A 105833-nucleotide genomic window follows, 5' to 3' on the forward strand; every position below is an offset into this window, starting at 1 on the left:
TTCCGGTCCCCGAGCTGTGTCGCGAGCACGGCATGAGCGGTGCGACGTTCTACCAGTGGCGGGCCAAGTACGGCGGGATGGATGCGTCCATGATGGCTCAACCAGTACCTGTTTGAATCCATTGGGCACGTACAGGAATTTGCTACGCGATGGCTGCGGACGTATAACAACGAGCGGCCAAACACGGCCGTCGGAGGCATTACCCCAAAACAAAATTTGGCCATGGTGGCCTGACTCTACTTGTGGGTGCCGCTAAAAATGGGGGGATTACCTTAGCGGGGGAGCTCACGAGATGAAAAAAGGTCTTCACAAGGGTAAAGATACGGTTTCGCGCGTTGGTCCGGGCCGCTTGCGAATAACCGAGGCGGACATCAAGCAGCGCTGGACGCAACGCTCGGAGATTCGCCGGATCCTGGCTGGCCCGATCGTGCCGGCGCGACAGCAGGTGGCTATGCACTCTGGCATGCGTGGCCCGAATCCCCCCTCGATAGGAGACCACGGGGAGGAACCCGCTCTTTCAGAACACATGCAACAGCTGTTTTCACTACGCGACTCGCTGAGGCAGCCGTCCGAAAGTGACACCACGCGGTCTGTTCACCAAACATACACCGACCGGGAGGGACCACCAATGGAAGGTGTCGGTGGAAAGCAAACGGGTGAATGCACAGATACGAGGGCCGATACGTCGCCGGGCCACCCGGACGTGGAGTGGGATATGAACGTGAACAAGTTTTCGTCGGGCGCTCTCTATGGCGGCGGATCCAGCACATATCATGGCGGAATCTCAGAGGGGATCATGAAGAAACCGCCATTGGTAACGGTTAAGTATGATGCAGAGCGAAAGACGTGGATTGTCGACTCGATTAAGGCATTTGCGCAGATCGACGTGGCTGAGCCGGTCGAGGAGGCCTATCCGAAATTCGCAGAGGCCGATGAACGGCGAAACAACGTCGTTGACAACCAAGCGCTGGGTGTCCGCAAGCCGCCGGACCCGAGCGGAAAGGGCCACTGGGAACACGTCGCCAAGCACCTGCTCAAGTACGGAAACACGAATCCACAGGACATGCTGTGGTGGGTGGAGGGGAGCACGTTCTATCATGAGTGCATGCATTATCAGTCGTACAAGACATGGTTCGAGCAACAGTGGCCGGTGTTCGAGGCAGAGCTAAACGCGCACCTACAGAGCCTGACCGAAGCGGGGCCGTTGGGTCCAGGCGACACGGAGAAGGCGAGAAGCTATGCGCAGTTCCTTTTGATCTTGATCATCAGGCGGGCGATGTCGCGAATGGCAGGCGGGGTGTCTTCCGAGGAAGAGGTCTATGCTGAAACCAAGGAAAAGTACTGGGAGAAGGCCTCCAAGCGAATCAAGGAACACTTTTCAGGAAAGAAAGGGGCAGGCACCAAGACACCATAATAGCGGACTGGGCTCATGATGATGATCGAATGGAGCGACCCCTGCCAAGACCCTTAAGATGCTCAAGTTCTTGGCCGAGCTGATTTGTGTGATGGATCCTGTTGTCATAATTGAGCCAAGTGGAGGCCCGGCCAGGATGCACCTCCTATCGTCTATATCGACAAAGACCTATTTTGGTGACAAATCCTGGAGAGAAACACCTATAAGGTGCTGCTCGGAAACCTCTGAAGAACTCGCTGAAGCAGCGTCTGCGGATAATAGGGGCAGGTTGGCAGAATGGTCAGTCAGCGCTTGTTATTGGTGCACAAGGCCAGCGCATTTGCGGCAATAAGGTGCATCACTAAGCAGGGGGCTGGCATGGCCGCTTGGCCATTTTGCGGAGATAAGGGTGCTGCCAAGGCCTGTTTCTTGGGGTGCTTCGGTTTTGAATGCCATGTGGCATGGCCCTTGCCTTCCTTGTGTTGCGGAGGAAGCCGGTGACGGAAACGTCGTCGCATACTCGACAATCGAAACAACAATAGTCAGCTAGGGTTCCGGCCGGAGCGATACCGGCGTCTGGTCCGAGAGCTGACGACCTTCTCCAGAAGGTTACACGGCGGGATAAAAGCCCGGGAGGTTTGTTCGGCGTTCAATGCGCCGGTCTCCTCCATGCACCCGTTAGCCATCGGAGAATCCTGTGAAACGCTTAAGCCTGTTATCTTTTTTCGCTGCCTTTCTGGCGCTTACGTTGTTTGCGGCGACGCCATCCTTTGCCGGGGAGAAAAATAAATTCAGCGTCTGCTGGTCAATTTATGTTGGCTGGATGCCTTGGGACTACGGCGCCCAGTCCGGCATCGTTAAAAAATGGGCCGACAAATACGGCATCGAAATCGAAGTGGTGCAGATTAACGACTACATCGAATCCATAAACCAGTATACGGCTGGCAAATACGATGGCTGCACCATGACCAACATGGATGCCCTGACCATTCCCGCAGCCGGCGGCGTGGATTCTACGGCGTTGATCGTCGGTGATTTTTCCAATGGTAATGACGGCCTGGTGCTCAAGGGTAAAACGGGGCTGGCTGATGTCAAAGGCCAAAACGTCAATCTCGTGGAGCTGTCAGTGTCCCATTACCTGCTGGCGCGGGGGCTGGAGTCGGTCGGTCTGTCCGAGAAGGATGTGACCGTGGTAAACACCTCGGATGCCGATATGGTGTCGGCCTATACCACCGATGACGTGACGGCGGTCGTAACCTGGAATCCCTTGCTTTCCGAGATCGTCGCCATGCCTTCGAGCCAAAAGGTGTTTGATTCCTCGAATATCCCCGGTGAAATTATTGACCTGATGGTGGTGAATACCGATACCCTCAAAGCCAATCCCAAATTCGGCAAGGCGCTGGTGGGCGCCTGGTACGAAATCATGGCGGTCATGAGTGCCGACACTGAGAAGGGCAAGGCGGCGCGCACAGCCATGGGTCAGGCTTCCGGCACTGATCTGGCGGGATACGACGCCCAACTCGCGTCCACCCGGATGTTCTATCAAGCCGCCCAGGCGGTGGATTTCGTTGCCAGTACCGATCTGAAAACGACCATGGGCTATGTCGCCGATTTCTCCTTTGATCATGGCCTGCTTGGCGAAGGGGCTGCCGATGCCGGGTTTGTGGGTATCGAGACGCCCGCGGGTATTCTGGGCGACAGCGGTAACGTTAAATTACGTTTCACGCCTGAATATATGTCCATGGCGGCGGAAGGTAAGCTTTAGCCGAGGGTGATTGATTCAGGATTGTGGAAGCCCTGATTAGTCAGCACTACCGTGGGTTTGCCTGGATCGCGCGAATATGACCAAGCTCATTAACCGTCACCCCGGCCGGATACTGCGCGTCTTATTGGGCGCGCTTCCTTTTGTACTGCTTATCGGTCTGTATATGTGGGGCTCGGAGCAGCGCTTGCAGGCCAACCCCAACGACAAGCTGCTGCCAGCGCCCGCAACCATTGTCAGCACCGTGGAGCGTCTGGCTTTCGAGCCGAGCAAACGCAGTGGCGATTACCTGCTGTGGGCCGATACCGCCGCCAGTTTGAAGCGTTTGGCCGTGGGGGTTGCGGTGGGCGCGCTGATTGGCTTGCTGTTTGGCGTCGTCAATGGCGCCCTGCCGCTGGCCCATGCCAATTTTTCGCCCATTGTCACGGCGGTTTCGTTGATTCCGCCGATGGCGATTTTGCCGGTGCTGTTTATTATTTTCGGTCTTGGTGAGCTGTCCAAAGTGGTGCTGATCGTGATCGGGATTACGCCGGTGCTGATTCGCGATCTGCAGCAACGGGTGTTGGAAATTCCTCGCGAACAATTAATAAAAGCGCAAACACTGGGCGCCAACAGCTGGCAGATCATCGTTCGCGTTGTCCTGCCGCAAACCATGCCGCGCCTGCTGGATAGTGTGCGTTTGGCGCTGGGGCCGGCCTGGTTGTTTCTCATTGCCGCCGAAGCCATTGCCGCCACCGAAGGTCTGGGCTATCGCATATTTCTGGTGCGGCGCTATCTGGCGATGGACACCATTTTGCCCTATGTGGTGTGGATTGCCCTGTTGGCGTTTGTGCTGGACTGGCTGCTGCGCCGGGTCAGTCGGCGTTTGTGGCCCTGGTACCACAGCCAGACCGGGCAACGGGCGGCGGCTGCGACATGAGTCTGATCGAACTGCGTCAGGTGTGGAAGCGCTATGGCGATCAAGTGGTGTTGGAAAGGCTGAATGCCCGGGTGGAAGCGGGGGAGTTCATTACCCTCGTGGGGGCTTCCGGCTGCGGCAAAACCACCTTTCTTAACATGTTGCTGGGAACCGAAGCGCCATCGCGTGGCGAGCTGTTGCTCGATGGCCAGCCCCTGCCGGCGGAACCGGACAGTCAGCGGGGCATTGTCTTTCAGCGTTATTCGGTGTTTCCCCACCTGACCGCCCTGCAAAACGTAGTGGTGGCCCGCGAGTTTCAGTTAAGCCCTTTTCTGGCACGCCTGTGGGGTCGGCGGCGCCAGCAACTCGAAGGGGAAGCCCGCGAGCTACTGGACGCGGTGGGCCTGGCGCCGGCGGCGGAAAAATATCCCCACGAGCTGTCCGGCGGTATGCAGCAACGCCTGGCCCTGGCTCAGTCGCTGATCAACAAGCCACGCATTCTGTTGCTGGATGAGCCCTTCGGCGCGCTGGATCCCGGTATTCGGGCCGACATGCATCAACTGGTCTTATCGCTGTGGCGCCAGCATCAGCTCACCATCTTTATGGTCACCCACGATCTGAAAGAAGGGTTTTACCTGGGCACCCGGCTCTGGGTGTTCGACAAGGTGCGGCAGGATCCCCACGCGCCGCAAGCCTATGGCGCGCGAATCACCTACGACCTGCCAGCCGGGCGAAAGCCGGATGCACTACCACCCGTCGATGTGGCCGGTGAGGACAAACCAGATGGGGGCGCGGCGATGGATCAGCAGATAGGGCGTTGAGCGTCGAGCGGAGAATGAGAAACTCATGAGTCAAAGCCTTTACGAATACACCTTAGCGCCGGCCACCCACTGGTCGTTTCGCCTGCGTCGGGGTCTGCAGTTGACGCTGACCGACCTTGAAGGCGGCGCGAACGTGGGGATGCTGTTTTATAACCCGGAAAATCTGCTGGAGCGCTACAACGCGCCCGACACCCTCAAGTGCCAGCACACGTTTAAATTAACCGCAGGGCATTGTCTGTATTCGGATATGGGGCGCATCTTTTGCTCGATCGTCGAAGACAGTCTTGGCTGGCACGAAACCGTCTGCGGCAACAGCTCCGACGAGCAGGTTACCCGCCAGTGGGGGGCGCGGGATTACCAGGCCGATCGCAACGACTGGCGGCAGAATGGTCAGGATGCGTTTTTGGTGGAGCTGGCCAAATACGGACTGGGGGAGCGGGACATGGCGGCGAATCTTAACCTGTTCAGCCGCGTCGTCACCGATGCGGCCGGTCACCTGTCCCTGGACTCGGCCGCTGCAGCCGGTGCGCGGCTGACCTTGCGATTCGAAATGGACACCCTGGTGATCATGCACAGCTGTCCACACCCCTTGAACGCGGCGGGTGCCTATCCACGCAAGCCTGTCCACTGTGAAATTTCCGAGGCGCCGCCGGTACTGCCCGATGACCTCTGTTTGAATCACTGTGAGGAAAACAAAAGGGGCTTTGAAAATAATCGCCTGTATCACCTGGGGCTCGGGTAGCAACCCTGCGGGTGAATGAAACGGGCTGTGATAGGGATGAGCTGATGATTAAAGAAAGTCATTTATCGGCGGCCGATGCCGCGCTGAGTGTGAAGGTTCGGGCCGGCGACTACTGGTTTCAGCCGATTGCTGCCGGTGACACCCTGCGCATTGTGGACTGTGAGGGCAACCAGGCCGCTGACACCCTGTTTTACAGCGCGGCCGATCCGGCCGAGCGCTACAGTGCGGTGGATACCATTCGCGAACAGGGCAACATTTACCTGTCAGCCGGTTCCCGCCTGATGTCGACACGAGGCAATGTGCTGCTGGAAATCAGCGCCGACACCTGCGGTCGTCACGATACTCTGGGTGGCGCCTGTGCCAGCGAGAGCAACACGGTGCGTTATGCGCTGGACAAACGCGGCATGCATGCCTGTCGCGACAGCTGGATGCTGGCCGTGTCTGAGCATCCGGAATACGGCATCGGCAAGCGCGACATCACCCACAACATCAACTTTTTTATGAACGTGCCGGTCACCGAGGCCGGTGGGCTGACCTTCGAAGATGGGATTTCAGCGCCGGGAAAGTATGTCGAATTGGTCGCGAAAATGGACGTGCTGGTGCTGATCTCCAATTGCCCGCAGTTGAACAACCCCTGTAATGGTTATAACCCCACCCCGATCGAGGTCTTGGTGTGGCATTGACGATTCACCGGTGACGATTCGCTTGGGGCCCAATAAACAAGCGTCCGGGACGGCCCGGCACGTGTAGTTGATCCGCGGGACGACCCGCTACAGGACGACTGATGTTTCGCAAGGTGCTGATTGCCAATCGCGGCGCCATCGCGGTGAGAATCTGCCGCACGCTTAAATCCCTGGGTATTACTTCAGTGGCGGTCTACGCCCATGCGGACCGCCATTCCATGCACCGGCGGCTCGCCGACGAAGCCTGGTCGCTGGGGGCTGGAAATGCCACCGAAACGTACCTGAATCAGCAAAAGCTCTTCGAAATTGCCGAAAAAAGCGGCGCCGAGGCGATTCATCCCGGCTACGGTTTTCTCAGTGAGAACGCGGATTTTGTGCGCGCCTGTGAACGCAGGGGCCTGACTTTCATCGGCCCCGAGGCTGAACAGATCGAAGCCTTCGGCATGAAGCACACGGCTCGGCGTTTGGCCGAGGAGAATCGCGTGCCTTTGTTGCCGGGCACCGGCCTGCTGGCCGACGCGGCACAGGCGCTGCGCGAAGCAGAGCAGATTGGCTACCCGGTCATACTCAAGAGCACGGCGGGTGGTGGCGGCATCGGCATGCAGGTGTGTGCCGATGCCAAGACGCTGGCCGAGGCCTTTGATCGGGTCAAGCGCCTGGGCGCCAATAATTTTGCCCACGATGGGGTGTACCTGGAGAAGTACATCGTCCACGCCCGGCACGTCGAGGTGCAAGTATTTGGCGATGGGCGCGGCGGTGTGCGCAGCTTCGGCGAGCGGGATTGCTCGGCACAACGGCGTCATCAAAAAGTGCTTGAGGAGACCCCGGCGCCTGGTTTGCGTGAACCGGTTAGAGCTGAGCTACATCGCACGGCCGAGCGCCTGATGGCGGCGGTGGGCTATCGCGGCGCCGGCACCGTGGAGTTCATCTATGACGCCGACAGCGAAGGGTTCTGGTTCCTCGAAGTCAACACCCGGCTGCAGGTGGAGCATGGCGTCACCGAGCAGGTTTACGGCATCGATCTGGTGGCGTGGATGGTCGAGCTGGCCGCCGGCCGTATCACCCGTGTCGACGACCTGCCTCGACCCCAGCCCCGGGGCTGTTCCATTCAGGCGCGTATTTACGCGGAAGACCCCAATAAGGACTTTCAGCCCAGCGCCGGCCTGCTGACCCATGTCAGCTTTCCCGAACCGCTGAATCCGGTAGGCGATGACGGCCCCGGCGCGTTGCGGGTGGACCACTGGATCAGTGCCGGTCAGGAGGTTTCGCCCCTGTACGATCCGATGCTGGCCATGGTCATCGCCCACGCGGGCGACCGCGCCGGTGCGTTGCGGGCGCTGGACCAGGCCCTGGAAAGTACCGCAATCGAAGGGGTTGAAACCAACAAAGCGTATCTGCGCGGCATCCTGGCCAGTGAGGCTTTTCGCCAGGGGGGCATCGGCACCGCCTTTCTGAACCGCTTTTCGGTTTCGGTGGCCACCATTGACGTGTTGGTCGCGGGCACCCAAACCAGCGTCCAGGATTTTCCCGGACGACAGGGCTATTGGCATGTCGGTGTGCCGCCCTCCGGCGCTTTCGACGGCCGCGCTTTTCGCCTCGCCAACCGCTTGTTGGACAACGATGAAGACGCCGCGGGCCTGGAGCTGACCTTGCAGGGGCCCAGCTTACGTTTCAACGTGGCCTCCGCCATTGTGCTCAGCGGCGCGCCGATGCCCGCGACACTCGACGGAGAGGATTGCCCGGCCAACACTGTGGTCGCCGTGCGCGCCGGGCAGGTGCTGGAGATTGGCAAGGCGCAGGCTGGCGCGCGCGCCTACCTGGCCATTGCCGGTGGCATCGCCTGTCAACCTTATCTGGGTTCTCGATCCACCTTTACCTTAGGTCGTTTCGGCGGGCACGGCGGGCGTGCCTTGCGGGTGGGCGATGTGTTGCATCTCAATACCAGTGCCGAAACTGCCGGCGCGCCAGGCCCTATCGGCGCGCGTCTGCCGGAAGCGCTGATCTCCAGCTTCAACCAGCAGTGGCAATTGCATGTTGTCCCTGGCCCGCACGCTGCGCCCGATTTTTTCACCGAAGCGGATATCCGCACATTTTTCGAGGCCGAGTGGCGGGTGCACTTTAACTCCAGCCGCACGGGCATCCGCCTGATTGGGCCGAAACCCCAGTGGGCGAGAAGTGATGGCGGCGAAGCCGGTATGCATCCCTCGAATATCCATGACAACGCCTATGCGCCGGGATCGGTGGATTACACCGGGGATATGCCCGTTATTCTCGGGCCGGATGGCCCCTCGCTGGGTGGCTTTGTGTGTCCGGCGACGGTGATCTCCGCCGATCTGTGGAAGCTGGGCCAGCTCAAAGCCGGCGACACGCTGCGATTTGTCCCGGTCAGCATCGCCGAGGCGGTGCGCCTGTCCCAGGCGATGGAAGACGAAATCAACACCTTGACCCCGAGGCAATCAAGGCCGGAAACCTTGCCCATTGACCGGGTCGTCACCACCACGCCGGTATTGCAGCAGCTCGACCCGGTCGACAACACCCAAAGCCAGGCGCCGGCGGTGGTCTATCGGCCCACCGGCGATCGCTATGTGTTAGTGGAATATGGGCCACTGGTGCTGGATATCCGCCTGCGTTTTCGGGTCCACGCCCTGATGCTATGGCTGGAGCAGCGAGCAATTGCCGGCGTGCTGGAGCTGACGCCGGGCGTTCGTTCGCTGCAAGTCCGCTACGACCCGCTGCGTGTGTCCCTGGAAAAATTGCTCTCGATACTGCGCGATGCCGAACAGGACCTGGGCGATGTGGATGCACTGACCATTCCTTCGCGCACGGTCCACCTGCCATTGAGCTGGAATGATCCGGTGTGTCAGCAAGCGGTTGAACGCTATACCCATTCGGTGCGCGGGGATGCGCCCTGGTGCCCGGATAACATTGAATTCATTCGCCGTATCAACGGCTTGGAAAGCGTCGATGCGGTCAAACGCATGGTATTCGACGCCACCTATGTGGTGATGGGCCTGGGCGATGTTTACCTCGGTGCCCCGGTGGCGACACCACTCGACCCGCGCCACCGTTTGGTCACCACCAAATACAACCCGGCGCGCACCTGGACGGCGGAAAACTCCGTGGGTATCGGGGGTTCCTATCTCTGTGTCTACGGCATGGAGGGACCGGGGGGCTATCAGTTAATCGGGCGCACCTTGCAGATGTGGAACCGTTTTCAAAGCACCGCTGCGTTTGAGCGGCCCTGGTTGCTGCGGTTTTTTGATCGCATTCGGTTTTATGAAGTCGGTGAGGAAGAACTCGCGCAAATCCGGGAAGAGTTCCCCATCGGGGCCTATCCGCTGCGCATTGAGGAGGACTCTTTTTGTCTGGGGGATTATCAGGCTTTTCTTGAGCAAAACAGTGCGGGGATTGCCGCATTTACCGAGCAGCGGCAGCACGCCTTCAACGCAGAGCTGGCCCGCTGGATTGCCAACGGCCAATTGAACTTTGATTCCGCCCAGGCGCCGACGGAAGCCCCCGAGGAGCAAGCCGAGTTGCCGCCGGGGGCAACCGCCGTGGATAGTCCTGTGGCCGGAAATATCTGGCGACTTAAGGTGGCCCCGGGGGATCGGGTAAGCCGGGGGCAGGCGCTGGCGGTGCTTGAATCCATGAAAACGGAAATCGAATTAAGCGCACCGGCGGACGGGACCGTGCTGCGGATTCTGCGCAGCGAAGGGCAGGCCGTTGAGGCCGGCCAGTTGTTGATGATTCTGGAGTAAGCGCTGGCAAAGCTTATCGGGCGCGTTATTTGTAGCCGTGCCAGCGAGTGTGAATTAAAAACTGGAGGCGCTTAATGTCTTTCACCATTTCATCAATCGGCGCGCTGTTGCGCGCCTACCGCAGCGGCGAAGTTCGCCCCAGGGATGTTCTGGCGCCCGCACTAAAAAGACTTCAGGCAGATCAGCATCGGGCCTGGATACAGCTCATCGACGAAGCGGCCCTTGATGGATATTTGCAGTTGCTGGAACAAAAAAATGCCGATGATCTGCCGCTATACGGTGTGCCCTTCGCGATCAAGGACAATATCGATCTGGCCGGCGTGCCGACCACCGCAGCGTGCCCGGCCTTTGCCTATACACCCGAGGCATCCGCTCCGGTGGTTCAGGCGCTGATCGATGCCGGCGCGGTGCCGCTGGGCAAAACCAACCTGGATCAATTCGCCACCGGGCTGGTGGGCACCCGTTCACCCTACGGGGCATGCCGCAACAGCCTGAACCCGGATTATGTCTCGGGTGGTTCCAGCGCCGGCTCCGCCGTTGTGGTGGCCCTTGGGCAGGTGAGTTTTGCGCTGGGTACGGATACCGCCGGTTCCGGGCGGGTTCCCGCGGCTTTTAATAATCTCATCGGCCTCAAACCCAGCCGCGGTTTGCTCAGCACGCGAGGGGTGGTGCCCGCCTGTGCGAGCCTGGATTGCGTTACGGTATTTGCCAACCGTTGCGAGGATGCCAACCGGGTTTTCGACGTGGCTGCCCGCTTCGATCCCGAGGATCCCTGGTCGCGGCGCAACCCTTATGGAAATGGCCCCCGGTATTTTAGCCCCTCACCAAGCGCGTTCACTTATGGTCGGCCCCTGCCCGAGCAGCTGGAGTTCTTCGGTGACGAGGCCTCGGCTGAGGCGTTTACTCAGGCCTGCGACGCGCTGGCGGCGATCGGCGGTGAGGCGGTGGAAATGGATTTCTCGCCATTTTTTAACGCCGCGCGGCTGCTCTACGAAGGCCCCTGGGTGGCCGAGCGCTACCTGGCGGTGCAGGACATATTGGAGCAACAACCCCAATCCCTGCTGCCGGTGATTCGGCAAATTATTGAGCCCGCCGCGCACTTCAGCGCAACGCAAACCTTCGCCGCGCAATATACCTTGCAGGGCTTTCGCCAACGGGCGGCATCCCTGCTTGAGCAGGTGGACGTGCTGGTCACGCCGACCGCGGCGACCTGCTACACCATTGACCAAGTCCAGGCCGACCCCATCGCCCTGAACGCCCGGCTGGGTTATTACACCAACTTTATGAATTTACTGGATCTCGCGGCAGTGGCGGTGCCCACGGGCTTTTTGCCCAGTGGCGTGGGTTTTGGGCTCACCTTGTTTCAGCGGGCCTTGAGCGATAAATATTTGCTGTCCGTGGCGGGTGCCCTGCAACATCACCTGGCAATTCCGCCGGGGAACGGCGCCAATGGGTCTTTTCAGGCTGAGTATGAGCTGCCCACAGCGGCGGTGAGCGGCACCACGCCTTTGGTGGTTTGCGGCGCCCACCTGGAAGGTTTGCCGCTGAACTGGCAATTGCTTGAACGGGGTGCCTGTTTGCTAGAGCGAACCCGCAGCGCCGCCGCATACAAACTGTATGCCCTCGCCGGTGGACCACCCCGGCGACCGGCGATGGTGCGGGACAGCGAACACGGCACCGCTATCGAGGTGGAAATCTGGCAAATACCACTCAGCGAATTGGGGTCTTTTGTCGCGGAAATTCCCCCGCCATTGGGCATCGGTAAGGTCGAGGTGGAAGGTGGACGTTGGTTGCCGGGTTTTATTTGTGAAGGCTCGGGCATCGCCGGCGCCGAGGATATCAGCGCTTTCGGGGGTTGGCGCGCCTGGCTGGCCAGTCTCTGATCTCTCCCTGTCCTTATCAACCCCGCCATTCGCATGATCTGTTAAGCAGCGTGTGCGGTCTTTTTATGTCGGAAGTACGTTGTTAGGCATCAAACCCACCGTAAGCTTCCGCGTCACATCGACCATTCTTAAGCCGAGGTTCCGGCTGTTGGGTCGGCCGGGGTGGGGCCTGCGGTTTTGTCGCGGTATTCGCAAAGGTCGTAGATCACGCAGTGGGCGCAGTCGGGTTTTCGGGCTTTGCACACGTAGCGGCCGTGCAGAATCAGCCAGTGGTGGGCGTGTCGGCGGTATTCCTTGGGCACGGTTTTGAGGAGCTTGTCTTCCACCTGCCGGGGTGTTTTGCCCTTGGCCAGCCCGGTGCGGTTGGCGACGCGAAAAATATGCGTATCCACCGCAATGGTGGATTGGCCGAAGGCGGTGTTTAGGATCACGTTAGCGGTTTTTCGGCCGACGCCAGGCAGCGCTTCCAGGGCATCGCGGTCTTGCGGCACTTCGCCGCCGTGTTGTTCCAACAGAATCTGGCAGGTCGCCATCAAATTTTTGGCCTTGGAGTTAAACAGGCCAATGGTCTTGATGTAGGACTTTAAGCCGTCCTCTCCCAGCGCCCGTATTTTGGCCGGGGTGTTGGCGACGGGGAATAATTTCGCCGTGGCTTTGTTCACGCCGACATCCGTCGCTTGGGCGGAGAGCAGCACTGCCACCAGGAGCTCAAAGGGCGTGGCGTAGTTCAGTTCGGTGGTGGGGTTGGGGTTGATCTCCTGAAGGCGGCGGAAAATCTCCCGTCGTTTTTCTGCATTCATGAGGGGCTGGCGGGTGTGTCCGTGGTTTGGATCGCGGGCTGGGCATCGGTGCTGGGCTGGGCCAGTTGCTTGTCTATCCAGTGTTTTAGGGCGACCAGCAACCCCAGGCTGATGAAGGCGCCGGGCGGCAAAGCCGCCAACAGCACGCCCATGCCCGGCGGGGTGAGTTGCACGGTCCAGCCCGCGGCGATGGGGCCAAAGAGCAAATCGGCATCGGCCAGGAGGGTGCCTTGGGCGATGAATTCCCGCAGGGCGCCCAGCACCAGCAGCACGGCGGTAAACCCGCCACCCATGGCCAGCGCATCCACCGCCGCGCGCGAGGTGCTCCAGCGGGAGGCAAAGGCTTCGGCCCGGCCCATGATGACGCAGTTGGTTACGATCAGCGGCACAAAAATGCCCAAAATGCCCCACAGGTCATAAAAGTAGGCGTGCATGACCAATTCCACCACGCCTACCAAGGTGGCGATGATGACGATAAACACGGGGATGCGTACCGCGGAGGGGATGGCCCGGCGGATGACGGAAATGGCCACGTTAGATCCCGTCAGCACGAACAGTGTCGCCAAACCCAGGGTCAGGCCGTTAATCAGCGTGCCGGTGACCGCCAGCAAAGGACACAAGCCCAACAGCTGGACCAAGCCGGGGTTGTTCTGCCACAGGCCGTTGCGGACGATGTCCGCGTAGTCATTCATTGCGTTCTTCTCCCGCGTCGGGGGGCGCTTGTGCGAGCAAGGTATTGCGCTGGCGCTCGAAATATACCAATGCGTCGCGCACGGCGCGAATGACCGCACGCGGGGTGATGGTCGCGCCCGTGAGCTGGTCGAACTCGCCGTCGTCTTTTTTCACCCGCCAGCGTTCGAACTTGGGGTCCTGCAGGGAGCGGCCGTTGAATCCCAAAATCCAGTTGGATTTGGCGATCTCAATCCGGTCGCCCAGGCCTGGCGTTTCCCGGTGGTGGGTCACCCGCACGCCTTGAATGTGCCCGTCTCCCCGAATGGCCACCAGCAGATGAATTTTGCCGTGGTATCCGTCGTTGGCGGTCACCGGAAGGATGGCTACCGGCGGTCCGTCGTCACGAAACGCCCGATAAACGGTAAACGGGTGATCCTGCCCGATGATGGTGGCCGGCGGCATCTGCACGCGGTCCTGGTACAAATCGTTGTCGTAGGCATCAGCCGGGAGCATCTCGTTGATTCGCGCCATCACTGCGGTTTCGTCGTTTTGGGCAATGCGCTCGGCGGTGAGCCAACGTACACCCGTTACCAAACCCACGCCCACCCCGGCCACCAGTGCCAGGGTAATGGCGCCCACCAGGGCGCCCTTGAGCGGCTTATTCGGACTCGCCATGGCCGTAGACCCGCGGTGCGGTGTAGCGGTCGATGGTGGGGGCCGCCATGTTCATGAGCAGCACCGAAAAGGCCACCCCATCCGGGTAGCCGCCAAAGGTGCGGATGGCGTAAACCAAAACCCCGATACCGGCGCCATAGAACAGGCGACCGCGCGGCGTGGTACAGGCGGAAACCGGGTCCGTCGCAACAAAGAACGCGCCCAACATGGTGGCACCGCTAAACAGGTGAAACTGCGGTGTGGCGTAAAGATCCGAGTCGTAGCCATGCATGATCAACGCGACAAAGGCCATGCTGGCCAGCATGGCAAACGGAATTTGCCAGCGGATCACGCCGCGCACCAGTAGGTAGAGCCCGCCCAGCAAAAATGCCAGGTTGATCAACTCCCACCGTTCACCGCCCAGCCAACTGAACACGTGGCTGGACTCGCGAATTTCGGTGATGGTGTGGGTCAGCGCCATTTGGGTCTTGATGTGATCGAGCGGGGTGGCTTGGGTGACGGCATCCAGGCTGGTGTCGGCCGGGAGCTGACCGGTGAGGATGAACCAGAGCTGGCTCAGCGTGCCAAAGTCCGCCTCGCTGTTGGGCCAGGCCGTCATGTAGATCGGAAAGGAAACCAACAACACCGCGTATCCCGCCATGGCGGGGTTGAACGGGTTGTAACCCAAACCACCGTACAGGTGCTTGGCGAACACGATGGCAAAGCCGGCGCCGATGGCCGAAAGCCACCAGGGTGCCAACGGCGGCATGGCCAGGGCGAGCAACACGCCCGTCACCACGGCGCTGAGGTCCATCAGCGTGGGCTGAATCGGCCGGTTGCGCCACTTGAGCATCAGCGCCTCGGCACCCACCGCCACGGCGGTGGCGATGATCAGGTTGATGATCACGCCCATGCCGAAAAACAACACGCTGACCAAAACCCCGGGAATCGTTGCCACGAGTACTCGCAGCATCATCATGGTGACCGTATTGCTCGGCCCGGTATGGGGGGCACCGGCGGTTTCGAATCGCATCAGGCGTCGGGTTCCTGTCGATCGGTTGGGTTCTGTTTGGCCCGCTTGCGCTCAACGGCCGCCAGAATAGCGGCTTTTTTAGCCTCGGAACTCAACGCGCTGGTTTTGGTTTGTTTCAGGGCTTGGGTTTTGGCCTCCAGCGCGTCCAGCTCGCGCTGTTCTCTGGCCGCCAGGCGCGCGGTGTGGGCGGCGTATCGCTGGCGGGCCAGATCAGCCTGGGCGCGCTCGAGCGCTTGCTCGTGAAGCGTGTCCTTCGCCTGGCGAAAATGGTCCACCAGCGGGATGTGGCTGGGGCAGACCACATCACAGCAGCCGCACTCGATGCAGTCCTCAACGTGGTCTTGTTCCACGGCATCCCACCGCTGGGTGCGAATGTCGGCGTAGAGTTGTTGCGGCAGCAAGCGGGCCGGGCAAACGGCCGCGCAGTCACCGCATCGGATGCACGGCAGGGCCGGTTCGGTGGCGGGGGCTTCCTCCCGCGATGCAACTAAAACGCAGTTGGTGGCCTTGACGACAGGTACCCGATCGTCGGCGACGGCAAAGCCCATCATGGCGCCGCCCATAATCAGCCGAACCGCCGTGTCGGTATAGCCGCCGCAGAATTGAACGAGGTCGGCAAAGGGTGTCCCGATACGGGCGCGGACGTTGGCCGGCCGTGTGACGCCTTGTCCGGTCACCGTGACCACACGGGAGATCACCGGCTCGCCCCGCACGGCGGCACGATAGATGGCGGCAACCGTGCCCACGTTCAGGCACACCACGCCCAGATGCCAGGGCAGGGCGCCGCTGGGCACTTGCTTGCCCGTCAGCACTTCGATGATTTGATTCTCCCCGCCAATGGGGTAGACGTGGGGCAGAGAAAACAGGCGAACGCCCTCGACCGGGTGCGCTTCCAGTGCTTCGGCCAGGGCTTGTTGGGCCAGGGGTTTGTCTTCCTCCACGCCGATCAAACACGCCTCGCAGCCCAGGGTCTTGAGCAGGATTTCGATTCCGCCGATCACTTGATCGGCTTGCTCCCGCATCAACATGTCGTCGCAGCTGATGTAGGGTTCGCACTCCGCACCGTTGACGATCAGGGTCGTGATGGGCAGTTCGTCGGGTGGATCCAGTTTGCTGGCCGTGGGAAAGGCCGCACCCCCCAGGCCTACAATTCCGGCATCCAGCACCAGTTGGCGCAGGGTCTCCGGCGATAGCTCGTGATTCGGGCTCGCCGCCAGGGGCATGCCTTCATCCCGCCCGTCGGTATCGATAATCACGCAGGTGTCGTCCTCACCCAGCGGGTGGGGGATGGGCCGGGGTTCGATGGCGCGGACAATACCGGAACTGCTGGCATGCACAGCGGCGCTGAATTCATGGTCCGGTTTGGCGATCATTTGGCCTTTGAGCACACGCTCGCCCACGCGAACGCACAGCTCCGGGCGGTTGCCCACGTGCTGCTGCAGGGGAATGATCAACTGCTTGGGTACCGGGAGTTCGGCGATGGCGGTTTCGGTGGCGGCGGCTTTGTGCCCCGGCAGCCTCAGCCCGCCGTGGAAACCTCTAACCGCGCGTTGGATACGTACCGCCATGTTTGCTCAGCCTCGGACTGCCGCCGGTTGAATCGACTGGCTTAAGCCTAACGCGAACGCGTCCGTTTTTGGCGTTTGGATCAGGTCAATGCAGTCCACCGGGCAGGCCGGCAGGCACAAGCCGCAACCCGTGCAGTGATCGGCGATCACCGTGTGCATTTGTTGTGGCGCACCGATGATGGCATCTACCGGGCACGGTGGCAGGCAGCGGGCGCAGCCGATGCATTGGGTCTCGTCAATCAGCGCCACCAATCCGGGTGTGGCCGGTTCCAGATCATCCGCTAACGGTTTGTTCTCGCGCCCCAGCAACTGCGCCAACGCACTCACCGTGGCGTCACCGCCCGGCGGACACCGGTTGATGTCTACGAGGCCATTGGCGATGGCCTGGGCATAAGGACGGCAACCGACGAAACCGCATTGTCCGCATTGGGTTTGGGGCAATAGCTGGTCGATTTGCTGAGCCAGGCTGGCGTCGTCGGCGGGCAGGCGCGCGTTGGCATAACCCAGAGCGAGACCGGCGACCGCGGCGAGTAGAGTGATGATGAGCACCGAAATCCACATGGCGGCGTGACCGATCAGATGTTGACCAAGCCGGAAAAACCCATAAAGGCAATGGACATTAGGCCGGCGGTGACGAGCGCGATCCCCGGTCCCTGGAATGGCTCCGGCACATCCGCACCGGCCAGCCGCTCTCGAATGGCGGCAAACAAAACCAGCACCAGCGAAAACCCGAGGGCGGCGCCGAAACCGTAGAAGGCCGATTCCACCAGCGTGTGAGCGGCATTGACGTTAAGCAGCGCCACGCCAAGGACCGCGCAGTTGGTGGTGATTAAGGGCAGGAAGATGCCCAGCATTTGATCCAGCAGTGGGCTGATGCGGCGGATCATCAGTTCAGTGAACTGGACCGTCACCGCGATGACCAGCACGAAACTCAACGTGCGCAGGTGTTCCGCGTCCAGCGGCACCAACACATAACGATGCAGCAGGTGACTGGCCACGGCCGAGAGGGTGAGCACGAAGGTGGTCGCCGCAGCCATGCCGCCGGCGGCTTCCATCCGCTGCGAAACGCCCATAAACGGACACAGACCCAAGAACTGGGTCAACACGAAGTTGTTGACCAGCACCGTTCCGATCAGGATCAGGGCGTACTCGGTCATGTCGAATCGAGCCTTTTTCGGGCCGGCCTCATTTCACCCGCATGCCGGGCTCGGCGCCCTCGTCGGGTGACAGAATCCACAAATCTTCGCCGCCCGGACCGGCCGCCAGCACCATACCCTCCGATACGCCGAAGCGCATCTTGCGGGGTGCCAGATTGGCCACCATCACGGTCAGTCGGCCTTCCAGTGCCTCCGGCCCGTAAGCGGATTTGATACCCGCGAACACTTGCCGGGTTTCGCCGCCGAGGTCGAGCGTCAACCGCAGCAATTTGTCGGCCCCTTCCACGTGTTCGGCTTTGGCGATACGGGCGATGCGAAGATCGATTTTGGCGAAGTCGTCATAAGCGATTTCGGGCATCAAGGGGCCTCCGGAAAGTTCTTTTTTGGGCGGCGCGGTTTCGTTGGCCAGATCTTCCTGGGTGGCCGCCAGCAAGGCCTCGATCGCGGCCGGCTCCACCCGGGTCGCCAATGGCGAGTAGCGTGTGATGCGGTGATCCAGCAAAGGCGTTTGCGCATCGCGCCAGGTGAGCGGCGGGATCTGCAGGAACGTTTCGGCATTGCCCGCCAACGTGGGCACCACCGGTTTCAGGTAGAGCACCAGCAGTCGGAACAAATTCAGACCCATGGTGCAGATGGCCTGCACCTGCGGGCGTTGCTCGGGGTCTTTGGCCAATTTCCACGGTTGGGCCTCGGCGATGTACTCATTGGCCCGATCGGCCAGCGCCATGATTTCTCTAATCGCTTTGCCGTATTGCCGGGAGTCAAAGGCCTCTGCAACGGGCTCGGCGGCATCACGAAAAGTGTCGAAGAGCGCCGGTGCGGCCAGCTCGCCAGAGAGGCGGCCGTCAAAGCCTTTGGTGATAAAACCCGCACAACGGCTGGCGATGTTGACCAGCTTGCCTACCAGATCGGCATTGATCCGTTGGGTGAAGTCTTCCAGGTTCAAATCCAGATCGTCCACGCCACTGGTCAGCTTGGCGGCAAAGTAATACCGCAAATACTCCGGCTCCAGGTGATCGGCAAACGTTTTGGCCTTGATAAAGGTGCCCCGCGATTTGGACATCTTTTGGCCATCCACGGTGAGAAAGCCGTGGGAGAACACCGCCGTGGGGGTGCGAAAACCCGCGCCGTGCAACATGGCCGGCCAGAACAGCGCGTGGAAATAGACGATGTCTTTACCGATAAAGTGGTAAAGCTCCGTAGCGGCGTCCGGGCCCCAGAAATCGTCGAATTTAAGATCGTCCCGCCGGTTGCACAGGTCCTGAAAACTGGCCATGTAGCCAATGGGGGCATCGAGCCACACATAAAAATACTTGCCGGGCGCGTCGGGGATCTCAAAACCGAAATAGGGTGAATCGCGGGAGATGTCCCAGTCCGCCAGGCCGGCCTCGAACCACTCATCCAGCTTGTGGATCACGGCATCCTGCAGGTGGCCGCTGCGCGTCCACTCGTGCAGCATGTCGGTGAAGTCCGCGAGGCGGAAGAAATAATGCAGCGATTCTTTTTCCGTCGGTGCGGCACCGGAGACCACCGAGACCGGGTTTTTCAGCTCCGCCGGGGTGTAGGTGGCGCCGCAGGCCTCGCAACTGTCGCCGTATTGGTCGGGCGCGCCGCAGCGTGGGCATTCGCCTTTGACGAACCGGTCCGGCAGGAACATTTCTTTCACCGGATCGAAGGCCTGTCGGATCGTCCGCTGTTCGATATGGCCGGCATCCCTGAGCCGTTCGTAAATCAGCGTGGCAAAGTGCTGATTCTCGGGCGAGTGGGTGGTGTAGTAATTGTCGAAGCCGATACCGAACCGGTCGAAATCCTCTCGGTGCCCGGCGCCGACCCGCTCAATCAATGCCTCCGGGGTGGTCTGCTCCGCTTCCGCCTTGAGCATGATGGGCGTGCCGTGGGCATCGTCGGCGCAGACGAGCAGGCATTCATGCCCCCGCAGCCGTTGAAACCGAACCCAGATATCGGTTTGGATGTGTTCCACCAAGTGGCCCAAGTGGATCGGCCCATTGGCATAGGGCAGGGCACTGGTTACGAGTATCCGTCGTGGTGTTTGGCTCATGGGGTCGTGGTTTTGGTCTGCCGTTTGGGCTCGCAGGAGCTGCAAAAAAGGGCTAGTATGCCACAGGCATTATCGCGGGTCGCACGCGCCGCGTGCCGACGCCGCCAAGGACCTCGAATCGCCATTGCCGCCTGTCCATCTGAACCTCCGGCCCGCCCGGGGGCGGTTGAGTTATGAGCCAAATCACACCAGAGCAAATCGAAGCACTGCTAACCGGCGTTGCCGATCGTTACACCGACTCGGACATTGTCAGTGCCGGCATCGTTCGCCGAATCGCCGTGGACGGCCGACACGTCCAGGTGGAGCTTGTCGTGGGATATCCCGCCGGGGAATATCTGGAAACGCTCACTCATCAAGTCTCTGCACTCATTCAGGGGCTTGGTGGCGGCATCAGCCCCAACGTGACGGCGTCGATCGAGATCGTGCCGCACTCGGTGCAAAGCCAGTTGCTGCCGCTGCCCGAGATTAAAAACATCATCGCCGTCGCTTCGGGCAAGGGCGGGGTGGGGAAATCCACAACCTCGGTGAATTTGGCACTGGCCATCACCCGCGACGGCGGTCGTGCCGCCCTGCTGGACGCCGATATCTACGGCCCCAGTCAACCGAAAATGCTGGGCTATGTCGGGCGGCCCACCTCCCAGGACGGCAAGCGTATTGCGCCGGTGGAACGCTACGGGCTGCAGAGCATGTCGGTGGGTTATCTCATCGACGAAGAGCAGCCCATGGTCTGGCGCGGACCGATGGTGACTCAGGCGCTGACTCAGCTGCTGCGCGATACGCTGTGGAAGGATGTGGACTATCTGATTATCGATTTGCCGCCGGGCACGGGGGATATCCAGCTTACGCTGGCGCAACAAATCCCCGTCAGTGGTGCCGTGGTGGTGACCACGCCGCAGGATATCGCCTTGTTGGATGCGCGTAAGGCGCTAAAAATGTTTGAGAAAGTCGGTATCCCCGTGCTGGGTGTGGTGGAAAATATGAGCACCCACATTTGCAGTCAGTGCGGCCATGAAGAGCACATTTTCGGACAAGCGGGCGGACGCCGTATGGCGGAACAGTACGAAGTGCCGTTTCTCGGCGAGGTGCCGCTGGATATCCGCATTCGGGAGCAAGCTGACGGCGGTCAGCCCACCGTCGAGGCGGAGCCCGACAGTCCCTTGGCGATGGCCTACCGGGAGATGGCGCGCCGTGCCACGGCCCGGTTGGCGACCTTGAGTCACGGTGAAGCACCGGCTTTTCCCGAGATTGTCACTCTGGACGATTGACCCACAAGCTTTTAAGGAACGAGCCTCGCATGAGTATAAAGTCCGACCGCTGGATTCGGCGCATGGCCAAAGATCATGGAATGATCGAGCCGTTTGAGCCGGAGCAGATCAAGCGTTCTTCGACCGGTCCGGTGATTTCTTACGGTACCTCAAGCTACGGTTACGATATTCGTTGTGCCGACGAGTTTAAGATTTTTACCAACATCAATTCCGCGATTGTCGATCCCAAAGATTTCAGCGACTCCAGTTTCGTCAACTTTCGCGGCGATGTGTGCATTATCCCGCCCAATTCCTTCGCTTTGGCGCGCACGGTGGAATATTTTCGGATTCCGCGCAGCGTGCTGACCATCTGCCTGGGCAAGAGTACCTATGCCCGCTGCGGCATCATCGTCAATGTCACGCCTCTGGAGCCGGAATGGGAAGGGCATGTGACCTTGGAGTTCTCCAACACCACGCCGTTGCCGGCAAAGATTTACGCCAACGAGGGCGTGGCCCAGGTGCTGTTTTTGGAGTCCGACGAGGTGTGCGAGGTCTCCTATCGGGACCGCAAGGGCAAATACCAGGGGCAAACCGGCGTCACCTTGCCGCGGGCCTGACTAACCGCGAGCCCTCAAAAGTTCCCGTCGAGTTCCAACAGATCGAGACGGAACTGGCGATCGGAACGGTTCGTTTGCAGCCGAATCGGCAGGTACCCCGCCTTGGGCGCGAGCCAGAACACCATGGGCTGGCGCGCATTGGTTTGCACCACTCGCACGGTTTCGAAACGCCCGGCCGCGGTTTGCAAGGACTGAGCCTGTTCCACCCGAAAGTGATGGGCACGGACGCGATCGCGTTCCAGCAGGACGCAGGAAAACTCCTTTTCACCGGAGGCCGCGGCCTGGCGAATCGCAATCTGCAGGCTCAGCCGATCCATGGCATTGGCCGGCGTGGCCAGTTCCGTTTCGCGGTCGCGGAACTGGGTGATGGCGCGCTGGTGCACATGATCGAATGTGATGGACTCGATTTGCGTGCCGTTGGGTGAATCGTAGCGCATCCGATATCGGTCAGGCAGCGTAGCACCGGGCACGAGCTGAAAACGGCTGTGCTCCTGAATGTGATCCTGCCGCCACCATGTCAGCCACGGCGAGGGCGTGATGTCCGAAGCCAAAGCCCATTGATCCTCCCCCAGATGTTCCAGCACATAGTGGGCTTGGGCCAACACCACGTTGGCGTGGGAGAGGGTGTAGGTGGCGCGGTAAGGCGCCAGTTCAAAACTGCCGGCCGGCGATAAAACCAAAAGTAGTGCAATCCCAGCGAAGAGCCGGAAGTTCAAGAGTTTCCAGGTACTTAACCGGCAGCGCTGCGATGGCATGGGTGGTCCGCTGGCGCGGGATTGTCGGTCACCACCGGCGCGTCCAAGGGGCGGCCGTCGAGGTAAGGCAAACCCGCTTGCCATTGCAGGCGACCTTTGGCGATCCATTCCAGTACCCGTGGGTAAATCACATGCTCCTGGTGCTGAATCCGTTGCTGCAGTGTCTCGGCGCTATCGTCCGGTTCGATGGGTATTCGGGCCTGCAAAATCACCGGTCCGCCGTCGAGTTCTTCGGTCACGAAATGGACGCTGGTTCCGTGATGGCTGTCGCCGTGATCGATGGCCCGCTGGTGTGTGTTGAGTCCCCGGTAGGCGGGTAACAGCGAGGGATGGATGTTGAGCATGCGGCCCGCGTAGCGGCGGACAAAATCGTGACCGAGTATCCGCATGAATCCGGCCAGCACGATGACCGAAGGCTGATAGCGATCGATGGCTTCGGCCAATGCGACATCAAATGCCTCGCGGCTGGGGTAGTCGCGGTGGTTCACCACCTCGGTGCGAATACCGGCGCGCTTTGCCCGTTCCAGGCCATAGGCCTCGGGTCGATTGCTGATGACCGCGCGTACCTCGATGGGTTGCTCCGTCGCAGAATCGATAATGGCCTGTAGGTTGCTTCCGTTGCCGGAAATCAGCACGACCACCGGCAATTTTTCCGTTTCGGTCACTTCAGAACAACCCCGCCGGCGTTCTGATCGTCGGCCTCGATTCGGCCGATCACCTGACCGCCGATGTGGTGCTGGGCGAGCAGCTCGATGGCCTGTTCCACGCGATTGGGCGGGAGCACCACACACATGCCAATACCGCAATTGAATGTTCGTAGCATCTCCGCCTCATCGATCTGACCTTGATCCTGGAGCCAGTCGAAAATGGCCGGGCGTACCCAACTGTGAGCGTCGATGGCCGCTCGCATGTTATCCGGCAGCACCCGTGGCAGGTTTTCGGGTAAGCCGCCGCCGGTGATATGAGCCAGGGCGTGAACGGGCAGCTCACGCATCAATGTCAACAGCGGTTTGACGTAAATCTGCGTGGGTGTGAGCAGACAATCGCCCAGGGTGGATTGCTCCCAGGGGCTGTCCAGACCGACACCGGATTGTTCGACGATGCGGCGGATCAGGGAATAACCGTTGGAGTGGGGACCGGAGGAGTCCAAACCGAGAATGACATCGCCCGCTTGGACGGCGCTGCCATCGATCAGCTTGGTTTTTTCCACCACCCCGACACTGAATCCGGCCAAATCGAAATCCGCGCCATGGTACATGCCGGGTAGTTCGGCGGTTTCTCCGCCGACTAAAGCGCAGCCGGCCTGTTCGCAACCCAGAGCGATACCCTCGATCACCTGCGCCGCGACGTCCACTTCCAGATGGCCGCTGGCGTAGTAATCCAGAAAGAACAAGGGCTCGGCACCCTGGACGATCAGGTCGTTTACGCACATGGCCACCAGGTCGATCCCCACCGTGCGGTAGTTGCCCGTTTCGATGGCCAGTTTTAATTTGGTGCCCACACCGTCGGTGGCGGATACCAGAATCGGTTGCTGATAGCGATCCGTCGGCAGTTCGAACAGCGCACCAAAGCCGCCAAGGCCGCCGAGAACTTCCGGCCGGCGGGTGCGGGCGACCGCGGGTTTGATGCGCTCAACCAACGAGTTTCCAGCGTCGATATCGACGCCGGCTTCGCGATAGGTCAATGGCCTTTTGTCGGTCATTCAGGTACAGGCTCCGTGGTGGATCGCGGGAAATGGGCGTTGTGGGTGGCGTGAAACGTTACCGTTTTCCGGACGCGTTCGGCGACCAGGCCCAACGGCGAATGTGGTATTTTACACCAGCCGAAAAACGCGGGTGTAGCAACGCATGGGGCAAGGGCTCAATACTATGACTCGAGCACAAAGACGCCAACTGGCGGGCGCTATTTTGTGGTGTGTTTTCGCATCGCTCAGCGCCGTCCACGCGGCACCGGTGGACGGTTTATACACCGCTCGGGCGCGCGTCGGCGGCTCGGGCGCGGCCGAACGGGATACCGCTATCGCCAGTGCCTTGTCGCAGGTGATGGTGCGAGTGGCCGGCAGTGACGCTCAATCGGTGGCGCTGGATTTACCCAATCCCCAGCGCCTCGTCTCACGTTATCAGTATGTACGGCAGGGGGATGGTCTGGCTCTGGAGGTGGAATTCGCCCCAGCGGCAGTGGATTCGGTGCTCAATGACCTGGGGCTTGCGCCCTGGGGTTCGGAGCGCCCCTTGACGCTGGTCTGGCTGGCGTATCAGCGTCCAGGTGAACGAGGTGTTTTGGATCGGGAGCGCCTCGGCAGTGAGCGCTCGTCGTTGGATGCGGCCTTAACGCATTACGGCTTACCGGCTTTGTTGCCGGAGAATACGACCGGACCCTCGGCCGTGAGCGTGCTGGACGTGACCGGTGGTTTCGAGGATCGCGTGCTCAATGCCTCTCAACGGTACTCTGCCGATGGCGTGTTGATGGGCGTGCTCTTTCAGCAGGGCGACGGCCAATGGGAGGGGCGTTGGACCTTGCTGTTTGGCGCCGGACGACTGCGGTGGCAAACGGGACCGGACACGATGGAAGTTGCGGTGGACGATGCAATTCGCCGTCTAAGTCGCCACTATCGGGCCCGCTTTGCGCCCGGCGGTGCGGGTCCAAGCTCACAGGAACTGATCCTGGAGGTCAACGGCATTCGGCAATTCGACGATTACGCCCGGGTGATGACGTATCTGCAGTCTTTGAGTAGTGTCCGGTATGTCGACGTGGATCGCGTCGAAGGCCAACTGCTCGCGTTGAAGTTAGCCTTTCAGGGCAGCGCCGAGAATCTGATTCGCTCGGTGGAATTGGGTGGTTTTCTCCGCGAGAACACAACGCCCCGATCCATCGAGTCGACGTTGGGCGAGCCGGGTTCGCTTGAGGTGCCCGCAGAGCGCCCGGCCGTTGAAACGTCTTTTCGCTTCGATTATGTCCCCGCGCTTCGTTAGGCGGGGCGCCCCCCGGTTCGGTACGGTGGCGAGACGCCCATGACCGTCGGCAACACGGATGTCGGACTGCAGCTGCCGCTGGCCATCTCGCTACGTCCACGCGCGGATTTCGATTCGTTTGTCGTGGGTCGCAACGCCGAGTTGGTGAACCTGCTTCGTAGGATCTCAGTGGATCGCCCTGTTTCATCTGTGTGGATACACGGGCCCGAGGGCCGAGGTAAAACTCACCTCTTGCAGGCGATTTGCCATGCCCTAGGGCAGTCTGGCGAGACCGCCGTCTATCTGCCGATGGGAGAAATCATGGGTTTGTCGGCGGGGGTGTTTGCCGGCATCGAGCGCAATGCTGCCGTATTGTGCCTTGACGATGTGGAGGTGATGGCCGGACACCCTCGGTGGGAGCACGCCCTGTTCGATCTCTATAACCGGGCGGGCGACGCCCAGACCACCCTCGTTTTGGCGGCTCACGCGCCGCCACTGGAGCTGAATTTCGGCCTGGCCGATTTGCGATCGCGCCTGGCTGCCAGCGTGGTGTATCGCCTTCACGCCTTGAGTGATGCCGACAAGGTGGCGGCGCTGTGCCGGCATGCCCAAGGGCGAGGGCTGGACTTAGCCGAACCGGTGGCCCGCTACCTGGTGGCTCGCGAACCCCGGGATCTTGTGGCGTTGTTCGGGATACTGGATCGTCTGGATCGGGCTTCGTTGGAGGCGAAACGGCGATTGACCGTTCCCTTTGTGCGTCGCGTTTTGGATTGATCGTTCGGTTTCGGTCGGCGCTGCATCAAGCGCGAGTGAGGTCTCAGACGCGTGCCGTGATCGCCGTGAATTTGGCGTAAAGCACGCAGCCGACAAATTCGGCCAAGGCGAGTACGGTTGCAATCATGCCGGGCAGACGTTGCGCGGGATTGCTGATGGTTTCGGTCAGCGTCATCGCAAAATAAAACAAAATCAAAAGACTGGTCAGCTGATGGGTGTAGCGGGAACCGCGGATCAAACCCGGTGCGAGCAGCAGCAGCGGTAGACCGATCAACCCGGCCAGTATGAGCGTGCTGGATTCCACGGCGGGTACAGCGGTGAGTATCCACACCCATAGCCAGACCATCAGCCCCATGTGACATCCCACAGCCAGGATCTGGGCGCCACGAATTGGTGTGGGTGAGCTCAACTCGGGCTTCCCAGTTGCCGAGCCAAGCCTGCCATGCGCCGTCCCAGCGCGCGTGCCAAGGACTTTTCTTCATCGCTGATGGGCTGATCGCTGTTGACGCCCGCCAAGTGGCTGGGGCCGTAGGGCGTACCGCCGGTTTGGGTGCTGATGAGTTCCGACTCGCTATAGGGCAGGCCCATGATCAACATGCCGTGGTGAAGCAACGGCAACATCATGGACAGCAATGTGGTTTCCTGGCCGCCATGCAGACTGGACGTGGAAGTGAAAGCGGCCGCGGGTTTGCCGATCAAGGCGCCGGAAAGCCACAGGCTGCTGGTGCTGTCGAGAAAGTACTTGAGCGGCGCGGCCATGTTGCCGAAGCGCGTGGGGCTGCCGAGAATAAGCCCGTCGCAGGCTAACAAATCCTCGTGTGTGGCATACGGTGGGCCCTCTTCGGGAATTTCGGGTGCGACGGCCTCGCACTCGGCGGAGATGGCCGGCACGGTGCGAATTCGCGCACTGCAGCCGTCGACTTCGTCCACTCCACGGGCCACGAACTGTGCCATGCGGGCCGTCGCGCCGTAGCGGCTGTAGTAAAGCACTAGGATTTCAGCCATCGCTTAGCAGCTCCAGTACGTTCTCCGGTGGACGACCGATCACCGCTCGATTGCCCGCGACGACAATGGGTCTTTCGATGAGCTTGGGGTGCTCGTGCATGGCGCGGATCAGGCTTTCCCGATCCAGGCTTGTATCGTCCAAACCTGCCTCCCGGTACTCGGCTTCCTGGCGCCGCATGAGCTCCCGCGGCTCCATTTTTAAAAGGTCCAAAAGATGCGACAGGGTCTTTTCGCTGGGTGGATTCTTGAGGTATTCGACAATATTCGGTTCGATCCCCGCTTCTTGAATAAGCGCCAAGGTTTGACGCGATTTGGAGCAGCGCGGATTGTGGTAAATAGTGATGTCCACGGCGAGATTACCTCATCAATAACACAGTGGTCGGGAAGCGGCGCGACGGTCGCTGGGCAGCCATTTTAACAGGCTTTTTGACCCGTTTTACGGGCAATAGTCGCAGGTGTGAGGCTGTACGGATCGACAGGAGTGAGTATGTCTGCGATAGGTCGTTGTTTTCGAGTCTCAGGCCGGGTCCAAGGGGTGAGTTACCGCGCCTACTGCCGGTCGCAGGCGCGTTCTCTCGGTATTCGAGGTTGGGCGCGAAATATGGAAGATGGCTCGGTGTGGGTGGCAGCCTGGGGGGATTCGTCCTCAGTTGATCAATTGGCTGATTGGTTGTGGCGGGGGTCGCCCGCCTCTCGTGTCGAGCGGGTGGTTGAACAGGCCCGCCCCGAAGGGCCGCCGCCGGTTGATTTCAGCACGGGGTGATGTGCCGGCACGGGCAGGTTTACTGTCGATACCAGCGATTTTTGAGGGCCTTGTAGACGCGGTCGGGGTAACGCGTGCTACCCAGACTGCCGTTGTAGCGAGCCAATGCGCGGGTCAGATCGCCCTTTTCCTTTTCCAAGTAAAAACTCAGGATTGTGCAGCCCATTCGCAGGTTGGTCTGAACGTGAAACAGATTGTCGTCGGGGCGACCGATTTCGTCCAGCCAGAAGGGCATGATTTGCATCAGCCCTTGGGCGCCGGCGGTCGAGATAGCGAAACGGTCGAACGCACTTTCCACCTCAATGACGGCCAGGATCAATTCGGCAGGCAGGTCTACGCGGCTGGCTTCCCGGTGAATGAGGCGAAGCAGCGTCAAGCGCTCGCTTGGTGTGGGTACCCGACGTTGTAGCCGGCTGGACATGTCCATGAGCCATACTTCGGCGTCAAAGCGATCGCCGAAACTGTCGCTTTCGGTGATGGCAGAGAGCAGCGCGGCGCGCAATTCGGGGTCGGGGGTGATGGCGGTGTTGCACAGTCCGACGATGGGGGCCACCGCCAGCGCGCTGCACAATACCGCCACGCGCCAGTTCATGCCGGCGCGGATTTTAGGTGTTCGAGTAGCGTTTGTACCGCCGACTCCCGGCGGACCATTTGCGCTTCTTCGTCCCGTCGTCCCTGATATTCCACCAAGCCTTCATTGAGGCCGCGTTCGCCGACCACCAACCGATGGGGGATGCCGATGAGTTCCATTTCAGCAAACATGACGCCGGGTCGCATCCCACGGTCGTCCAACAGAACGTCGACGCCAGCCGCCTGCAATTCGGCGTACAGTTGGTCGGTGGCTTCCCGAACCGCAGCCGATTTGTGGTACTGAACGGGCAACAAGGCCACTTCGAACGGGCTGATGGGTGTGGGCCAGATGATCCCATGTTCATCGTGGTTTTGTTCGATGGCGGCGGCCACCACGCGAGAGACCCCGATACCGTAACAACCCATCATCACCGGCACCTCGGCGCCGCTCTCATCTGCCACCATGGCATTGAGGGCGTCGCTGTATTTGGTGCCGAGCTGGAAGATGTGTCCGACTTCAATTCCCCGGGCGATGCCCAATTGGCCTTGGCCGTCCGGGCTGGGGTCGCCGGCGACGACGTTTCTAAGATCCGCTGAGGCGAAGAGGGTGACGTCCCGATCCCAATTGACGCCGGTATAGTAGACGCCACCGTTTTCTCCGGGGCAGGCAAAGTCCGCCAAGTGTGCCGCGGCAAAATCGGCAATGACGGGGCAGCTCAGTTTGACGAGGCAGGGGTTCTCCGGATCGACACCCAGGTCGCGCTCGACCTTGGCGGGGTCGGCGGGACGCAGCGGCGCAGCCACCTGGGGCAGGTTTTCGGCCTTGATGCTATTGAGTTCGTGATCCCCGCGGACCACCAGGGCAACGATCCCGTCTTGTTCGGATTGTACCAAGTGTATTTTGATGGTCTCCTGCTTGCTGGCCGCGGCGATGAGATTGCCATCTTGCCGTTCCAGCGATGCAGCGGCGGCGGGGCGGTTTCCTTCGGGTGCGCGCGACTGTGCCAACTCGACGTTGGCGGCGTAGTCGCTCTGGTCGGAAAACGCGATAGCATCCTCGCCCGACTCGGCCAACACGTGAAATTCATGTGAGAAGCTTCCACCCATACTCCCGGAGTCGGCACGTACCGGTCGAAAATTGAGCCCCAGCCGGGTGAAGATGCGCGTGTAGGCATCGAACATCAATTGATACGTGTCGTCCAGTGATGCTTTGTTCAAGTGGAACGAGTAGGCATCCTTCATCAAAAACTCTCGCGCCCGCATGACGCCGAAGCGAGGCCGGATTTCGTCACGAAATTTGGTCTGGATTTGATAAAAGTTCACCGGAAGTTGGCGATGGCTGCGCACTTCGCGGCGAAATACGTCGGTGATGATTTCTTCGTGGGTGGGTCCGAGGCAGAAATCCCGATCATGGCGGTCCTTCAATCGCAGCAGCTCGGGCCCGTAGGCTTCCCAGCGGGCGGACTCGTGCCACAGTTCAGCCGGTTGCACAACGGGCATGAGCAATTCCTGAGCACCGGCCCGGTTCATTTCTTCTCGGACGACGGATTCCACTTTACGCAGGGTCCGTAAGCCCAAAGGCATCCAGGTGTAAAGGCCAGATGCCAGTTGCCGGATCATACCGGCTCTGAGCATGAGTTGGTGGCTGACGATTTCGGCGTTGGCTGGCGTTTCTTTGGTGGTGGCAAGATGGAATTGTGAAGCCCGCATCGGATTTTGATCTCTGTCCTCTGGTCGCCCGTTGTGGGACGGTAACTAACGGTGATGGAGCAGCCATTTTCACTTGATTTCCGTTGAAGGTACAAGTATTTTTGTCCGTTACGCTGGGGTGGTCAGCGGGAACTTCATGCAGTTGAGTCATAAGAGGGTCAGCCCGGATCGGGAGGGCGCTCTTTTTTGCTGCGATACTGCAGAGCTCTTCACTGAATTCTTCTAAGGAAGGTCTAGACGCCAGGAGCGATTCACGGTGGAACTATCGGGTTCTGAAATCCTCGTCGAATGTCTTAAACAAGAAGGCGTCGAGTTCGTATTCGGCTATCCAGGCGGGGCTGTGTTGCCGATCTACGACGTTCTCAATCTGCAAGGCGACGTCAAGCATATCTTGGTTCGCCACGAGCAAGCCGCCGGTCACGCCGCCGACGGGTATGCACGCGCCACTGGCCGACCGGGCGTGTGCCTGGTCACCTCTGGGCCGGGTGTGACCAATGTCGTGACGGGGATTGCCACGGCGTATATGGATTCAATCCCGATGATCATCATCACCGGGCAGGTTCCCACGGGGGCCATCGGCAGCGACGCCTTTCAAGAGGTTGATTCGGTCGGCATTACCCGCCCCTGCGTGAAGCACAATTTCTTGGTTAAAGACGTGAAGGACTTGGCGGTTACCGTCAAAAAGGCCTTCTACGTGGCGACCAGCGGCCGTCCCGGTCCGGTGGTGGTGGATATTCCGAAAGACGTGGCCATTGCCACGGCCGAGTTCGAGTATCCGGAAAAGATCGAAATGCGATCCTATCGTCCGGTGGATAAGGGCCACCCCGGCCAGATTCGTAAAGCGGCGGATCTTATTCTCTCGGCCAAGCGGCCCATGATTTACTCCGGCGGTGGTGTGGTTCTGGATCGCGCCTCGGAGATTTTTACCGAATTCTGTCGGCTCCTGAACTATCCGGTGACCAATACCCTCATGGGGCTTGGGGCGTTTCCGGGTTCCGATCGACAGTTCGTCGGCATGCTGGGGATGCATGGCACCTACGAAGCCAATATGGGCATGCATCAGTGTGATGTGCTCATTGCCATCGGCGCGCGTTTTGATGATCGCGTGACGGGCAATGTCGAGAAGTTTTGTCCCAATGCCAAAATCGTGCACGTTGATGTCGACCCTTCTTCGATTTCCAAAACAGTGAAGGTGGATATCCCGATCGTGGGGTCGGTTCGAAACGTGCTGAGCCAGATGTTGCCGATGATTCGCGAGTCCAAAGGTGCCCGCGATGAGGAAGCACTGGCGGACTGGTGGAAGCAGATCGAGGAGTGGAGGGGCACCGATTGCCTTTCCTACGATCGCAGCAGCGAGATCATCAAGCCGCAATACGTGATCGAGCAGCTCTATGAGGTGACCGGAGGCGATGCATTTATCACCTCCGACGTGGGACAGCACCAGATGTGGGCCGCCCAATTCTACAAGTTCGATCAACCGAACCGCTGGATCAACTCCGGTGGCCTGGGCACGATGGGTTTTGGGTTGCCTGCAGCCATGGGGGCGCAACTGGCGCATCCCGACAAACCGGTGGCCTGCGTGACCGGGGAAGCGAGCATTGTGATGTGTATTCAGGAGTTGTCCACGTGTCGGCAGTTCGGGTTACCAATCAAGATCGTTAACTTGAACAACCGCTATATGGGGATGGTGCGCCAGTGGCAGGAGTTTTTCTATCAAAAGCGCTATGCCATGTCCTACATGGAGGCTTTGCCTGATTTCGTGAAATTAGCTGACGCTTACGGCCACAAGGGTATGCAGATCACAAAACCCAGCGACGTTAGACCGGCGTTGGAAGAGGCCTTTGCCATGAAGGATCAGTTGGTGTTCCTGGATTTTCTGACGGATCAGACAGAAAACGTCTACCCCATGATTCCGGCCGGTGCAGGCCAGAATGAAATGATTTTGGTGTGACATCATGCGGCATATCGTTTCGATTCTTTTGGAAAACGAGTCGGGAGCGCTCTCGCGAGTGTCGGGGTTGTTTTCGGCGCGTGGTTACAACATTCATTCATTGACCGTCTCGCCGACGGAAGACCCATCGTTATCCCGCATGACGATCGTGACTTCCGGTAGCGATGAGATCATCGAGCAAATCCTCAAGCAGCTGAATAAGCTTGTGGATGTGGTCAAGTTGATCTTGCTCACCGAGGGCGATCACATCGAACGCGAGCTCATGCTGGTCAAAGTCTCGGCACGCGGTGGACTGCGCGAAGAGATCAAGCGTTTGGTCGACATTTTTAATGGCCGGATTCTGGATGTGACTGACAATACCTACACCATCGAGTTGACCGGTGCTGGCAGTAAGTTGGATGCATTCATCAAAGCCGCCGGTTCGGACAATATTCAGGAAGTGGTCCGTACGGGTGTGTCAGGTATCATGCGCGGCGACACTGCTTTGCGGGTTTCATGATGGTGGGCGACTGGTTCCGCCGGCTATCGATTAAGGCGATTTGGAGAAGGAAAAGGGCAGGATGATCAACATCTTTTATGACAAAGACGCGGACCTTTCGGTGATCAAAGGCAAGAAAGTCGCCGTATTGGGTTATGGGTCCCAAGGACACGCGCATGCCAACAATCTGAAAGAGTCGGGTGTTGATGTGGTTGTGGGGCTTCGACCGGGATCCGGTTCAGAGGTCAAAGCCAAGGAAGCGGGTTTGACGGTGGCCTCGCTCGCAGAAGCAGTCACGGATGCTGATCTCGTTATGATTCTGGCACCGGATGAGCATCAAGCAGCCCTGTATCGCGAGACCATTGAGCCCAATATCAAGCAAGGAGCCACGCTGGCGTTTGCCCATGGATTCAATATTCATTTCCGGCAAATCGAACCCCGTGCCGATCTTGATGTGGTGATGATTGCACCGAAAGGTCCTGGACACTTGGTTCGATCCACCTACACCCAAGGTGGAGGCGTGCCTTGTTTGATTGCCGTTTCGCAGGATACCAGCGGCCGAGCGCGCGACGTGGCCTTGTCTTACGCCAGCGCTATCGGCGGTGGCCGCGCAGGAATCATCGAGACCAACTTCCGCGAAGAGACGGAAACCGATTTGTTCGGCGAGCAGGCTGTTTTGTGTGGCGGCGCAACGGCGCTGGTACAGGCTGGATTCGAAACCCTGGTAGACGCTGGCTATGCGCCGGAAATGGCCTATTTCGAGTGTTTGCACGAACTGAAGCTGATCGTCGATTTGATGTACGAAGGCGGTATCGCCAACATGCGCTACAGTATTTCCAATACTGCTGAATACGGCGATATTACCCGGGGACCTCGGGTGATCAACGACGAATCCCGGCGCGCGATGAAAGAGATTCTCGCCGAGATTCAGACCGGCCGGTTTGCGCGTGAATTTATCTTGGAGAATCAAGCCGGAAATCCGGTTTTGAAAGCGGAAAGACGTTTGAGCGAAGAGCATCGAATCGAGGCGGTTGGTGCGAAACTGCGGGAAATGATGCCGTGGATCGCCAAGAGCCGTCTGGTTGATAAGAACCGTAACTAGTATTTTTTTGCCCGTCCCGCCGGACTGCGGTAGTTAGGCGAATGGACTCTTTTTAGCTAACGTGGGTGCGACGTTATGGCGTCAAGGATTTTGCCCGTCGCTTCGCCCGGCCGTGAATTGCTTGGCGCCGCCGTTATCGGTGGCGCCGTTGTTTATCTGAGCCTCGGTTGGATCGCGGCGTTCCCGGTGATATTGGTGGTTCTCGTTCTTTGCGTCTGGTTCTGGGACCCGGCGCGGGAGATTCCGTCCGCTCCGCTGGGGGTCGTCAGTCCGGTTGACGGCGAGATTCTGTTTGTCGAAAAACAGGGTGATCCGTTCCTTGAGCGTGAGTCGATTCACATCGCTTTGCGGCCTTCTCGCTTGGGGTCCTACTCTTTTCGCTGCCCGGTGGAAGGCAAGGTCCATGAGCTCCCAGGTATTGAGAATTATCCGGGCCGCTGCGCGGGCGTTCTGATACGAACCGATGAAGACAATCAGGTCGCCCTGGTAATGCGGGGTTACCGTTTCAGTCCCCGCCCTTACGTCCAACCCTTCGGGGAACGTGCCGGACAAGGACAGATCTGGGGAAATACCCGGCTGATTTCCAAGGTCGATTTATACCTTGAGGCCGACGCACGTGTGTTGGCCGAGCCGGGCCAGCGCGTTCTGTCCGGAACCGATTTGCTGGCACACCTCACGCATGATTGATCATCATCCGGCGTCTTTAGGTAAACTGTTGCCATGAATAGCGCCGAACCAGAATCTGGTATGTCGAACCCGACACCCCCAAAACGCCGCCGCGGCATTTTTCTTCTTCCCAACCTGTTTACCACCGCCACGTTGTTTGCCGGTTTTTACGCCATTGTTTCGGCGATCGGTGGAGACTATCAGGCCGGGGCCATCGCGATTTTCGTCGCAGGTGTCATGGACGGGCTGGACGGCAGAGTGGCTCGTATGACCAATACCCAAAGCGATTTCGGCAAAGAATATGACAGCATGGCCGATGTCGTCAGCTTTGGCTTGGCACCGGCTTTGGTGGTGTATCTTTGGTCGCTCAGCACGATGGGTCAGTATGGCTGGTACTGGGCACAGATTGGTTGGTTGGCGTCGTTTGTGTTTGCCGCCGGTGCGGCGCTCAGGTTGGCGCGGTTCAACACCCAGGTGGGGATTCAGGACAAGCGCTTTTTTCGGGGGCTGCCAAGTCCCGCGGCCGCGGCGGTGATCGCCGGTTTCGTGTGGATTTGCACGGATTCGTCAGTGGCTGGAGACAGCGTGACCATTCCGGCGTTGTCGTTGACCTTGGCCGCTGGCGGGCTGATGGTGAGTAACCTGCACTATTATAGCTTCAAGGACATCAAGCTGAACGAGCGGGTCCCCTTTGCCTATGTGCTGATTATCGTTGGCGGATTTATTCTGATTGCGCTCAATCCGCCGGCGATTCTGTTTCTAGGTTTTTTCTGTTACTTGCTGTCGGGTGTGTTGTTGGGCTGGCGGCGTCATCGCCGGTATCGCGCCCGGCGTAGCGAACATGCGGACGATTGACCCTAGATCCGTGGTGTTTGCGATGACGGATTTTACGCAACGTTGCGTTGCATTGATATTCGCCGGTCCAATTAGGGGCTGCGGCGGAAGGTTCTCGCGAGAGAATGGGTATGAGTGATAACAACAGGCTAATTATTTTCGATACGACGATGCGCGATGGGGAGCAAAGCCCGGGCGCATCCATGACGCGGGAAGAAAAACTTCGGATTGCCAAGGCCCTCGAACGCTTGCGGGTGGATGTGATCGAAGCCGGATTTCCTATCGCCAGCCCCGATGACTTTGCGGCCGTGCGGGCCGTCGCCGAAACCATCCGTGAAAGCGTGGTCTGCGGGCTTGCACGCGCCAAGGCGGAAGATATCGACCGTGCGGGTGAAGCGTTAAAACCCGCCAGTCGCGGCCGGATCCACACCTTTATTGCGACCTCGCCCATTCACATGAAGAAAAAGTTGGGTCTGGAGCCTGACCAAGTTGTGGAGCAAGCAGTCTGGGCGGTCAAGCGGGCTCGGCAGTTTACTGACGACGTGGAATTCTCACCGGAAGACGCGGGTCGTTCGGAACCGGAATTTTTGTGTCGCATTGTAGAAGCGGTTATCGATGCGGGCGCGACAACCATCAATATTCCCGACACGGTCGGATACGCCGTTCCGGAACACTTCGGTGCCCTGATCGGAAAACTGCTCAATCAGGTGCCGAACGCAGACAAAGCTGTGTTTTCCGTTCATTGCCACAACGATTTGGGTTTGGCAGTCGCCAACTCCCTCTCGGCCTTGTCGGCCGGGGCCCGGCAGATTGAATGCACGATCAATGGTCTGGGAGAACGGGCCGGGAACGCTGCGCTGGAAGAGATCGTGATGGCGGTGGTCACCCGCCGCGACGTTTTCGGGTTGGATGTCGGTATTGATACCAGCCAGATCGTGCCGTGTTCTCGCTTGGTGTCCACCATTACCGGATTTCCTGTGCAGCCGAACAAGGCCATCGTCGGGGCCAACGCATTCGCTCACGAGTCCGGCATCCATCAGGATGGCGTTCTCAAGAGTCGCGAGACCTACGAGATTATGTTGGCGCAGGATGTGGGCTGGGATACCAATCGTTTGGTTTTGGGCAAGCATTCCGGCCGCAACGCGTTCAGAACCCGGCTGGCTGATCTGGGGTTGGCGTTCGATTCGGAAACAGAATTGAACGAAGCCTTCCAGCGTTTCAAGGAACTCGCCGACAAAAAACACGAGATCTATGACGACGATCTGATGGCGCTGGTGACGGATGTGGAGTGGTCCAGCAGCAATGAGCGCGTGCAGTTGTTGTCCTTGCGTGTCTGCTCGGAAACCGGTGAAACGCCCCTGGCTCGAGTGGGGCTAAAGGTCGACGGCGAAGAAATCGTGGTGGAAAGCGACGGTGCCGGCCCGGTGGATGCCTCGTTCCGTGCGATAGAAAAGGCCTGCGAGAGCGGCGGGCAACTGCTGTTGTACTCGGTCAACAACATCACCAGCGGGACCGATTCACAGGGTGATGTGACGGTGCGCTTGGGCGTGGATGGTCGGATCGTCAACGGTCAAGGTGCCGATATCGACATTGTCATCGCCTCGGCAAAAGCGTATGTGAATGCCCTGAACAAACTGATGTCGCCGGGTGTGCGTGCCCATCCTCAGCACGGCGATATCTAGTCGAGTCTGCGAATGAGTATGGACCCGGACCGCCGCACCGCGTACCTAAAGCGGCTCGGCGTGACGCCACTAAGCTACAACTTGTCGCCGGCAGCGACTGGGGCGCCGGTTGGCCAGCCGAATTTATCGGATACATCGAATCTTGAGTCCCTGGAATCGGTCAGGTTCGAGCCCGATTCCGCGGAAGCGATACTCGCATTGGGTTGGGAAGAACTCGAACAACGCGTCAGCACGTGCGAAGCGTGCGAGCTGAGTCGTGGCCGTACCCAAACGGTTTTCGGCACGGGCAGCCGTAATGCGCGCCTGGTAGTCGTAGGTGAGGCGCCCGGTGCGGAGGAAGACCTTCGTGGCGAACCGTTCGTCGGGCGAGCGGGGCAGTTGCTCGACCAAATGCTCGCGGCGGTCGGACTTCGACGTCAAGATGTGTATATTTGCAATATCGTCAAATGTCGCCCGCCGGGCAACCGCAACCCGACGGCTGAAGAGGCATCGGCCTGTGCGCCGTATCTGCGACGTCAGCTACAGCTGCTCGAACCGGAGCTCATACTGGCGGTCGGCCGGGTCGCAGCCCAAAACCTGCTTCAGGTGGCAAGCAGTATCGGTGCTCTGCGAGGCCGGATGCATCCGTTACCGCAGGACTATGGGACAGATGGTAGCGTACCGGTGATCGTGACTTATCACCCCGCGTATTTGTTGCGGTCGCCGGAAGATAAGGGGAAAGCCTGGCAGGATTTAAAGTTGGTCATGCAACAACTGCGGGGTAAAAGTCTGTGAGCGCACAACTACAGTGGGATCCGGATGTCATTACGCGTCCGCTGGGTTTCGAAGACCTGGAGGACGTCATGATTATCGAGCGGCGGGCTTACGATTTTCCTTGGACTCAGGGTATTTTCTCGGACTGCCTGCGCGCCGGATACTGCGCCTGGTGTTTGGAGTTGCGTGGTCGTTTGCTGGCCTACTGTGTCATGTCCGTCGCGGCGGGTGAAGCCCACATACTGAATCTTTGTGTTGACCCTGCCTACCACGGCATCGGTATGGGTGGGCGCTTGCTGACCCACATGACGAAAGTGGCCTCCGGGCACGGGGTCGATCATGTGCTCTTGGAAGTTCGACCCTCGAACCTGGCCGCGATCGCACTGTACCATCGAATGGGGTTCAACAAGATCGGCGAGCGACCCGGCTATTATCCCGCCGGGGGCGGTCGCGAAGACGCCGATGTGATGATTCTCCAGCTATAGCGGAATTCTCTGCACTCCTCAGCCTATTCCTTTAGACTATCCAGTTATTTTGATTCTGCAGATGCACTAGCCACCAATTCTATGCCCGATATTGCTCAAGAAGCCGCGAGACGCCGCACGTTCGCGATTATTTCTCATCCTGATGCGGGGAAAACCACGCTCACCGAAAAGCTATTGCTCTTCGGCGGCGCGATCCAGTTGGCCGGGGCCGTCAAAGGGCGAAAGGCCGCTCGGCACGCCACGTCCGACTGGATGGAGCTTGAGAAACAGCGGGGAATTTCCGTTACTACCTCGGTGATGCAGTTCCCGTTCCGCGGCCGGATCGTCAACTTGCTCGATACCCCGGGGCATGAGGACTTTTCGGAAGATACCTATCGAACCCTCACTGCGGTGGATTCCGCGCTGATGGTGATTGACTGCGCCAAGGGGGTCGAGGAACGGACCATTAAGCTAATGGATGTTTGCCGACTCCGAAATACGCCGATTTTTACCTTCATCAACAAGCTGGACCGCGAGGGCAAAGACCCGCTGGAGTTGTTGGATGAAGTGGAAAGGGTGTTGAAGATCCAGTGTGCGCCGGTTACTTGGCCCATCGGTATGGGGCGCCATTTGAAGGGCATCTACCACATGCTTCAGGATCGTGTGTACGTCTATGCCCCGAAAAAGGACGGCCGGATCCATGAAGGACCGGTGTTGGAAGGTTTGGAGAGCGATGAGGTGGCCCGTTTGCTCGGCAGCGACGCCGATGCCCTGATGGAAGAGCTGGAACTGGTCCGCGAGGCCAGCCACCGTTTCGATCTCGATGCTTACCGCGCCGGTGAGCAAACACCGGTATACTTTGGCTCGGCCGTCAATACCTTCGGTGTGCGTGAGCTGCTGGAGGATTTCGTCGAACACGCGCCGCCGCCTCAACCGAGTCAGACCGAACAGCGAACGGTGGAGCCGGCAGAGCCCAATCTCTCGGGTTTCGTATTTAAGATCCAAGCCAATATGGATCCGGCCCACCGCGACCGTATCGCGTTTATGCGAGTGTGTTCCGGGCGCTTCGTCAAAGGTATGAAGCTGCGCCATGTCCGTTTACAGCGCGATATGAAAATTCCCGATGCGTTGACCTTCATGGCCTCTGATCGGGAACAGGTGGACGAGGCCTATCCGGGCGATATTATTGGCCTGCACAATCATGGCACCATCAGTATCGGCGATACCCTCACGCAAGGGGAAACACTCACTTTCACCGGTATTCCCAACTTTGCGCCCGAGCTCTTTCGGCGGGTGGTGCTAAAGGATCCCCTCAGAACGAAAGCCTTGCACAAGGGGCTGACCCAACTCTCTGAAGAGGGTGCTACCCAGTATTTTCGACCACTGTTCGGCAACGAGTTGATTCTCGGCGCGGTGGGTCCGTTGCAGTTCGATGTGGTGGCCTACCGGCTGAAGGCGGAATACGGCGTTGATTGTGTGTTCGAGCCGGTGCAGGTCGCTACCGCCCGATGGGTAGAGTGCTCGGATCCCAAGCATTTACGTGATTTCCGCAACAAGCTCGAGGAACATCTGGCATTGGATCATACCGAGTCACTGGTCTATCTGGCCCGCACTCGGGTCAATTTGCAATTGACCGAAGAACGTTGGCCGGAAGTTATATTCAGCGCAACTCGTGAACATGGTGTGGCGCCCGCGGAGTAATGCCTCAGGCCCTGGCCGTCCGGCCATCGCGAACCGTCACCGCTTCGGTGGCTATCGTCGCTTGGCCTGCGAATGCGGTGATGGTGCTTAACGCGAGGGTGCCAGCGGGTGGCTCACGGCTTTGATCTTGGTCTGCCAGTACGAACGTACCGGATGCAGCCGCCGGATGCGTCGGCGCAAGGCTGACACGCCATCGGTGTTCTCGCCACCGGTGTATCGGAGCTGAATATACAGACGCGTGATGTGCCAGATCGCCTCGGCCAAATCTGGTCGGGTTGCCGCGGCTCGTTGTGCGAAATCCATCGGTCCTTCGGAGGGTTTTCGAACCAGGCCGGAACGGGCCATGCGACGACAGAATCGATCAAACTCGCGGGCCAGCGGATCGCTAGCGACCGGTCTTGCCCGGTGTACCAAAAACAGCCCCAAACCGCTGAGCAGCACTGTGCACAGGATGGTCAGCGTGAGCACCATCCGACTCGGCGACGCGTCGCGCATCCCCAGTTTTTCCAGGGCGCGTTTTTGGCGTTCGGGCCCGTAGGCCAAAACCCACTCGTTCCAACGATGATTTGCTGCATCCCAAGCTAAGCGAACTTGGAGCAATGTGGCGTTTTGGCGCAGGGCGCGTAAGGTCAAGGGGCCTTCGTTGGCGTATACGGAATCCATGCCCTGTTCGATTCGGGCGGGGGAGACTGCAGCGGTGGGGTCGATACGAATCCACCCGCGGTTTTCGATCCAGACTTCTGACCAGGCGTGGGCATCCGATTGCCTCACGATGTAGTAGTCTCCTAACGGGTTGAGCTCACCGCCTTGATATCCCACAACCACCCGCGCGGGAATTCCCGCGGCGCGCATGAGGAACGTGAACGCGCTGGCGTAGTGTTCGCAGAATCCCCGGCGTGTGTTGAACAGGAAATCATCGACCGAGTCGGAATCAAGCGGTGGCGGATTCAAGGTATAAAAGAACGCCTTGTTACGAAACATAGCCAGGGACCGCTCGATGATTTGAATATCATCCAGTCCCTCGGAGCGCCAATCGGATACCAGACGGCGGGCGCGCGAGTTGCCCTTGAGCGGCAATGCCAAAGCCGATTGTCGTCGGTCTGGCGGCAATTCCGGCTCTAGACGATATTGGGTATAAGAGGTGACGTGGTATTGCAGCCGATCGAGTATCGGGTCTTTGGCAAGCATGTGGCGGTCACTGAATGTGACGTTGGAAAGCGATGTGGCCATGGGCACGTCCAACGCAAGCAACCACTTTTCCCCATGGGGTTCCAGCGTGACTTCGTAGGATATGGCCCCTTTTTCGGGTCGGATGTCGATCTTCGAGGTTGAGTCGTTGCTGCTGCCGGTCGTCCAGCTTTGTCCATTGAAATCCCATAGAATCGGGCCGCGCCAATAACGTTGGCTTGGCGATGGCGCCGCGCCGTTGAAACGAACGCGAAATGCCACCGCGTCGGACAAGCTGAGCTGGCTGATATTCCCCGGTGAGAGATTGTCGCTCAGGCCGGTCGTTGCGTTGCTTCCGGTATTCGGCAATCCCCAAAGCGGGCCTGAGAGCCGAGGGAAAAGAACGAACAGCACCAGCATGACCGGCAACGCTTGGATCAGCATTCTTCCTGCCTGTCGAAGACCCGCGCGGGTCGGGATCGCGCCCGCGGGCTGGTTCACCAGCACCAAGGCGGTTGATATCACCACCAGCGTTGGTATGGCGTAGAGGGTCATGGGGATGGATTGGCTGAACAAAAAGTTGGCAGCGAGCAGAAAGTAGCTCAGGAACAGTAGCAACATCGCGTCGCGGTGAGAGCGGGTCTCCAGGAGCTTTAGCGCCACCATGGTGACGAGCAATGCGACGCCGGAATCATGGCCATTGATGCGGCCGTAGCTGCCATAGACTGCGGCAAAGCCGGCGACAGCCAAGGTCAATTGCACTATCCGGGAAGGGGACCGCCAATTTTTCCGGGTTGCGAACCATCGCCAGATACCACAAGCGACCGCCAACGCGATGGTCCATAGCGCCACGTGCCAAACGTGAGGCAGAACGGCCAAGCCGAGGCAGATAAGCAACCATTCGGTGGTGCTGCGATCCAGAAGACTGGCTTGTCTCATTCGTCCATTCCGGTTCGGGGCAGGTTGTGCAGCGCCAGCATACGCAGGCAGGCCTCCCGATGGTCCGATCCCAGCGACGGCGAACGCTGTCCGCTCGATAGTTTCAAGCCGTAAGGGCGCTCGTCGCGTTCACACTCAAGTAGCAAGCGGCACAGCTGGGAAAGCCCGAGTTCTACGTCTCGCGTCTCAAGTGCGGACAAATCGAGCCAGATTTCATGACCTGCACTCGCGCTGAATTGTTTGGTCAGCAGGCCTTGCTCCCGGGCCAGTGCCGTCCACAGTATGTGGCGAAACGGGTCGCCGTGGTGGTAGTCACGCAGGCTATGGAAATCCTCAGAACTGCCGATGCGTCGCGACGGATTTCGTCCATAACCGTGAGTCGCGGAGTTGACTGTGGGCGGTGATTCGGCTGGTGCCGGGTAGACCAGGCTGTCGGTGTCGGGTTGGACGAAAGACCACGCCCGGAACAGGCCGAGGGGATGCTCGGTGCTGATACGAAAACGGGGAGCTTTTAGATACCCCCGGCACGTGCTGTCGACGCCGATGCGAACTTGCGCACGTTCGTGGGGTGGTACGTGCACGTGCTGAGTGTCACCGTTTGGCCCTTCGACGGAAATGCTGTAGCGCATGAAGTCGTTGGGGTTCTCCAAAAACAACCGGAAATAGGCGCGTTCGGAGGCAAAGACCGGCTCCGCGCCGATGCTCCAGATCCTGAGGCCTAAAAGGTTTTGATGGGTGTGATGCATGGCGACAAATGCCAATGCGCCGAGTAAGAAACAGGTGGCGAAGGCCATGCTATTGCCATAATTCATGGCGCCCAGCAACATCACCAAGAGCATGATGCCGAACAACACACCGTAACGGGTCGGCAAAATGTAAATGCGTTGCCGACGCAGGGTGATCACACCGGCTTGCCTCGGGTGCCGATGGGCGACCCAGCCGAGAATCAGGCGATCTAGTCGACTCAGCCCCGGCATGGCTAAGGAATCGGTACGGCTTCCAGGAGGTGCTCACCGACATTGTTGCGATCACCGGCGCCATCGGTTCCCTGTAGACGGTGGTTGACGACCGGACCGATTATGGCTTGCACGTCTTCGGGCAGGGTATGGTTGCGTCCGTTGATATAGGCCCACGCCTGTGCAGCCCGTACCAAGGCCAAGCCCGCACGCGGTGAGAGACCCTCGCGGAATGCTCCGCTTTCACGCGTATAGCGTGTGAGGTCCTGCACGTATGCGACCAACGCGTCGGCCAGATGCACTTGCGCGGCTTCGGCTTGAAGGGCGAGTAAGCGGGTCGGGCCCATCAAGGGTTGTAGCTCCCGTAGCAATTCGCGGCGGTCGTGACCGAGCAGCAGCGCACGTTCGGCGTCCGCATCGGGATACCCCAGCTCCAAGCGCATCAGAAATCGATCCAGCTGTGATTCGGGTAGGGGAAAGGTGCCGGCCTGATGGCTGGGGTTTTGGGTCGCCACCACGAAAAACGGTTCAGGTAAACGGTGTGTGGTCCCGTCGACGGTGACTTGGCGTTCTTCCATCGCCTCTAGCAGTGCGCTTTGGGTTTTGGGGGTTGCCCGGTTGATTTCGTCTGCCAGGACCAGTTCCACGAAAACCGGGCCGGGGTGAAAAACGAACTCGTCTGATTCGCGTTTGAAAATCGTGGTGCCGGTGACATCGCCGGGCAACAAGTCACTGGTGAATTGGATTCGCTGGAATTCCAACCCAAGGGTCAAAGCCAGCGTGTGGGCCAGGGTTGTTTTACCGACGCCGGGGACATCTTCGATTAGCAGGTGGCCGCGCGCGAGCAGGCAAGTAAGCGCCAACCGAATTTGTTTGTCTTTGCCCAGAATGACGTCACCAATCTGGGATATCACGGCCGCCAGTGCATGGTCCTTCGGCTCGTTCGCGGCGAGGGGGGGTAGCATGTCATCATGCGTCAGCATAGGTATTGTTCTTGTCTCGGGCTGTTGCGTTTCGTACAGCATCGCGCGGGCGTTGTCGCAATTCTGAACACGGATTATTCGGGCTAGTCATGAGGTTTTCGGCCGGAATGAGTAGAATATTAGCTATCGAGCTTTGCACTCCGGGTGAATCAAGGCAAGAAATTTTCTGTTCAAAGAGGCGAGTCAATGGGGGAAGAAAAACGCGCTATGCGATGGTGGCATGTAGTGGCTAGCGTGCTGGCTGCTATGTTCGGGGTCCAAAGCGAGCAAAATCGCCAACGTGATTTTTCTGAAGGAAATCCGTGGATATTTATCGTCACGGGCGCGATGATGACGCTGTTGCTGATTTTGGTCCTGTGGTTGGCCGTGAAACTTATACTGGCCAATGCCGGTCTTTAAAGGCGCGATTGAAACGGCCGAGCACTCCCATAAAGGGTGCTGGTATGCACTTGAAGTATTGCATTGAAATCGGCGAGTAGAGGTGATTGATGTCCATTCGGGAGTTGATTAAGCAGTGGGAGGCCAGTGCCAAATCGGACTTGACGGCCCACGAGTACTGCGTTCGATTGTCGATCCACGATGCGGCGCGGGTCGCCGCTCTGGCAGAAATGTACGCCCAGCGCTCAGAATCCGAGATCATTACCGATCTCATCGGCGCGGCGCTGGATGAACTGGAAAGCTCCCTTCCGTATCAGGAAGGTCAGCGTGTGGTGGCCACCGACGAACAAGGGGATCCCATCTATGAAGACGCCGGTCCGTCGCGGCGGCTTTATGAACTCACGCAGAAGTTTGCTGCGCAACTCGAGGCAGACAGCCGAGGGGCGAAATAGCGTGCGCGGGACGACCCGCCAACCGAGTCGTCGCTGCGCACTGTGGGTCAGGTCAAACGGGCGATTCGAGCCCGTTGGGTGTCCAGTTCATTGATGGCTATTTTGATGGATTCTGCCCGGGCCTGCTCTTTTGCCACCACCGCGGTCGGCGCGTTGAGGGTGAACTGCGCGTTGTTGAGCTTTTTCTCCACCCGTTCGAGGTCTTGGTTGAGTTTATGAAGCTGCTTGTCCAGCCGTTCAAGCTCCGCCTCGGCGTCGATAATCCCCGCCATCGGCACCAGGATTTTTAGCGTGCCGATCAAGGCCGTGGCGGATTCAGGCGGTTCCTCGCCCGCCGCAAGATAGCGAATGCTCTCAACACGCGCCAGTCGGGACAGATAGCTTTCATAGGCGCTCACGCGAGTCCGGTCGGTGTCCGTCGCATCTTGAAGCACCACCGGGAGCGGCCGACTGGGTGCGATGTCCATTTCACCCCGTATCCGTCGTAGTCCGAGAATGAATGATTGCAACCATTCAATTTCGCCAATGGCTTGTTCGTCTTGCCCGGCGGCGTCGGCCACCGGATACGGTCGCAGGGAAATGGTCTCACCCGTCACGCCGGTCAGCGGCGCCACACGTTGCCATATGTCCTCGGTGATAAATGGCATCACCGGGTGCATCAGTCTCAGCAAAGTTTCCAGAACTTCTAGCAAGGTGCGGCGAGTCGCCCGTTTTTCCGCGGCGCTGGCCGCTGTACTTTGCAGTACGGGCTTGGATAGCTCCAGATACCAGTCGCAGTACTCGTTCCAAGTGAATTCATACAGTGCTTGCGCCGCAAGATCGAATCGGTAGCTGTCAATGTGTTGTCTGACTTCCGCGACTCGCGCATTGAGGCGTGCCTGAATCCAGCGATCCGGCACACTGTATTCCATCTGTCCGCCGCCCAGGCCGGCGTCTTCGCCTTCCACACTCATCAACACGTAGCGAGCGGCATTCCAGAGTTTGTTGCAGAAATTCCGGTATCCCTCGACACGGCCTAGGTCGAATCGGATGTCCCGGCCATGGGTGGCTAGTGCGGCGAAGGTGAAGCGCAGCGCGTCGGTGCCAAATGCGGGGATACCGTCCGGGAACTCTTTGCACGTGGCTTTTTCAATTCGGTGAGCCATCTGTGGCTGCATCAAACCGCGAGTGCGTTTCTGCACCAAGGATTCGAGATCGATGCCATCGATGAGGTCGATGGGGTCTAACACGTTGCCCTTGGATTTGGACATCTTCTGGCCCTGAGCGTCGCGCACCAGGCCATGCATGTAGATTTCTCGAAACGGGATGTCGCCTGCGAATTTCAGCCCCATCATGATCATTCGAGCCACCCAGAAAAAGATGATGTCGAATCCGGTGACCAGAACCGATGTGGGGTAGTAGTTTTTGAGTGCCTCCGTGTTGTCGGGCCAGCCGAGCGTTGAGAACGGCCACAGTGCCGACGAGAACCAAGTGTCCAGGACATCCGGGTCTCGGCTCAGTTGGGCCTCCGGCGACAATCCATGGCGCGTCCGCACATCCTGTTCGTCTCGTCCCACATAGACGTTGCCATGCTCGTCATACCACGCGGGGATTCGGTGACCCCACCAAATTTGGCGTGAAATACACCAATCTTCGATGTTGCGCATCCACTCGAAATAGGTTTTACGCCAGTTGTCGGGAACAAAACGGATGCGGCCGTTTTCAACTGCCTCGATGGCCGGTTGGGCAAGCGCCTCCGTACGGACGAACCATTGATCGGTCAGGTAAGGCTCGATGACTGCGCCGCTGCGGTCTCCTCGTGGGACCATCAAACGGTGATCGTCAATGCGTTCCAAAAGCCCTGCCGACTCAAAGTGTTCGATCACCTTTTTTCTAGCGTCGTAGCGATCCAGTCCCCGGTAGGCGGCTGGGTAAAGCGTGCACACCGATGGCTGCCCGGCCGCCGGATTACCGTCGTCGGTTAGATCGGCCTTCAATCGTGCATCGGGGGTCAAGATGTTGATCAGACCGTGCCAGGGGATTTCCGACAACGCTTCCTGGTGCCGGGTCCACACGGCAAAGTCGTTGAAATCATGGGCCGGGGTGATCTTAACGCAGCCGCTGCCGAATTCCGGGTCGACGTACTCGTCGGCGATGACCGGGATTAATCGTTCGGCGATGGGCAGCCAAACCTGGCGTCCGATCAGGCCCTGGTAACGGGCGTCTTCCGGGTGCACCGCCACGGCGGCATCGCCCAGCATCGTTTCCGGGCGGGTGGTGGCCACCACCAAATAGTGGTCGGTGGGTTGGCCTTTGTCATCGGCCAGCGGATAGCGGAAGTGCCACAAATGGCCTTTTTCTTCTTCCGAGATCACTTCCAAATCCGAGATTGCCGTGTGCAAAACGGGATCCCAATTTACTAACCTCTGCCCACGATAGATCAGATCTTCTTCGTAGAGCCGAACGAAAACCTCCACAACGGCTTTTGACAAGCCATCGTCCATAGTGAAGCGTTCGCGCGACCAATCCGGGGAAGCGCCCAGGCGGCGCAGCTGGCGGGAGATATGCCCGCCGGATTCTTCCTTCCATTGCCATACCCGCTCAATGAAGGCCTCACGTCCCAGATCGTGCCGGTTTTGCCCTTGGGCCGCCAGCTGGCGTTCCACCACCATTTGGGTGGCGATCCCGGCGTGATCGGTGCCCGGCTGCCAGAGCGTATTGTCGCCACACATGCGGTGATAGCGGATGAGAAGATCCATCACGGTGGACTGAAAGGCATGCCCCATATGCAATGTGCCGGTGACATTCGGCGGCGGAATCATGATGCAGTAGGAAGGTCCCCCGGGGCGGGGTGAAAAATATCCCTGCTCTTCCCAGTGTCGATACCAACGTTGCTCGATGGCGTGAGGGTCGTAAGCCTTTTCCATTTGTGTCCGTCGTTAGGTGAGTGGTTTGGCCCGTGGGTGGCCGTGTTACGCGCGCTTCTGCGGCGGTAAATTCAGCGTTTCCAAGGCATATCCCCGATCGCGATAGAAGCGAAATCGCTCTCGACCCGATTGGCGGTCCTGATCGTCGTCGGCAACGAGCTCCACCAACCGTTCGAACTGACCGAAGAACAAAGGTACCTCACGGGTGAGGTTGATCATGACATCGTGGACCCGCGGTTGTGGTCGGCTGTCATGGCCGATAACAACCGGACTGGTTTGATCATCGTGTTCATGGCGCACATGTGGAACAAAACTCCCCTGGCGAAAGGTCCAGAGGAGTTGGTCCACTCGCTCGGCGGCAATGGGCGATTCGGTATGCAGATAAACGCCGTGACCTTGTTGATAGGCTTTCTCTGCGATTCGACATGCCGCAATGAATCGTTCGTCGGTGCTCTGACGCGTGAGCACGTAGAAGCTGATTCGTGTCATCGGATGCGCTCAGGCGTCCACTTGGTTCATCAGATACTCGGTTAGCAACAATACGGGTCTGCCCGTTGCGTTTTTGCGTTTGCCCCCGTGCCAGGCGGTGCCTGCGATATCCAGGTGGGCCCAGTGGTCGTCTTCGACGAAGCGGGACAGGAAGCAGGCCGCTGTGATACTACCGGCGTCACGGCCGCCGACATTGGCCATGTCCGCAAAGGGGCTGTCCAGCTGCTTTTGGTAGGCACTCCAAACGGGCAATTCCCAGGCCCGATCACCGGTGGCTTCACCGGCGTGTAGGAGTGCTTTGGTCAGTGCCGGCGTGTTGCTGAACAGGCCCGTGGCGTGGTGGCCCAAAGCGACCACACAGGCTCCGGTGAGAGTGGCGATGTCGATGATGGTCACCGGTTCATAACGCTGGGCATAGGTGAGCGCATCGCAAAGCAGCAGTCGTCCTTCAGCGTCGGTGTTGAGAATCTCGATGGTTTTACCTGACATGCTGGTGACGATATCGCCGGGCTTGCTGGCCTTGCCGTCGGGTAAGTTTTCGCTGCTCGGTATGATCCCGATGACATTGATCGGCAGTTTGAGCGTCGCGACAGTCAGCAGGGAACCTAGCACGCTGGCGGCGCCGCACATGTCATATTTCATTTCATCCATCGCTGCGGCGGGCTTGATGGAGATGCCGCCGGAATCGAAGGTCACCCCCTTACCTACCAATACATAGGGCCTGGAGCCGTCTTTGGTGCCGGTGTATTCCATCACGATCAGCTTGGCAGGTTGTTCGCTGCCTTTGGCGACCGACAGCAGTGCCCCCATGCCCAGCGCTTCCATGTCGGACTCATCCAGAACTTTGGTCTCGATGGCGGGCAAGTCTTTCGCCAGCTGGAGTCCTTGATCGGCCAGGTAGCTGGGTGTGCAGACGTTACCGGGGAGGTTACCCAAATCTCGCGCCAGGCTTACGCCTTTGGAAATGGCAACACCGACATCGATCGCTTGTTCAGCGGCCGCCAAGTCGCGGCGCGTCTCCAAGCCCATAATTAGGCTGCGCAGCCGTCCTTCCGGTTCGGCCTCTTTCGTTTTGAAACGGTCGAAACGGTAAGATGCCTCTTCGGTATGAATCACCGTTTCTTTGACTTTCCAGTTGACATCACGTCCGCGGACGTTCAGATCGGTCAGGTAGCTGATGGCGTCTCGCGTGCCTGTTCTGTTCAACGCTCTGACCGCAGCACGTGTGGCTTGCCGAAAACGCTCGTCATCGAAGTCCCGCTCTCGACCACAGCCCACTAGCAAGACCCGATCACACAAGGTGTTGGGGACATTGTGCACCAGCAAGGTTTGGCCGGCTTTTCCATCCATGTCGCCTCGACGGAGAATGCCGCCGATATATCCATCACTGACCTGGTCAATCCGCTCCAGCGCTGCACTGGGTTTTCTGCGTTCGAACACGCCCACCACGATACATGGCACGCGTTGCTTTTCCGGGTTGCCGCTTTTTGCTCCGTACTCCATCAGTCCACTCCTGATACGTGAACTCTCACGTGACGACAGCCGCATGGCCGTCGTCACAGTGACCAATTAATTTCATTGGATAATGAGGGTTCGTTTGATTATGGCGATAATTAACCGCTGCAATTTGCAAGAAATCTGCTTCGATTCGGACCGTTTGTTGCGCTATCACTAAATCTCCGGCCCAATCGACACTGGTTTGTCTTTCTCTACGTCGTTATGATCTCGAATCACAATATTCTAGTGAAAACGATTAGTTATTTGAAATTTTCCGCATAACCCTGATTTTACTCCCAGATGCTCGGATTGTTCGAACGCGGCCTAATACGCGAAGTTTTGCAGCTGACCGCCGTCGTGCTCCTGATTTTGCTCCTAATTATGGTGGGCGCACAGTTTGCGGCTTTGTTTGCGCTGGCGTCCGCCGGACAGGTTCCACTGGGTGCCATCGCACCGCTGGCCTCTCTTGATGCGGTCCAGCAGTTGGTGCTGCTCCTTCCGGTTGCCTATTACGTCGCCATCCTGACGTCCGTGGGTCGGATGTACCGGAATCACGAGGCTTACGCTTGGGCCGTCGCAGGCGTCGGGCCAGCCCGGATCTACCGGCCATTGTTCTTGATCGCCATTGTATTGTCGGGACTGACCGGCTATTTGTCATTGGAGCTGGCCCCGTCCGCCGCCGCGGAATCAAAGCAGCTTCGTGCCGAGGCGGAAAGAAATGCCCGTTTCGGGTTGGGGGTGGCCGGACGATTCCAGAGTTTCGAATCGGGTCGAATTGTCCTCTACGCCGGCCAGGTAAGACCGGGTTCGGGAGAGTTGGAGGACGTGTTCATCCATATGGATGAACAGGATCAACCCATCACCATCCGTGCCAAGCGGGGGAAGCTCGAGCCCCAGGACGAGATATCGCAAGTGCTTCGTCTATTCGATGGAACGCGCTATGAGGGCGTTGTGGGTTCCGGTGGTTATCGGGTGATCCATTTTCGCGAACAGGGTTTTCGCTATGAACTTCCGGCTGCGGAACCTTCGCGTCTCCACCGCAAAGCGATATCGACCGAAGAACTGATGTCGGAGCCGCGAAGCCGGGCCGATTGGGCGGAATGGCATTGGCGTCTCGCGGCGCCTAGTGCGGTTTGGGTGTTGGCTTTGCTCGCGGTCCCTCTCGCGCGTGTCTCGCCAAGACAACGAAGCGCGGGTTTGATCCTGGGTATTTTGATCTACGTTTTTTACTCCAATCTGATGGGTTTGGGACGATCGTGGATGGCCCAAAAACTGATTTTGCCGATTTTCGGTCTTTGGTGGGTTCATTTGTTGTTTGTCTTGCTCGCCTTGGTGTTATTGGCCCGGCAGGATGGCTGGCGCTGGGTTTTCGCCGCGGGCTGGCGTCGGGGACAGCGCAGACAATGAGCCGTCTCGACCGCTACATCATGTGGGCTGTGCTGGCAGGTTCTATCCAAGTGGCGGGTGCGTTGCTGGCCTTGTTGTCCGTTGCCAATGTGCTTTCGCAATTGGAAGTGCTGGACGACACGCAATTTTCCCTGATGGAGCTATTTGCATACGTTCTGCTGCGTTTACCGCATCTGGCCTATGAGGCGTTTCCGGTCGCTGTGTTGGTGGGCACTTTGTTGGGGGTTGGTGCCCTCTCGAGCAGCGGTGAACTGGTGGCCATGCGTGCAGCGGGTGTTTCGGTGTTGCGGATGGCCCGATCGGGCGCCATCGCGGGTTTGGTGTTGGGGCTCGGTTTGTTTGTGGTCGGTGAGTGGATCGCCCCGGCCACCGAAAACACCGCCCAGGAATTGCGTGCGCTTTCTTCCGGTGTTCATCCCGGCACTCGTCTGAAAGATACGATCTGGATTCGAACGGGCGATCGGTTTGTCGGTATCGAGCGCGTGTTGTCAGAAACGTTGGTGCAAGGCGTAAAGATTTATGAATTCGATAAATCCCGGCAGCTTACGCGGGTTATTTCGGCGAATAGAGCTCGTATCGAAGGTGATGGATGGCGATTGTGGGACGTAACCGGAACCCGGTTTACACCGGGGAAATTGGAAGATTTTACGGCTCAGTCCGAGTGGTTGCCGGTGCCGATCCAGTCGCGGATTTTGCGTGTTTTCCTGGTTAAGCCCGAGTCACTCTCGTCCATAGGGTTATATCGCTACATTTCATATTTGGAAAGCAACGATTTGGAAAGCGGCGCCTACGCGGCATTGCTTTGGCAGAAGTTGACTTCCCCGATCACCGTGATTGTGCTGGTTTTGATGGCGTTCCCATTTGTATTCTCCCGGCTTCGTGAAGGGGGCGTCGCCCAACGTATCGTCACCGGGATTTTCGTAGGTGTGGCCTATTATCTTTTTAACGGCGCCGTGGTCAGTGGGGGGCAGGCTTTCGGCCTGCATCCAGCTGTGGCGACGTTGATGCCCAGCATGGTATTGGCGGTAGTGGCCTTGTTGGCCACTGCGCGTGTGCGCTGATCCCGCTCCGGGTGTTCTCTCGGCACGAGTAAATTATCAGCGGACAAATCGTTTTCCGACCGATGGGCTTATCCCCAAGACTTGGGTCGTTTTACCAGTACCGTTCCCGACAAACGGTCGTGCCATGTCATGTTGTCGCGGTCGACCCATTGCCAAAGAAATCCCAGACCGAAACTTGCCCAGGACAGCAAGGCGGCGGCGAAGCGGATGATGGCCCGTTTCCAGGTCACCGGTTGTCCGTCGTTGCTCAGCAACTGAATACGCCAGGCGCGCATCCCCAAGGTTTGGCCTCCATGAGTCCAGAAGCCACCGAAAAACAGCCCGGCAATCGCCAGCAGATAAAATATATAGAGCCCGTCGCCAGCGGGCACGGCTTGGCCACCCCGCACAATGACGATCGGGATGGTGCCAATCATCCAAAGTGCGAGTAGTAGCAGACTGTCGTAGAAGGCGGCCGCCACGCGTCGCAGCAGTCCGGATTTCTGCAAGGTGTTTTGATCGATCTGTTGCGATGGTTCCATAGCGGTAATGGCGATGCGGTTTAAGGCGGCCGATTATAACAGCCTACGTCGGCGCGATGGGCTGGGTTATCGACCGGTAGGAATGGGTGAGCCTCGTCGACCTGCAACCATTGGATTGGCCTGTGCCATCGGTGAGCAGGACTTGAATGTCAACGGTTAAGCTGCAAATATGCCGTGCTTATATCAGTGCGTCGTGGAGCTTTTTCCGACAGGCGTAGATAACAAGTTCGTGCAGTTGCCCGGTGTCAAACGTCAACCAACCTAGAATCATCCCTCGCCAAGACCATCCCGTTTCCCGTTCGAGGATTTCCGAGCAGGCCTTGAAGGTCTTGTACCGACTCAAGAAAGAGAGTTTTGAAGCCTACCTGGTAGGCGGTGGCGTGCGCGATATGTTGCTCGGGGCACAACCCAAAGATTTCGATGTGGCCACCGATGCGTTGCCTGACGAGGTCCGGGGGATCTTTTCCAACTGTCGGTTGATCGGCCGGCGTTTTCGTTTGGCCCACATTCATTTCGGCCGCGAAATTATCGAGGTCGCAACCTTTCGAGGCAGCCATGACACCCAGGAGGGGGACGTGGACGCCCAGCTCGACGAGACCGGCCGTATCCTGCGCGATAACGTTTATGGTTCGATCGAAGAAGACGTTCTTCGGCGCGATTTCACAGTCAATGCCCTGTATTACAACATTCGCGACTTCGCCATCTACGACTATGTCGGCGGTATGGGGGATCTCGAACGCAAGGTGTTGCGCTTGATCGGTGATCCGCATACCCGTTATCGGGAAGATCCCGTTCGCATGTTGCGGGCTGTGCGGTTCGCGGCCAAGCTCGATTTCACTATCGACGAGCATACCGAGCAAGGAATTTTCGACTTAGCGGCTTCTTTACGCGATATTTCCTCCGCCCGTCTGTTCGACGAGTGTCTGAAGCTATTGATGTCGGGCCAGGCTGTGGCTACTTTCCGCTTACTCAGGCACTACGGGTTGTTTGCTCATCTCTTTCCGGGCACCGAAGCCGTCCTGCAATCGGAGGGCCCCGATGGGCCGACGATGACACTGCTCAACCGAGCTTTTCAGAACACTGACGAGCGCATCGCCCAGGGTAAACCCGTGACACCCGCTTTTTTGTTCGCCGCGTTGCTGTGGGGGCCTGTCCGGGATGCGGCAACGGCTGGGGTGGAACAAGGATTGCCCGTTGCGGTTGCCCTCCAACAGGCCGCGGCGTCCGTGGTGGATGCGCAGCTCAAACACGTCAGTTTACCCAAACGTTTTCGCGCGCCCATGTTTGAAATCTGGCATTTGCAGTCGCGATTTGAGCGCCGTCATGGCAAGCGGGTGTGGCAGTTGATGGCGAAACCCCGTTTCCGCGCGTCCTATGATTTTCTGTTGTTACGCGCAGAGGCTGGCGAAGTGGAAGGCGAACTCGCGGAGTGGTGGACGCGTTTTCAAGACGCCGATCGCGACGAACAGGATCGGATGTTGGCGGCGAGCAATGGCGGTTCCAAGCCGCGCAAGCGTCGGCGTCGCCGGCGTCCTGCCCGGTCGGTTTCGCCCGCGGCGGACGAATGATCGCACCGTCAGCGAAACGCGCGCGCGCCGCGCAGGCGTTTATCGGTCTGGGCAGCAACCTGGATGATCCTCTCAAGCAAGTCCGGCAAGCGGTGGTTGAACTGAATGCGTTACCAGATTGTTGTGTGGTGGCGCGCTCCCGCTTTTACCGCACCGAGCCGGTTGGTCCGCCCGGGCAACCGGATTATGCCAACGCGGTGGTGCAGCTCGAGACCGAACAGTCGCCGGGCGCCTTGCTCACGGCGTTGCAGCAGCTTGAATACGCGCGCGGTCGCGAGCGGGGCGGGGAGCGATGGGGACCACGCCCCTTGGATATGGATATACTGCTTTACGGTCCAGAGGTCATCGCGACAGCACGTTTGACCGTTCCCCATCCCCGCATTTCGGAACGGGCTTTCGTGCTGGTGCCGCTTGCTGAACTGGCGCCGGATTTGGTGATTCCGGGGCACGGCACGGTGCGCGGGATACGGAATCGCGTGGGGGATTGGGGCGTTCGAGTTTGGACGGATTGAATCGGTGAGAGAAGAAATACAGCACCGCTATATTGCGATTGAAGGGCCGATCGGGGTGGGTAAAACCACGTTGGCGCGCAGATTGGCGGACACGCTACAGGCCGAACTCCTGCTGGAGAATGCTGAGGAAAACCCGTTCTTGAAACGGTTTTATCAGGACGCTAAGGCCGGTGCGCTCTCGGCGCAACTGTTCTTTTTGATGCAGCGCGCACAGCAGGTCGCCGATCTTCGGCAGCAGGACATGTTCGCATCCTATCGGGTGGCGGATTTTATGCTGGAGAAAGACGCCTTGTTTGCCGAGGTGACGCTGGATCCGGACGAATTCGCGTTATACCGACGGGTATACGAGCTTCTCGCGCCCGAAGCGATGCAGCCGGATCTGGTGGTGTATCTTCAGGCGCCGGTGGAGGTGCTGCTCCGGCGGGTGATGAAACGCGGGATTGGATATGAGCGAACGATCACCCGCGACTACCTCGCGCGCCTTAACGACGCTTATACCCGGCTGTTCCATCAGTACACCGCTTCGCCCTTGTTGATCGTCAATGCCGCCGAGATCAATTTAGTTGATGGCGATGAGGAATATCGATTGTTGATGGAACAGATTGCCGGGATTCGATCGGGCCGTCACTATTTCAATCCGGGGCCGGCGTTGCTTTGAGCCGGCAACGGTTATCTTCGACAGGAATCTGCCATGTACAAAGATACGCAGACCGGGGCGACCGCCGCACCCTTGTCCATCAGTCGGCTAAAGAAAATGAAGCGCGATGGCGAGAAAATCGCGTGCCTGACCGCTTATGATGCCAGTTTCGCCGTGCAGGCAGACCAAGCCGGTGTCGATCTGGTGCTGGTGGGTGATTCCTTGGGTATGGTGATCCAGGGACATGAAACCACCGTTCCGGTCACGGTAGATGACATCGTTTATCACACCAAAATGGTGGCACGGGGCTTGTCGCGTGCGTTTTTAGTCGCGGACATGCCGTTCGCCAGCTACGGCAGTGTTGAAGCGGCTTATTCAAACGCGGCGCGGCTTATGCAGGAAGGTGGTGCCCGGATGGTTAAGCTGGAGGGTGGGCCGGTCCAGATCGGACTGGCCGAGTACCTCGCCGGACGTGGCATCCCAGTCTGCGCCCATTTGGGGTTGCAGCCTCAGTTTGTCCACAAGCTCGGGGGGTATAAGGTCCAAGGCCGGGAAGCCAGCGCGGCAGAGGCCATGCGGGACGATGCCAAGCGACTCGTGGAAGCGGGTGCCGATCTGTTGTTGCTTGAGTGCGTGCCCAGCGTGCTGGCCAAGCAAATTGCTACGGAGGTGTCGGTGCCGGTAATCGGTATCGGCGCCGGGCCCGACGCGGATGGCCAGATTTTGGTCATTTACGATATTTTGGCCATCAGTGCCGGTAAACGACCCAAATTCTCCAAAGATTTTCTCCAAAGCAGCGGATCCATTCCGGCCGCTTTGCAGGCCTACGTCCGGGCGGTGAAAGAACGCCAGTTTCCGGAGCCGATACACGAATTCGTTTAGATGTCATGACCATGCGCGTGATTGAAGATCTGAAACCATTGCGGGATATGGTTTATGGCTGGCATTGCGGTGGCTCGCGAGTCGCCTTGGTGCCGACGATGGGCAACTTGCATCCTGGACATCTGAGCTTAGTTGAGCGGGCAAAGCGCGAGGCCGATCGGGTTGTGGTCAGTATTTTCGTCAATCCCACCCAATTCGGCGAGAATGAAGACTTCGGTGCTTACCCCCGAACGCCATCGGAAGACGAACGGCAGCTGCGGGAGGCGGGTGCTGATGTGCTGTTTCGGCCTTCCGCCCAGCTCATGTATCCCGAGGGATTACCGCCTGCCTGCTGGATCGTCGTACCGGAGATTTCGGACGTGCTATGCGGTGCCAGCCGGCCGGGGCATTTTCGCGGCGTGGCGACGGTGGTGGCCAAGTTGCTCAACATGGTCTCGCCGGATGTGGCGGTCTTCGGAGAGAAAGATTTTCAGCAACTGGTAATTATTCAGCGCGTGGTTCGCGAGTTGCGGATACCGACCGATGTGGTAGGTGTTGGCATCCAGCGAGAGGCGAATGGGCTGGCCATGAGCTCTCGTAATCAGTATCTGACACCCTTGGAGCGCCAGACAGCCGGCGAGATCTACACAGTGTTGAATTGGATAAAGGAACGTGTCGAGGCAGGAGATCACGATTTCGGGGCGTTGGAACAAGCCGCGGCAGACCGTTTGGCTGAAAAAAACTTCCGTGTGGACTATGTCGCCATTCGCTGCGCGAAGAATTTACGAACGCTGCAGGCCGGCGATTCTGAGGGCGTTGCGCTGGTCGCCGCGCGTTTGGGAAAGGCCCGTTTAATTGACAACGTACGGGTTACGCTGAAATGATATTGTCCTAGCTCATCCCAAAGCAGGGTGAGTTGGGCCGGCTGCCCCGAAGTCGGTGAGGGGTTGCTCATCACGTTTTGACTACCGACCGTTGCCCGACTTGCGGTGCGGTTTGATTTCCGCGAGAATTTGCGGCCCCCTTAATATAAAGCGGGAGAAGGGACCCACAATCGGGTTGGTGGTAGAATTAGCGCCTGAGAAAGTCATGAGCCCGGGCGCGTACGAATCAACCGAGATCTGCCAAGATGCATGTAACTTTGTTAAAAGCCAAGCTGCACCGCGCGTGTGTAACCCATGCCGAGTTGGAGTATGAAGGCTCCTGCGCCATTGATGGAAGTCTGCTGGACGCGGCCGGTATTCTTGAATACGAGCAGATCCAGATTTATAACGTCACCAACGGTGAACGATTCACCACCTATGCGATTCGGGCCGAAGACGGCTCGCAAATCATTTCTGTGAACGGTGCGGCGGCGCATAAGGCCAACGTGGGGGACCGCGTGATCATTTGCGCCTACACCGGTTTGGACGCGAGTGAGGCATCCCGGCACAAACCGAAGCTGGTTTACTTGAACGAGCGTAACGACGTCACGCACACGCGTAATACCATTCCGGTCCAGCTTGCCACCGGTTGATCTGATTTTAATGACTGATTGTCAACGAACCCCCGGCACTGTGTACCAGCGCCGGGGGTTTTGTTTTTGGGCGTCGCTTCAAGGGGTTTGAGCTCTTCGAGTCGTTTGTTTCGGCGCAATCCAAGGCTCGTTAACGGCCATCAAGGAGTAATCAGTGTTGCAGTTAACCCAGCTTGCCGCCTGGCAATCCCTTGAACAGCATTGTCACACGCTACGCGAACAGCCTTTGAGGACGCTGTTCGATGATGACCCCTCGCGCTTCGACCGGTTTTCGATTCGTCTGGATAGATTGTTCGTCGACTATTCCAAAAACCGTATCACCCAGCAGACGTTTGATCTCTTAGTCGAGCTGGCCCGTCAGGCCGGAGTTCCCGAATGGATCGAGCGCATGTTTTCCGGCGATGCCATCAACGAAACGGAGCGTCGTCCCGCTTTGCACATCGCATTGCGACAAGAGGGGGCTGATGCCATTGTCGTCAATGGCGAAGATGTCGGCATCGCCGTTCGCGAGACGCGTGCAAAAATCCGTACCTTCGTCGAGTCTGTTCACAGCGGTCGCTGGCGTGGACATGCCGGTGAGCCGATTACGGATGTCGTCAATATCGGAATCGGCGGGTCGGATTTGGGGCCTGAAATGGTTTGTCTGGCCCTGCACGATTACGCAGTCGATGGAATTAAGGTCCACTTCGTTTCCAACGTCGACGGCGCGCAAATTGCTCAGGTCTTTGAAAACATCAACCCCCGCACCACGCTGTTTATCGTCAACTCCAAGAGCTTTACGACCTTGGAGACGCGCACCAACGCCGAGACCGCCCGTGCGTGGATGTTGGCGCAAGGTGTCGCCGAGGCCGATCTGGCCAAGCACTTCGTGGCGGTGTCCACTAACATCGAGGCCGCTGAAGCCTTTGGGATCGAGCCAGAGAACTGTTTTCCAATCTGGGATTGGGTGGGGGGGCGGTACTCTCTGTGGTCTGCCACCGGCCTGGCTATCGCTTTGTATGTGGGCATGGATCATTTCGAGCAACTGCTCTCCGGCGCAGCAGCGATGGATGGTCATTTTCGCTCCGCGCCGTTGGCGTCCAATATCCCGGTGATCATGGCTTTGCTGGGCATTTGGTATATCGACTTCTTCGGGGCCGAGAGTCAGGCAATACTTCCCTACGACTATCGACTACGCCGCCTGCCGGCTTATTTGCAGCAGGCCGATATGGAGAGCAACGGCAAACGGGTACGGCGTGATGGCGTAGCGGTCGACTACGTGACCGGTCCGATTGTTTGGGGTGAAGTCGGGACCAACGGTCAGCATGCATTTTTCCAACTGCTTCACCAAGGTTGTCACTTGGTTCCCGCCGATTTCATCGGCTGCGTTCGGCCACAACATGGCTACGCCGTTCATCACCGAGCGCTGCTCGGCAATCTCTTGGCCCAAACTGAAGCTTTGATGCGCGGGCAGACAACGGATGAAGCGCGCGAGCGCCTAGCGAAGCGGGGTTGCCCGCCTGAGGATATCGAGCGTTTGGCGTCTCACAATACTTTCCCCGGTAATCAGCCGACCAATACGATTTTGCTTGACGAACTCGACCCCCACACGCTGGGCATGTTGATCGCGCTTTATGAGCACAAGATTTTCGTTCAAGGGGTCATCTGGGGTATCAATTCGTTCGATCAGTGGGGCGTGGAGTTGGGCAAGGTGATGGCGAATGTGATCATTGATGAACTGGCTGGGGGCTCGACGCCATCCGATCACGATGCCTCGACCAGCGGGCTACTTTCGCATTGCAAGGAACGGCTCGATTCCTGATGGCGTCAGCTGCGATTGGGCGGATCGGTCCTTCAGCGGGTTTTCGGCGTGGCCGGTTCCGTTTTAGGTGGCCCAACGGATGCACGGCGTTTGGATTGCTGTTGCGCCAATGCCCACCTGATGTGTTCCCGGACCATGGCGGAAGGGTGTTCGCGGCGCCGTTCCAAGGCCGCAACCAGTGCCGGATCGTAGGGTGCGTTTCCCAGTGCGACGGCGATATTGCGTAGCCACCGCTCATGACCGATCCGGCGTATCGCCGTTCCGGCAGTGTTACGTAAAAACTCGGTCTCGGACCAACCGAACAGCTCAATGAGTTCGGGCTCGTCCAGGCCGTGGCGGGGGGCGAAGTCGGCTTCTTGCGTGGGTTGCGCGTAGCGGTTCCACGGGCATACCAGTTGACAGTCGTCGCAGCCGTATATCCGATTGCCCATCAGCGCTCGAAGCTCTTCCGGGATGGCATCGTGGTGCTCAATGGTGAGATATGAGATGCACCGGCGGGCGTCCACTTGGAACGGCCCGACGATGGCTTTTGTAGGGCAGATGTCGATGCATGCCTGACAAGTACCACATCGATTGGTCTCTTCGCGATCGACCGGAAGCGGAAGATCGGTAAATAACTCACCTAGGAAGAACCAGGAGCCGGCATCACGTGAGAGCAGGTTGGAGTGCTTGCCGATCCAGCCGAGTCCGGCGTTTCGCGCCAATGCCTTTTCGAGCACCGGTGCACTGTCGACAAACACACGGTACCCGAAGGGGCCGATGCGCTGTTCGATTCGCTCGGCCAGGGATTGAAGCCGACGTCGCATCAGCTTGTGGTAGTCGCGACCCAGTGCGTAGCGAGATATGTAACCGAGCAGGGGGTGGTTCAGCACGTGATCGGGGTCGACGCCAAGAGGGTGGTGATAATCCATGCGAACGGAGATCACTCGAAGGGTTCCGGGGACCAACTCTGCGGGACGGCTGCGCAGCGTGCCATGGCGGGCCATATAATCCATGTCCCCATGCCAGCCCCGCTCCAGCCATGCCAATAGATGGGTTTCATCGTCCGGGAGTTCGACGCCCGCAATGCCGATTTGCTGAAAACCCAACTCACCGCCCCAGTTTCTGATGTCCTGGGCCAAACGGTTCTGGTCAATTTCCGGGTGCGCCGAGTGATTCTCCATTGGCGTATCTTACAATGAGCGGTGATGGCGCTCATGCCAACACGTTTTAAGAGGAGCCCTATCATGTCGCGGTGGCCACGCCAGCTTTATCGTGCGGCACAAGTGCGGGCCTTGGATCGATATGCCGCCGAAGCTTTGCGCATTAGCGAATACGAACTGATGTGTCGGGCCGGTGCCGCCGCCTTCGATGCGCTGCAATCCCGTTGGCCGGATGCACGGCGCGTGCTGATCTGTTGTGGGCGGGGAAACAACGGTGGCGACGGGTATGTGGTCGGGCGCTTGGCCCGCCGAGCGGGCATGGACGTGACCATGGTTGCTCTGGCGCCGGTCAGCGCACTTCAAGGTGCCGCTGCGCAAGCCGCGCGGGGATTCGTCGAGGCAGGCGGCCACGTCCATGTGCTTGACGACACCCGCATCATTGAGACATGGCGGGGCGATCTGATCGTCGATGCCTTGCTGGGGACCGGACTTGAGCGGTCCGTTGAAGGTCTCTGGCGGGATGTGATCGAAGCGATCAATCGGCATCCGGCAGCGCGTTTCGCGTTGGATATCCCTTCCGGCTTATCGGCTGACAGTGGCGCGATGATGGGTTCGGCGGTTCGGGCCGAGGCCACGATCACCTTTATCGCGCTCAAGCCTGGCTTGGTGACCGGTAATGGTGTGGCCTTGTGTGGCGATGTGGCCTTCGAGAATCTCGGTGCGCCGGAAGCGGTCTACGCAGCGTTGGCACCCTATGCGGAACGATTGGTGTATGAGGATTTGTGTTCCTTGTTACCGGCCCGTCGTCCAGATTCTCACAAAGGGGATTTTGGCCATGTGTTGGTCGTCGGTGGCGGGCGAGGAATGTCCGGTGCCGCGCGTATGGCGGGTGAGGCTGCGTTGCGAATTGGTGCGGGTTTGGTCACCGTGGCCACCTGGCCTGATCATGCATCAACCCTCAACCTCGGCCGTCCGGAGTTAATGGTGCAGCCCATGGCACAAGCATCGGATTTGTCTTCGGCACTTGCCAAGGCGAGTGTGTTGGCCATCGGTCCGGGCCTGGGTACGTGCGAATGGGCGCAGGGTCTTTTCGATGCGGCGCTCGGGTTCTCGGGTCCGATGGTCGTTGATGCCGACGGACTTAATCTTTTGGCTCGCCAACCCGTACAGCGGGACAGTTGGATTTTGACCCCCCATCCGGGGGAGGCCGCCCGCTTGTTGGGGTGCACCCCTTCGGATGTGCAAGGCGACCGGTACGGTGCCGCAGAGGAAATTCAGTCCCGTTATGGTGGCGTTGTGGTGCTCAAAGGGGCGGGTTCCGTGGTTCGAGATGCGTCCACGATCCGAGTCTGTGACGCGGGCAATCCCGGCATGGCCAGCGGGGGAATGGGGGATGTGTTAACTGGCGTGATCGTCGGTTTGTCCGCACAACATTTGGCGCCGCTTCACGCCGCTGGCATGGGGGTTTTGCTGCACGCGATGGCGGGTGATCGCGCGGCCGAGAACCGCGGCGAGCGAGGATTATTGGCGAGCGATCTGCTGCCTTGCCTTCGGGGATTGGTGAACGGTCGAGAGTCGGAGAACTGGGGATGAATGCGGCGAAAAGGCGCGCGTTCTTGCGGGATGAGCAGGCGACATTGGCATGGGGAGAGGCATTTTCCCAAGTCATCGAATCGCCCTTGGTCGTAGAACTTCGCGGTGAGTTGGGTGCGGGTAAGACGACATTCGTGCGTGGCTTGCTCCGCGGCTTGCGTTATGACGGCGCCGTGCGCAGCCCGACCTATACGCTCATCGAGCCGTACGAGCTTGATGACGCGACTGTATATCACTTGGATCTTTACCGTCTGGGTGAGGCGCGGGAGCTTGAGTACCTTGGCCTGGATGATTTGGAACCGAGATCGATTTGGCTGGTGGAGTGGCCGGAACGTGGACGGGGTTGGTTACCCCCATCCGATGTGGTGATCGAGATTGAATATGTCGATCCGGGGCGATCGGTTTGCATGAAAGCCATTACACCGGGAGGTCGGCGAGTACTCCAGCGTTTTGAAGCGTTGGTCGGTTCGGGAAGTTTTCTGTCTGATAATAAAGATTAGAAAAATCTTTTATCCCTATAATTACAATAGAAAAAAGACTTGATTTATGGTGCGTGATCGGTGTACTTTCGCGTTAAGAATAAGCCGTGAGTAGGGTGTTATGCGTCGCATCATAACGGCGTTAGTGCTGTTCGTTGTCATGGGCCAAGCGTTTGCGCAAGCCGTCCGCGTGGAAGGCGTGCGTTTTTGGGCGGGCGCGGATAAGACCCGTGTTGTTTTCGATCTCAGCGGTCCTGCGGATCACCGCCTGTTCTCGCTGTCCGCACCCGAGCGATTGGTCATCGACATGGATCGGGCGAGTATGACCGCTGTTCCGCCGCAATTCGATGATGCCACCGGTGCCGTGCGGAATATCCGCAGCGGCGTGCGCGATGGGCAAGACCTGCGCATCGTCTTGGATTTGTCCCGCTCCATTCGTCCCAACAGCTTTGTTATGGGTCCCAGTGGCGACCATGGCCACCGGTTGGTGGTTGATCTGCTCTACGAATCCAGCGTCGATCCGGTGCTGAAGGCTGCGGTGAAGCTACCCGAGGTAAACACTCGTCGTTTGGTGGTCGCGATCGATGCCGGGCATGGCGGTAAGGATCCCGGCGCGATCGGTCGCTACCGTACCCAAGAAAAAGACGTGGTGCTGGCGATTGCGCGAGAGTTGAAGGGGGTTATTCAATCTGATCCCGGAATGAAAGCGGTGATGATTCGCGATGGCGACTATTTTTTGCCGCTACGCCAGCGCATCGAAAAAGCACGCCAGCATGGCGCTGATATATTCGTATCGATTCACGCCGACGCATTCCACCGGCCGGATGCGCGGGGGTCGTCGGTTTACGTTCTTTCGGATCGCGGCGCCAGTGACGAGGCCGCGCGTTGGTTGGCGGAACGGGAAAACGCCGCTGATTTGGTCGGTGGCGTATCACTCAGCGACAAGGACGATTTGCTCAAGCACGTTCTGCTCGATTTGTCTCAAACCGCAACGATCGACGCCAGTCTCGGGTTGGGAGAAAAGGTTTTGGGCGAGTTGGGTGATGTTGGTCGCTTGCACAAATCGGATGTTCAACAAGCCGGTTTTGTCGTTCTCAAATCGCCGGATATTCCATCCATCCTCGTCGAGACCGCGTTCCTCTCCAATCCCACCGAGGAAAAGAAACTGCGTAGCGTTGCCCATCAACGAAAAATTGCGCAGGCGATCTATGTCGGTATTCGTCAGTATGCCGTCGAGAGAATGCCCGAAGTGCTGTTCGCCAATGGTTTTCAACAGCACAAAGTTGCGCGCGGCGAAACACTTTCCCACATTGCTGAGCGTTACCGGGTGAGTCTGTCCACTTTGCGCGATGTCAACGAAATAAACGGCGATAGAATCCGGGTCGGCGAGGTTCTTCGCATTCCCTCTGCCAACGAAGGCTGACCGCCCCGGGCGGTCACTTTCTGCTAGGACGCGTTGCTGCTAAAGTGTCGCGGCAATGCCGATTCATAAACTTCCCTCGCAACTGATCAATCAAATCGCCGCTGGCGAAGTGGTTTCGCGGCCCGCATCTGTCGTTAAGGAGCTGTTGGAGAACGCACTGGACGCCGGCGCGAGGAAAATGCACGTGGATGTGCATAACGGGGGGTTGCGCCTGCTGCGCGTCAGTGACGACGGATCCGGCATCGTCGCCGAGGAGTTGTCGTTGGCCTTGGAACGTCATGCGACGAGCAAGGTGACGTCTCTCCGGGATCTCGAATCGGTGACGACGCTGGGATTTCGCGGCGAGGCGTTGCCGAGTATCGCATCGGTTTCGCGGCTGACGTTAACCTCCCGGACCGCAGATTCGGATCGAGCCTGGCGGGTAGCGAGCCGCGAGCCTGAAGGTTTTCATCCGCCGGTACCCGCGGCTGCACCCACTGGGACCACCGTGGAGGTCGCTGATCTTTTTTACAATACGCCGGCCCGACGCAAGTTCATGCGATCGGAACGGACCGAGTTTCAGCACATCGAGCGGGTGGTGCGGCAAATCGCACTTGGCCGTTTCGAGATAGGTTTCACGCTAACGCATAACCAACGCGAGACACTGCGTCTGGCACCCGCACCCAGTGAACGCGATCAAGTGGATCGGCTGGGGAAATTACTGGGCGATGCGTTTGTCGCCGAGGTGTTGCACCTGAGTCACGAAGCGGCCGGATTGAAACTCATGGGTTGGATTGGCTTGCCGAACTATTCGCGATCTCAGCCGGACCAGCAGCATTTTTTTGTCAACGGCCGTTGGGTCCGCGACAAATTGATTTCGCACGCGGTACGGCACGCTTACCGTGATGTAATGTACCGTGATCGTCAACCGGCGTATGTGCTTCATCTGCAAATTGATCCCGAACAGGTGGATGTCAATGTCCATCCGGCGAAGCACGAGGTACGATTTCGCCAGAGTCAGTTGGTGCACGGTTTTGTCGCCAAGAGTGTTGAGCGGGCTTTGGCCCAGGTTCGCCCCGGTGAGACGGGCCTTACGCAACCCGAGCGTCCATCGACGATGGACAATCCGACCCCGCCCGGGCGAGATTTTACGGCGGAGGTGAGTAGCGGTTTCGTTCAGCAGCCGATCTCGTGGCGCGTCAACGAAAAACCATCTCCCCGTTATTTGAACTCGATCAGCGACTACGCCGAGCCGTTGCGCGCGCGCACCGAGCCAGCCAAACCCACGGGGGATCGCGTCGCCGACGAGCTCTCGCCGCCCTTGGGTTATGCGGTGGCCCAATTACATGGTGTCTATATCCTCGCCGAAAATACCCAGGGTCTGATCATTGTGGATATGCATGCCGCCCATGAGCGCATCACCTACGAGGCGCTCAAGAGCGCGATGGCCGAGGCGGGTATCCCATCCCAACCGCTGCTGATGCCGATACAGGTGCATGTCTCGACCGAGGAAGCCGACGCGGCCGAGGGCCACAGCGATGAATTTTCTCGCTTGGGGTTGGAAGTACACCGTAGTGGGCCGGAAACGCTCACCGTTCGCCGAGTCCCCGTGCCTCTGGAAGGGAGCGATGTTGACGGTTTGGTGCGTGATGTCCTCTCTGATCTGATTCAGTTCGGGACGAGTGGGCGGTTCGAGGCAGCGATCGATGAGATTTTGGCCAACATGGCCTGCCACGGATCGGTTCGTGCGAACCGTCGGCTCACATTAGCCGAAATGAACGCGCTGCTTCGGGATATGGAGCGAACCGAGCGCAGCGGCCAGTGCAACCATGGCCGTCCCACGTGGGTCCAACTCCAGCTGGATGAGTTGGACCACTTGTTTTTGCGTGGCCGCTAGAGGCAGCAAACGCGATCTCATGACCAACAACTCCTTCGACCAAGCCGCGCCACCTGTGATTTTCATCATGGGTCCCACCGCCGTTGGCAAGACGGATCTCGCCTTGGCGATCGCTCAGCGATTCGACTGTGGAATCATCAGTGTTGATTCGGCGATGGTCTACCGTGGTATGGACATCGGGACGGCAAAACCCGACGCCGCCACGCTCTCGGCATTTCCCCATCGCTTGATTGATATCTGTGACCCGGTGGATGCCTACTCCGCAGGCCGTTTCCGTTCGGATGCGCTGACCGCGATACGGGAGATTATCGATTCAGGACGCTTGCCGCTGTTGGTGGGGGGGACGATGTTGTATTTTCGTGCCTTGCAGAACGGTCTGGCTCGCCTGCCAAGCGCGGATCCTGAAACTCGATCTCGCATCAACGAACAGGCGAACCAGATCGGCTGGGCGGCCTTGCATCGCCGACTCCAGTCCATCGACCCGGTCGCGGCTGGGCGCATTCAGCCCGAGGATTCACAACGAATTCAGCGCGCACTGGAGGTCTTTGAATTGACCGGTGAGCCGATGAGCGAGCTTTGGCAGCGTTCTGACCCGGCCCAATTTCCCTACCGTTTTGTGAAAATCGTGCTTTGGCCGTCAGATCGAAAACAGTTGCATCGCCGCATCGCGGCCCGGTTCGAGCGAATGCTCCAGCAGGGTTTTGTGGACGAAGTGCAGGAACTGAAACGGGATACTCGCCTGCGGGCTGATCTACCCGCTATGCGTGCCGTCGGCTATCGACAAATCTGGGATTATCTCGACGGTAAGTATGACGTCGTGCAAGCCCAAGAGCGGGGTATTGTCGCAACCCGTCAATTGGCCAAACGACAGCTTACTGCGTTGCGCAGGGAAGAAGATATTCGATCGTTTCAGGTCGGCGACATTGTGCCAACCGATAATGTGGTCTCTTGCTTACGAAAAGAACTTGCGGCGCTGCCCCGTGAATAAGTTATGCTATGGACAGGTTGTATGGCGAACCCAGGCGCCGTGCCACTTATATACCCTGAATTCAGGAACACTAAATGCGATTATCTAGGGATAATAAAAATCAGGAGTGACGCCATGGCCAAAGGGCAATCACTGCAAGAGCCTTTTCTCAATGCACTGCGTAAAGAGAAGGTTCCCGTTTCCATTTACTTGGTGAACGGCATTAAATTACAAGGCCACATTGATTCGTTCGACCAATTTGTCGTGTTGTTAAAGAACAGTGTGAGTCAGATGGTATACAAACACGCCATCTCGACGATCGTGCCAAGTCGCAATGTCAAGCTGGCAGCGCCGGCCGTCGAAGAGAATTCCGAACAAAAGTCGGGCAATTTCTAGACCCGCAAGGCAGGGTTATCCTGGGTGTTTGAACGTCCCCTAGCGGGAGATCATTCCGTACTTGTCAGTCTGGACGTAGGAAGCGTCGATCCGGGTCGCCATGCCGAATTTGTCGATCTTGCTAAAGCCGCCGGCGCGAAAGTTGACGCGATCATCGGCGGTCACCGACGTGTCCCGGACCCGAAATACTATGTCGGGTCCGGGAAGGCGGAAGAGATTCGGCAGATGGTGGCTGATTGCAACGCCAGTTTGGTGGTTTTCAATCACCCCCTCTCTCCCAGCCAAGAACGTAACCTCGAGCGTTTGATTCAGCGGCGGGTTCTTGATCGGACCGGTCTGATTCTGGACATTTTCGCCCAACGCGCACGCTCTTTTGAGGGTAAGTTGCAGGTGGAACTTGCCCAGCTTCGACATTTATCTACGCGGTTAGTCCGCGGTTGGTCGCACCTGGAGCGGCAGAAAGGTGGTATCGGTCTTCGTGGCCCGGGTGAGAAACAGCTGGAGACTGATCGTCGATTGCTCGCCAAGCGAGTTCATCACTTGGAACAACGCTTGGAGCGAGTCGCCAATCAGCGAGAGCAGGGGCGAGCTTTACGGCGGCGAGCTGGTATCCCCACCGTGGCCTTGGTGGGCTATACGAATGCCGGGAAATCCACCTTGTTTAACGCCCTGACGGGCGCCGGCCTCTATGCTGCCGATCAACTCTTCGCGACATTGGATCCCACGTTGCGTCGTATCTCATTGGCGGGAGGCGATGCCATCGTCGTCGATACGGTTGGGTTCGTGAGCGATCTACCGCATGAGTTGGTGGCGGCGTTCCGGGCGACGCTGGAGGAAACTCGGCAGGCGGACTTGTTGCTGCATGTTATTGATGCGTCGACGCCGGAGCGGGACGAGCGTATCGCGGAGGTTGAAACCGTATTGGCCCAGATCGGCGCTCAAGAGCTTCCCGCGCTGCGCGTCTACAATAAGATCGACTTGATTGGAGAACAGCCCCGCGTTCAAGTCCATTCGCCGACCCTGACCTCCGTGTGGGTGTCGGCCGCCGGTGGCGTTGGTCTGGATCTTTTGCGGACCAGCGTGGCAAAGTGTTTGGCCCGCGAATGGGTGCGGGCGCAGTTGCTGGTTCCATGCCATTGCGGCAAGACCCGTGCACGGCTGTTTGAGTTGGGCGCGGTTCTCGATGAGAGTATGGAGGGTACGAACTGGGTGCTCGATGTATCGCTTTCCAAGAAGCAGTATGATGCATTGCGTTTGGAGCCTGGAGTACTGTGTCGTCGCGCATCGACATACGATGTTGCGACACCGATGAACGGTCAATAAAATGCGCTTCGCGGGATCGCCAGGCCGTTGAGCTTCTCGATCGGGACCGGCGCGAAGGTAATTGGGAGTAATTCAATGGCGTGGAATGAACCGGGCGGTGACCGGGATCCATGGGGTGGGAAAAACAATCAAGACGGCCCCCCGGATCTCGATGAAGTCGTTCGCCGGATCCAACAACGGTTGGGCCAATGGTTTGGTGGATCGGGGGGTGGCTCCGGAGGCGGAGGCGGTGGTCCGCGTTTATTCGGCGTCGGTGTGATCCTCATTTTAGTGCTGGGGGTATGGTTGCTCTCCGGCTTTTACATTGTGAATCCCGCTGAACGCGGCGTTGTGCTGCGATTCGGGCAGTATCAGGCGATTACCACGGAAGGTCCGCGCTGGCATCTGCCTTTTCCGATCGAACGGGCGGAAAAGGTGAACGTCGACAGCATTCGAACCACCACCCACAAGGGACTGATGCTTACCCGGGATGAGAATATCGTCAACGTCGAACTCGCGGTGCAGTACCGGATCGGCGACGCTTACTCCTATCTGTTTAAGATTCGGGACCCGGAAGCGACTTTACGCGACGCCATGATCAGCGCCGTACGAGAGGTGGTTGGTCAGAGTGATATGGATTTCATCCTCGGCGCCGGGCGTAGCGAGGTCGCTACCCGTACCCAGGCGTTACTTCAAAATACCATCGACTATTATGGGGCCGGCTTGGTGGTTACGTCGGTTAACCTTCAAGATGCGCAACCGCCGGAACAAGTTCAATCGGCATTCGAAGATGCCATTAAGGCGCGCGAAGACAAACAACGAATCATCAACGAAGCAGACGCCTACGCCAATTCTATTCTGCCGCAGGCGCGGGGTGCCGCGGCGCGCGCTATTCAGGAAGCAGAAGCCTATCGGGAGCGTGCCATTGCCGAGGCCGACGGGCAGGCCGATCGTTTTCTCGCGCTGCAGTCAGAATATGAAATGGCGCCTGATATTACCCGGGAGCGTCTCTACATGGAGACCATGGAAGAGGTCCTGGCCAATAGCCTGAAAGTGCTGGTCAACACGACCGGTGAGAATAACGTTCTCTACTTACCGCTCGATCGCATGATTGGGCAGGCCGGTGGTCGGGTTTCCGGCGCTGAAAATGGACGTTTCACCGTTCCGATGATCGACAATAGCGACATCGGCGATGTGAGTAATCGCGACACGGCACGGTCGCGGGGGAGACGATAATGCCGCGGCTGCGAATGGGCTATTTCGCCATACCCGCCATTGCCTTGGTGGTGTTGGTGTCGAGTGTATATATCGTTGACATCCGGGAGCGGGCCATCTTGTTGCGGCTAGGTGAAATGGTCGTAGAAGATGCGCCAACCGGTTTGAACTGGAAAATTCCTGTCGTCGACACGGTCCGTAAGTTCGATAAGAGGCTGCAAACCCTCGATATCAACCCCGAGCGATTTCTGACGCTTGAAAAGAAGAATCTCATCGTCGATTTTTACGTCAAGTGGTTGATTGACGACGTTGGACAGTACTATCGGGCCACCGGCGGAAGCCAGCTTGTGGCTGCCCAGCGCTTGGAGCAAATCGTCAAGGACGGATTGCGAAGTGAGTTCGGGAAAAGAACGGTCCAGGAAGCCGTCTCGGGCGAGCGCGCCGAAATCATGGATGTGATTACGGTCAACGCCAACAAGCAAGTCGAAGCGTTGGGTGTCTCGGTTCGTGAGGTTCGTATTAAGCGTATGGACTTGCCCAACGAGGTCAGCACATCCGTTTTTGCAAGGATGGAGGCTGAACGGGCCCGAACGGCGAAGGAACTTCGCGCGGAAGGCCGGGAGCAAGCGGAGCGGATCCGGTCGGAAGCCGATCGTCGCCGGGAAGTCATTCTTGCTGAGGCCTATCGTGACGGTGAGAAGATTCGAGGTAAAGGGGATGCCACGGCGGCGGAAATTTATGCGCGTGCTTATGGTAGTGATCCTGAGTTTTACTCTTTTTACCGCAGCATGAGCGCCTATCGGGAATCCATGGCCCGTGGCGACAACGTGTTGGTCATGGAGCCGGAAGGGCAGTTTTTCCGGTATTTCTCTGAGGGTAAGGGGACGGGCGGTACGCCCTGAACCGTCACCCGGTGATGCTCCCGTACTGGTGTTTTCTTGATGCCCTTTGCCACCGTGAGTGAGTAAGCCGATTTGGTGTGGGACGATCTCTTTACAGCCCTTGGGCTCATGCTGGTGATCGAGGGTATCATGCCGTTTCTTCATCCGCGCGCGTGGGGGCGAGCCATTCGGCGGGTGGCCGAACTGGATCCAAAGATTCTCAGGCTTTGTGGGCTAACCAGTATGGCCTTTGGTGTCATCATCGTAAATTTCGTGCGCTAGCGAACCATGCGCTAGTCGGTTTCTAGGGTTTATCGTTTCCCCGGTCAATTTGGATATGAATCCGTCAAACGTCTCTGAACGGTGGATGTTGCCCGCCGGTGTCGAAGAAATTCTGCCGCCGCGGGCGCGGGCCTTGGATCGCCTGAGTGGTGACCTTGTGGATCTGTATTGGTCCTGGGGCTACGACCTTGTCATGCCCCCGTTGATCGAGTACCTCGAGTCTCTTCTAACCGGGACCGGACGCGATCTGGATCTACACACCTTTAAGCTCACCGATCAGGTTAACGGTCGTCTGATGGGGGTTCGTGCGGATATCACGCCGCAAGTGGCGCGAATCGACGCCCACGTTCTGGGAGGTGAGGCGGCCCGTCGTTTGTGCTACATCGGTTCGGTATTGCACACGCTGCCGGGAGGATTCAGCGGTAGCCGCAGCCCTCTCCAGGTCGGAGCCGAGTTATTTGGGCACAGCGGAATAGAAAGCGATCTTGAGGTGCTCAGTTTGATGCTTGAGACCCTCACTCACGCTGCCGTTGAGGATATTCATATCGATATTGGCCATGTGGGTATCTACCGGGGATTAGTGCAACGGGCCAACTTGAGTAACGGCGACGAAGCGGCGCTATTTGAAATCATGCAGCGCAAAGCGCTACCCGAGTTGGAGCGTTTTCTCGATGACCGCGCTTTGCCTGAGGACCTGGCGGCAATGCTTGCGATACTGCCGGAGCTCAATGGAGGCGTCGAAGTGGTTGGTCGAGCGCGTGCGACGTTGAGTCAAGCCGGTCCGGAGGTGTTGACCGCCCTGGCCGATATCGATCGATTGGTGGCCGCAGTTACGAAGAAGTACCCTAAATTGCCGGTACATGTGGATTTGGCCGAGTTGCGGGGCTACGGCTACCACACCGGCATCGTGTTTGCCGCATTTCAGCCTGGTCGAGGTCAGGACGTCGCGCGCGGCGGGCGTTACGATCACATCGGAGAAGTGTTCGGGCGCGCGCGGCCGGCGACAGGATTCAGTGCCGATCTCGAAACCCTGCTGTTATGTGGCGCCTTGCCTGTCGATACCACCGCCAACGGTATTTTGGTGCCGGCGTTGGATGATGCTGAGCTGACGGCGAAGGTTCGGAATCTGCGAGCGGATGGCGAGCGGGTTGTGCAGGTATTGTCCGTGTCTGATGATCCCGTCAGTTTGGGTTGCGATCGTCAGCTTGTTAGAAAAGGCGATTCATGGCGGGTCGTCCCGATAGGTGAAGTGGATTGAGCGTCGCCCGGCTGGGTTAGACGGGCGCGGCAGCTTGGGGTTGTAAATGGGAAAAAACGTCATTGTGGTGGGTGCCCAGTGGGGCGATGAGGGCAAAGGCAAGATCGTCGATTTGCTCACACCCCATTGTGGGGCGGTTGTGCGATTCCAAGGCGGTCACAACGCAGGCCACACTTTGGTGATCTCCGGCCAAAAAACGGTGCTTCACCTGATCCCTTCGGGCATCCTGCACGAGGGTGTACAATGCCTGATTGGTAACGGGGTCGTCCTGTCGCTCGATGCACTGCTATCGGAAATTGAGAGTCTCGAAGTCCAAGGGGTCACCCCACGCGAGCGATTGCGGATCAGCCCGGCTTGTCCGTTGCTGCTGCCATCCCACGTGGCCTTGGACAAAGCGCGAGAGAAAGCCCGGGGGCAACGAGCGATTGGCACCACGGGCCGAGGCATCGGGCCGGCGTATGAAGACAAGGTTGCCCGTCGCGGCCTCAGAGTCGGTGATTTGTTTCATCGCGGACGCTTCGCGGCACGGCTGGGTGAACTGCTTGACTACCACAACTTCGTCCTCAGCCACTATTTCAACGCCCCGACCGTGGATTTTCAGCGAGTCCTGGACACGAGCCTTGAGCAAGCAGAAGCCGTCAAACCCATGGTGACGGATGTGACATCCCTTTTGAGTACGTTGAACGATCAGGGTGAAAACGTCTTGTTCGAGGGTGCTCAGGGCTCTCTGTTGGATGTGGATCATGGGACCTATCCCTTTGTGACCTCATCCAATACCACCGCCGGTGCGGCTGCTACGGGGACGGGTTTGGGGCCACGTTCATTTGCTTATGTGCTGGGTATCGTCAAGGCGTATACCACCCGGGTTGGCGGCGGTCCTTTTCCAACGGAGCTGCACGACGCACAAGGCGAGTTGTTGGCACAGCGCGGCCACGAGTTTGGTGCAACCACCGGTCGCCCAAGACGCTGTGGCTGGTTCGATGTGGTGGCGCTGCGCCGAGCTGTTTTAAACAACAGCATTTCAGGTCTATGCGTCACCAAACTCGATGTCTTGGATGAGCTGGATAGCATCCGGATCTGCGTCGGCTATCGTATGAATGGGAAGGACGTCAGCGAACTCCCTCTGGGCGCGGATGCGGTCGAGGATTGTGAGGCGATCTATGAGGAACTGCCGGGCTGGCGCTGTTCAACATTGGGCTTGCGGGAATTCGATCAGTTACCGGAGAATGCGCGTGCGTACCTGACACGAATCGAGCAGGAACTCGGCGTTCCCGTGGATCTGATTTCTACGGGCGCGGAGCGAGATCACACGATCGTGAGGCGGTTGCCGTGGTCGTGAACAACGCCGGATATGCGGGTGACAATGACGGTTGCGGTCGCGAAAAAGGGCTCCACGCGGAAGCCCTTTTTCGTGTGAGAAAATTTTGGTGCCGAGAAGAGGACTTGAACCTCCACGGGGTTTCCCCCACTAGCACCTGAAGCTAGCGCGTCTACCAATTCCGCCATCTCGGCAAGATGGATTGCGGTTCCGAACCGTGTTTCGGGTCCGTGGGCTGCGAAATTTACCGGTTAGTAGACAGGTTTGTCAATTCGCATCCGTAAAGATTCTGATGGCGCACAACGTAAAGTAAGACATGGTATGAAATCGGCAAAGTTTGACTGGCGCCAGCATGATCCGCATTACGAGCGGGAAATCGAGAAGTACGGCACGGCTGCCCCCAGTCGTGAATACATTCGTTCGATGCTGACAGAGATCGGCGCACCCATCGACCAGGATGGTTTGATCCGGCGGCTCGGCATCCGTGATGAAGCGGAGCGGGAGGGCGTGGAGCGACGCCTGAACGCCATGCTGCGTGACGGCGAGCTATGCCTTAATCGAAAAGGTGGTTTCGGGCTGGTCGATCGGATGGACTTGGTTCGGGGTCGTGTGGTCGGGCATCCCGATGGATTCGGTTTTCTCATTCCCGATGACGGTAGCTCGGACGTTTACCTGCCGCCCCGCGAAATGCGTGCGTTGATCCACGGTGATCGCGCTTTGGTGCGGATTCGGAACGTGGACCGAAATGGCCGCCGCGAAGGGGCGATATCCGATGTTTTGGAACGGCATACTACACAGATCGTCGGAAGATTTTGTTGCGAAGGTGGCGTCGCTTTTGTTCTTCCGGATAACAAGCGCATTGCCCAAGATGTATTGATTCCTTCCGACCAGCAGGCAGACGCGGCCGACGGGCAGATCGTCGTCGTTGATTTGATTGAGCAGCCCACGCGGCGTTCTGCCCCGATCGGGCGGATCCGGGAGGTTCTCGGCGACCACATGGCGCCTGGAATGGAAATCGACGTCGCCATTCGGGCGCATGGCCTCGCGCAGGAATGGTCTGATGCCGCACATGCAGAGTGTGAAGCGCTGGGTACCCGGGTGCCGGTCACTGCGAAACGCGGTCGGGAAGATTTGCGCGATCTGCCACTGGTGACTATCGACGGGGCCGACGCCCGCGATTTTGACGACGCCGTCTACTGTGAACCAAACGGTCGGGGCTGGCGCTTACTGGTCGCTATCGCCGACGTGGGTCACTATGTGGATATCGGTAGCGCGTTGGATCAGGAAGCCAAGGATCGGGGGACATCGGTTTACTTTCCCGAGCGTGTCATCCCCATGCTACCGGAGGCTTTGTCCAACGGGCTGTGTTCGTTGAATCCGCGGGTTGACCGGTTATGCATGGTCTGTGCGCTGGATATCGGCGCGGATGGTCAGGTTCGTCGCTCCAACTTTTTTGAAGCGGTGATGCGATCGGCGCGCCGCTTGACCTATGACGAATTCGCCAGTGCCGTCATTGACGGTGATTCGCGCACGCAGCGACGTTTGTCCAAGCTCATGCCGCATCTGGAAAATCTCCATGCCCTTTATCAGTCATTGCGGAGGGCACGAGAAACACGTGGTGCGCTGGATTTCGAAACGGAAGAGACTCAGATCGTGTTCGGTCCGGATCGTAAGATCGAGCGTATCGTGCCGAGGACCCGGAACGATGCGCACCGCATGATCGAAGAGTGCATGATTGCAGCGAATGTGGCCGCCGCCAAATTCCTGCTCCGGCACAAAATGCCCACCTTGTTTCGCTGCCACCAAGTGCCTGCTGCCGAACGTGTCGAAGATTTGCGAACGTTTCTGGCTGAGTTCGGTTTGAAACTGCCGGGCGGCGAATCGCCCACATCCCTTGATTTTGCTGTTTTGCTCGAACAAGTTGCGAAGCGTGAAGATCGGCACCTGATTCAAACGGTGCTCCTCCGGTCTTTGGCCCGTGCCGAATACGCGCCCGTGAATGAGGGGCATTTCGGGCTGTCGTTATCTTCCTATGTGCATTTCACTTCGCCCATCCGCCGCTATCCGGATTTGGTTGTGCATCGGGGTATTCGCCATGTTCTCCGTGGCGGAACGGCAGAGGGCTTTCGCTACACACCGGAAGAACTGGAACGGTTGGGCGCCCACTGCTCGCAGAGCGAACGAAGGGCCGACGATGCCACCCGCGATGCCATCGATTGGTTGAAGTGTGAGTACATGTTAGGCAAAGTCGGCGAGGTGTTTAGCGGGCGTGTCGGGAGCGTGACCTCGTTTGGCCTGTTTGTCGAACTGGATGATATCTATGTCGAGGGCTTGGTACACGTGACCTCATTGGACAACGATTATTACCACTTCGATCCCGTGGGGCACCGCTTGAAAGGAGAGCGCTCAGGCAAAGTGTACCGCCTCGGCGATCCCATGCGTGTTCGCGTTGCGGCCGTCAATTTGGATGAACGCAAGGTCGATTTTGAGCCTATTGATGTCGATCGCCGTTCCACAACCCGGGGACGGCGTGGTCGGCGAAAAACGAAACAGTCTAAGGAAAAAGCAACATGAAACTTGCAGGTCAATTGATTCTCCCTCTGGCGCTGGTTTTGTTGACCGGTTGCGTGGGTGGTTGGAAATCGTCGGGTGGTGATAGCGAGCTATCGGCCGGTGAGGCTGTTGATCACCCTTTGGCCGAAGAAGGCCGCCATGCAGCGGCGGTTTTGGGCTCGTTGTCCGAGCAAGAAGTGGCTCCCTACCTTTCCGATCTCGCGGCTGAATTGAATCTCGCTTTGTCGGAGACGGCAAAGGCCGGGGAAGGTGCGGCGCAGACGACTTCGGACAATAGCCTCCTGCTACGGATTGCCAGTGAATCGACCTTTGACGTGAATAGTTCCACCTTGCGGTCCAGCGCAGAGAGAACCTACGAGCGCTTAGCCCAAGTTCTGAAGGCGTACCCAAAGACCATCGTCCACGTTGTTGGGCATACCGACAATTCAGGGCGGGAAGAGTACAACATGGCTTTGGCGCAGCGTCGGGCTGACGGCGTAGCGGGCTTTTTCGTCGGCCAAGGCCTGGATGGGTTGCGCCTCAGGACCGAAGGCCGCGGTCCCGCGGAGCCCATTGCGGATAACGCCACGGCGCGTGGCCGTCGAGAAAATCGGCGAGTCGACATCGTCATACGACCCATCGTCGAAGGGCGTGAATACGAAGCCATTCAACCGCCGCCGTATCTCGGGAAGTAGCTGCGTCGATGACGGACGAGAATCGCGTTTTTGGCATTCGCCCCGTCGCTGCATTGCTGGATGAGTCGCCGGAGTCTGTCAGGCGGTTGCGGGTGCAGCGTGGCCGGGACGAACGGCGTATCTCGTCCATCCTGCAACAGGCCTTCGATCATGGCATAGCCGTTGAGCGAGTCGAACGCGACGAGTTGGAACGTGATTTTCCCGGATGCCGTCACCAAGGCATCGCCGCCGACTTTGCGGCTGCCAAAACGTGGTCGGAGCACGATCTTTATCAACAGTTTGACGCATTGGCGGAGCCGCCATTATTGTTGATATTGGACGGTGTACAAGACCCCCACAATCTCGGGGCGTGCTTTCGCATCGCCGCGGCAGTGGGCGTTCATGCGATCGTGGCACCGAAAGACCGCGCCGTGGGGCTAACCGCTTCGGTGAGACAAGTCGCCGCCGGTACGGCGGGCCGTGTGCCCTTTATCACGGTGGTGAATCTATCTCGGTTCTTACGAGATCTGGCCGCCCGGGGGGTCTGGATAGTCGGGACCGATGGAGCCGCAGAGAACACATTGTATGAAGCAGATCTTGCCGGTCCCTTAGCCCTTGTTATGGGTGGTGAAGGGAAAGGCATGCGCAGACTGACCCGCTCCCATTGTGACGCGTTGATTCGCATTCCCATGCGTCCGTCGGTTGAAAGCCTCAATGTCGCCGTGGCCGCCGGCGTTTGTTTGTACGAAGCGTACAGACAGCGCGATCTGGCCATTGCATAGGCCCAACCCGTTCCGTATGATTGCCGGTTTGATTTCCGCCGCTATTATGCATCGCGCGCGAGTGCTTGCGGGATATCAAAATTTGTGACGACTCCTTGCCTCACTCGATTCCCGGGGAGGCTGCTTAAACCGAAAGGAGACTATTGATGCGACATTATGAAATCGTTTTTCTCGTACATCCTGACCAGAGCGATCAGGTGCCGGCGATGTGCGAGCGTTACCGAGCCGTGATCGACAATGACGGCGGCAAAGTGCACCGCCATGAAGACTGGGGCCGTCGTCAATTGGCTTACCCCATCAACAAAATCCACAAAGCACATTACATCCTGATGAATGTAGAGTGCTCCGCCGACGCCGTTGACGAAATCAAAAATGCCTTTCGTTTTAACGATGCCGTTATCCGCTATATGGTGTTGAACCGTCCGGATGCCGATGTTGCGCCGTCGCCGCTTGCCAAATCCAAGGAAGAAGAGCGCAGTGCAGGTGACGAGGGGCAGAGTAGACGCCGCTCAGCCGACGCTCAGCGCGATTCCGAGGACGTCACTGAAGACGAAATCGCGGATGAAGCAGCGGATAACGAGGAAGTTATGGACGAAGCCGAGGACGAATAATTCGTTCTCGTTGTGACGGGTGATCGAAAAAGCCCTCACTAGGGGTGGACTACCACTCGGTCAATTGAACATCGCAGGAGAGATTAAATCATGTCGCGGAATTTTCGTCGTCGGAAGTATTGCAAGTTTACGGCTGAAGGGATCACCGAGATTGACTACAAAGACCTGGTGACCTTGAAGAGTTACATTACCGAAACAGGCAAGATCGTACCCAGCCGCATTACCGGCACGAGTGCCAAATATCAACGGCAATTGGCCGCGGCTGTCAAACGGGCGCGTTATTTGGCGTTGCTGCCTTACACAGACGGTCACTGAGAACCGGTAGCGGATCAGGGAGGCTGGGGGCCGCAAGGAAAGCCAGTGTGAGCCCGAGTCTCCCTGAGTTTACTGAGCGCGAGAGAACTGGCGTATGAAAACACTGGCCCGGTTCGCGATGCGAGGCCCGCTCAACACCATGAGTGCATGTGTGGCCTTAGGGGTTGGCGCGTGGTTCGTTTTTCCGCTGTTATACCTGAGTGCCGCTTTGATCGGCTTGGTGACGTTGCAACTTGGGTGGCGTAAGGGTCTGCTCGTCGCTGCGGGCTCGATGGTCGGGCTGGGTGGAATCGCCCTGTTGATGTTCGGCAGCCCGCGCCCAGGATTGATGCTAGGTGCAATCGGTTGGGGGCCGGCACTGGTAGTGGCCGCGATTGTTCGCAATCAAGGGGCTCTTCGTCCTGGCTTGGAATGGCTGACCGTCGGCGCTTTGTTGTTGACCGGAAGCTTTTTCTTGCTGTTGAGTGATCCGGCCACATGGTGGGCTGAACAGTTGAGGAGCTACGGTGAACAGTCTGGTTTGCTCACCGCTTGGCGAGATCAGGGAATCGATGCGCAAACTTTGATCGATTCCATCGCGCCGATTATGCCGGGTTCGATCGGTGTTATGTGCGTCGTGGGCCTTGGTCTTAGTATCGTATGCAGTCGTTGGCTCCAGTCGTCGCTGTTCAAGCCCGGGGCTTTCGGTGAGGAATATCGCCAGTTGCGCTTCGTTAAAGGCGCAGTCATTGTCATGATTGGCTTGATCGCATTGGGCGTTTTGGGGTCCCGCATGGCCCTGAATTTCGCAATGGTTATTTCGTCGTTGTATTTGTTCCAGGGTTTGGCGGTCTTGCACGGCTTAGCCGCCATCCTGAAATGGAATAACGCGGTGGTGATTGGGGTCTATGTGGTGATGTTCTTGTTGCCACATTTTGCTCTGTTGGTCGCCGGACTTGGCGCGGCCGACAGTTGGGCCGATTTTCGTGCTCGTTGGTCCAGCCGTTCCTAGTGGCAAGATAAGGTCCGGGCCGGATCGATGAATGAATTCCGTAATGAAGGTTGATTGAGATGGAAATTATTCTGCTGCAGAAAGTTGAGAATCTTGGCGGGCTGGGTGACAAAGTGAAGGTGAGCGCTGGTCATGCACGGAATTTGCTGATTCCCAAGGGGATGGCGGTTCCCGCTACACCCGAGCGTATCAAAGAGTTTGAAGCAAAGCGTGCCGAGTTGGAGAAAATCGCAGCTCAGAATTTGGCGGAAGCGCAGAAGCGCGAGAGTGAACTGGAAGGCCTGGAAATTACTATCACGGCCAAGTCGGCCGGCGCCGGGAAGCTATACGGATCGATCGGTACCGTTGACGTTGCTGAAGCGATTGCCCAAAGCGGCCGTACAATAGAGCGACGGGAAGTTCGCCTTCCAGAAGGGCCTATCCGCGAAGCGGGAGAGTATGACGTGATCCTTCATCTGCACACGGATGTCGATGTGCCCATCAAAGTGATCGTAGTTGCGGAAGAATAGGATCGTTGAAGTCCGCTATCGCTACCGGGGTCGCGCCATACGCCCGGTCGGCTGAGCGAAAGTCGGTATGAGCATACCGTCTGACGAGTTCGCTGCCGCGCGTATTCCGCCTCACTCTCGCGAGGCGGAGCAGGCAGTCTTGGGCGGACTGCTGATCGACAGTGCCCGCTGGGACGAAGTGGGCGACATACTCGGCGAAGGCGACTTTTATTTTAACGAGCATGGCCTGATCTTCCGTGCGTTGGCGGAACTGGCGGCGAAGCACGAGCCGATCGACGTTATCACGGTATCGGATCACCTGAAGGCGACCAACCAGCTTGAAAGTGTTGGCGGGTTGGCCTACTTGGGGATGCTCGCGAAAGATACGCCCAGTGCCGCGAATATCAAGGCCTATGGCCAGATCGTCCGAACCCGGTCCGTTCTTCGCATGATGATTCGCGTTGGCACGGATATCTGCGAAAGCGCTTACGACTCCAAAGGACGGGATATCGTTCAGCTGGTGGACGAGGCCGAGCGATGGGTGTTTGGTATCGCCGAAACGGGTATGCGGAGTCATCAAGGCTTCGTGTCCGTCAATGCACTTTTGGGTAAGGCCATCGACCGGATTGAGGAGCTCTTTCAATCCGATAGCCCGATCACGGGTCTAGCCTCCGGTCTGCATGAATTTGATGAAATGACCGCCGGTTTACAGCCCGGTGATCTCGTTATCGTCGCTGGACGCCCGTCGATGGGAAAGACCAGTTTTGCGATGAATATCGCTGAACATGCGGCGATTCGCGACAAAGTTCCCACCGCCATCTTCAGTATGGAAATGCCGGGCGAGCAACTGGCCATGCGTATGATCTCCTCCTTGGGCCGGATCGATCAGAGCAAACTCCGGACCGGTCGATTGAGTGACAGTGATTGGCCCAGAATCACCTCGGCTACGGCTTTGATGGCTGACGCGCCATTGTTTATTGATGATTCGCCAGCGTTGTCTCCCGCGGAAGTTCGCGCCCGGGCGCGGCGGCTTAAACGTGAGCATGGTCTGGGATTGATCGTTATCGATTATCTGCAGTTGATGCAAATTGGCAGCGCGTCGGAGAACCGTGCCACAGAGATCGCGGAAATATCACGGAACTTGAAGGCCTTGGCCAAAGAGCTTCACGTACCGGTCATCGCGCTATCACAGCTGAACCGCAACCTAGAGCAACGCCCCAACAAACGACCCGTCATGTCGGATCTCCGGGAGTCGGGAGGTATCGAACAGGATGCGGACGTGATTACCTTCATCTATCGCGACGAGGTCTATAACCCCGATAGCCCTGACAAAGGCACCGCGGAGATAATTATCGCCAAGCAGCGAAATGGCCCTACAGGCACGGCCCGGTTAACCTTCCTGGGCCAATACACGCGTTTCGAGAACTTCTTGCCCGAATCTTCCAATGAGGCCTTTGCGTGATCGGAGCCCCTTGGGCGACGATCGATTTGGCCGCCCTCCGCAACAACGTGGCGGTGGTTCGTCGTCACGCACCTGACGCCCACATCATGGCCGTGGTTAAAGCGAATGCCTACGGCCATGGGGTTTCTGATGTCGTGGCCGCACTCACCGATGTCGATGCGCTGGCTGTCGCCCGTATCGACGAGGCCTTGGCGCTGCGCCAGCGTGGCGCAGAACAACCGATCGTCATACTGGAGGGGGTTTTTACCACCGATGACGTGGCATTGGCCCACAAGAATCAACTGGATCTGGTGATTCACGGCCGTGAGCAACTAGCGCTTCTGGCAGACGCGCATCCAACCGTACCGCCACGTCTGTGGATCAAAGTCGATACCGGCATGCACCGCTTGGGTTTCAATGCGGGAGAGGTTTGCGAGGCGGTACGCCGGGTACGGCAAATTTCAGGTACGGGCACCGTCGTGGGTTTGATGTCCCACTTGGCGGATGCCGAAGCGCCCGATTCTGCTGACACGATTCGTCAGATTTCTGATTTTCGCGAGCTGACTCGCAGCCACGACGGTCCGGCAAGTCTCGCAAATTCGGCCGGTGTGTTGTGTTGGCCGGACGCTCGTTTCGATTGGGTTCGCCCCGGCATCATGTTATACGGCGCGTCTCCCCGTGGTCCCGACCATGCGGACAAGTTGGGTTTGCAACCGGTGATGCGGTTCCAGACCACCTTGGTTGCAACCCGGGAAATATCTCGTGGAGAAGGCGTTGGATATGGTTTCTCCTGGCGAGCGTATCGCCGCACCCGAATTGGTGTGGCAGCCGCCGGCTACGCAGATGGTTATCCGCGCCACGTTCCTTCGGGCACCCCGGTTTTGGTTGGTGACCGTCACGTTCCGATCGTTGGGCGAGTATCGATGGATTTAATGACCGTGGATCTCGGACCTGATGGTCCCGAAAAACTCGGAGATGTGGTCACGCTGTGGGGCGATGAAGCACTTCGGGTTGAGACCATAGCTGACCATGCCGGGACCATCAGCTACGAACTATTGTCTCGTGTGACCCAACGGGTGAAGTTGATTCCCGTTGGTGGGGACTGAGTTAATCGTAACCGAAGGGTTTTCCCGCTGTTCTGTTACGAGGCGGGAAAACCCTAGTTTCTAGCGTCGGCTCTTAGGTGACTGCGCCCCGGCTGGCGCTCGAGACCAATTTGGCGTACTTGGCCAAGACACCTTTCTTCGGCGTATTGCCGGGCGGCTCCCAGGCTTGTCTTCGCTTCTCAAGTTCGATGTCCGGTACGTGCAATTGCAGGATTTGTTCGTCGGCGTCAATCGAAATCGTATCGCCTTCTTCCACCAAGGCGATTGCGCCCCCAACGGCCGCTTCCGGCGCGACGTGTCCGACTACCATTCCGTAGGTTCCACCGGAGAATCGTCCGTCGGTGATCAGGCCGACTTTGTCGCCCAGGCCGGCGCCGATAATGGCCGAAGTGGGGGAGAGCATCTCCCGCATACCGGGTCCACCTTTGGGCCCCTCATAGCGAATTACCACGATGTCCCCGGCGCGGATTTTGTTGTCCAGGATGGCCTGCATGGCCATCTCTTCAGAATCGAAGACGCGAGCCGGACCCTGAATTTTGCGTTGTTTGATACCGGACACTTTGGCGACAGCACCTTCTTCGGCCAGGTTGCCCTTGAGGATGGCCAGATGGCCTTCCGGGTAGACCGGATCATGCCAAGGGCGGATAACCGATTGCGACGGGTCGGGCTCAGCGGATACACCCTCAAGCAAGTCCTCGATTTTCAAGCCCGTCACGCTCAATGCGTCGCCATGAAGTAAGCCGTGATCCAGCAGCATTCTCATGATTTGTGGGACCCCTCCCGCACGATGGAAGTCCACCGTGACATAGCGACCCGATGGCTTCAGATCGCACAGGACCGGTACCTTGCGACGGATTGTCTCAAAGTCGTCGATACTCAGTGGAACCTCGGCGGCCTCGGCGATGGCCAACAGATGCAATACGGCATTCGTAGATCCCCCGATTGCCATGACCACCGCGATTGCGTTTTCGAACGCTTTGCGCGTCAGGATGTCGCGAGGGCGAATACCTTTCGCTACCGCTTCAGCCAGTACACGGGCGGATTCGGCTGTACTGATTACTTTTTCTTCGTCTTCAGCAGCCATGGTGGATGACCTGGGCAAGCTCATACCCATGGCTTCGAAAGCCGATGACATGGTATTGGCGGTATACATGCCGCCACAGGATCCCGCGCCCGGACAAGCGCGCCGTTCGACTTGCAGTAACTCTTCTTCGTCGATTTTGTGGGCCGTGTAGGCCCCAACGGCTTCGAAGGCACTCACGATGGTGAGATCCTGGCCCTTATAGTGCCCGGGTTTGATGGTCCCGCCGTAGACGAACACCGCCGGAATGTTAAGCCGCGCGATCGCGATCATGGCGCCCGGCATGTTTTTGTCACAGCCGCCGATGGCCAATACACCGTCCATGCTTTGACCGTTGCATACGGTTTCAATTGAGTCGGCAATCACTTCCCGCGACACGAGAGAATATCGCATGCCTGGCGTACCCATCGAAATGCCGTCGCTGATGGTAATGGTGCCGAATATTTGCGGCATGGCGCCGGCATCTCGTAATGCCTTTTCGGAACTTTCGGCCAGTGCGTTTAGACCAACATTGCATGGAGTGATGGTGCTGAAACCGTTGGCGATGCCGATAATAGGTTTAGAGAAGTCCTCATCCTGAAATCCCACGGCCCGAAGCATGGCCCGATTGGGGGAGCGCTGCGGACCCTCAGTGATAACGCGACTTCTTTCGTTGGATGACATGTAGAGACCTCGATTTTTTTGTCGGGGCAGTTTTCAGCGAACGAACGATTGTACCGAAACTTTCCGTTCAGATGCCACGGTCCGCCATCGTAACCTTTGACCGAAATCGTGCTTAATACGCGAATCGATAAAAAACAGTTGTTTACAATTCGTTGTTAAGTAGAATGTTTAAGTATGGATCGATTGAATCTCTAGATAAAAATGACCTCGTTGATACGGCGACTTTACGATTGGTGTTCTACTCGCGCGTTTGCGGGTTTCGCTATGCAACCAGGGAAAACGCGTTTCGCACTACCGCTCGCTGTATTGATCCTATTATCTCCAAGTTCCGTCGCCGCAACACAGACTGACGATTCCAGGGAGTGGCGGGGGGCGACTGACGCGCAATGGATGTTTTCGCCGCTGCCTTCGGGCGCCCCCTGCCGGCCTCTGGGGGCGTTCCCCGCTCGGTTTTCAATGGCGCTTGTGGAGGATGCCCACGGCAACGGGAGTTCGTTGTGTCTCCGACCTCAGCGCGATTTCGGTTCTGCCTCGACACACCACCAAATAGTGCCTGCAGCAGAACTGAACGTCATGGACAGGGTCGGCGCTTTGCCAGGCGATTTGAATTTAGCCCGTAATGTACTCAGGCCGTTCGAAGATCGCAGAAGCGAGGTGGAATTGCTCTCCTTAGTCCATTTGCCAGATCTGGAATTGACGCCCGCCAGGGGGCTTCGTTCCTATATGAGTGCGGCCATTGCTTACTTGCACACTATTGACGTGAGGAAGGCGCTCGCAACGCCGGAGCGCTATCGCGGTCAGCGTGAATCGGAATGGGCCATGGACACTCTGAAAGATCAAAGGTTGCTTGGGTTTATGGGTAACGCTGGTGTCGAGTTGTCCGTCAATCGTCGGTGGGCTTTTCAGCTTGATGTGATGTATTTGAATGTTGACATTGGTCCGAATTTGTTGGAAGTGGCGGAGAGGGCAACGAATCTCGCGGTGGGTGTGCAAGATTTTCTAAAGGACGGCGACGAGTCCTGGGTGTATTCGATTCGCTTCGGTCGCCGATTCTGATCTTTTTGCTCATTGCGCCCACTCGGTTGCCAACGGACAGGCGTGAGCGCGAAGCTGTCGTGAGTCCAATAGTTTATAGTTTCAGCTAACAAAAACGTATGGTTGCTCTTGGAGCGGTCTATTTTTATTCAATAACACTCATTTCGCCCCCGGATTAGCCGATAAACCGAGCGCCGTATGAGCGGGTTGCTTGTCGGCGTTGCGAACAGCTGCTGGTGAATTGGACGAAATGGTTTTTGTGATCCCTGATGTGATGAAAAAACTGATGAGGTTAGAAATGCTTGGTGCAAAACTAGGGTTTTCCAAATGGCGTTTGCCGGCAATGTGCGTTGCGTTGACGTTTTTTATAGCTATTCCCGTCGCTGCGGAGGAGGGTAAGCTCGAATCGACGTGGCGTTCCTGGACTGGTGAGGCACTGAACTGTCTGCACTGCAATGGTTGGTATGTGGAATTTGGCGTGACCCGTTTTGTCCCCAATGTTGACAGCACCGAGCTGACCTTCGTGGAAGACAGTACGGCGCCGATCGTGGGTACCGTGCTTCCGGCGGGGCCGTTCGCGGGGTCTGCTGTTGACTTGGCGGCGTCGAACATCGCCACCATTAATCTGGGTTATATGTTCACGGAGCACTTTGGAATTGAATCCATTCTCGGTATTCCCGCGCTGAAGTTCGACTTCATCCCCGAGGGAACGTTAACAACCGATCCCTTAGTCAAGGTTGCCATTCCACCCGTTGCCGATGTTCAGGTTGGCCCTTTCACTAGTAAGATTGGAGAAGTCAAAGCCCTGCCGATCACGCTGAAAGGCGTTTACTACCCATTTCCGACCAGTCGGGTCCGTCCTTATGCCGGGCTGGGTTTGAGCTACACCATTACCTACGATGAAAAGATTACCAATCCGGGATTGTGGACGAACCCCAACGATCCGAGTACGGCGCCCACATTAGAAACCAGCGATGAGCTTGGCTACGTATTCAACGCCGGTATCGACATCGACGTGAGTCCCAAGTGGTACGTGGTATTCGATGTGTCGTACGTCAAACTGTCCTTCGACAATACGATCAGCGACACGATTGTTGATGGTGGTATCGTCGGCGTCCTGCCCGGATCGGATTCCACCATCGAGGTGGATGCGGATCCTTGGGTCTATACGGTGGGTCTAGGCCGCGTGTTCTGACCCGCGAGCTGCTAAGCTTTTAGTTGTTGGTTGTTCTGGCGATTCGACGACCAACCGATTGAATTAAAAAAGTCCCCGCCGAAACGGGGGCTTTTTTATGGGATGCCCCGGTGGAAATTTTGGGATTTGGCGTGCTTGGGGTTTTCGTACGGACAGGCGTCGCCAAATGGTCGATAGATTTAGTGAGTTAGGTTGGCCCGGCGAAGTCGGAACGATGGTTTTCTAAGGCGCTTTTCGAGCGTGGAACGATTGGCTAACGGCGCTAGGAGTTGGGCGTAACGTAGATGTCGAAGCGGATTTGCCGGCCCTTGAGTTGACTCGACGGTATGCCGCCCGAGAGGATGGGGGCTTTGAGTGGGCGTTTGACCACCGTTCTTTTGGTCGCTTTGGCGCGGGCGATTTGTAGCAGTTGAGAGGCGTCGTGCTCGTTCGGCGCACTTAACATGCGCAAGTACTGCATGTCCTTGCGAGGGAGGCTTCTTTTATCGACGGAAGGATACATCGGATCGATGTAAATGACGTCAGGTCGCTCCGCATCACTCAGCTCTGTAATCCAGCGTTCTGAGTCGGACGGGACAGTGCGTAGCCGATTGGCCAGAACTGAGAGATCGGGATTTTGCCTCGCTCGTTCGACGGCATCATCCAACATCGCGGACACGATGGGGGATTTCTCAATCAATGTAACGTGGCATCCCAGTTGGGCCATGACGATAGCGTCACGTCCCCAGCCGGCGGTCGCATCGATCACCTGGATAGGACCGGTCTGGCCGCGGGGGAGCACGGCACGGGCAAGGATTTCAGAGCGCAGCGATGCTTGTGCACGACGGTATTTTGCGGCGGAATTTGCGAAGTCTATCGTGAAAGAACCGAGTTTGCCGGAAGGGTCCTGCAGCTGGAGAGGGCCGGCGTCTACCACCAGTATGAGCTCGTAAGCGTCGGCTGCATCCTGTGTAATCACCGGTAGTCCTAACGCGGAGGACAACCGCTGCGCGGCCGCAGACTGATCGGGATTGGATTGGACAATCCCGATGTTTCGGGGGTGATGATTATCTCCGGAATTCATGTGCTTATATTACCAGCGTCGATCGGGTATCGTCTGGTTGGGCTGTCATGTAGACTTAATCTAACGGTCGGGCTAGAACTGCGTTGAATGAATCCGCATAGGTAGAGGTACCCATGGAGAGAGCGATCTTGCAGAAACACCAATCTGTTCCTGGTGTCGTATGGTCGTACCCGATCGGGCCTGAGCTGTATCTTCGCGGGCGCGAGTACATCCGTGGCCACGAGTCACTGATTCATTTCGTGCATGGCAATGGCTTTTGCGGCATGACTTACTGGCCGGTGTTTCGGCAGCTGAGCGAGTTCTTCGACATTTGTTTTCACGACACGCAGGGACATGGCGACAGCGACGATGGTGATCGTTTCCCAGGCTGGAATTTGACCGCGGAGCGCATGGCCCAAGTTGTTCACTACCGTCGACGTGGCTGGGGCAATAGGCGTATCGTGGGCTGCGGGCATAGTTTTGGTGGGGTGTTGACCTTACTGGCGGCTGCCCGATATCCCGGTATGTTCGATGCCGTTATCCTGCTTGATCCGGTGTTATTCCCGCGCTCCGCTGGCGGCTTGGTGGCCTTTTCCTACTACTCGGGTTTGAGCCATATCAGTCCATTGGCATTGCAAGCCAGGAAGCGGACGCGGTATTGGCCCGATGCAGCTCATGCCTGGGACTATTTTTATCAGCGCGGTATTTTTAAAGGCTGGTCCGATGGTGCCTTGCAGTGCTATCTGGAATACGCGTTGCACCACCACGAAGACGGCAGTGTAACCCTGAAATGTCCCCCATGGATGGAAGCGCAGATATTCGCGGGCTTTCCTCGGGGGTTATGGAACGCTGTCAAGGATGTTTCTTGTCCCGTTCACATTTTCTACGGTCGACGGACGTATCCTTTCATTCCGCCCAGTGTTCGCACAGCGGCACGAGTTAACGATATGGTTTCGTACGCGGAAGTGTCTGGAGGCCATTGTTTTATGCAGGAAGAACCTGGGCCCACAGCGGAACGGATGCTGACCTGGCTGCAAAAGCAAGGCTTCTAACCCTGCTTTTTGCGGTCAACGGGATGAGGGACAGACCAGTCTGTGACCTTCGGCCCCGTCGCCCAAATAAGAAGCGGTATCGACATCCACACAGCGATGCCGGCCAATAAAAACAAGTTTTCTAAAGCGATGACCTGAGTCAGATAGCCGAGCGTGACCTGAGAAATAATCATGCCCAGATTGAACCCACCGACAAAAATTGACATTCCCCGTCCATGCTCACCGGTGTTGAGCCGGTTAATCAAGAGGGCATTCATGGTCGGGTAGGACAAGGAGTGCCCCAACCCCATCAAAATCCCGCAGGCGATAAAAAGCGGTATCGCATGAACCCAATACAGCAAGCCGACACCAGTTCCCATGGCGATAACGGATGGAATCAGCACCAAGCGCTTGTTTGGCAGATCCGGCACGTGTGAGAAGAACGCGCGGATGAGAATCGAGGTTACAGAGTAGGCAATAAACAGGGCGCTGACCAGTTGGATGCCGCGGTTGAGAGCATGCGGCTGAGAGAAAACCATTATGGTGCCGAAGCCGAATCCCAACAGCAGCGTCGGCAACACCAGCAGATTAATCCCAGGGTCTTTGAGAATTCCACCGATACCACGGGTACTTCCAACTGGGTGGGCGATGTTTTTCTTTGACGGTCTATCCAGGCGACTCGCAAATGCCCATGCGCCTAAACAATAGGCGAAGGCCATCAGAAAAACCATATTGTAGGACCAAGTGTGAGCGACCCATTCGGCGATACTGGGAGACAGTCCGTGGGTGACGAGTGTGGAAATTCCAAACAGTCCCAGGGCGCTGCCTCGCCGATGTGGTTCGACCAAATCGACAACTAAGGTCGATGAACAAACGAACCAGAAAGAAAATGCCAAACCTTGAAGTCCGCGAAGCAGCAAGATTAATCCGCCCACGCGGTCGACAGCCAAAAAACCAAGGCATGTAAGACCTAAAATGGTGGCGCCCAACAACAGAAACGGACGCCGACCTAAGCGATCGGATAAGTTACCCACAAATGGCAGGGATGCGATGGCCAGGCCGCCATACGAGGCCATAACCCATCCGACTTGGGCTTCCGTCGCGCCCAGTTCGGTCACCATGTACTTCGGCAGCAGGAAAAACGTCGTAAATCCCATGAAAAAACTGACATTGGCGACCAGAAGGGTGGGGAATCCCGGAATCGCAAGCACCGAGGAAGCGCCAAGGGCTGACGTGTTGGGCTCGGTCGACGTCGACATGGTGGGGTAAAGTCTCTGGGGGGCAGAAGGTGTACTGACCAGCGAAAATAGGCGACAGTTTACCAGAGATATTTTGTCAACGCTGAAGGTCGCGAGCCGGGTGAAGGGTATTTCATCACCCGTTCCGAGCCAATGTACCCACGGAGGAGAGGCCGTTCATGGATTTCGAACAGCTTATACAACAACGATATAGCGTACGTGCTTTCTTGTCTGATCCGGTTCCTGAGCCGGTGATCCGCGACATTCTTCGGGCCGCCCAGCGGACACCGTCTTGGTGTAATACGCAGCCTTGGCTGCCCGTTGTGACCCTCACTCCGTCAGCCACTGATCGATTTCGTGAGACCTTGTGGGATCACGTTCAATCCGGTGGAATGCCACGGCCGGACTACCCGTTTCCAGGGAAGTATCAAGGGGCTTGCGCTGAACGACGGAAACAGTGCGGAGCGGCGCTGTATGGGGCGTTAGGTATTCCGAGGGAAGACAAACGAGGTGCCATGGCTCAGACACTGAAAAACTTTCGGTTGTTCGAAGCGCCGCACATGATGATGGTGTTTTGCCATGAGAGTTTGGGGTTTTACGGGGGCGTGGATTGCGGTTTGTTCATCCACGGCTTTATGTTGGCGGCGTTAAATCGCGGGGTGGGCACTGTGGCTCAGGCGGCGCTGGCGACCTATCCAGATTTTGTTCGCGAATATTTCGGGATTGATCCGGCTTACCGTTTGCTGTTTGGGTGTTCGTTCGGTTTTGCCGACGAGAATGATCCGGTGAACCAGTATCGAACCGACCGTGCCCATATCGACGAGACGGTTCGCTGGGTTCGAGCCTGAGTCTTCTCGGAAGCGAGAGAGACCAAGTCGGTAACAAAAAGAGGGGGCGGAAAGATGCCGCCCCCTTCAATCAACGCTCGACCCGAAATGTCAGCTGGCTTGGTACATCGTCACAACGCAAGCGCCACCGAGGCCAAGGTTGTGTTGTAGGCCGACCCGGGCGCCTTCGACTTGCCGTTTATCCACCCCACCTCGGAGTTGCCAGCAGATCTCGGCGCATTGCGCAAGCCCCGTGGCACCCAGCGGATGGCCTTTCGACAGCAAACCACCGGAAGGATTGACCACCCATTCGCCACCATAAGTGCAGGCGTCGCTTTCGATCAGCTTCTCCGCCTCACCTTCGGCGCACATGCCCAAAGCCTCGTAGGTGAGCAGCTCGTTCGCAGTGAAACAGTCATGAAGCTCAATCACGTCTACGTCCTCAATACCGATACCGGATTGTTCGTAGACGTGTTGTGCCGCCAGCTTCGACATGTCGTAGCCGATGACTTTGATCATGGAGTTGTCTTCGAAGCTCGAAGGCATGTCCGTCGTCATCGACTGGCCGACAATATAAACCGGCTTGTTCTTGGCGTGCTTCTTCGCAAACTCTTCCGAGCAAACAATGGCAGCGGCAGCCCCGCAAGTCGGCGGGCAACACTGCAGCCGTGTGAGGGGGCCATAGTAGTGAGGCGATTCCATCACTTCTTCGACTGACAATTCATCGTGGAAGATGGAGCGCGGGTTATGGATGGCATGCTTACGGTTCTTAACCGCGATCTTCGCGAACGATTCCGTTTTTGTGCCGTATTTTTCTTGATGCTCTCGACCGGCACCACCAAAAAGCTGTGATGTGGGGGGAGCGCTATTAAACTTCTGCAGTTTGAATACCACGCCCATATGTTTGTCCATCGGATTGAGGCGATCAGTAAAGGTCGCGCCCAGCGCGCCTTTTTGCATCTTCTCAAAACCCATGGCCATCACACACTCGGCGATGCCACCTTCCACAAGCTGTTTTGCCAGCATGAGCGCGGTGGAGCCGGTCGAGCAGTTATTGTTGACGTTATACATCGGAATGCCCGTCAAGCCCAACTCGTACATGGCCCGTTCACCGGAGGTGCTCTCACCATACACGTAGCCGACCACCGCCTGTTCCACATCTTTGTAGCTGATGCCGGCATCTTCCAATGCTTGGGTACCGGCATCTTTGGCCATAAGATGGTAGTCCGGACTGTTGCCCGGCTTTTTGAACTGGGTCATTCCATTACCGATAACACAGACTTTTCGTCCCATTTGTCTCCTCCTGTCGACGATTGTCGATCTATTCGTTTGTCGCTATTGCGACCAACCCCTTATTTCATGAAAGCCATGGTGGATTCTTGGATGTTGCGTACCATCTTGGCATCCGTGAAGTCCGTCACGGTCTTCCAATTGTCACGCAGTTCTTCCACAGATGCCACGCCTCCTTCGGCGTCGCTCTTATAGCCGGGGGTACGAGTCCATCCCAGTTTGAAGAAGCGGCCAGCACCCACTTCGAACAGCGAACCGCTTTCTTTGCATTCTTCGCTGCAAAGCCACGCGACCAACGGAGCAACGGCTTCCGGTCGGAGCTTTTCCAGCAATGCCGGCGGCATAACCGTTTCGGTCATTCGGGAGCGCGCGACAGGGGCGATCACGTTTGTGTTGATGTTGTACTTTTTACCTTCGTGGCCCAAGGTTTGGCCCATGCCGTACAAGCCCAACTTGGCGGCGGAGTAGTTGGCTTGACCGAAGTTGCCGTAAATGCCGGCGGCCGACGCGGTGAGTACGACACGGCCGTAGTTTTGTTCGCGGAACATGGGCCAAGCGGCTTTGGTCATGCAAAATGCACCGCGCAGATGCACTTCCATGATTTTGTCCCAATCGTCGTCGGTCATTTTCGCGAATGATTTGTCGCGCAGGATGCCGGCGTTGTTGATCAGCATATGTACGCTGCCGAAGGCGTCTTTGGCGATTTCCATCGTTTTCTCGGCACCCTCGGTGGTGGATACCGACTCGTAACTGGCAACGGCTTTTCCGCCGGCGTTTACGATTTCTTCGACGACTTTGTCCGCAGCGGATTGGCTGGCGCCTTCACCGCTGAAGCTTCCGCCGAGGTCGTTGACGACCACGTTGGCGCCGCGGGATGCGAAGAGCAGGCAATAAGCGCGGCCGAGCGACCCGCCACCACCGGTGACGACTACCGTTTTACCGTCGTAACGTACTTCAGACATGACATACTCCCTATCGTTAGTGACTGAATATTTAATGAGCGAAATTGTAGCGCTGGGCGATGCGTGATGCCGGCCGCCAGCTTGAGTGGCCTGACCGTGACATCGCACCGACAGGCCGAATGCCAATGCAAATTTTTCTAGGTCAACAAAAAGTGGACGCGTGCGACGGCAATGGGTGTCTGGGCATCACGTTGCCAACAATCGACTTTGACGTGAGCGACACGTTTTCCTTGCCGCGTGATTTCGCAGCGCGCGAAACTTTCCTCCGCCCGGCCGGATCTCAAGTAATCGATGTTGAAATCAATGGTTTTTGGAATATCGAGGGAATCACGTGCCCACATCAGACTCACGATGGCGCTATTTTCCATGAATCCGCCGATGACCCCGCCGTGTAATGCCGGGAGAGCAGGATTGCCGATGTTTTTCTCCAAAAATGGTAGATAAAACAACGGATTGTTATCATCGTCGAGCCGCATGCGCATCCCGAGAAGTTTGGCGTACGGAATTTGATCCATGAGTCCGGCGAAGTCACCGGACTGGCGCGCGTGTTGAATCAGTTCTTCGATGGTCATGCGCGGGTCTTTTGAGCATTACGCGGCAAACTGGAGCTTCGCATGAACGTCGCGAGACTGGTCGCCACCGGGTCTTCTTTGTCGTCCTGGTAAGCGATGGCTCGAACGAAGGCGATTTGGCGCGTTAACTTATAGCACTCGCTGAATGCGAACAGGTCTTTTTCCGGCGTGGCGGGTTTTTGATAGTCGATACGCAGGTCGAGTGTGGCGATCGGTTCCATTCGGGGCAGTGCGGAGAATACGGCCAAGCCGCCACAACTGTCGATCAGTGAGGTCAGGACGCCGCCGTGAATCACGCCGGTTTTCGGATTACCGATCAGTTCCGGTTTATAGGGCACTTTCATCGTGCCGCTGCCCTTTCCGATCTCTATTACTTGCAATCCCAATTCCCGCCCGTGAGGGACGGTATTGAAAAACTGCATAGGGCCCGAAGGCCTGCGATCCTTTTTCTCAGTCAACTGTGTGCTATTCCTTAGCCGACCCGCGTCGGTTTGCCATGGTCTTAGGGTTCCGGCGACCGGTTCTGCCGCCTCGCTCCCATTCCGAGTCGTTGAATCGATCGGCTATCATAGGCGACGTCAACAGGATTGAAAAGGCTAACGAGCCGGACGCACGATTCAGAAGATTCCGAATTCCAGCCCGGCAGCTAGGGTCTGCCCCATCTCCCGGCATTTTGCCAGAGTTTCGTCGGTCAATTCGCCACGGGCGATGACGGGTTCATATACTTCTTTAAAGGGATACCCACGCCCAATACGTTGGATATGGCTCAGTGCGCCCCGTCCATCGTTGCCTGCACTGATGAAGACGCTGTAGGGCAGATTATTAATTTTGCCTTCAACGGGGTAGTAAGTTCGGTCCAGGAAATCCTTGATAGCGCCGGACATGTATCCCATGTTCTCCGGCGTGCCAATCAGCAAGCCGTCGGCCCACAACAGGTCGTCTGGTCCGGCCTCTTTGGCCCAAAGAAAACGAACCTCGACGCCTTCAAATTCACACGCGCCTTCTTTCGCAGAATGGGCCATCGCCTCGGTATTTCCCGTTTGCGAGTGGAACACGATGAGAAGATGTTTCTTGTTCATCCTATCGATGAGTATTCGACCGACTGATTGTTCGCGGTGTTGCCGTCAGCTTGAGAAAATAACATGTTGGCTTTACCAAGGCAGCCAGTTGTTGCCGTCCGCGTCGTAACCGTCGGACGTTCTACTCGCGAGCCCAAGTGTGGGTTTACGCTATCGACTTGATGGCAACTGGTCTTTTAGGGGACTATTCGTCGCAAACCTGTGTCTACGTGGTTTTCGGTTAACGGCCCAAACTCGATCTGTAAGTAGTTCAAAGGAAAGCTTCTTATGTCCCTCGCGACCACCGATCTTTGCGATGCCTATTCTGACCAACTTCAAGTTGTTGAACCGCTGTTCCGCGATTTTGGTGGGAGGGTTCATTTTCACGGTGCGATTGCCACGCTGAAGGTCTTCGAAGACAACAGCCTGGTTAGGAGGGCGTTGGAAACTCCGGGTGAAGAACGGGTTTTGGTGGTGGATGGAGGTGGCTCACTCCGCTGCGCTTTACTTGGGGATCAGCTCGGTGAATTGGCGGTCGAGAATGGGTGGGCGGGCATCGTTGTATATGGCTGTATCCGGGACTCTGATGCCATCGGACAATTAGACCTGGGAGTCAAGGCCATCACCACGCATCCGCTAAAGAGCGTGAAACGCGGCGGTGGACAAGAAAATATTGACGTACGGTTTCTCGGCGTTACCTTTCGTCCAGGAGCTTGGCTGTATGCTGATGCCGATGGCATTGTCGTCAGTGACGGCGCGCTGAGCTAACGCTCCGGGATACAAACGAAGTGCTGTCCGTCTCAAGTGTCGTTGTCGCGGGCTGTCAGGTGAACATCCAGGAGGTGTTCAATTGAGGATTGCATTCGATTGACGGCTTCGGCGCCTTCGCGTACGGCCTCTTTGGCTCGGTGAAACTCCATGAGGCCGATATGCGACAAGCGGGGGGAAATGACGATTTCTGCCGGGTCGCCCGCCATACGGCTGCGCGTGATCCGGTCCTGCATAATGTTAATAGAAGCGGCGGTCACGTCGAACAAGCCGGGGGCTGTCTCCACTTGATCACGTCGGGTTTCTTGTTCCCGGAAAAACGATACCACGTCTTTTACGTTCCAACGCATCACTGAGTTGCGAAGGCCTCGCACGTCATCTTCCTCGGCTTCGTTGGGTTCAGTGGCTTCGGTTGTGTTCTCCGGCTCGTCGCTATCTTCGACAAATCGGCTGCCGATCCGCTCAAACATGTCCCCATTCAGATTGACGGCGATGACAATATCAGCCCCCATCGCGCGACAGACCGATACCGGAACCGGGTTAACCAAGCCGCCATCCACCAACCACCGGCCGTGGAGTTTGGTGGGGGTAAACAGCCCCGGCAGGGAAATGGAAGCCCGAACCGCGTCCAATATGGGGCCTTTGCTTATCCAGACTTCGCGTCCGTTATGGAGATCGGTTGCAACGGCGGTGAATGACGGGTGGAGTTCTTCGATTCGGGCGTTCTCTACCTTTTCTCCAAAGACGTTTAAAACGCGACGCCCCTGAAGTAATCCGCCGCCCGTGATGCTGATGTCCAACATGCGGATGACATCTAAGCGTCTTAATCCACTGACCCAGCTTTCAAGTTCATCCATGCGATGGCTGGCGTAGGCAGCTCCGACCAACGCCCCGATAGATGCACCAGCGACCACTTCCGGGATAATGCCTAAACGGTGCAGTGCTTGAAGTACGCCGATATGGGCCCATCCGCGAGCGGATCCGCTGCCGAGTGCGACACCGAATCGGTAGCTTTTGAGCGGGTCGCGCTGGGCCATGAAGAAATCTCCGGTCTATTGACTCCGTGCAACTATTCTACGGCGGCCGAATCCCCGTTTATATGGCTTGCTTCCATCCGTTGGAAAAACTGTGGATCCATCAACTCGATGAAGCGCTTGGCTGCGGGTGTCAGGAACTTGCCTTTGCGAATGACGACTCCGTAGGTCCGCTTGGGGAAATATTTGTCCAGCGCAATCGTGTGTAATTTTTCCCGCCCCGTAAGGCAGATGCTGGTCACGATGGAGATGCCGAAACCCAGCGCGACGTATTTCTTAATGACCTCCCAGCCCCCGGCTTCCAACGTGACTTTGAAATCGAGATTGTGTTGCTGGAATACCATCCTGACGACACGCCACGTGCTCAGATGTCTTGGAGGTAGAATCAATCCGTAGCGACTGATTTCTTCGAGCGTCACTTCGTTGAGCCGAACCAGTGGGTGATCAAGCGATGTGATCAGCATGGGGTCGTAGGAATAGATCGGCCAGTAGGTGATGTCCTCTGGCACGTCCAGCATGGAGCCCACCGCGAAGTCGACTTCGTCCGCACGAAGCATTTCCATTCCATCACGACCGGTAACGTTGTGGAGGTTGAAATGAATCCCCGGATACTGGGTGGCAAAACGGCCGACGATTTCCGGCAATAAATACAAGAGTGTCGATTCACCGGCGGCGATGTTGAGTTGTCCGGATTCCAGGCTGCCCCGCCGGGCGGCGAAATTCTCAGGGAGCGTTTCCAGTCCCTCGACCAGCGGCAGGGCCAGTTCGTAGAGGATCTGGCCTTCCGGTGTGAGTTTGATTTTCGGGCCACGACGTTCGAACAAGACGACTTCCAGTTCCCGTTCGAGTGCTTGGATCTGAAGTGAAACGGAAGGCTGGCTAAGAAACATTCGTTCGGCAGCTTTCGAGATGCTGCCCGTCTGGGCCGCATGACAGAACCCCCGTAACTGCTGTAACCTATTGTGTTTATAGTAATGACGTGATGTTTGGCGGTCCATGGTCGACCCCCTCATTGGCGCACTTCAATGAATTAAGATAATCAATATTAAAGATTGAAGAAATTGACTTGTCAAATGGATCATATCGCGATTAGGATAGGCGCCCGCGTTGGAATAACTGGGGTTTTCAGATTAGGCGTGGCGCGCCTCGTTGTGCTAAGACGAGCGCAGGCGCAGTTAGGGAACCGTCTTGTTCGGTTCGCTCCCGCTGCGATCACCGCATGACCTAACTGGAATATTTTTCAGCGCGATTTTAACAGTGTGGTTATCTTTCAAATGACTCGATCCGCCTGTTTGGGGTTTCGTGTCCGGTGTATTTCTAAACCTGCCACAAGCGGGGCACTTCGGTGGGATATGTTATGGCCGCATCGATTCCGGTTTTATCGACCCCGGAGTCGATGTCAAACTCTCCGAAGATCGCACCAAACAAAAGGCTTGGATGCGTCCACATGGCCATAGCCAGGAAGGGCTCACCACTCTGTTGACCATGGAGTGGTGGGCCCCGCTATTGTCGGCGTGTTTGTCCGCTCCTTCCATGGAGCAATTTAACGTCGTTGTCGAGGCATTCGATACATCATCGTTGAAGACCGATTGATATCGGGCTTGGCGATTGTCGTGTCGAGCTGCTTGCACGTGTGCGGCACAGCGGCCCGGAATCGGTGACTGCCGTTGTGAGAACAGCGAGCAACGAACCGTCCGGGACACAATGGCTAAACCAATATTTGCCCTGAAGTTCGGGAGAAGAGGCGATGAAGCTTGAAGAGCAGGTGAAACAGATTGAGAAAGATTGGGCGGAAAACCCACGTTGGAAGGGCGTTGAGCGGGGATATTCCGCGACTGACGTCGTTCGTTTGCGCGGTTCCGTCCAGCCCGACTACACTTTGGCCCGTCGCGGTGCCGAGAAATTGTGGGCATTGGTAAACGGCGAGGCCAAGAAAGGCTATGTGAACTGTATGGGTGCGCTGACGGGTGGTCAGGCCATGCAACAAGCCAAGGCAGGGATCGAGGCGATCTATCTGTCCGGATGGCAGGTCGCGGCGGACGCCAATACCTCTGAGACCATGTATCCCGACCAGTCTCTGTACGCTTACGATTCGGTTCCCACCGTGGTTCGCCGAATCAATAACACCTTCAAACGCGCCGACGAAATCCAGTGGAAGGCGATCTGCGACGGCAAGATGAAGGAACAGGACGCCACTGATTACTTTCTGCCGATCGTTGCCGATGCGGAAGCCGGCTTTGGCGGTGTTCTGAATGCCTTTGAATTAATGAAAAACATGATCGTCAATGGCGCCTCCGGGGTGCACTTTGAAGATCAATTGGCTGCCGTAAAGAAGTGCGGTCACATGGGCGGTAAAGTTTTGGTGCCTACGCAGGAAGCAGTACAGAAGCTGATCGCGGCCCGGTTGGCTTCCGACGTGCTGGGCGTTCCGACTGTGCTGTTGGCGCGCACGGACGCCAATGCCGCTAATCTGCTGACTTCCGACGTCGACGATTATGACAAACCTTTCTGCACCGGCGAACGGTCTAACGAAGGTTTTTACTACACGAAAGCTGGAATCGATCAAGCCATCGCCCGTGGTCTTGCCTACGCACCGTACGCCGATTTGTTGTGGTGTGAGACGGCAACCCCGGATTTGGAAGAGGCGAAGAAGTTTGCTGAGGCCATTAAAAAGGAATATCCGGATCAGCTGTTGTCCTACAACTGCTCGCCCAGCTTCAACTGGAAGAAAAACCTGGATGATGCCACCATCGCCAAATTCCAGGCGGAGCTATCGGCCATGGGCTACAAGTATCAGTTCATCACCTTAGCTGGTATTCACAACATGTGGTACAACATGTTCGATTTGGCCTATTACTACGCGCGGGGCGAAGGCATGAAGCACTATGTTGAAAAAGTGCAGGAGCCCGAATTCGCTGCTGCCGATCGTGGCTATACCTTCGTGGCGCACCAACAAGAAGTCGGTGCTGGTTACTTCGATGACGTGACCACGGTGATTCAAGGCGGGAAATCTTCCGTAACGGCCTTGACGGGCTCCACCGAAGAAGCGCAATTCTAAGTCACCCGTTGACCGCGTTGAAACAGCGACCCGGAGCCGGATTACCCGCTCCGGGTTTTTTTATGGGTGCAGAGTTTGTTTCGGGTCGATCCAGCCATGCTACTATCGCGCTCGGGCTGACGCTAAATTACGATAAAAATCAGCGTTAGGGATGGGTTTTGACAACGACCTCGTATGAACAAAATCCACGGATGTCGCGTTTTCGGTGAATTGGAGGTTGGTAGGTGGCAGATGAGGTTAGCTCTTTCGAGTGTTCAATGAGCCCAGCATGATCCGGTGAAGGGTAGCACCCATCTTCTTCAGGGGTGCCGGCTGGTAACGCAGGTGGTCAGCCGCTGAGTGAATTCTTATTTTAGTAGAGGAATTGCAATGGCGTATAGCAAGATCGTTGTCCCGAAAGATGGCTCCCGCATCACGATCAATAAGGACAGCACGGTCAAAGTCCCGGACAACCCAATTATTCCATTTATCGAAGGAGACGGAATCGGAATCGACGTCACCCCCGTGATGCGCCGTGTCGTTGACGAGGCGGTACACCGTGCTTACGACGGCAAGCGAAAAATCGTGTGGATGGAAGTATACGCCGGGGAGAAAGCGCAAAAGTTGTATGGCGGAGACGAGTGGCTTCCCGATGAAACACTGGATGCGCTGCAAAAGTACGTGGTTTCCATCAAAGGCCCTTTGACGACTCCAGTGGGCAAAGGGATTCGTTCACTCAACGTTGCGATTCGTCAGGTCTTGGACCTTTATGCGTGCGTGCGCCCCATCCGCTATTTCCCCGGTACACCGACGCCAATGAAAGACTCGGAGCACACGCGTATGGTTATTTTTCGGGAAAATACGGAGGACATCTATGCCGGCATTGAATGGGCAGCTGGATCGGAAGAAGTAAAGAAGGTGATCAAATTCTTACAAGAAGAAATGGGTGTTACCGAAATTCGCTTTCCGAATACGTCCGGTATTGGCATCAAGCCGGTTTCCCGCGAAGGATCGCAGCGACTGGTCCGTAAGGCGATACAATACGCAATCGACAACGATCACAGTTCGGTGACCTTAGTCCACAAGGGCAATATCATGAAATTCACCGAAGGTGGATTCCGTGACTGGGGCTACGAACTGGCTAAACAAGAGTTCGGCGCCGAGGTGATTGGTGAGGGGCCTTGGTGCCGCATCAAAAATCCTAAAACGGGGCGTGAGATTGTAATTAAAGACGTGATTGCCGATAACTTTCTACAACAGATCCTGTTGAAACCCGAAGAATACGATGTGATCGCAACTTTGAATCTCAACGGCGACTACATCTCCGATGCCCTCGCGGCGCAAGTGGGTGGTATCGGTATTGCGCCGGGGGCGAATATTGCCGATGCCGTCGGTGTGTTTGAAGCGACACACGGAACTGCGCCGAAGTACGCGGGTAAAAATCGAGTCAATCCGGGCTCGATCATTCTCTCAGCGGAAATGATGCTCCGGTACATGGGCTGGTCCGAGGCGGCCGACTTAATACTAAAAGGCGTGTCCGGTGCGATTGCTGACAAGCAGGTGACTTACGATTTGGCTCGCGTTCGCGGCAGTTTTACGGCACCTAAGCGTGTCGGCGAGGCTAAGGGCAAGGGTCCTCGCGGTGTGGAAGAAGAAGTGCAGCGTCTCATTCCTGGCGCGACTCTGGTGAGCTGCTCTGGCTTCGGCGATGCCGTGATCGCTCATATGTGAGCTAACCGCCGGTATTCTGATTGGTAAATGATTCCTATGATCCGTGTCCTGTTGGTTGATGATCACAAACTGGTGCGTAGCGGAATCCGCAAAATACTCGACGAGAGTGAAGATGTGGAGGTTGTAGCGGAGGCCGAGACGGGCGAGCAAGCGCTCGATCTGGCCCGTGAGCATGAACCAGACGTGGTGCTGATGGATGTCAACATGCCAGGTATTGGGGGGCTGGAGGCGACCCGAAAGCTGTTGCATTTCAATCCCAAAATCAAGGTGATTGCCTTATCTGTGCATCGAAGTGAACCGTACCCGGGACGCCTGCTGGAGGCGGGCGCCTCGGGTTATTTGACGAAAGACTGCAGCGCGGACGAGATTATCTCCGCCGTCCACAAGGTGTATGCGGGAGAGACTTATATCGATGCTGACATCGCTCGGGAGATGGCGCTATCGCGTTTGCCGGGAAAAAAGGCTGCCAGCGGATTGGAGGAGCTCTCTCAGCGTGAGATGCAGGTTATGCTGATGGTTGTGCAGGGCAAGCCGATTCAGGAAATCTCCGATCGGCTGTTTATCAGTCCTAAGACCGTAAGCACGTATCGTTACCGCCTTTTCGAGAAGCTCGGTGTCCACAACGACGTGGAGTTGACAAGGCTTGCGATGCGCTACGGTTTGATCGATGAAAATGCCGATTAGGCGTCTCCAACACCGCGTTTAGCATCCCCAAATTGAACACGTTTGGCCCGCTGTTTTAGTCTTTCTTTGAAGTCCTATGTCCTATTTTGATCTGTCGTGCCGGAAATGTCCCCGGTTGAGCGATTACTTGGATAAAGTTAAAGCGCAATACCCAGATTATCATTGCGCGCCGGTTGCGCCGTTCGGTGATCCGGATGCCAAACTGCTGATTGTGGGGTTGGCGCCGGGAATGCATGGGGCGAACGCGACCGGCAGACCGTTCACCGGTGACTACGCCGGGATATTGTTGTACGAGACGCTCTACAAGCACGGCTTTGGCAGTCAGGAAGAATCGCTCAACGCGCAAGATGGTCTAGCCCTCCGAAATTGCAGGATTACTAATGCGGTCAAGTGCTTGCCGCCGGCGAACAAACCCTTGGGGCCGGAAATAAGGCAATGCAACGACTATCTTGTAACGGAACTCGAATCGTTGCCAGAAGGTGCGGTCATACTGGCACTTGGGCACATCGCCCACCAAGCGGTGGTGAGAGCATCCGGGCAGAAGTTGAAAGACTATCCGTTCGGGCATGGGCGGTGGGTATCTTTGCCCACAGGGCATTACTTATTGGACTCCTATCACTGCAGTCGATACAACACCGCAACAAGACGGCTGACGGCAGAGATGTTTACACGCGTGTTCGACACCGCGAAGCGACTACTCAATGCTGATGGTTGAGGAAAAAGCGACACAGTCAGATTTCGACGCCAAGGCGGTGATCAAGCGTTTGCCCGACCGGCCGGGTGTGTACACCATGCGGGATGCGGCAGGCGAGATCATCTATGTCGGTAAGGCGCGGCGATTGCGTCAGCGCGTGGCGAGTTACTTTCGGGGTGATGCTGTGGCGCCTAAAGTGATGGCGCTGGTCGCCCGGGTGGCGGATATTCAAGTGACGGTGACGCATACTGAGGTCGAGGCACTGTTGCTGGAGTCGAACCTCATTAAGCAGCATCGCCCGCGCTACAACGTCGTCTTACGTGATGACAAGAGTTATCCCTACATCTATCTGGCAGATGATCACCCGTTCCCACGGATGAAGTTCTACCGAGGGAGCCGGCGTCGGAAAGGCCGTTTGTTCGGGCCCTATCCAAACGCAGCGGCGGTGCGGGGCAGTCTTAAAGAAATCCAGCGTTTATTTCTCATTCGTTCTTGCGAGGATGTGGTCTTCGCGAATCGCTCGCGTCCGTGTTTGCAATACCAGATCGGTCGTTGTTCGGCACCTTGTGTGGGCGAGATCAGCGCCACCGACTACGCCAAAGACCTTCGAGATGCCGTACGTTTTCTTGAGGGTAAGACCGATTTGGTGGTTGATGACCTGGTAGAACGCATGGATTCGGCGGCCCAGTCCTTAGATTTCGAGCAGGCCGCCAAATATCGCGATCGAATTGCCCGGTTGCGAAAGATTCGCGCCAGTCAGGTGGTGAGTGGCCGGGCGGGGGAGGTCGATATTATCGGCACTTATCGTTCCGGGCAGGGTTGGGCGGTGGCGGTCGGTTTCGTCCGCCGAGGAAGACATCTCGGTCACAAGACCTATCTTCCCCAAGTCCCGACCGATACGAGTGCCGAAGAGCTACGGGCGTCATTCATCAGTCAGTACTATGTCAGCGGTGAGTTGCCCGCGGAAGTGATTTCAGATGGCCCCGTCGATCAAGGTGAGCTGATCGCGGACATGTTGACGAACCGCGCTGGTCGTCAAGTCCGACTCAAACACCGAGTCCGCAGTGAACGGGCGCGGTGGATTGAGATGGCCAAGGACAACGCCAAGCAAGCGCTGGAACTCGGGAATGCATCGTTGGAACATCGTTTATCGGCTATGCAATCGATGTTGAACCTGAGTCGCGTTCCGCGGCGGATCGAATGTTTCGACATCAGTCACACGATGGGGGAGGCCACGGTGGCTTCTTGTGTTGTGTTTGGCCCGCAAGGCGCGATCAAGGGTGACTACCGCCGATTCAACATCCGCGATGCGGCCGGTGGGGATGACTACGCCGCGATGAAAGAAGCGCTATTGCGGAGATATCGTCGTCTAATTGAGGAGGCGGCCTCGTTGCCCGACCTGATTTTAATTGACGGGGGCAAAGGACAGCTGGCGGAGGCGAAATCCGTTCTCGATGAACTGGGCTTGACCAACATCGACCTGATCGGCGTGGCAAAGGGAGCCGAGCGAAAACCGGGGCAGGAACGGTTGTTTTTGCCAGGTCGCTCTGCCGCTGTATTATTGTCGGGCGAATCCGATGTGCTCCACCTGATACAGCAGATTCGCGACGAAGCCCATCGCTTTGCCATTACGGGTCACCGCCGGCGGCGGGCCGCCGCCCGGACAAAGTCCAGTTTGGAGACCATTGCCGGATTGGGCCCGAAACGGCGACGCAGTCTGTTGCGACAGTTCGGTGGACTGAAGCAGGTTGCCGATGCCGGCGTCGATGAATTGGCCAGCGTAAAAGGGATATCCCGAGCTTTGGCGCAACGCATATACGATAATTTTCATGCCGACAACAGATGAGCAAACCGTATGCGGATGAACGTTCCCAATCTATTAACGTTATCCCGTATCATCCTGATTCCGCTTTTCGTCGTGGCGTACTACGCACCGATGTCTGGGGCGCAGACGCTGGCGGCATCGCTTTTCGTGTTGGCAGCTATCACGGATTGGTTGGATGGCTATTTGGCCCGTCGATGGGGGCAGACTTCTGCCTTCGGCGCGTTTTTTGATCCCGTTGCCGACAAGCTCATGGTGGCGATGGCGCTGTTAATTGTTCTCCAAAACGATCCACGTCTCATCATGGCCTTACCCGTCGCGGTCATCATCGGGCGAGAAATCACCGTCTCAGCGCTGCGTGAGTGGATGGCAGAGATTGGTCATCGCGGTCGCGTTGCGGTTTCAATGTGGGGCAAAGTCAAGACGACGGTCCAAATGATTTCGCTGGTGATTCTGTTGCTGGCCGACTGGCCGACTTATCCGCTCGGTCTGCTCGGGCTTTATATTGCCGCGATATTGACGCTTTGGTCCATGATTCAGTACCTGCTCGCGGCCTGGCCCTCCATTGCGAACGACGCGCAGGGATAGATCGCGTTGGTGTGGCGTGCTCAGAGTGCCTCAGGGCGCTTGACTCTTTTGCTTTCGTCGATAGAATAGTGCCTCTCTGTCGGGCGGGAATAGCTCAGTGGTAGAGCACAACCTTGCCAAGGTTGGGGTCGCGAGTTCGAGTCTCGTTTCCCGCTCCAGTATTCACCGCGACGGCATCGGGGTGGTCTATCTCGATGCCGTTGTTTTTGTGCAAGACATCCTATCAGATGGCCGGGCACACGATATTCGCTCCCGCAGTTACCGGCTAGGTGGCAGAGTGGTTATGCAGCGGCCTGCAAAGCCGTGGACGTCGGTTCGATTCCGGCCCTAGCCTCCAATCCCCCCGTCGTTGTCCAACGACCCTGCAGTCTCTTCGAAACCCGGGATATCGGGATTCTATGTTTTTCCGATGTTTGATCTCAGTCGCAGAAAAGTCAGAGCGACATCCACCAGCGCGCCAGTTCCCAGGTTATCGGCGTTGGGATCGCTGTGCGAGGGAGACGGGACGCTGCCATCGCGCAATGGTTAGCCGGGGTTGATCCAGACCGATTCGGGAAGCGAATTTCTGGACGATTAATACGACGAGGGGCTGGTCTTACGGGAGACCTACGTTGATCTAACGAGTATGAATCGTATTTTTTCGTCTCGGACGCCAGCAGGTCGTATAGGGGGAGACGGATTTCTTCCGTATCACCGATATCATTCATTGGTTGCGATTCAGCTGATCGATCAGTGGATCGTCGACTATGACGAAGATGATGACATCGTCGAGGTGCTTTCCTATGGGCAGGGGCGCGATGAGCACACGGTTTTCGTGACTGCCTCGCTGCTCCT

The 105833-nt window shown here is 57.7% G+C and carries 99 protein-coding genes, 3 tRNA genes, 2 pseudogenes and 1 riboswitch; of the genes and pseudogenes, 69 read left to right on the forward strand and 35 right to left on the reverse strand.

What is annotated here, in order from left to right:
• The first annotated feature begins 81 nt into the window (after positions 1-81).
• The 9 genes and pseudogenes from SVU69_06490 to atzF all read left to right on the forward strand — a co-directional run bounded on the left by SVU69_06490 (position 82) and on the right by atzF (position 11940).
• A pseudogene (locus tag SVU69_06490) lies at positions 82-234 on the forward strand (integrase core domain-containing protein).
• Between the two features lie 58 nt (positions 235-292).
• Positions 293-1414 (forward strand): hypothetical protein, encoded by a 1122-nt coding sequence (locus tag SVU69_06495; protein ID MDY6942650.1) that lies wholly within the window; start codon positions 293-295, stop codon positions 1412-1414.
• Positions 1415-1928: 514 nt separating this feature from the next.
• A riboswitch (guanidine-I (ykkC/yxkD leader) is annotated at positions 1929-2031 on the forward strand.
• 110 nt (positions 2032-2141) lie between these two features.
• Complete coding sequence (locus SVU69_06500; protein ID MDY6942651.1) at positions 2142-3158, forward strand: putative urea ABC transporter substrate-binding protein; 1017 nt, start codon at positions 2142-2144, stop codon at positions 3156-3158.
• 76 nt (positions 3159-3234) lie between these two features.
• Positions 3235-4074 (forward strand): ABC transporter permease, encoded by an 840-nt coding sequence (locus tag SVU69_06505; protein ID MDY6942652.1) that lies wholly within the window; start codon positions 3235-3237, stop codon positions 4072-4074.
• Positions 4071-4874, forward strand: coding sequence for an ABC transporter ATP-binding protein (locus SVU69_06510; protein MDY6942653.1), 804 nt, complete (start codon positions 4071-4073; stop codon positions 4872-4874). Before SVU69_06505 ends, SVU69_06510 begins: the two co-directional genes overlap by 4 nt.
• A 25-nt stretch (positions 4875-4899) precedes the next feature.
• The gene (locus SVU69_06515; GenBank protein ID MDY6942654.1) at positions 4900-5616 is read left to right on the forward strand and encodes an urea carboxylase-associated family protein; all 717 of its coding nucleotides are present in this window, start codon (positions 4900-4902) and stop codon (positions 5614-5616) included.
• 44 nt (positions 5617-5660) lie between these two features.
• Positions 5661-6299 (forward strand): urea carboxylase-associated family protein, encoded by a 639-nt coding sequence (locus SVU69_06520; protein ID MDY6942655.1) that lies wholly within the window; start codon positions 5661-5663, stop codon positions 6297-6299.
• Positions 6300-6400: 101 nt separating this feature from the next.
• The gene (gene uca / locus SVU69_06525; GenBank protein ID MDY6942656.1) at positions 6401-10057 is read left to right on the forward strand and encodes an urea carboxylase; all 3657 of its coding nucleotides are present in this window, start codon (positions 6401-6403) and stop codon (positions 10055-10057) included.
• 74 nt (positions 10058-10131) lie between these two features.
• Positions 10132-11940 carry an allophanate hydrolase gene (gene atzF, locus SVU69_06530; protein MDY6942657.1) on the forward strand — a complete coding sequence of 603 codons (1809 nt, stop codon included), beginning with the start codon at positions 10132-10134 and terminating at the stop codon, positions 11938-11940.
• A gap of 128 nt (positions 11941-12068) precedes the next feature.
• Here the strand turns inward: atzF and nth are convergent.
• From nth to metG, 8 genes and pseudogenes are all read right to left on the reverse strand, one after another.
• Positions 12069-12722, reverse strand: a pseudogene (gene nth, locus SVU69_06535) (endonuclease III).
• A gap of 14 nt (positions 12723-12736) precedes the next feature.
• A complete protein-coding gene (locus tag SVU69_06540) occupies positions 12737-13432 on the reverse strand; it encodes an electron transport complex subunit E (protein MDY6942658.1) in 696 nt (231 codons plus the stop codon).
• Positions 13425-14087 carry an electron transport complex subunit RsxG gene (gene rsxG, locus SVU69_06545; GenBank protein MDY6942659.1) on the reverse strand — a complete coding sequence of 221 codons (663 nt, stop codon included), beginning with the start codon at positions 14085-14087 and terminating at the stop codon, positions 13425-13427. Before rsxG ends, SVU69_06540 begins: the two co-directional genes overlap by 8 nt.
• A complete protein-coding gene (rsxD, locus tag SVU69_06550) occupies positions 14071-15099 on the reverse strand; it encodes an electron transport complex subunit RsxD (protein ID MDY6942660.1) in 1029 nt (342 codons plus the stop codon). Before rsxD ends, rsxG begins: the two co-directional genes overlap by 17 nt.
• On the reverse strand, positions 15099-16667 hold the full coding sequence (gene rsxC / locus SVU69_06555) for an electron transport complex subunit RsxC (protein ID MDY6942661.1): 1569 nt from the start codon (positions 16665-16667) through the stop codon (positions 15099-15101). The genes rsxD and rsxC overlap by 1 nt, the downstream gene beginning before the upstream one ends.
• A 6-nt stretch (positions 16668-16673) precedes the next feature.
• Positions 16674-17228: an electron transport complex subunit RsxB gene (rsxB, locus tag SVU69_06560; GenBank protein MDY6942662.1), complete on the reverse strand. Its 555-nt coding sequence runs from the start codon at positions 17226-17228 to the stop codon at positions 16674-16676.
• 14 nt (positions 17229-17242) lie between these two features.
• Positions 17243-17824 (reverse strand): electron transport complex subunit RsxA, encoded by a 582-nt coding sequence (gene rsxA, locus SVU69_06565; GenBank protein MDY6942663.1) that lies wholly within the window; start codon positions 17822-17824, stop codon positions 17243-17245.
• Between the two features lie 28 nt (positions 17825-17852).
• On the reverse strand, positions 17853-19883 hold the full coding sequence (gene metG / locus SVU69_06570; protein MDY6942664.1) for a methionine--tRNA ligase: 2031 nt from the start codon (positions 19881-19883) through the stop codon (positions 17853-17855).
• A gap of 173 nt (positions 19884-20056) precedes the next feature.
• On the opposite strand from metG, the gene apbC reads away from it, so the two are divergent.
• Both apbC and dcd read left to right on the forward strand, forming a co-directional pair.
• A complete protein-coding gene (gene apbC / locus SVU69_06575) occupies positions 20057-21148 on the forward strand; it encodes an iron-sulfur cluster carrier protein ApbC (protein ID MDY6942665.1) in 1092 nt (363 codons plus the stop codon).
• A 29-nt stretch (positions 21149-21177) separates the two neighbouring features.
• Positions 21178-21744 (forward strand): dCTP deaminase, encoded by a 567-nt coding sequence (dcd, locus tag SVU69_06580; protein ID MDY6942666.1) that lies wholly within the window; start codon positions 21178-21180, stop codon positions 21742-21744.
• A 14-nt stretch (positions 21745-21758) separates the two neighbouring features.
• Here dcd and SVU69_06585 read toward each other — a convergent pair whose 3' ends face one another.
• Genes SVU69_06585 through purM form a run of 3 tightly spaced genes read right to left on the reverse strand, consistent with a single transcriptional unit; the run spans position 21759 to position 24201 of the window.
• Positions 21759-22460: a DUF3108 domain-containing protein gene (locus tag SVU69_06585; protein ID MDY6942667.1), complete on the reverse strand. Its 702-nt coding sequence runs from the start codon at positions 22458-22460 to the stop codon at positions 21759-21761.
• A gap of 14 nt (positions 22461-22474) precedes the next feature.
• Complete coding sequence (gene purN, locus SVU69_06590; protein ID MDY6942668.1) at positions 22475-23146, reverse strand: phosphoribosylglycinamide formyltransferase; 672 nt, start codon at positions 23144-23146, stop codon at positions 22475-22477.
• 14 nt (positions 23147-23160) lie between these two features.
• A complete protein-coding gene (gene purM / locus SVU69_06595) occupies positions 23161-24201 on the reverse strand; it encodes a phosphoribosylformylglycinamidine cyclo-ligase (GenBank protein ID MDY6942669.1) in 1041 nt (346 codons plus the stop codon).
• A gap of 166 nt (positions 24202-24367) precedes the next feature.
• Between purM and SVU69_06600 the strand changes: the two genes are divergently transcribed.
• Both SVU69_06600 and hda read left to right on the forward strand, forming a co-directional pair.
• The gene (locus SVU69_06600; protein ID MDY6942670.1) at positions 24368-25471 is read left to right on the forward strand and encodes a DUF2066 domain-containing protein; all 1104 of its coding nucleotides are present in this window, start codon (positions 24368-24370) and stop codon (positions 25469-25471) included.
• 39 nt (positions 25472-25510) lie between these two features.
• Positions 25511-26224, forward strand: a complete 714-nt coding sequence (gene hda / locus SVU69_06605; protein MDY6942671.1) for a DnaA regulatory inactivator Hda — start codon at positions 25511-25513, stop codon at positions 26222-26224.
• A gap of 43 nt (positions 26225-26267) precedes the next feature.
• Here the strand turns inward: hda and SVU69_06610 are convergent, their stop codons facing one another.
• The 3 genes from SVU69_06610 to arsC are packed head-to-tail and all read right to left on the reverse strand — an operon-like array spanning position 26268 to position 27578.
• Positions 26268-26633, reverse strand: a complete 366-nt coding sequence (locus tag SVU69_06610) for a DUF2069 domain-containing protein (protein MDY6942672.1) — start codon at positions 26631-26633, stop codon at positions 26268-26270.
• The gene (wrbA, locus tag SVU69_06615) at positions 26630-27229 is read right to left on the reverse strand and encodes an NAD(P)H:quinone oxidoreductase (GenBank protein ID MDY6942673.1); all 600 of its coding nucleotides are present in this window, start codon (positions 27227-27229) and stop codon (positions 26630-26632) included. Before wrbA ends, SVU69_06610 begins: the two co-directional genes overlap by 4 nt.
• Positions 27222-27578 carry an arsenate reductase (glutaredoxin) gene (gene arsC, locus SVU69_06620; GenBank protein MDY6942674.1) on the reverse strand — a complete coding sequence of 119 codons (357 nt, stop codon included), beginning with the start codon at positions 27576-27578 and terminating at the stop codon, positions 27222-27224. The genes wrbA and arsC overlap by 8 nt, the downstream gene beginning before the upstream one ends.
• 138 nt (positions 27579-27716) lie before the next feature.
• Between arsC and SVU69_06625 the strand changes: the two genes are divergently transcribed.
• Positions 27717-27992 carry an acylphosphatase gene (locus SVU69_06625; GenBank protein MDY6942675.1) on the forward strand — a complete coding sequence of 92 codons (276 nt, stop codon included), beginning with the start codon at positions 27717-27719 and terminating at the stop codon, positions 27990-27992.
• 19 nt (positions 27993-28011) lie between these two features.
• Here the strand turns inward: SVU69_06625 and SVU69_06630 are convergent, their stop codons facing one another.
• Positions 28012-28584 carry a lytic transglycosylase domain-containing protein gene (locus SVU69_06630; GenBank protein MDY6942676.1) on the reverse strand — a complete coding sequence of 191 codons (573 nt, stop codon included), beginning with the start codon at positions 28582-28584 and terminating at the stop codon, positions 28012-28014.
• On the reverse strand, positions 28581-30272 hold the full coding sequence (locus tag SVU69_06635) for a proline--tRNA ligase (protein MDY6942677.1): 1692 nt from the start codon (positions 30270-30272) through the stop codon (positions 28581-28583). The genes SVU69_06630 and SVU69_06635 overlap by 4 nt, the downstream gene beginning before the upstream one ends.
• 256 nt (positions 30273-30528) lie before the next feature.
• Here SVU69_06635 and ilvB point away from each other — a divergent pair, with 256 nt between their 5' ends.
• The 9 genes from ilvB to SVU69_06680 all read left to right on the forward strand — a co-directional run bounded on the left by ilvB (position 30529) and on the right by SVU69_06680 (position 39903).
• Positions 30529-32223, forward strand: a complete 1695-nt coding sequence (ilvB, locus tag SVU69_06640; protein ID MDY6942678.1) for a biosynthetic-type acetolactate synthase large subunit — start codon at positions 30529-30531, stop codon at positions 32221-32223.
• Positions 32224-32227: 4 nt separating this feature from the next.
• Positions 32228-32722 carry an acetolactate synthase small subunit gene (gene ilvN / locus SVU69_06645; protein ID MDY6942679.1) on the forward strand — a complete coding sequence of 165 codons (495 nt, stop codon included), beginning with the start codon at positions 32228-32230 and terminating at the stop codon, positions 32720-32722.
• A gap of 64 nt (positions 32723-32786) precedes the next feature.
• Positions 32787-33803 carry a ketol-acid reductoisomerase gene (gene ilvC, locus SVU69_06650; protein ID MDY6942680.1) on the forward strand — a complete coding sequence of 339 codons (1017 nt, stop codon included), beginning with the start codon at positions 32787-32789 and terminating at the stop codon, positions 33801-33803.
• 75 nt (positions 33804-33878) lie between these two features.
• A complete protein-coding gene (locus SVU69_06655; protein ID MDY6942681.1) occupies positions 33879-34490 on the forward strand; it encodes a hypothetical protein in 612 nt (203 codons plus the stop codon).
• A 60-nt stretch (positions 34491-34550) separates the two neighbouring features.
• On the forward strand, positions 34551-35324 hold the full coding sequence (gene pssA / locus SVU69_06660) for a CDP-diacylglycerol--serine O-phosphatidyltransferase (protein MDY6942682.1): 774 nt from the start codon (positions 34551-34553) through the stop codon (positions 35322-35324).
• Positions 35325-35434: 110 nt separating this feature from the next.
• Complete coding sequence (locus SVU69_06665) at positions 35435-36985, forward strand: 2-isopropylmalate synthase (GenBank protein MDY6942683.1); 1551 nt, start codon at positions 35435-35437, stop codon at positions 36983-36985.
• 12 nt (positions 36986-36997) lie between these two features.
• A complete protein-coding gene (locus SVU69_06670; GenBank protein MDY6942684.1) occupies positions 36998-37759 on the forward strand; it encodes a uracil-DNA glycosylase in 762 nt (253 codons plus the stop codon).
• A complete protein-coding gene (rimI, locus tag SVU69_06675; protein MDY6942685.1) occupies positions 37756-38223 on the forward strand; it encodes a ribosomal protein S18-alanine N-acetyltransferase in 468 nt (155 codons plus the stop codon). The genes SVU69_06670 and rimI overlap by 4 nt, the downstream gene beginning before the upstream one ends.
• A gap of 81 nt (positions 38224-38304) precedes the next feature.
• A complete protein-coding gene (locus SVU69_06680; GenBank protein MDY6942686.1) occupies positions 38305-39903 on the forward strand; it encodes a peptide chain release factor 3 in 1599 nt (532 codons plus the stop codon).
• An 87-nt stretch (positions 39904-39990) separates the two neighbouring features.
• On the opposite strand, the gene SVU69_06685 is transcribed toward SVU69_06680, so the two are convergent.
• The 3 genes from SVU69_06685 to SVU69_06695 are packed head-to-tail and all read right to left on the reverse strand — an operon-like array spanning position 39991 to position 43930.
• The gene (locus SVU69_06685) at positions 39991-42009 is read right to left on the reverse strand and encodes a DUF3488 and transglutaminase-like domain-containing protein (GenBank protein ID MDY6942687.1); all 2019 of its coding nucleotides are present in this window, start codon (positions 42007-42009) and stop codon (positions 39991-39993) included.
• The gene (locus tag SVU69_06690; protein MDY6942688.1) at positions 42006-42986 is read right to left on the reverse strand and encodes a DUF58 domain-containing protein; all 981 of its coding nucleotides are present in this window, start codon (positions 42984-42986) and stop codon (positions 42006-42008) included. The genes SVU69_06685 and SVU69_06690 overlap by 4 nt, the downstream gene beginning before the upstream one ends.
• A gap of 2 nt (positions 42987-42988) precedes the next feature.
• Positions 42989-43930 (reverse strand): MoxR family ATPase, encoded by a 942-nt coding sequence (locus SVU69_06695; GenBank protein ID MDY6942689.1) that lies wholly within the window; start codon positions 43928-43930, stop codon positions 42989-42991.
• A 204-nt stretch (positions 43931-44134) separates the two neighbouring features.
• Between SVU69_06695 and SVU69_06700 the strand changes: the two genes are divergently transcribed.
• Positions 44135-44347 (forward strand): DUF2970 domain-containing protein, encoded by a 213-nt coding sequence (locus SVU69_06700; protein ID MDY6942690.1) that lies wholly within the window; start codon positions 44135-44137, stop codon positions 44345-44347.
• A gap of 89 nt (positions 44348-44436) precedes the next feature.
• Entirely contained in the window at positions 44437-44778 is a 342-nt protein-coding gene (locus SVU69_06705; GenBank protein ID MDY6942691.1) for a hypothetical protein, read from the forward strand.
• A gap of 47 nt (positions 44779-44825) precedes the next feature.
• Here the strand turns inward: SVU69_06705 and SVU69_06710 are convergent, their stop codons facing one another.
• The 3 genes from SVU69_06710 to SVU69_06720 are packed head-to-tail and all read right to left on the reverse strand — an operon-like array spanning position 44826 to position 49676.
• Entirely contained in the window at positions 44826-47684 is a 2859-nt protein-coding gene (locus tag SVU69_06710; GenBank protein ID MDY6942692.1) for a valine--tRNA ligase, read from the reverse strand.
• A gap of 45 nt (positions 47685-47729) precedes the next feature.
• Positions 47730-48173: a DNA polymerase III subunit chi gene (locus SVU69_06715; protein ID MDY6942693.1), complete on the reverse strand. Its 444-nt coding sequence runs from the start codon at positions 48171-48173 to the stop codon at positions 47730-47732.
• Positions 48174-48182: 9 nt separating this feature from the next.
• Positions 48183-49676 carry a leucyl aminopeptidase gene (locus SVU69_06720; protein ID MDY6942694.1) on the reverse strand — a complete coding sequence of 498 codons (1494 nt, stop codon included), beginning with the start codon at positions 49674-49676 and terminating at the stop codon, positions 48183-48185.
• 294 nt (positions 49677-49970) lie between these two features.
• Here SVU69_06720 and lptF point away from each other — a divergent pair, with 294 nt between their 5' ends.
• Both lptF and lptG read left to right on the forward strand, forming a co-directional pair.
• Complete coding sequence (gene lptF / locus SVU69_06725; protein MDY6942695.1) at positions 49971-51077, forward strand: LPS export ABC transporter permease LptF; 1107 nt, start codon at positions 49971-49973, stop codon at positions 51075-51077.
• Positions 51074-52138, forward strand: coding sequence for an LPS export ABC transporter permease LptG (lptG, locus tag SVU69_06730; GenBank protein ID MDY6942696.1), 1065 nt, complete (start codon positions 51074-51076; stop codon positions 52136-52138). The genes lptF and lptG overlap by 4 nt, the downstream gene beginning before the upstream one ends.
• Positions 52139-52206: 68 nt before the next feature.
• Here the strand turns inward: lptG and SVU69_06735 are convergent, their stop codons facing one another.
• The gene (locus SVU69_06735) at positions 52207-52659 is read right to left on the reverse strand and encodes an RDD family protein (GenBank protein ID MDY6942697.1); all 453 of its coding nucleotides are present in this window, start codon (positions 52657-52659) and stop codon (positions 52207-52209) included.
• 242 nt (positions 52660-52901) lie between these two features.
• On the opposite strand from SVU69_06735, the gene pcnB reads away from it, so the two are divergent.
• The 7 genes from pcnB (at position 52902) to pgi (ending at position 59554) form a co-directional block, all read left to right on the forward strand.
• Positions 52902-54227 carry a polynucleotide adenylyltransferase PcnB gene (gene pcnB / locus SVU69_06740; protein MDY6942698.1) on the forward strand — a complete coding sequence of 442 codons (1326 nt, stop codon included), beginning with the start codon at positions 52902-52904 and terminating at the stop codon, positions 54225-54227.
• On the forward strand, positions 54224-54739 hold the full coding sequence (gene folK, locus SVU69_06745; GenBank protein MDY6942699.1) for a 2-amino-4-hydroxy-6-hydroxymethyldihydropteridine diphosphokinase: 516 nt from the start codon (positions 54224-54226) through the stop codon (positions 54737-54739). The genes pcnB and folK overlap by 4 nt, the downstream gene beginning before the upstream one ends.
• Positions 54740-54743: 4 nt before the next feature.
• Complete coding sequence (locus tag SVU69_06750) at positions 54744-55397, forward strand: deoxynucleoside kinase (GenBank protein ID MDY6942700.1); 654 nt, start codon at positions 54744-54746, stop codon at positions 55395-55397.
• 33 nt (positions 55398-55430) lie between these two features.
• A complete protein-coding gene (panB, locus tag SVU69_06755; GenBank protein ID MDY6942701.1) occupies positions 55431-56258 on the forward strand; it encodes a 3-methyl-2-oxobutanoate hydroxymethyltransferase in 828 nt (275 codons plus the stop codon).
• 11 nt (positions 56259-56269) lie between these two features.
• Complete coding sequence (gene panC / locus SVU69_06760) at positions 56270-57121, forward strand: pantoate--beta-alanine ligase (GenBank protein ID MDY6942702.1); 852 nt, start codon at positions 56270-56272, stop codon at positions 57119-57121.
• Between the two features lie 245 nt (positions 57122-57366).
• Complete coding sequence (panD, locus tag SVU69_06765; protein MDY6942703.1) at positions 57367-57753, forward strand: aspartate 1-decarboxylase; 387 nt, start codon at positions 57367-57369, stop codon at positions 57751-57753.
• A gap of 154 nt (positions 57754-57907) precedes the next feature.
• Positions 57908-59554: a glucose-6-phosphate isomerase gene (gene pgi, locus SVU69_06770; protein MDY6942704.1), complete on the forward strand. Its 1647-nt coding sequence runs from the start codon at positions 57908-57910 to the stop codon at positions 59552-59554.
• 32 nt (positions 59555-59586) lie between these two features.
• Here pgi and queG read toward each other — a convergent pair whose 3' ends face one another.
• Positions 59587-60717: a tRNA epoxyqueuosine(34) reductase QueG gene (gene queG, locus SVU69_06775; GenBank protein ID MDY6942705.1), complete on the reverse strand. Its 1131-nt coding sequence runs from the start codon at positions 60715-60717 to the stop codon at positions 59587-59589.
• Positions 60718-60780: 63 nt separating this feature from the next.
• On the opposite strand from queG, the gene SVU69_06780 reads away from it, so the two are divergent.
• The 12 genes from SVU69_06780 to SVU69_06835 all read left to right on the forward strand — a co-directional run bounded on the left by SVU69_06780 (position 60781) and on the right by SVU69_06835 (position 73707).
• On the forward strand, positions 60781-62289 hold the full coding sequence (locus SVU69_06780) for an NAD(P)H-hydrate dehydratase (protein ID MDY6942706.1): 1509 nt from the start codon (positions 60781-60783) through the stop codon (positions 62287-62289).
• Positions 62286-62789 carry a tRNA (adenosine(37)-N6)-threonylcarbamoyltransferase complex ATPase subunit type 1 TsaE gene (tsaE, locus tag SVU69_06785; protein ID MDY6942707.1) on the forward strand — a complete coding sequence of 168 codons (504 nt, stop codon included), beginning with the start codon at positions 62286-62288 and terminating at the stop codon, positions 62787-62789. The genes SVU69_06780 and tsaE overlap by 4 nt, the downstream gene beginning before the upstream one ends.
• A 100-nt stretch (positions 62790-62889) precedes the next feature.
• Positions 62890-64191 carry an N-acetylmuramoyl-L-alanine amidase gene (locus SVU69_06790; GenBank protein MDY6942708.1) on the forward strand — a complete coding sequence of 434 codons (1302 nt, stop codon included), beginning with the start codon at positions 62890-62892 and terminating at the stop codon, positions 64189-64191.
• A gap of 55 nt (positions 64192-64246) precedes the next feature.
• Entirely contained in the window at positions 64247-66067 is a 1821-nt protein-coding gene (mutL, locus tag SVU69_06795; protein ID MDY6942709.1) for a DNA mismatch repair endonuclease MutL, read from the forward strand.
• Positions 66068-66086: 19 nt separating this feature from the next.
• Positions 66087-67055, forward strand: a complete 969-nt coding sequence (gene miaA / locus SVU69_06800; GenBank protein ID MDY6942710.1) for a tRNA (adenosine(37)-N6)-dimethylallyltransferase MiaA — start codon at positions 66087-66089, stop codon at positions 67053-67055.
• 114 nt (positions 67056-67169) lie between these two features.
• Positions 67170-67430, forward strand: coding sequence for an RNA chaperone Hfq (hfq, locus tag SVU69_06805; protein MDY6942711.1), 261 nt, complete (start codon positions 67170-67172; stop codon positions 67428-67430).
• A gap of 24 nt (positions 67431-67454) precedes the next feature.
• Complete coding sequence (hflX, locus tag SVU69_06810; protein MDY6942712.1) at positions 67455-68753, forward strand: ribosome rescue GTPase HflX; 1299 nt, start codon at positions 67455-67457, stop codon at positions 68751-68753.
• Between the two features lie 75 nt (positions 68754-68828).
• On the forward strand, positions 68829-69968 hold the full coding sequence (hflK, locus tag SVU69_06815; GenBank protein MDY6942713.1) for an FtsH protease activity modulator HflK: 1140 nt from the start codon (positions 68829-68831) through the stop codon (positions 69966-69968).
• Positions 69968-70849: a protease modulator HflC gene (hflC, locus tag SVU69_06820; protein MDY6942714.1), complete on the forward strand. Its 882-nt coding sequence runs from the start codon at positions 69968-69970 to the stop codon at positions 70847-70849. The genes hflK and hflC overlap by 1 nt, the downstream gene beginning before the upstream one ends.
• A gap of 75 nt (positions 70850-70924) precedes the next feature.
• A complete protein-coding gene (locus SVU69_06825; protein ID MDY6942715.1) occupies positions 70925-71110 on the forward strand; it encodes a DUF2065 domain-containing protein in 186 nt (61 codons plus the stop codon).
• 55 nt (positions 71111-71165) lie between these two features.
• A complete protein-coding gene (locus SVU69_06830) occupies positions 71166-72368 on the forward strand; it encodes an ATP phosphoribosyltransferase regulatory subunit (GenBank protein MDY6942716.1) in 1203 nt (400 codons plus the stop codon).
• A 46-nt stretch (positions 72369-72414) separates the two neighbouring features.
• Positions 72415-73707 (forward strand): adenylosuccinate synthase, encoded by a 1293-nt coding sequence (locus SVU69_06835; protein MDY6942717.1) that lies wholly within the window; start codon positions 72415-72417, stop codon positions 73705-73707.
• 86 nt (positions 73708-73793) lie between these two features.
• On the opposite strand, the gene SVU69_06840 is transcribed toward SVU69_06835, so the two are convergent.
• Positions 73794-73880: transfer RNA gene (locus SVU69_06840), tRNA-Leu, on the reverse strand.
• A 127-nt stretch (positions 73881-74007) separates the two neighbouring features.
• Here SVU69_06840 and rnr point away from each other — a divergent pair.
• The 9 genes from rnr (at position 74008) to alr (ending at position 82647) form a co-directional block, all read left to right on the forward strand.
• On the forward strand, positions 74008-76260 hold the full coding sequence (gene rnr / locus SVU69_06845) for a ribonuclease R (protein ID MDY6942718.1): 2253 nt from the start codon (positions 74008-74010) through the stop codon (positions 76258-76260).
• Positions 76257-76934: an OmpA family protein gene (locus tag SVU69_06850; protein ID MDY6942719.1), complete on the forward strand. Its 678-nt coding sequence runs from the start codon at positions 76257-76259 to the stop codon at positions 76932-76934. The genes rnr and SVU69_06850 overlap by 4 nt, the downstream gene beginning before the upstream one ends.
• A gap of 8 nt (positions 76935-76942) precedes the next feature.
• Positions 76943-77695 carry a 23S rRNA (guanosine(2251)-2'-O)-methyltransferase RlmB gene (gene rlmB / locus SVU69_06855; GenBank protein MDY6942720.1) on the forward strand — a complete coding sequence of 251 codons (753 nt, stop codon included), beginning with the start codon at positions 76943-76945 and terminating at the stop codon, positions 77693-77695.
• Between the two features lie 146 nt (positions 77696-77841).
• Positions 77842-78306: a 30S ribosomal protein S6 gene (rpsF, locus tag SVU69_06860; GenBank protein ID MDY6942721.1), complete on the forward strand. Its 465-nt coding sequence runs from the start codon at positions 77842-77844 to the stop codon at positions 78304-78306.
• A gap of 90 nt (positions 78307-78396) precedes the next feature.
• The gene (gene rpsR / locus SVU69_06865; protein ID MDY6942722.1) at positions 78397-78621 is read left to right on the forward strand and encodes a 30S ribosomal protein S18; all 225 of its coding nucleotides are present in this window, start codon (positions 78397-78399) and stop codon (positions 78619-78621) included.
• A 94-nt stretch (positions 78622-78715) separates the two neighbouring features.
• Positions 78716-79612 (forward strand): hypothetical protein, encoded by an 897-nt coding sequence (locus SVU69_06870; protein ID MDY6942723.1) that lies wholly within the window; start codon positions 78716-78718, stop codon positions 79610-79612.
• Positions 79613-79671: 59 nt separating this feature from the next.
• The gene (gene rplI, locus SVU69_06875) at positions 79672-80121 is read left to right on the forward strand and encodes a 50S ribosomal protein L9 (protein ID MDY6942724.1); all 450 of its coding nucleotides are present in this window, start codon (positions 79672-79674) and stop codon (positions 80119-80121) included.
• A gap of 67 nt (positions 80122-80188) precedes the next feature.
• The gene (gene dnaB, locus SVU69_06880; GenBank protein ID MDY6942725.1) at positions 80189-81562 is read left to right on the forward strand and encodes a replicative DNA helicase; all 1374 of its coding nucleotides are present in this window, start codon (positions 80189-80191) and stop codon (positions 81560-81562) included.
• Positions 81559-82647 carry an alanine racemase gene (gene alr, locus SVU69_06885; GenBank protein ID MDY6942726.1) on the forward strand — a complete coding sequence of 363 codons (1089 nt, stop codon included), beginning with the start codon at positions 81559-81561 and terminating at the stop codon, positions 82645-82647. The genes dnaB and alr overlap by 4 nt, the downstream gene beginning before the upstream one ends.
• A gap of 73 nt (positions 82648-82720) precedes the next feature.
• Here the strand turns inward: alr and ilvD are convergent, their stop codons facing one another.
• Complete coding sequence (gene ilvD / locus SVU69_06890) at positions 82721-84391, reverse strand: dihydroxy-acid dehydratase (protein MDY6942727.1); 1671 nt, start codon at positions 84389-84391, stop codon at positions 82721-82723.
• 573 nt (positions 84392-84964) lie between these two features.
• Between ilvD and SVU69_06895 the strand changes: the two genes are divergently transcribed.
• Positions 84965-85447 carry a hypothetical protein gene (locus tag SVU69_06895; GenBank protein ID MDY6942728.1) on the forward strand — a complete coding sequence of 161 codons (483 nt, stop codon included), beginning with the start codon at positions 84965-84967 and terminating at the stop codon, positions 85445-85447.
• Between the two features lie 190 nt (positions 85448-85637).
• On the forward strand, positions 85638-86621 hold the full coding sequence (locus SVU69_06900) for an OmpW family outer membrane protein (GenBank protein ID MDY6942729.1): 984 nt from the start codon (positions 85638-85640) through the stop codon (positions 86619-86621).
• Positions 86622-86883: 262 nt separating this feature from the next.
• Here SVU69_06900 and SVU69_06905 read toward each other — a convergent pair whose 3' ends face one another.
• On the reverse strand, positions 86884-87684 hold the full coding sequence (locus SVU69_06905; protein MDY6942730.1) for a class I SAM-dependent methyltransferase: 801 nt from the start codon (positions 87682-87684) through the stop codon (positions 86884-86886).
• Between the two features lie 128 nt (positions 87685-87812).
• On the opposite strand from SVU69_06905, the gene SVU69_06910 reads away from it, so the two are divergent.
• Positions 87813-88715: an alpha/beta hydrolase gene (locus SVU69_06910; protein MDY6942731.1), complete on the forward strand. Its 903-nt coding sequence runs from the start codon at positions 87813-87815 to the stop codon at positions 88713-88715.
• Here SVU69_06910 and SVU69_06915 read toward each other — a convergent pair.
• Positions 88712-89953: an MFS transporter gene (locus tag SVU69_06915; protein MDY6942732.1), complete on the reverse strand. Its 1242-nt coding sequence runs from the start codon at positions 89951-89953 to the stop codon at positions 88712-88714. The two genes, SVU69_06910 and SVU69_06915, sit on opposite strands and share 4 nt — an antisense overlap.
• A 158-nt stretch (positions 89954-90111) precedes the next feature.
• Between SVU69_06915 and SVU69_06920 the strand changes: the two genes are divergently transcribed.
• A complete protein-coding gene (locus SVU69_06920) occupies positions 90112-90780 on the forward strand; it encodes a nitroreductase (protein ID MDY6942733.1) in 669 nt (222 codons plus the stop codon).
• 90 nt (positions 90781-90870) lie between these two features.
• Here SVU69_06920 and SVU69_06925 read toward each other — a convergent pair whose 3' ends face one another.
• The 5 genes from SVU69_06925 to SVU69_06945 all read right to left on the reverse strand — a co-directional run bounded on the left by SVU69_06925 (position 90871) and on the right by SVU69_06945 (position 94662).
• The gene (locus SVU69_06925; protein MDY6942734.1) at positions 90871-92052 is read right to left on the reverse strand and encodes a lipid-transfer protein; all 1182 of its coding nucleotides are present in this window, start codon (positions 92050-92052) and stop codon (positions 90871-90873) included.
• Positions 92053-92111: 59 nt separating this feature from the next.
• Positions 92112-93011: an SDR family oxidoreductase gene (locus SVU69_06930; protein MDY6942735.1), complete on the reverse strand. Its 900-nt coding sequence runs from the start codon at positions 93009-93011 to the stop codon at positions 92112-92114.
• Positions 93012-93148: 137 nt separating this feature from the next.
• On the reverse strand, positions 93149-93583 hold the full coding sequence (locus SVU69_06935; GenBank protein ID MDY6942736.1) for a PaaI family thioesterase: 435 nt from the start codon (positions 93581-93583) through the stop codon (positions 93149-93151).
• Entirely contained in the window at positions 93580-93963 is a 384-nt protein-coding gene (locus SVU69_06940; protein MDY6942737.1) for a PaaI family thioesterase, read from the reverse strand. The genes SVU69_06935 and SVU69_06940 overlap by 4 nt, the downstream gene beginning before the upstream one ends.
• A 237-nt stretch (positions 93964-94200) precedes the next feature.
• Entirely contained in the window at positions 94201-94662 is a 462-nt protein-coding gene (locus tag SVU69_06945; GenBank protein MDY6942738.1) for a flavodoxin family protein, read from the reverse strand.
• Positions 94663-94929: 267 nt separating this feature from the next.
• On the opposite strand from SVU69_06945, the gene rraA reads away from it, so the two are divergent.
• Positions 94930-95409, forward strand: coding sequence for a ribonuclease E activity regulator RraA (rraA, locus tag SVU69_06950; GenBank protein MDY6942739.1), 480 nt, complete (start codon positions 94930-94932; stop codon positions 95407-95409).
• 32 nt (positions 95410-95441) lie between these two features.
• Here the strand turns inward: rraA and rssA are convergent, their stop codons facing one another.
• Both rssA and SVU69_06960 read right to left on the reverse strand, forming a co-directional pair.
• Positions 95442-96446 (reverse strand): patatin-like phospholipase RssA, encoded by a 1005-nt coding sequence (gene rssA / locus SVU69_06955; protein MDY6942740.1) that lies wholly within the window; start codon positions 96444-96446, stop codon positions 95442-95444.
• Between the two features lie 32 nt (positions 96447-96478).
• The gene (locus SVU69_06960; GenBank protein ID MDY6942741.1) at positions 96479-97441 is read right to left on the reverse strand and encodes a LysR family transcriptional regulator; all 963 of its coding nucleotides are present in this window, start codon (positions 97439-97441) and stop codon (positions 96479-96481) included.
• 304 nt (positions 97442-97745) lie between these two features.
• Between SVU69_06960 and SVU69_06965 the strand changes: the two genes are divergently transcribed.
• The 9 genes from SVU69_06965 to SVU69_07005 all read left to right on the forward strand — a co-directional run bounded on the left by SVU69_06965 (position 97746) and on the right by SVU69_07005 (position 105336).
• Entirely contained in the window at positions 97746-98036 is a 291-nt protein-coding gene (locus SVU69_06965) for a hypothetical protein (GenBank protein ID MDY6942742.1), read from the forward strand.
• A gap of 154 nt (positions 98037-98190) precedes the next feature.
• Positions 98191-99501, forward strand: coding sequence for an isocitrate lyase (gene aceA, locus SVU69_06970; protein MDY6942743.1), 1311 nt, complete (start codon positions 98191-98193; stop codon positions 99499-99501).
• Positions 99502-99870: 369 nt separating this feature from the next.
• Positions 99871-101211 (forward strand): NADP-dependent isocitrate dehydrogenase, encoded by a 1341-nt coding sequence (gene icd / locus SVU69_06975; GenBank protein MDY6942744.1) that lies wholly within the window; start codon positions 99871-99873, stop codon positions 101209-101211.
• A gap of 27 nt (positions 101212-101238) precedes the next feature.
• The gene (uvrY, locus tag SVU69_06980; GenBank protein ID MDY6942745.1) at positions 101239-101895 is read left to right on the forward strand and encodes a UvrY/SirA/GacA family response regulator transcription factor; all 657 of its coding nucleotides are present in this window, start codon (positions 101239-101241) and stop codon (positions 101893-101895) included.
• Positions 101896-101971: 76 nt separating this feature from the next.
• Positions 101972-102610, forward strand: coding sequence for a uracil-DNA glycosylase (locus SVU69_06985; protein ID MDY6942746.1), 639 nt, complete (start codon positions 101972-101974; stop codon positions 102608-102610).
• Positions 102597-104435, forward strand: a complete 1839-nt coding sequence (gene uvrC, locus SVU69_06990) for an excinuclease ABC subunit UvrC (protein MDY6942747.1) — start codon at positions 102597-102599, stop codon at positions 104433-104435. Before SVU69_06985 ends, uvrC begins: the two co-directional genes overlap by 14 nt.
• A gap of 15 nt (positions 104436-104450) precedes the next feature.
• Positions 104451-104999, forward strand: a complete 549-nt coding sequence (gene pgsA / locus SVU69_06995) for a CDP-diacylglycerol--glycerol-3-phosphate 3-phosphatidyltransferase (GenBank protein ID MDY6942748.1) — start codon at positions 104451-104453, stop codon at positions 104997-104999.
• Between the two features lie 83 nt (positions 105000-105082).
• A tRNA-Gly gene (locus SVU69_07000) sits at positions 105083-105157 on the forward strand.
• Between the two features lie 105 nt (positions 105158-105262).
• Positions 105263-105336: transfer RNA gene (locus SVU69_07005), tRNA-Cys, on the forward strand.
• Positions 105337-105833 lie beyond the last annotated feature (497 nt).

The organism is Pseudomonadota bacterium, from assembly GCA_034189865.1.
GTDB lineage: Bacteria > Pseudomonadota > Gammaproteobacteria > UBA5335 > UBA5335 > JAXHTV01.

Bases quoted from the DNA above. Each gene is read 5' to 3' on its own strand.
- SVU69_06705 (MDY6942691.1), top strand. From the start codon at position 44,437: ATGTCCATTCGGGAGTTGATTAAGCAGTGGGAGGCCAGTGCCAAATCG.
- SVU69_06905 (MDY6942730.1), bottom strand. From the start codon at position 87,684: ATGAATTCCGGAGATAATCATCACCCCCGAAACATCGGGATTGTCCAA.
- icd (MDY6942744.1), top strand. From the start codon at position 99,871: ATGGCGTATAGCAAGATCGTTGTCCCGAAAGATGGCTCCCGCATCACG.
- SVU69_06925 (MDY6942734.1), bottom strand. From the start codon at position 92,052: ATGGGACGAAAAGTCTGTGTTATCGGTAATGGAATGACCCAGTTCAAA.
- rnr (MDY6942718.1), top strand. From the start codon at position 74,008: ATGAAATCGGCAAAGTTTGACTGGCGCCAGCATGATCCGCATTACGAG.
- SVU69_06685 (MDY6942687.1), bottom strand. From the start codon at position 42,009: ATGAGACAAGCCAGTCTTCTGGATCGCAGCACCACCGAATGGTTGCTT.
- rsxB (MDY6942662.1), bottom strand. From the start codon at position 17,228: ATGTGGATTTCGGTGCTCATCATCACTCTACTCGCCGCGGTCGCCGGT.
- rpsR (MDY6942722.1), top strand. From the start codon at position 78,397: ATGTCGCGGAATTTTCGTCGTCGGAAGTATTGCAAGTTTACGGCTGAA.
- panC (MDY6942702.1), top strand. From the start codon at position 56,270: ATGCGCGTGATTGAAGATCTGAAACCATTGCGGGATATGGTTTATGGC.
- rlmB (MDY6942720.1), top strand. From the start codon at position 76,943: ATGACGGACGAGAATCGCGTTTTTGGCATTCGCCCCGTCGCTGCATTG.
- SVU69_06515 (MDY6942654.1), top strand. From the start codon at position 4,900: ATGAGTCAAAGCCTTTACGAATACACCTTAGCGCCGGCCACCCACTGG.
- panB (MDY6942701.1), top strand. From the start codon at position 55,431: ATGTACAAAGATACGCAGACCGGGGCGACCGCCGCACCCTTGTCCATC.
- rsxD (MDY6942660.1), bottom strand. From the start codon at position 15,099: ATGCGATTCGAAACCGCCGGTGCCCCCCATACCGGGCCGAGCAATACG.
- rssA (MDY6942740.1), bottom strand. From the start codon at position 96,446: ATGGCCCAGCGCGACCCGCTCAAAAGCTACCGATTCGGTGTCGCACTC.
- SVU69_06930 (MDY6942735.1), bottom strand. From the start codon at position 93,011: ATGTCTGAAGTACGTTACGACGGTAAAACGGTAGTCGTCACCGGTGGT.
- SVU69_06690 (MDY6942688.1), bottom strand. From the start codon at position 42,986: ATGCCGGGGCTGAGTCGACTAGATCGCCTGATTCTCGGCTGGGTCGCC.
- SVU69_06505 (MDY6942652.1), top strand. From the start codon at position 3,235: ATGACCAAGCTCATTAACCGTCACCCCGGCCGGATACTGCGCGTCTTA.
- SVU69_06655 (MDY6942681.1), top strand. From the start codon at position 33,879: ATGGCGTCAAGGATTTTGCCCGTCGCTTCGCCCGGCCGTGAATTGCTT.
- hda (MDY6942671.1), top strand. From the start codon at position 25,511: ATGACCGTCGGCAACACGGATGTCGGACTGCAGCTGCCGCTGGCCATC.
- SVU69_06540 (MDY6942658.1), bottom strand. From the start codon at position 13,432: ATGAATGACTACGCGGACATCGTCCGCAACGGCCTGTGGCAGAACAAC.
- SVU69_06735 (MDY6942697.1), bottom strand. From the start codon at position 52,659: ATGGAACCATCGCAACAGATCGATCAAAACACCTTGCAGAAATCCGGA.
- pgsA (MDY6942748.1), top strand. From the start codon at position 104,451: ATGAACGTTCCCAATCTATTAACGTTATCCCGTATCATCCTGATTCCG.
- SVU69_06670 (MDY6942684.1), top strand. From the start codon at position 36,998: ATGAGTATGGACCCGGACCGCCGCACCGCGTACCTAAAGCGGCTCGGC.
- mutL (MDY6942709.1), top strand. From the start codon at position 64,247: ATGCCGATTCATAAACTTCCCTCGCAACTGATCAATCAAATCGCCGCT.
- hflC (MDY6942714.1), top strand. From the start codon at position 69,968: ATGCCGCGGCTGCGAATGGGCTATTTCGCCATACCCGCCATTGCCTTG.
- SVU69_06720 (MDY6942694.1), bottom strand. From the start codon at position 49,676: ATGGAGTACGGAGCAAAAAGCGGCAACCCGGAAAAGCAACGCGTGCCA.
- SVU69_06680 (MDY6942686.1), top strand. From the start codon at position 38,305: ATGCCCGATATTGCTCAAGAAGCCGCGAGACGCCGCACGTTCGCGATT.
- SVU69_06895 (MDY6942728.1), top strand. From the start codon at position 84,965: ATGGACAGGGTCGGCGCTTTGCCAGGCGATTTGAATTTAGCCCGTAAT.
- SVU69_06870 (MDY6942723.1), top strand. From the start codon at position 78,716: ATGAAAACACTGGCCCGGTTCGCGATGCGAGGCCCGCTCAACACCATG.
- wrbA (MDY6942673.1), bottom strand. From the start codon at position 27,229: ATGGCTGAAATCCTAGTGCTTTACTACAGCCGCTACGGCGCGACGGCC.
- SVU69_06920 (MDY6942733.1), top strand. From the start codon at position 90,112: ATGGATTTCGAACAGCTTATACAACAACGATATAGCGTACGTGCTTTC.
- pssA (MDY6942682.1), top strand. From the start codon at position 34,551: ATGTCGAACCCGACACCCCCAAAACGCCGCCGCGGCATTTTTCTTCTT.
- SVU69_06985 (MDY6942746.1), top strand. From the start codon at position 101,972: ATGTCCTATTTTGATCTGTCGTGCCGGAAATGTCCCCGGTTGAGCGAT.
- rsxA (MDY6942663.1), bottom strand. From the start codon at position 17,824: ATGACCGAGTACGCCCTGATCCTGATCGGAACGGTGCTGGTCAACAAC.
- SVU69_06915 (MDY6942732.1), bottom strand. From the start codon at position 89,953: ATGTCGACGTCGACCGAGCCCAACACGTCAGCCCTTGGCGCTTCCTCG.
- purM (MDY6942669.1), bottom strand. From the start codon at position 24,201: ATGACCGACAAAAGGCCATTGACCTATCGCGAAGCCGGCGTCGATATC.
- SVU69_06635 (MDY6942677.1), bottom strand. From the start codon at position 30,272: ATGCGGGCTTCACAATTCCATCTTGCCACCACCAAAGAAACGCCAGCC.
- SVU69_06700 (MDY6942690.1), top strand. From the start codon at position 44,135: ATGGGGGAAGAAAAACGCGCTATGCGATGGTGGCATGTAGTGGCTAGC.
- SVU69_06600 (MDY6942670.1), top strand. From the start codon at position 24,368: ATGACTCGAGCACAAAGACGCCAACTGGCGGGCGCTATTTTGTGGTGT.
- SVU69_06945 (MDY6942738.1), bottom strand. From the start codon at position 94,662: ATGAACAAGAAACATCTTCTCATCGTGTTCCACTCGCAAACGGGAAAT.
- ilvN (MDY6942679.1), top strand. From the start codon at position 32,228: ATGCGGCATATCGTTTCGATTCTTTTGGAAAACGAGTCGGGAGCGCTC.
- atzF (MDY6942657.1), top strand. From the start codon at position 10,132: ATGTCTTTCACCATTTCATCAATCGGCGCGCTGTTGCGCGCCTACCGC.
- rsxC (MDY6942661.1), bottom strand. From the start codon at position 16,667: ATGGCGGTACGTATCCAACGCGCGGTTAGAGGTTTCCACGGCGGGCTG.
- SVU69_06790 (MDY6942708.1), top strand. From the start codon at position 62,890: ATGCGTCGCATCATAACGGCGTTAGTGCTGTTCGTTGTCATGGGCCAA.
- SVU69_06495 (MDY6942650.1), top strand. From the start codon at position 293: ATGAAAAAAGGTCTTCACAAGGGTAAAGATACGGTTTCGCGCGTTGGT.
- dnaB (MDY6942725.1), top strand. From the start codon at position 80,189: ATGAGCATACCGTCTGACGAGTTCGCTGCCGCGCGTATTCCGCCTCAC.
- rplI (MDY6942724.1), top strand. From the start codon at position 79,672: ATGGAAATTATTCTGCTGCAGAAAGTTGAGAATCTTGGCGGGCTGGGT.
- hfq (MDY6942711.1), top strand. From the start codon at position 67,170: ATGGCCAAAGGGCAATCACTGCAAGAGCCTTTTCTCAATGCACTGCGT.
- metG (MDY6942664.1), bottom strand. From the start codon at position 19,883: ATGAGCCAAACACCACGACGGATACTCGTAACCAGTGCCCTGCCCTAT.
- SVU69_06780 (MDY6942706.1), top strand. From the start codon at position 60,781: ATGTCGCGGTGGCCACGCCAGCTTTATCGTGCGGCACAAGTGCGGGCC.
- uca (MDY6942656.1), top strand. From the start codon at position 6,401: ATGTTTCGCAAGGTGCTGATTGCCAATCGCGGCGCCATCGCGGTGAGA.
- lptF (MDY6942695.1), top strand. From the start codon at position 49,971: ATGCTCGGATTGTTCGAACGCGGCCTAATACGCGAAGTTTTGCAGCTG.
- SVU69_06665 (MDY6942683.1), top strand. From the start codon at position 35,435: ATGAGTGATAACAACAGGCTAATTATTTTCGATACGACGATGCGCGAT.
- rraA (MDY6942739.1), top strand. From the start codon at position 94,930: ATGTCCCTCGCGACCACCGATCTTTGCGATGCCTATTCTGACCAACTT.
- folK (MDY6942699.1), top strand. From the start codon at position 54,224: ATGATCGCACCGTCAGCGAAACGCGCGCGCGCCGCGCAGGCGTTTATC.
- SVU69_06835 (MDY6942717.1), top strand. From the start codon at position 72,415: ATGGGAAAAAACGTCATTGTGGTGGGTGCCCAGTGGGGCGATGAGGGC.
- apbC (MDY6942665.1), top strand. From the start codon at position 20,057: ATGAGCCAAATCACACCAGAGCAAATCGAAGCACTGCTAACCGGCGTT.
- SVU69_06715 (MDY6942693.1), bottom strand. From the start codon at position 48,173: ATGACACGAATCAGCTTCTACGTGCTCACGCGTCAGAGCACCGACGAA.
- miaA (MDY6942710.1), top strand. From the start codon at position 66,087: ATGACCAACAACTCCTTCGACCAAGCCGCGCCACCTGTGATTTTCATC.
- SVU69_06710 (MDY6942692.1), bottom strand. From the start codon at position 47,684: ATGGAAAAGGCTTACGACCCTCACGCCATCGAGCAACGTTGGTATCGA.
- uvrC (MDY6942747.1), top strand. From the start codon at position 102,597: ATGCTGATGGTTGAGGAAAAAGCGACACAGTCAGATTTCGACGCCAAG.
- SVU69_06695 (MDY6942689.1), bottom strand. From the start codon at position 43,930: ATGCTACCCCCCCTCGCCGCGAACGAGCCGAAGGACCATGCACTGGCG.
- SVU69_06625 (MDY6942675.1), top strand. From the start codon at position 27,717: ATGTCTGCGATAGGTCGTTGTTTTCGAGTCTCAGGCCGGGTCCAAGGG.
- SVU69_06510 (MDY6942653.1), top strand. From the start codon at position 4,071: ATGAGTCTGATCGAACTGCGTCAGGTGTGGAAGCGCTATGGCGATCAA.
- SVU69_06520 (MDY6942655.1), top strand. From the start codon at position 5,661: ATGATTAAAGAAAGTCATTTATCGGCGGCCGATGCCGCGCTGAGTGTG.
- queG (MDY6942705.1), bottom strand. From the start codon at position 60,717: ATGGAGAATCACTCGGCGCACCCGGAAATTGACCAGAACCGTTTGGCC.
- rpsF (MDY6942721.1), top strand. From the start codon at position 77,842: ATGCGACATTATGAAATCGTTTTTCTCGTACATCCTGACCAGAGCGAT.
- dcd (MDY6942666.1), top strand. From the start codon at position 21,178: ATGAGTATAAAGTCCGACCGCTGGATTCGGCGCATGGCCAAAGATCAT.
- rsxG (MDY6942659.1), bottom strand. From the start codon at position 14,087: ATGGCGAGTCCGAATAAGCCGCTCAAGGGCGCCCTGGTGGGCGCCATT.
- SVU69_06935 (MDY6942736.1), bottom strand. From the start codon at position 93,583: ATGACCATCGAAGAACTGATTCAACACGCGCGCCAGTCCGGTGACTTC.
- uvrY (MDY6942745.1), top strand. From the start codon at position 101,239: ATGATTCCTATGATCCGTGTCCTGTTGGTTGATGATCACAAACTGGTG.
- SVU69_06960 (MDY6942741.1), bottom strand. From the start codon at position 97,441: ATGGACCGCCAAACATCACGTCATTACTATAAACACAATAGGTTACAG.
- tsaE (MDY6942707.1), top strand. From the start codon at position 62,286: ATGAATGCGGCGAAAAGGCGCGCGTTCTTGCGGGATGAGCAGGCGACA.
- lptG (MDY6942696.1), top strand. From the start codon at position 51,074: ATGAGCCGTCTCGACCGCTACATCATGTGGGCTGTGCTGGCAGGTTCT.
- hflK (MDY6942713.1), top strand. From the start codon at position 68,829: ATGGCGTGGAATGAACCGGGCGGTGACCGGGATCCATGGGGTGGGAAA.
- panD (MDY6942703.1), top strand. From the start codon at position 57,367: ATGCATGTAACTTTGTTAAAAGCCAAGCTGCACCGCGCGTGTGTAACC.
- aceA (MDY6942743.1), top strand. From the start codon at position 98,191: ATGAAGCTTGAAGAGCAGGTGAAACAGATTGAGAAAGATTGGGCGGAA.
- SVU69_06830 (MDY6942716.1), top strand. From the start codon at position 71,166: ATGAATCCGTCAAACGTCTCTGAACGGTGGATGTTGCCCGCCGGTGTC.
- SVU69_06630 (MDY6942676.1), bottom strand. From the start codon at position 28,584: ATGAACTGGCGCGTGGCGGTATTGTGCAGCGCGCTGGCGGTGGCCCCC.
- ilvD (MDY6942727.1), bottom strand. From the start codon at position 84,391: ATGTCATCCAACGAAAGAAGTCGCGTTATCACTGAGGGTCCGCAGCGC.
- SVU69_06850 (MDY6942719.1), top strand. From the start codon at position 76,257: ATGAAACTTGCAGGTCAATTGATTCTCCCTCTGGCGCTGGTTTTGTTG.